This window comes from Paenibacillus sp. MSJ-34 (genome assembly GCF_018918005.1).
Classification (GTDB): domain Bacteria; phylum Bacillota; class Bacilli; order Paenibacillales; family Paenibacillaceae; genus MSJ-34.
This window is the reverse complement of sequence record NZ_JAHLPR010000033.1, coordinates 1-83,446: the sequence shown is the minus strand read 5'-3', so window position 1 is coordinate 83,446 and position 83,446 is coordinate 1. Positions and strand designations below refer to the sequence as shown.

96 protein-coding genes, 3 rRNA genes and 1 other annotated feature are annotated in these 83,446 nt (G+C 49.9%); of the genes, 4 read left to right on the top strand and 95 right to left on the bottom strand.

Translation table 11 applies throughout. From position 1 onward, the window contains the following. The 8 genes from KQI79_RS17470 to KQI79_RS17435 form a co-directional block, all read right to left on the bottom strand. Positions 1-122: ribosomal RNA gene (locus tag KQI79_RS17470) — 16S ribosomal RNA — on the bottom strand; the annotation flags it as partial. 367 nt (positions 123-489) lie between these two features. Continuing rightward, positions 490-741 carry a hypothetical protein gene (locus tag KQI79_RS17465; RefSeq protein WP_216539578.1) on the bottom strand — a complete coding sequence of 84 codons (252 nt, stop codon included), beginning with the start codon at positions 739-741 and terminating at the stop codon, positions 490-492. 196 nt (positions 742-937) lie between these two features. After that, positions 938-2,125, bottom strand: coding sequence for a trans-sulfuration enzyme family protein (locus KQI79_RS17460; protein WP_216539577.1), 1,188 nt, complete (start codon positions 2,123-2,125; stop codon positions 938-940). 40 nt (positions 2,126-2,165) lie between these two features. Then, complete coding sequence (locus KQI79_RS17455; protein ID WP_216539576.1) at positions 2,166-3,002, bottom strand: carbohydrate ABC transporter permease; 837 nt, start codon at positions 3,000-3,002, stop codon at positions 2,166-2,168. Beyond that, positions 3,002-3,922, bottom strand: coding sequence for a carbohydrate ABC transporter permease (locus KQI79_RS17450; RefSeq protein WP_253298221.1), 921 nt, complete (start codon positions 3,920-3,922; stop codon positions 3,002-3,004). The genes KQI79_RS17455 and KQI79_RS17450 overlap by 1 nt, the downstream gene beginning before the upstream one ends. 95 nt (positions 3,923-4,017) lie before the next feature. Continuing rightward, the gene (locus tag KQI79_RS17445; protein ID WP_216539574.1) at positions 4,018-5,334 is read right to left on the bottom strand and encodes an ABC transporter substrate-binding protein; all 1,317 of its coding nucleotides are present in this window, start codon (positions 5,332-5,334) and stop codon (positions 4,018-4,020) included. A gap of 246 nt (positions 5,335-5,580) precedes the next feature. Further along, entirely contained in the window at positions 5,581-6,270 is a 690-nt protein-coding gene (locus tag KQI79_RS17440; protein ID WP_216539573.1) for a FadR/GntR family transcriptional regulator, read from the bottom strand. Between the two features lie 102 nt (positions 6,271-6,372). Beyond that, the gene (locus KQI79_RS17435) at positions 6,373-6,969 is read right to left on the bottom strand and encodes a stage II sporulation protein M (RefSeq protein WP_216539572.1); all 597 of its coding nucleotides are present in this window, start codon (positions 6,967-6,969) and stop codon (positions 6,373-6,375) included. A 264-nt stretch (positions 6,970-7,233) separates the two neighbouring features. Between KQI79_RS17435 and pdaB the strand changes: the two genes are divergently transcribed. Together pdaB and gerD are read left to right on the top strand one after the other, a co-directional pair. Further along, the gene (gene pdaB, locus KQI79_RS17430) at positions 7,234-8,037 is read left to right on the top strand and encodes a polysaccharide deacetylase family sporulation protein PdaB (RefSeq protein WP_216539571.1); all 804 of its coding nucleotides are present in this window, start codon (positions 7,234-7,236) and stop codon (positions 8,035-8,037) included. 244 nt (positions 8,038-8,281) lie between these two features. Further along, a complete protein-coding gene (gene gerD / locus KQI79_RS17425; RefSeq protein WP_216539570.1) occupies positions 8,282-9,037 on the top strand; it encodes a spore germination lipoprotein GerD in 756 nt (251 codons plus the stop codon). Between the two features lie 32 nt (positions 9,038-9,069). Here gerD and KQI79_RS17420 read toward each other — a convergent pair whose 3' ends face one another. The 73 genes from KQI79_RS17420 to KQI79_RS17060 form a co-directional block, all read right to left on the bottom strand. Then, on the bottom strand, positions 9,070-10,206 hold the full coding sequence (locus tag KQI79_RS17420) for an Mrp/NBP35 family ATP-binding protein (RefSeq protein WP_216539569.1): 1,137 nt from the start codon (positions 10,204-10,206) through the stop codon (positions 9,070-9,072). Between the two features lie 58 nt (positions 10,207-10,264). After that, positions 10,265-11,026, bottom strand: coding sequence for an N-acetylmuramoyl-L-alanine amidase CwlD (gene cwlD / locus KQI79_RS17415; protein ID WP_216539568.1), 762 nt, complete (start codon positions 11,024-11,026; stop codon positions 10,265-10,267). Between the two features lie 66 nt (positions 11,027-11,092). After that, positions 11,093-12,262 carry a sulfate adenylyltransferase gene (gene sat, locus KQI79_RS17410; RefSeq protein WP_216539567.1) on the bottom strand — a complete coding sequence of 390 codons (1,170 nt, stop codon included), beginning with the start codon at positions 12,260-12,262 and terminating at the stop codon, positions 11,093-11,095. A gap of 23 nt (positions 12,263-12,285) precedes the next feature. Beyond that, on the bottom strand, positions 12,286-12,978 hold the full coding sequence (locus KQI79_RS17405; protein ID WP_216539566.1) for a phosphoadenylyl-sulfate reductase: 693 nt from the start codon (positions 12,976-12,978) through the stop codon (positions 12,286-12,288). Between the two features lie 817 nt (positions 12,979-13,795). After that, complete coding sequence (locus KQI79_RS17400; RefSeq protein WP_216539565.1) at positions 13,796-14,533, bottom strand: hypothetical protein; 738 nt, start codon at positions 14,531-14,533, stop codon at positions 13,796-13,798. Beyond that, the gene (locus tag KQI79_RS17395) at positions 14,521-14,859 is read right to left on the bottom strand and encodes a hypothetical protein (RefSeq protein WP_216539564.1); all 339 of its coding nucleotides are present in this window, start codon (positions 14,857-14,859) and stop codon (positions 14,521-14,523) included. Before KQI79_RS17395 ends, KQI79_RS17400 begins: the two co-directional genes overlap by 13 nt. Then, entirely contained in the window at positions 14,849-15,379 is a 531-nt protein-coding gene (locus KQI79_RS17390; RefSeq protein WP_216539563.1) for an RNA polymerase sigma factor, read from the bottom strand. The genes KQI79_RS17395 and KQI79_RS17390 overlap by 11 nt, the downstream gene beginning before the upstream one ends. A gap of 154 nt (positions 15,380-15,533) precedes the next feature. Beyond that, positions 15,534-15,926 carry a 30S ribosomal protein S9 gene (rpsI, locus tag KQI79_RS17385; RefSeq protein WP_216539562.1) on the bottom strand — a complete coding sequence of 131 codons (393 nt, stop codon included), beginning with the start codon at positions 15,924-15,926 and terminating at the stop codon, positions 15,534-15,536. Positions 15,927-15,946: 20 nt separating this feature from the next. Then, on the bottom strand, positions 15,947-16,384 hold the full coding sequence (gene rplM, locus KQI79_RS17380) for a 50S ribosomal protein L13 (RefSeq protein ID WP_216539561.1): 438 nt from the start codon (positions 16,382-16,384) through the stop codon (positions 15,947-15,949). Between the two features lie 195 nt (positions 16,385-16,579). Next, on the bottom strand, positions 16,580-17,365 hold the full coding sequence (gene truA / locus KQI79_RS17375; RefSeq protein ID WP_216539560.1) for a tRNA pseudouridine(38-40) synthase TruA: 786 nt from the start codon (positions 17,363-17,365) through the stop codon (positions 16,580-16,582). Positions 17,366-17,478: 113 nt separating this feature from the next. After that, positions 17,479-17,844 carry a 50S ribosomal protein L17 gene (gene rplQ, locus KQI79_RS17370; RefSeq protein WP_216539559.1) on the bottom strand — a complete coding sequence of 122 codons (366 nt, stop codon included), beginning with the start codon at positions 17,842-17,844 and terminating at the stop codon, positions 17,479-17,481. A 30-nt stretch (positions 17,845-17,874) separates the two neighbouring features. Next, on the bottom strand, positions 17,875-18,819 hold the full coding sequence (locus tag KQI79_RS17365; protein ID WP_216539558.1) for a DNA-directed RNA polymerase subunit alpha: 945 nt from the start codon (positions 18,817-18,819) through the stop codon (positions 17,875-17,877). Between the two features lie 124 nt (positions 18,820-18,943). Further along, complete coding sequence (gene rpsK / locus KQI79_RS17360; protein ID WP_216539557.1) at positions 18,944-19,339, bottom strand: 30S ribosomal protein S11; 396 nt, start codon at positions 19,337-19,339, stop codon at positions 18,944-18,946. An 18-nt stretch (positions 19,340-19,357) separates the two neighbouring features. Then, positions 19,358-19,726: a 30S ribosomal protein S13 gene (gene rpsM / locus KQI79_RS17355; protein WP_216539556.1), complete on the bottom strand. Its 369-nt coding sequence runs from the start codon at positions 19,724-19,726 to the stop codon at positions 19,358-19,360. A 20-nt stretch (positions 19,727-19,746) separates the two neighbouring features. Continuing rightward, a complete protein-coding gene (rpmJ, locus tag KQI79_RS17350; protein ID WP_003333770.1) occupies positions 19,747-19,860 on the bottom strand; it encodes a 50S ribosomal protein L36 in 114 nt (37 codons plus the stop codon). A 95-nt stretch (positions 19,861-19,955) separates the two neighbouring features. Further along, entirely contained in the window at positions 19,956-20,171 is a 216-nt protein-coding gene (gene infA, locus KQI79_RS17345) for a translation initiation factor IF-1 (protein WP_216539555.1), read from the bottom strand. Positions 20,172-20,173: 2 nt separating this feature from the next. Then, positions 20,174-20,482 carry a KOW domain-containing RNA-binding protein gene (locus KQI79_RS17340; protein WP_483311397.1) on the bottom strand — a complete coding sequence of 103 codons (309 nt, stop codon included), beginning with the start codon at positions 20,480-20,482 and terminating at the stop codon, positions 20,174-20,176. Positions 20,483-20,491: 9 nt separating this feature from the next. Next, on the bottom strand, positions 20,492-21,244 hold the full coding sequence (map, locus tag KQI79_RS17335) for a type I methionyl aminopeptidase (protein ID WP_216539553.1): 753 nt from the start codon (positions 21,242-21,244) through the stop codon (positions 20,492-20,494). 3 nt (positions 21,245-21,247) lie between these two features. Then, on the bottom strand, positions 21,248-21,892 hold the full coding sequence (locus KQI79_RS17330) for an adenylate kinase (protein WP_216539552.1): 645 nt from the start codon (positions 21,890-21,892) through the stop codon (positions 21,248-21,250). Between the two features lie 86 nt (positions 21,893-21,978). Beyond that, a complete protein-coding gene (secY, locus tag KQI79_RS17325) occupies positions 21,979-23,280 on the bottom strand; it encodes a preprotein translocase subunit SecY (protein ID WP_216539551.1) in 1,302 nt (433 codons plus the stop codon). Further along, positions 23,280-23,720, bottom strand: coding sequence for a 50S ribosomal protein L15 (gene rplO, locus KQI79_RS17320; protein WP_216539550.1), 441 nt, complete (start codon positions 23,718-23,720; stop codon positions 23,280-23,282). The genes secY and rplO overlap by 1 nt, the downstream gene beginning before the upstream one ends. Positions 23,721-23,778: 58 nt before the next feature. Beyond that, on the bottom strand, positions 23,779-23,964 hold the full coding sequence (gene rpmD, locus KQI79_RS17315) for a 50S ribosomal protein L30 (protein WP_216539549.1): 186 nt from the start codon (positions 23,962-23,964) through the stop codon (positions 23,779-23,781). 13 nt (positions 23,965-23,977) lie between these two features. Continuing rightward, complete coding sequence (rpsE, locus tag KQI79_RS17310) at positions 23,978-24,475, bottom strand: 30S ribosomal protein S5 (RefSeq protein ID WP_216539548.1); 498 nt, start codon at positions 24,473-24,475, stop codon at positions 23,978-23,980. A gap of 26 nt (positions 24,476-24,501) precedes the next feature. After that, positions 24,502-24,870: a 50S ribosomal protein L18 gene (gene rplR / locus KQI79_RS17305; RefSeq protein WP_216539547.1), complete on the bottom strand. Its 369-nt coding sequence runs from the start codon at positions 24,868-24,870 to the stop codon at positions 24,502-24,504. 40 nt (positions 24,871-24,910) lie between these two features. Further along, positions 24,911-25,453, bottom strand: a complete 543-nt coding sequence (gene rplF, locus KQI79_RS17300; RefSeq protein WP_216539546.1) for a 50S ribosomal protein L6 — start codon at positions 25,451-25,453, stop codon at positions 24,911-24,913. 30 nt (positions 25,454-25,483) lie between these two features. Beyond that, positions 25,484-25,882: a 30S ribosomal protein S8 gene (gene rpsH, locus KQI79_RS17295; RefSeq protein ID WP_216539545.1), complete on the bottom strand. Its 399-nt coding sequence runs from the start codon at positions 25,880-25,882 to the stop codon at positions 25,484-25,486. A gap of 32 nt (positions 25,883-25,914) precedes the next feature. After that, positions 25,915-26,100, bottom strand: a complete 186-nt coding sequence (locus KQI79_RS17290; RefSeq protein ID WP_010348808.1) for a type Z 30S ribosomal protein S14 — start codon at positions 26,098-26,100, stop codon at positions 25,915-25,917. 50 nt (positions 26,101-26,150) lie between these two features. Next, positions 26,151-26,693 carry a 50S ribosomal protein L5 gene (gene rplE / locus KQI79_RS17285; RefSeq protein WP_216539544.1) on the bottom strand — a complete coding sequence of 181 codons (543 nt, stop codon included), beginning with the start codon at positions 26,691-26,693 and terminating at the stop codon, positions 26,151-26,153. A 31-nt stretch (positions 26,694-26,724) separates the two neighbouring features. Then, a complete protein-coding gene (gene rplX, locus KQI79_RS17280) occupies positions 26,725-27,078 on the bottom strand; it encodes a 50S ribosomal protein L24 (RefSeq protein ID WP_216539543.1) in 354 nt (117 codons plus the stop codon). Between the two features lie 50 nt (positions 27,079-27,128). Continuing rightward, the gene (gene rplN / locus KQI79_RS17275) at positions 27,129-27,497 is read right to left on the bottom strand and encodes a 50S ribosomal protein L14 (protein WP_216539542.1); all 369 of its coding nucleotides are present in this window, start codon (positions 27,495-27,497) and stop codon (positions 27,129-27,131) included. 35 nt (positions 27,498-27,532) lie between these two features. Beyond that, entirely contained in the window at positions 27,533-27,796 is a 264-nt protein-coding gene (rpsQ, locus tag KQI79_RS17270; protein WP_216539541.1) for a 30S ribosomal protein S17, read from the bottom strand. A gap of 100 nt (positions 27,797-27,896) precedes the next feature. Next, complete coding sequence (gene rpmC / locus KQI79_RS17265) at positions 27,897-28,097, bottom strand: 50S ribosomal protein L29 (RefSeq protein ID WP_018759704.1); 201 nt, start codon at positions 28,095-28,097, stop codon at positions 27,897-27,899. Beyond that, entirely contained in the window at positions 28,087-28,521 is a 435-nt protein-coding gene (gene rplP, locus KQI79_RS17260; protein WP_216539540.1) for a 50S ribosomal protein L16, read from the bottom strand. Before rplP ends, rpmC begins: the two co-directional genes overlap by 11 nt. 2 nt (positions 28,522-28,523) lie before the next feature. Continuing rightward, entirely contained in the window at positions 28,524-29,189 is a 666-nt protein-coding gene (gene rpsC, locus KQI79_RS17255) for a 30S ribosomal protein S3 (protein WP_216539539.1), read from the bottom strand. A 13-nt stretch (positions 29,190-29,202) separates the two neighbouring features. Continuing rightward, positions 29,203-29,535 carry a 50S ribosomal protein L22 gene (rplV, locus tag KQI79_RS17250; RefSeq protein ID WP_216539538.1) on the bottom strand — a complete coding sequence of 111 codons (333 nt, stop codon included), beginning with the start codon at positions 29,533-29,535 and terminating at the stop codon, positions 29,203-29,205. Positions 29,536-29,567: 32 nt separating this feature from the next. Continuing rightward, positions 29,568-29,849, bottom strand: coding sequence for a 30S ribosomal protein S19 (gene rpsS, locus KQI79_RS17245; RefSeq protein ID WP_216539537.1), 282 nt, complete (start codon positions 29,847-29,849; stop codon positions 29,568-29,570). 99 nt (positions 29,850-29,948) lie between these two features. Beyond that, complete coding sequence (gene rplB / locus KQI79_RS17240; protein WP_216539536.1) at positions 29,949-30,779, bottom strand: 50S ribosomal protein L2; 831 nt, start codon at positions 30,777-30,779, stop codon at positions 29,949-29,951. A gap of 32 nt (positions 30,780-30,811) precedes the next feature. Then, a complete protein-coding gene (gene rplW, locus KQI79_RS17235; RefSeq protein WP_216539535.1) occupies positions 30,812-31,102 on the bottom strand; it encodes a 50S ribosomal protein L23 in 291 nt (96 codons plus the stop codon). After that, on the bottom strand, positions 31,102-31,725 hold the full coding sequence (gene rplD, locus KQI79_RS17230) for a 50S ribosomal protein L4 (RefSeq protein WP_216539534.1): 624 nt from the start codon (positions 31,723-31,725) through the stop codon (positions 31,102-31,104). Before rplD ends, rplW begins: the two co-directional genes overlap by 1 nt. A 26-nt stretch (positions 31,726-31,751) precedes the next feature. Then, on the bottom strand, positions 31,752-32,375 hold the full coding sequence (gene rplC, locus KQI79_RS17225; protein ID WP_216539533.1) for a 50S ribosomal protein L3: 624 nt from the start codon (positions 32,373-32,375) through the stop codon (positions 31,752-31,754). A 41-nt stretch (positions 32,376-32,416) separates the two neighbouring features. Further along, positions 32,417-32,725: a 30S ribosomal protein S10 gene (gene rpsJ / locus KQI79_RS17220; protein WP_005544556.1), complete on the bottom strand. Its 309-nt coding sequence runs from the start codon at positions 32,723-32,725 to the stop codon at positions 32,417-32,419. 278 nt (positions 32,726-33,003) lie between these two features. Further along, complete coding sequence (locus KQI79_RS17215) at positions 33,004-34,341, bottom strand: globin-coupled sensor protein (protein WP_216539532.1); 1,338 nt, start codon at positions 34,339-34,341, stop codon at positions 33,004-33,006. A 190-nt stretch (positions 34,342-34,531) separates the two neighbouring features. Further along, positions 34,532-35,947, bottom strand: a complete 1,416-nt coding sequence (locus tag KQI79_RS17210; RefSeq protein ID WP_253298219.1) for a PQQ-dependent sugar dehydrogenase — start codon at positions 35,945-35,947, stop codon at positions 34,532-34,534. 1,643 nt (positions 35,948-37,590) lie between these two features. Further along, on the bottom strand, positions 37,591-38,784 hold the full coding sequence (tuf, locus tag KQI79_RS17205; RefSeq protein WP_216539531.1) for an elongation factor Tu: 1,194 nt from the start codon (positions 38,782-38,784) through the stop codon (positions 37,591-37,593). 91 nt (positions 38,785-38,875) lie between these two features. Next, positions 38,876-40,948: an elongation factor G gene (fusA, locus tag KQI79_RS17200; RefSeq protein ID WP_216539530.1), complete on the bottom strand. Its 2,073-nt coding sequence runs from the start codon at positions 40,946-40,948 to the stop codon at positions 38,876-38,878. A gap of 70 nt (positions 40,949-41,018) precedes the next feature. Then, positions 41,019-41,489, bottom strand: a complete 471-nt coding sequence (gene rpsG / locus KQI79_RS17195) for a 30S ribosomal protein S7 (protein ID WP_216539529.1) — start codon at positions 41,487-41,489, stop codon at positions 41,019-41,021. Positions 41,490-41,545: 56 nt separating this feature from the next. Then, complete coding sequence (gene rpsL, locus KQI79_RS17190; RefSeq protein ID WP_216539528.1) at positions 41,546-41,965, bottom strand: 30S ribosomal protein S12; 420 nt, start codon at positions 41,963-41,965, stop codon at positions 41,546-41,548. Between the two features lie 132 nt (positions 41,966-42,097). Continuing rightward, a complete protein-coding gene (locus tag KQI79_RS17185; protein ID WP_216539527.1) occupies positions 42,098-42,349 on the bottom strand; it encodes a ribosomal L7Ae/L30e/S12e/Gadd45 family protein in 252 nt (83 codons plus the stop codon). A 150-nt stretch (positions 42,350-42,499) separates the two neighbouring features. After that, positions 42,500-46,135: a DNA-directed RNA polymerase subunit beta' gene (gene rpoC / locus KQI79_RS17180; protein WP_216539526.1), complete on the bottom strand. Its 3,636-nt coding sequence runs from the start codon at positions 46,133-46,135 to the stop codon at positions 42,500-42,502. Between the two features lie 78 nt (positions 46,136-46,213). Continuing rightward, the gene (rpoB, locus tag KQI79_RS17175; RefSeq protein ID WP_216539525.1) at positions 46,214-49,759 is read right to left on the bottom strand and encodes a DNA-directed RNA polymerase subunit beta; all 3,546 of its coding nucleotides are present in this window, start codon (positions 49,757-49,759) and stop codon (positions 46,214-46,216) included. A 477-nt stretch (positions 49,760-50,236) separates the two neighbouring features. Further along, complete coding sequence (locus KQI79_RS17170) at positions 50,237-50,911, bottom strand: ABC transporter permease (RefSeq protein WP_230192265.1); 675 nt, start codon at positions 50,909-50,911, stop codon at positions 50,237-50,239. A gap of 40 nt (positions 50,912-50,951) precedes the next feature. Beyond that, entirely contained in the window at positions 50,952-51,854 is a 903-nt protein-coding gene (locus KQI79_RS17165; protein ID WP_216539524.1) for a glycine betaine ABC transporter substrate-binding protein, read from the bottom strand. 48 nt (positions 51,855-51,902) lie between these two features. After that, the gene (locus tag KQI79_RS17160) at positions 51,903-52,583 is read right to left on the bottom strand and encodes an ABC transporter permease (protein WP_216539523.1); all 681 of its coding nucleotides are present in this window, start codon (positions 52,581-52,583) and stop codon (positions 51,903-51,905) included. Beyond that, positions 52,570-53,730: an ABC transporter ATP-binding protein gene (locus tag KQI79_RS17155; protein WP_216539522.1), complete on the bottom strand. Its 1,161-nt coding sequence runs from the start codon at positions 53,728-53,730 to the stop codon at positions 52,570-52,572. Before KQI79_RS17155 ends, KQI79_RS17160 begins: the two co-directional genes overlap by 14 nt. 362 nt (positions 53,731-54,092) lie before the next feature. After that, on the bottom strand, positions 54,093-54,551 hold the full coding sequence (locus KQI79_RS17150; protein ID WP_216539521.1) for a GNAT family N-acetyltransferase: 459 nt from the start codon (positions 54,549-54,551) through the stop codon (positions 54,093-54,095). Between the two features lie 38 nt (positions 54,552-54,589). Continuing rightward, on the bottom strand, positions 54,590-55,189 hold the full coding sequence (locus KQI79_RS17145) for a class I SAM-dependent methyltransferase (protein ID WP_216539520.1): 600 nt from the start codon (positions 55,187-55,189) through the stop codon (positions 54,590-54,592). A gap of 814 nt (positions 55,190-56,003) precedes the next feature. Beyond that, a complete protein-coding gene (gene rplL / locus KQI79_RS17140; protein ID WP_216539518.1) occupies positions 56,004-56,369 on the bottom strand; it encodes a 50S ribosomal protein L7/L12 in 366 nt (121 codons plus the stop codon). Between the two features lie 72 nt (positions 56,370-56,441). Then, positions 56,442-56,945, bottom strand: a complete 504-nt coding sequence (rplJ, locus tag KQI79_RS17135; protein WP_216539517.1) for a 50S ribosomal protein L10 — start codon at positions 56,943-56,945, stop codon at positions 56,442-56,444. Positions 56,946-57,042: 97 nt separating this feature from the next. Continuing rightward, positions 57,043-57,203: a sequence feature (ribosomal protein L10 leader region), on the bottom strand. Positions 57,204-57,321: 118 nt separating this feature from the next. Next, entirely contained in the window at positions 57,322-58,014 is a 693-nt protein-coding gene (rplA, locus tag KQI79_RS17130; RefSeq protein WP_216539516.1) for a 50S ribosomal protein L1, read from the bottom strand. Between the two features lie 164 nt (positions 58,015-58,178). Continuing rightward, positions 58,179-58,604, bottom strand: a complete 426-nt coding sequence (rplK, locus tag KQI79_RS17125) for a 50S ribosomal protein L11 (RefSeq protein ID WP_216539515.1) — start codon at positions 58,602-58,604, stop codon at positions 58,179-58,181. Between the two features lie 75 nt (positions 58,605-58,679). Beyond that, positions 58,680-59,213, bottom strand: a complete 534-nt coding sequence (gene nusG / locus KQI79_RS17120; protein WP_216539514.1) for a transcription termination/antitermination protein NusG — start codon at positions 59,211-59,213, stop codon at positions 58,680-58,682. A 39-nt stretch (positions 59,214-59,252) separates the two neighbouring features. Then, a complete protein-coding gene (gene secE / locus KQI79_RS17115; RefSeq protein WP_216539513.1) occupies positions 59,253-59,462 on the bottom strand; it encodes a preprotein translocase subunit SecE in 210 nt (69 codons plus the stop codon). Between the two features lie 17 nt (positions 59,463-59,479). Next, positions 59,480-59,629, bottom strand: coding sequence for a 50S ribosomal protein L33 (gene rpmG, locus KQI79_RS17110; RefSeq protein WP_216539512.1), 150 nt, complete (start codon positions 59,627-59,629; stop codon positions 59,480-59,482). A 444-nt stretch (positions 59,630-60,073) separates the two neighbouring features. Continuing rightward, positions 60,074-60,724 carry an RNA polymerase sporulation sigma factor SigH gene (sigH, locus tag KQI79_RS17105; protein ID WP_216539511.1) on the bottom strand — a complete coding sequence of 217 codons (651 nt, stop codon included), beginning with the start codon at positions 60,722-60,724 and terminating at the stop codon, positions 60,074-60,076. 173 nt (positions 60,725-60,897) lie between these two features. Beyond that, a complete protein-coding gene (locus KQI79_RS17100; protein WP_216539510.1) occupies positions 60,898-61,422 on the bottom strand; it encodes an NYN domain-containing protein in 525 nt (174 codons plus the stop codon). Between the two features lie 4 nt (positions 61,423-61,426). Next, positions 61,427-62,173 (bottom strand): 23S rRNA (guanosine(2251)-2'-O)-methyltransferase RlmB, encoded by a 747-nt coding sequence (rlmB, locus tag KQI79_RS17095; protein WP_216539509.1) that lies wholly within the window; start codon positions 62,171-62,173, stop codon positions 61,427-61,429. After that, positions 62,173-62,658 carry a Mini-ribonuclease 3 gene (locus tag KQI79_RS17090; protein ID WP_216539508.1) on the bottom strand — a complete coding sequence of 162 codons (486 nt, stop codon included), beginning with the start codon at positions 62,656-62,658 and terminating at the stop codon, positions 62,173-62,175. Before KQI79_RS17090 ends, rlmB begins: the two co-directional genes overlap by 1 nt. A 27-nt stretch (positions 62,659-62,685) precedes the next feature. After that, the gene (gene cysS / locus KQI79_RS17085) at positions 62,686-64,092 is read right to left on the bottom strand and encodes a cysteine--tRNA ligase (protein WP_216539507.1); all 1,407 of its coding nucleotides are present in this window, start codon (positions 64,090-64,092) and stop codon (positions 62,686-62,688) included. Between the two features lie 75 nt (positions 64,093-64,167). After that, positions 64,168-64,824, bottom strand: a complete 657-nt coding sequence (gene cysE, locus KQI79_RS17080; RefSeq protein WP_216539506.1) for a serine O-acetyltransferase — start codon at positions 64,822-64,824, stop codon at positions 64,168-64,170. A gap of 423 nt (positions 64,825-65,247) precedes the next feature. Then, positions 65,248-66,708, bottom strand: coding sequence for a glutamate--tRNA ligase (gene gltX / locus KQI79_RS17075; RefSeq protein ID WP_216539505.1), 1,461 nt, complete (start codon positions 66,706-66,708; stop codon positions 65,248-65,250). Between the two features lie 34 nt (positions 66,709-66,742). Further along, on the bottom strand, positions 66,743-67,225 hold the full coding sequence (gene ispF / locus KQI79_RS17070; RefSeq protein ID WP_216539504.1) for a 2-C-methyl-D-erythritol 2,4-cyclodiphosphate synthase: 483 nt from the start codon (positions 67,223-67,225) through the stop codon (positions 66,743-66,745). Next, positions 67,222-67,917: a 2-C-methyl-D-erythritol 4-phosphate cytidylyltransferase gene (gene ispD / locus KQI79_RS17065; protein WP_216539503.1), complete on the bottom strand. Its 696-nt coding sequence runs from the start codon at positions 67,915-67,917 to the stop codon at positions 67,222-67,224. The genes ispF and ispD overlap by 4 nt, the downstream gene beginning before the upstream one ends. A gap of 70 nt (positions 67,918-67,987) precedes the next feature. After that, on the bottom strand, positions 67,988-69,076 hold the full coding sequence (locus KQI79_RS17060) for a PIN/TRAM domain-containing protein (protein WP_216539502.1): 1,089 nt from the start codon (positions 69,074-69,076) through the stop codon (positions 67,988-67,990). Between the two features lie 159 nt (positions 69,077-69,235). On the opposite strand from KQI79_RS17060, the gene KQI79_RS17055 reads away from it, so the two are divergent. Then, positions 69,236-69,631 carry a nucleoside triphosphate pyrophosphohydrolase family protein gene (locus KQI79_RS17055; protein ID WP_216539500.1) on the top strand — a complete coding sequence of 132 codons (396 nt, stop codon included), beginning with the start codon at positions 69,236-69,238 and terminating at the stop codon, positions 69,629-69,631. Positions 69,632-69,732: 101 nt separating this feature from the next. On the opposite strand, the gene pssA is transcribed toward KQI79_RS17055, so the two are convergent. The 10 genes from pssA to KQI79_RS17005 form a co-directional block, all read right to left on the bottom strand. Beyond that, on the bottom strand, positions 69,733-70,473 hold the full coding sequence (gene pssA / locus KQI79_RS17050) for a CDP-diacylglycerol--serine O-phosphatidyltransferase (protein WP_216539499.1): 741 nt from the start codon (positions 70,471-70,473) through the stop codon (positions 69,733-69,735). A gap of 54 nt (positions 70,474-70,527) precedes the next feature. Further along, a complete protein-coding gene (gene disA / locus KQI79_RS17045) occupies positions 70,528-71,604 on the bottom strand; it encodes a DNA integrity scanning diadenylate cyclase DisA (RefSeq protein WP_216539498.1) in 1,077 nt (358 codons plus the stop codon). Between the two features lie 16 nt (positions 71,605-71,620). Beyond that, positions 71,621-72,988 (bottom strand): DNA repair protein RadA, encoded by a 1,368-nt coding sequence (radA, locus tag KQI79_RS17040; protein ID WP_216539497.1) that lies wholly within the window; start codon positions 72,986-72,988, stop codon positions 71,621-71,623. A gap of 247 nt (positions 72,989-73,235) precedes the next feature. Then, positions 73,236-75,695: an ATP-dependent protease ATP-binding subunit ClpC gene (clpC, locus tag KQI79_RS17035; protein WP_216539496.1), complete on the bottom strand. Its 2,460-nt coding sequence runs from the start codon at positions 75,693-75,695 to the stop codon at positions 73,236-73,238. 40 nt (positions 75,696-75,735) lie between these two features. Further along, positions 75,736-76,797, bottom strand: coding sequence for a protein-arginine kinase McsB (gene mcsB, locus KQI79_RS17030; protein ID WP_216539495.1), 1,062 nt, complete (start codon positions 76,795-76,797; stop codon positions 75,736-75,738). A 30-nt stretch (positions 76,798-76,827) separates the two neighbouring features. After that, entirely contained in the window at positions 76,828-77,352 is a 525-nt protein-coding gene (mcsA, locus tag KQI79_RS17025) for a protein-arginine kinase activator protein McsA (RefSeq protein ID WP_216539494.1), read from the bottom strand. 67 nt (positions 77,353-77,419) lie between these two features. Beyond that, positions 77,420-77,881, bottom strand: a complete 462-nt coding sequence (locus KQI79_RS17020; RefSeq protein ID WP_216539493.1) for a CtsR family transcriptional regulator — start codon at positions 77,879-77,881, stop codon at positions 77,420-77,422. 223 nt (positions 77,882-78,104) lie between these two features. Beyond that, positions 78,105-78,851, bottom strand: a complete 747-nt coding sequence (locus KQI79_RS17015) for an ABC transporter permease (protein WP_216539491.1) — start codon at positions 78,849-78,851, stop codon at positions 78,105-78,107. Beyond that, positions 78,848-79,567, bottom strand: a complete 720-nt coding sequence (locus tag KQI79_RS17010) for an ABC transporter ATP-binding protein (RefSeq protein ID WP_230192274.1) — start codon at positions 79,565-79,567, stop codon at positions 78,848-78,850. Before KQI79_RS17010 ends, KQI79_RS17015 begins: the two co-directional genes overlap by 4 nt. Positions 79,568-79,588: 21 nt before the next feature. Beyond that, entirely contained in the window at positions 79,589-80,125 is a 537-nt protein-coding gene (locus tag KQI79_RS17005) for a PadR family transcriptional regulator (RefSeq protein WP_216539489.1), read from the bottom strand. A gap of 211 nt (positions 80,126-80,336) precedes the next feature. On the opposite strand from KQI79_RS17005, the gene KQI79_RS17000 reads away from it, so the two are divergent. Continuing rightward, entirely contained in the window at positions 80,337-80,900 is a 564-nt protein-coding gene (locus KQI79_RS17000) for a sugar O-acetyltransferase (protein ID WP_216539488.1), read from the top strand. Between the two features lie 71 nt (positions 80,901-80,971). Here KQI79_RS17000 and KQI79_RS16995 read toward each other — a convergent pair whose 3' ends face one another. The 4 genes from KQI79_RS16995 to KQI79_RS16980 form a co-directional block, all read right to left on the bottom strand. Then, positions 80,972-81,595 carry a TraX family protein gene (locus KQI79_RS16995; protein ID WP_216539487.1) on the bottom strand — a complete coding sequence of 208 codons (624 nt, stop codon included), beginning with the start codon at positions 81,593-81,595 and terminating at the stop codon, positions 80,972-80,974. Between the two features lie 20 nt (positions 81,596-81,615). Beyond that, the gene (locus KQI79_RS16990; protein ID WP_216539486.1) at positions 81,616-81,831 is read right to left on the bottom strand and encodes a hypothetical protein; all 216 of its coding nucleotides are present in this window, start codon (positions 81,829-81,831) and stop codon (positions 81,616-81,618) included. A 1,298-nt stretch (positions 81,832-83,129) separates the two neighbouring features. Continuing rightward, positions 83,130-83,246, bottom strand: a 5S ribosomal RNA gene (rrf, locus tag KQI79_RS16985). An 83-nt stretch (positions 83,247-83,329) separates the two neighbouring features. Further along, positions 83,330-83,446: ribosomal RNA gene (locus KQI79_RS16980) — 23S ribosomal RNA — on the bottom strand; the annotation flags it as partial.

Genomic DNA, 83,446 nt, shown 5'->3' with positions numbered 1-83,446 from the left:
TTACTCACCCGTCCGCCGCTAAGTTCGCTTCGTAGCAAGCTACAAAACGAACTCCGCTCGACTTGCATGTATTAGGCACGCCGCCAGCGTTCGTCCTGAGCCAGGATCAAACTCTCCATGAAAACGATTATTCTCTTGGCCCGGAACGGGATGTTGAGATATAATCTGGTCGGTTCCATCGGCAAAGCCGACAAAACCGAATATGAAAGAGCCGAATAGCTCAAATTTCGTTGCTGACGAGAACTTGTCGTTCTCAATTTATTGTTGCTTAATTCGCTCGTTGTTCAGTTTTCAAAGAACAAATCTAGTGCTTCAAAAAGTGATCCTCATATCGTGCCGCCGTTTCAGCGGCGACTTTTATAATATATCATATCAATCCATGTTCGCGCAAGCACTTTTTTTAAACTTTTCATTGTCACTTCATTCCAGCACTCGCTTCATCGCATCTTGCGAATCGGAACGAAAAATAATTTAACATAGCTTCGCACGTTAAGTCAAGCGCTTTGTTTCGCCATTCTTCAGTGCAGGAATCTTTCCGTTTCGAACGTATCTGGACAATTCCTTCGGCGATGCGAACCGGGCATACATACGGAACACCGTTTTGTACCGCACAGCAATCGCCTGCCGGATCTCGCTTTCCAACCGGGTATCGTTCAAATCAAGCAACATCTCATCCAATTCCTTGCGCAGCATGTAATCCAATTCTTTACGTTCCTTATCGTTTAACAGCATTCCGAGCATCTGGCCGAAAAGCCTCCTTCATTCATTTTCTTTCTATGCAAAAAGATTACTGCTTTACTGTTATGCTCAGATAATGGAGATTTTATGATAGCGCCGCAAACGATTTTTTGTTCATATAAATTCTATTGCGGTTAAAAAAGCCATGCCGCCCTCGAAAGAGGACAGCATGGTTAATAATGCGCAAGATATCATCCCGCTAATCAATCATTGGATACATACTTTGTTCTATTATCGCTTCAAAGGAACTTTGCAAATCAGCAATGAGCTCATTTGTGTCTTCCAAACCAATAAAAAGACGAACCAGAGTTCCTTCCCGTTCAGGCTTATAGTCAGATATTGGATTAACAACAACCAGGCTTTCATAGCCGCCCCAACTTACGCCAATGCGGAAATAGTTCAGGCGTTCAGCCCATTTTCGCATCGTTTCTACTGTAACTTCCGTTTCAAAGGAGAATAGACTTCCTCCTCCGCGCATTTGTGTCGCAGCTAACTCATGCTGCGGATGGGATGGCAATAATGGATGATTCACCTTTTTCACTAATGGGTGCTTCTCCAGCCAGCCCGCTACCGTTAGGCCCTGCGATTGGAACTTCTCCATTCGGAGCGGAAGAGTCCGAAGACCTCTCATGATCAGGTTCGCGGTAGTCGGCGTCATAATTCCGCCAAGCAGCAAATATTCATTTTTGATCAAAGGATTCATAAGCTCAGCACGACCGACAATGACACCGCCAATTGAATCGCTATGACCGGATACATACTTAGTAAGGGAATGAACAACTAAATCAATGCCCAGCGCCAACGGGCTCTGATAGCAAGGCGTTGCCCAAGTGTTGTCAACAATCGTAGTAATTCCGCGAGACTTCGCTAAAGCTGCAATGGCCGATATATCCTGCAGAGAGAAGAACATGCTGCTTGGGCTCTCCAAGTAGATGAGTTTCGTATTGTCGCGAATCGCGCCCTCAATTTCTTTCAAGCTAGTTCCATTTACGAATGTTGTTTCAATGTCAAACTTCTGCAGATAAGTACCCATGAATTGAACGGCCGGGCCATATGCCTCATCCACACAAACAATATGACCGCCTGTATTGACAACTGACAGAACCGCTGATGAGATAGCTGCCATTCCAGAGGCAAAACAGCGAGCGCGATCTCCGCCTTCAAGCTTAGCCAGGCGCATCTCAAGTTCCGATACTGTCGGGTTTGTTCCGCGGCTGTATACGCTTGCGTTAATCTCCTCTTTCATAGAAGCAAGAAAGGTTGTATAGGAGTTAAATGTAAATAGACTGTTCTGATAGATCGGCTTCGTTACAGCCCCTTGATGCCGTTCATCGTGCTCATCATGCGCAACTATTGTCTGTTGCTGCACTAATGTATTTTGTGACATACCTGATTCCTTCTTTCTTTATGCTATGCAGTAAACGGCTTCAGCCCTTCTCTGCTCCTTGTGTTAGTCCTTCAACGATAAGCCTTTGGCAAAGTGCAAACAAAACCATTGTTGGCAGAACCGATAAAACAGTAGCTGCAGACATCGAACCCCAATCTACATCAAATTTAGTAATAAAGCTATTCATAGCAACAGGTATTGTCTTCAAGTGCTCGCTATCAATCAGCATAACTGAGACGAACAGCTCGTTCCAGTTTTGAACAAAGGAGAAGATAAATGTTGCAGACAAGCCCGGAAGCATTACTGGCAAAATGACACGCACTAGTGCGCCTAATCGAGAGCAGCCGTCAATTTGCGCGGCCTCTTCAAGACTGGACGGAACACGCTGGAAGAAGCCCTGAAGCATAATCGTGCTGAACGGAATGCACATAACGGTATATACAATCACCAGACCTGGCAATGTATTGGTTAGGTTCATCTTGGTTAGCATCAAGTACAGCGGCGCGAAGCCGATAAAAGCCGGAATAACCTGCGTAAGGAAGAACATGAACATAATTTGTCTGCTTCCTTTGAATTTGTATCTGGCCAGTACGTATGCACTCAGGGTCGCAATAACCAGCACAACAAATGCCGCCGCAAGGGAGACAATCAAGCTATTGCCGATATATATATGGAACTTCGTAATCTGAAAGATGTTCTCATAGTTTTCAAATGAAAATTGTTTGGGCCAATATTGAATCGGCAGGCCGAAAATATCCTTCTTAGGTTTCAATGAAGTAATCATCATCCAGTAAAGCGGGAAAACAACGATGACAAGATAAATGCCCAGAGCGAGATACCGCAATATTTTTACAGGTAGTGAGCTTTTTCCGTACATTAGAAATCCCCTGCCTTTTCATGCTTAGTAGCGGCGAAATAAAAGAACATGAACAGGAACAGAATGACCATCATGATGAGCCCGACTGCTGCCGCCTTGCCGTAATCTCCACCGAACAAAATTTTATCCATCATAAAAGTAGATAGAATATGCGTGCTGCCTGCAGGGCCGCCATTTGTCATAGAGTAAATCAAATCAGGGAAATTCATAATCCAAATAATACGCAAAATTACAGTGGTTAGAATCGTAGGCAAAATGTAAGGAATCGTAATATGGTAAAGCTTTTGAATGCGATTGGTTCCATCCATGTCCGCTGCCTCATAGATTTCCTCAGGTACTGACTGAAGTGCCGCCAGCAGCATAATGGCAAAGAAAGCCACTCCGTACCAAATATTCGCAACGATTACCGCAAACATTCCCCATGAGGGACTGGACAAGAACGGAATAGGCGTATCAGTCATCCCAATCTTTATTAACAAGTCATTAATTACGCCAATTTGCCCGTTGAACAGCCAGCGCCAGATCAGACCGATCAGAAAGCCGGACATCGCCCAAGGGAAAAATGCGAAGCCCTGATATACGCCTCTGCCGAAAAATTGCTTTTTCAGTAATAACGCGATAGAGAAGCCCATTGTAAACTGGAAGAAAAGCGAAATAAATACCCAGCTTACGCTATTTTTCAGCGCCAGCCAAAAGCTATCGTTGCTCATAACATCTCTAAAATTATCAAGCCCGATGAACTTTACATCCGAGAGATTGAATAGACTGTAGCTTTGAAATGCCATAACTACCCCTCTAAGCATTGGGTAGTAGGTAAAGCCGAGAACAAGAAGCAATGCCGGTGCGAGACACGCGATGACAAACCGCATTTTGGACTTTTCTGCCTTAACCATTTTTCTTCGTGTTGCTGAAGTGGACATGGGCTGCTTACCTCCGACATGTAGATGGTTCGCGGGCAGTATCATGACTGCCCACGAACGAGTTTGCATTGTGAGAATATTGTTTAGCTTCGAGACTATTGGTTAGCTTTCTCGTTAATCCAGAATTCATCGAATTCCTTAGCCAGATCCTCTGCGGAGACACGATCGAATAGGAAGGCTTGTCCCTTTTCTGTTCCTGCTTGTTTATACAATTGGTAGCCCTTGTAGTTAGTGAATGGCTTAACGCCAACGAATTGCTCCGGTTTATTAGCCATTTCGATGTATGGTGCATACGCGCCAACTTTGAAGAATTCGTCATCAGAAGCTGTTGTATGAATAGGAATGATGCCTGCTGTCTTGGAGAAAGCAAGGTTTTGCTCCGGAGAAGACAGGAATTCAATCAGCTTCCATGCTTCATCTTTATGCTTGGAGTGCGAAGTCATCCCCCACCCGGCGGAACCAAGCACAAAGTGAGATACGCCGTCTGGACCAGTTGGAAGCGGTGCAGAAGCCCATTGATCTTCATTAAGCGCAGTTGCTATAGACTCAATCGTATCCGGGTCTTGGATCAGCATAGCTGTTGTTCCGCTCGTAAAGCCTTGTACCTGCTCAGAGAATGCCCAGTTTGCAGAGTCTGGAGGAGAGATTTCTTTATAAATCTTTTTGTATAGCTCAAGCGCTTCAATTGCGCCTGGTGTTGAGAAAATCGTAGAGCCGTCATTATTGAATACGGAATCTCCAGGGTTAACATTGCTTCCGTTATAGTCCTGAACGATTTGCGTCATATATTGCTCAGCGCCGGCGCCGCCGCGGAAGGAATAGCCATATTTATTTTGAGAAGGATCTGTAAGTGCTTTGCCTACCTCATAAAGCTCCTCCCAAGTTGTAGGAACCTTTAGATTTTTCTCAGCGAACAAATCCGTACGGTAAAACAGCTCTCTTTGGTAAATACCGTAAGGGATGTAGTACGCTGTATTATTAATGTCCTTAGCCATTGTGAGAGCGCTTATAGAAAGCGTGCTATAATCCGCCCAATTGCTCACATAAGGCTCAAGGCTCTCAAGGTAACTATTGTTTACGAATTGTGCGACTGTAATGTCGCGAACCTCGAGAACGTCAACGTCTTGTTTAGCCGCCAGCATTTGATTGATTTTGTTATCCGCACTCTCTAGCGGAGGGGAGATCAACTCAACTTTAATATTCGGATTTTGTTTTTCAAACTCAGCAATCGATTGCTTTAAAAATTCAGTACGTTTTGGACTTGATAGGCTTTCAACCATTGTAAGCTTCACTTGCTCGCCTTTAGTATTGTCCGATCCAGAATTGCTGTTTTCCTTACTGCCGCATGCTGCCAATACAAGCAACAATGCAGTGATTAGAACCAAACTCACTACCTTTTTCATTCTCATCATGAAACAACTGCCCCCTTAGTAAGAAGTGATGTAGCTAGTAAAACGATAAACAATCAATCCATCTGTCATCCTATCAGATAGGTTGAAGAAAAAACCTTTCTGTCTATCATCCTATCTGATAGGTAAATTATAGCATAGTGCCTAGTTTGGGTAAAGATACATATTCGCTACACTGATATCTGCTACATGTGCAAGACTAAAAGTTCATTTCGGATGTGTTGAGGAATACGGCAGAGGGAAGAATGACTAACTATTCTGAGATGCCTTGTGAATGTCGGTTTCAATTAAATCCATCATTAAATTAAATTCTTGCCGCGCTTTAACCGCATCCTTGTTCTTAATCGCCTCTGCGATTGTAAAGTGATATTCCAGCGTATCATCGAAAATGTCCTTCTTGCCGAACGGATATTTCCAGAAATGCTCCATCATATCCCATACGGAATTGATTACGCTCTCCATTACCGGATTTCCGGAAGCTTTAAAGATCGTCCGATGAAAATGCATATCAAATTGCGATTTATCTCCTTGAATCTCATCCAATCGCTTCATTTCCTTCAAAAAGTACTCCATCTGAGCGATATCCTCCGGAGTCGCCCGCGAAGCTGCCAACTCCACGCATTGCCCTTCCAGGCCTCGCCGAACCTCCAGCACATGCAGCAGTATCTGTTTGAAGTTTTCGCCCTTCACCTTGGCAGAAAAACGGTATGTATCAACATCCTTTACGTAGATGCCCTTTCCATTAATCATCTCGATGACTTCCATCGCCTCAAGGTATCGAAGGGCTTCACGCATGGAGGATCTGCCAACCTGCAGCATATTGCATAGCTCTTCCAGAGACGGCAGCTTGTCTCCTTCCTTGAATCGCTGCTCATGGATATAGTTTTGAAGCTCCTTGGCAGCTAATTCATGAACTAGTTCTCTTTTAACCGGTTTCATTCCCATCCCCTCCTCTTGAAGAATATTGATTAAATGATAGAGGAAATGGCTGCGTACTGTCAAATCGAATGTTTATTTTTGTGGGCAAATTGCCCCTCTCCGTCAGCTTGCCTTCACCGTCTGCATGAGCCACATCGTGAACGTGCTCTCGATGACAGCGGCCACGAATAAAGCGACGACAATCCAGACGGAAACGGCGAGACTGCGCATCATGAACTCTCCGAGGCTGTCGCCGATCTCCGCTCGTTTGGGAGTCAACGACCAACCGATGCTTTGAATCAATAAAATGCCGAAGCGCATACCGTAAGCGCAGGCGATAATAATCGCCGGAATTTCCAGAATCCCATGCGGCAGCAAGCCTTTCACAATCAATTCCCACACGCTGCTGTATTGCGCCGCGCTTATTTGGACGACGAAACCGACCAGCAATCCGTTCACAACGAGGAATAGAACCGGAGCAATGCCAAGAACGGCGCCGAGGAAAATGACAAATACCGCTTTAATGGAATTGTTGAGAAAAATAAAAATAAAAGTCGCCAACTGCGTATTTTCCTGCTCGGCAAGCATCTTCTGAATTTCGCTCAAACCTTGCACTTGTTGCGCCAAAAAAGATTCCAGCGCGGCCGATACCGCAGGGGTCGCTCCGAACGCGATGCCTGCCGCAAACAGCAGCGCGGATACGAGAATATATCCTCTCATTACTCTAAAATGCTTCCAAACTGCGCCTAAACCGAACAAAACATCCTCTCCCTTCACCTGTCTGCCGTCTGGCCATAAACCGACGATTGCGGGCAACGGCGGCAAACGGCGTTTTCGTTGAATATTGTAAACAAAAATCGGAATAATTGCATTCCTTTCCGAATCATATCTGGGTCGTACGAGCATACAATTGATAGAAACAAGCCAATTGCTTGGCTGTAAGCCGTCTTAATTCCATGTAAGTACGAAAGGAGCATTGGATGTATGAACTTTTTTTATGTATTAAGCGGAAAAAAAATAAAACGATATTTTTTTCTGGTCGTTGCTCTCGTATTCGCCATTGGTGTCGTATACATCGAAAGCGACAATATTACGGTTTTCTCCCAAGGAGCCCCTTCCGCGATTTACAGCGTTCCAACCGAAAAAAAGGTAATTGCGCTTACCTTCGACATCAGTTGGGGCGATAAGCGCGCCGAACCGATCATCAACATTTTGCAAGAAAAAGGCGTGCAGAAAGCGACATTTTTCCTCTCTTCCCCTTGGAGCAAAACCCATCCCGAAGTGGTGAAGAAAATCGCCGATTCGGGATTCGAAATTGGCAGTCATGGGCATAAACATGTCAATTACAGTATGTTGGACGAAGAAGAGATCCGCAATCAAATCCAAACCGCCCATCATATTTTAACCGAAATAACCGGAAAACAACCGAACTTGATCCGCCTGCCCAACGGCGATTTTGACAAAAAGGTGCTGCGCATCGCGGACGAAATGAATTATAAAGTCATTCAATGGGATACGGATTCGATGGATTGGCAAAATATCGGTACGGAAAAAATTATCGAACGCGTCGTAACGAAAGCACATCCGGGCGACATCGTTCTTATGCATGCAAGCGACTCATGCAATCAAACGCATGAAGCGTTGCCTGCCATAATCGATCAATTGCGCGAGCAAGGATACGAATTCGTGACCGTTACCGAATTGATTAACCAAACCGAATTGCAAAACAAACAAATTCAGGATCAGCCGGCAATTATGGACATGTTAAACGATGCAGCCGGAATGTAACATATCGGAACGATCGCCCTTATCCGACTCGGTTTGGTTGGAGGGCGATTTTTTTAGTTTCAGAAATTGTTTGTTTGGCGATAATCTCCAGCGGAATCAATAAAAGGCCGTTTCTCCTGCAACATAAAACAGATGCAAGCCTCACATACTACAGTTATTAAATGATAATAAAAGCCACGACACGGGGACTGATAAACATGGAAAATAAAACATACATTGCGAAACGAAGGGAGATCAGCAAGCGATGAACGCATCCGTGACCCGTATCTTATCTATATTTCTGATGTTAATGGTGGTAACTGCATGCGGTTCAGGTCAGCAAGCTTCCAGCGGTCAACCCAACTACAAAGAGTTAAAATCGATGGTCGTTGACATTTTGAAAACCGACGAGGGAAAAAAGGCGATTGAGGAAGCTTCGTCGGGCGGGTCCGGCGGCGGAAGCGAAGGCGGCGGATCCGGAGGCTCCGCAGGCATGCAAATGAAAATGCTGGGGACCCAAGGGATTGAGCAAATGAGGTTGACTGTTAAGGATGTTCTAACGTCTCCGGAATATAAAAAAGAAATCGAAAAAGTAATGACCGACCCGAAATTCGCCGGCGATTTCTCCAAAGCGATTCAATCGCAAAATAAACAGTTGCATAAAGAGCTAATCAAGGATCCGACGTATCAGCAATCCGTTGCCGATATTATGAAGTCGCCGGAGATCATGAAAATGTTCCTCGACTTGACCAAAGGACCTGAATTCCGCAAGCAAACGATGACCGTTATGCAGGAAACGATGCAAAACCCGATGTTCAAAATGCAAGTCATGGAACTGTTGCGCACCGTCGTACAAGATGAATTGCGGCCGAAAGTCGAAAAAGAGAAAAAAGGACAAGAAGGCGGCAAAAAAGAAAAGGGCCAGGGCAAGGAAGGCGGCGACCAGCGGCAGGATGAACAAGGCGAAGGCGGCGAAGGAGAAGGCGGCGAAGGAGAAGGAGAAGGAGAAGGCAGCAGATAAAGGTTCAAGAAGAAAGGACTGACGGTTTCCCGTCAGTCCTGCTGGCATTTATCGATGATTTTCGCCGCAACGTCCAAATAAATCCGTCCGGTATCCGATTCGGCTTTATATACGGAAGGAGAGAAATCGGGTTCCGACGGATGATTATCGGGAATGCCCAGCGGTATTTGCGCGAGCAGATCGCAGTGAAGCGATTCCGCCAATTTGGCTCCGCCGCCGCGGCCGAATATATAATCTTTATTGCCGCAAGACCCGCATTCGTAATAGGCCATATTTTCGATAACGCCGATAATTTCATGATTGGTTTGGATTGCCATCGTTCCCGCGCGCGCGGCAACGAACGCAGCCGTCGCATGCGGAGTCGTCACGATAATTTCTTTGCTTTGCGGGATCATTTGGTGAACGTCAAGCGCGATATCCCCTGTTCCCGGCGGCAAGTCCAGCAGCATAAAATCCAGCTCGCCCCAGTTCACTTCGCTTAAGAAGCTGCGCAGCATTTTGCCAAGTTTCGGCCCTCTCCAGACGACTGGACTGTTCTCCTCGACGAAGAAACCGGTGGACATCACTTTCACGCCGAATCGTTCGATCGGTGCAATCAAATCGTCGGATACGGCCGGTCTCTCTTCGATCCCCATCATATCCGGTATGCTAAACCCGTAAATGTCGGCATCGATCAATCCGACCTTTTTCCCTTGGCGCGCCAATGCGACGGCCAAGTTCGCCGTAACGGTCGATTTGCCGACTCCGCCCTTGCCGCTGGCGACAGCGATAAACGTTACCTTATTGTTCGGATTAAGCAGCGGATGCTTCTCCAACCCCGCACCATGCCCTTTCACCGGAGCGGCTGCCGGTCCGCCGTTTGCGCTCTGTTCCTCCGCAGCCTGGCCTTTCCCTGACGCGATCGCCTCCGCTTCGGCCCGCTCGCGATCCGACATGGAACGGAAGCGCACATGTACGTCCACGGCGCCAATCTCGCGCAATTTGCCGACAATTTGCTCACGCAACGCCGACCGCAACCCTTCGTCTTCGGTCGAACCGATTACGGTTAAAGCGATTTTATCTTCTTTCGCCATAATGTCGCGAATCAATTGCAGCTCGGTCAGGCTTTTATGTAAAATCGGATCGGTTACCGTCTGCAACGACTCTATCACTTGTTCCCTGGAGACCATGATGCCAGCACCTCAACTTTTATCAAAATTTACAGCTTGCGATTTCATTATAGCATAGTTATTTGCTCGTTGGCATTTTCTCCCCGGCGCTGTAACGCAATATCCCTTTGTAGATCGACGCGGCCACTTTCCGTTGGTATTCCTCGTCCGCGAGCAGGCGCGACTCCTGCGGGTGCGACAGAAACCCTACCTCCACAAGCGCGGAAGGCGCTTTGGTCATTTTCAACAGATATACGTCTCTATCGACCGCTTTCGCTACCCGTTCGGTATTTTCCAGATTGCGCTTGATTTCCTCCTGGATTAAGGCCGCCAAATTTCCGTTATCGGGATGGCTTGGATAATAGAAGGTTTGCGCCCCCCTCCAACGGGCGGACGTAAAACTGTTCAAATGAATGCTCACCATCAGATCCGGCTTCTGCTTCTCGATAATCTCCATTCGTTTCATCAAATCTTCCGTTTTGCGCCTGCGAAGAATTTTCGTATCCTTGCCTGCCAAATCGTAATCGCCTTCCCTCGTCATTCGAACGATGGCGCCGGACTGCTGCAAATAATCGCGCAAATATAAGGTAATGGCCAAATTGATGTCTTTTTCGATAATGCCTTGCTTGCTAACCGCGCCTCCGTCCGGTCCGCCGTGCCCGGCATCCAGCACGATCACTTTGCCCGATAGAGGCAACGTCCAATACGTCCACGTTTTCGTCGAGGGGATCTCATACGTCATGACCGCAACTATTAAAACGAGCAGACAGGCGGCGATCATCCATCGTTTCAAATCACTGAGCCGAATCCACAAAATCGTTCGTTTGCGTTGTTTGCCCATAAAAAAACCCACCTTATCCCATACAGAGTCTAATCATCTATATGTTATAAGGTGGACAAATATACGTTAGGTTATGACTTGTTCGGCCATGCCTTCGATTAAGATTTGCGCCACGGCCGGCCTGGAAAATTCCGGAGGCGGGCAAACGCCGTTTCTCAACAACTCGCGCACTTTCGTGCCCGATAGCGTCAAATGATCTTCCTTCGGATGGGGACATGTCTTGCTCGATGCCATATTCCCGCATTTCGTACAATAGAAGCTATGCTCGAAGAACAGCAGCGTGATGCCCAGTTCCTCCGCCGTGAAGCGGCTGAATATTTCTTGCGCTTCGTACGTGCCGTAATAATCGCCGACACCGGCATGGTCGCGTCCGACGATGAAATGGGTACAGCCGAAGTTTTTCCTCACCATCGCATGGAAAATCGCCTCTCTCGGCCCGGCATACCGCATCGCCGCCGGAAACACGCCCAAAAATACCCGATCCTTCGGATAATAATGCTCAAGCAAAGCGACATAGCTTCTCATGCGCACGTCGGCCGGTACGTCGTCGGACTTCGTCTCGCCGACAAGCGGATTCAAAAATAATGCGTCAACGATCTCCATTGCGCTCTTTTGAATATATTCATGCGCGCGGTGAACCGGATTGCGCGTTTGAAAGCCTACGACCGTGCGCCATCCTTTCTCGGCGAAGATGCGGCGCGTTTCCGCCGGATCGAAGTAATATTCGTTGAATTGATCGGGCACGGGCCGATTCAACACTTGAACGGCTCCCCCGATATAGTGCGCAGGCCTGGCGAACAGTTTCTGAACGCCCGGATGATTCGTATCCGCCGTTTTGAACACTTTCACCGCTTCTTCCACTTGGTCGGCTTCGTATATGCTCTCGACTTGAATGATGCCGTATACGACGCCGTCTTGCTCGCCAACAAGCGCAACCTGCTCGCCCGCGCTCAGCGCACCGGCCAATTGCTCATCCACGGCCAATGTGATCGGAATGCTCCATACCGTGCCGTCGGCCAGTCGCATTCGATCGACAACGGAACGGTAATCCGCCTCATTCATAAATCCCGTTAACGGCGAGAACGCGCCGACTCCGATCAAATCCAAGTCGGATATCGTCCATCTGTCGATCGGTACCCGGCGCAACGATTCCGCGGCACGAAGCAAGCGTTCGCGCTCCTCTCCGGTTGCGACCCGCCGGATTAGCGTTCCGCCGTGAGGTTGTATCGCAGTCATATCGGTTTCCCCCTATTATTCGTTTACTTATGCAACCCGCACTCCGTCTTCTCCTTGCCGGACCAGCGCCCAGCCCGCGGATCTTCGCCGGGCATCACTTGCCGCGTGCAATGGCTGCAGCCGATGCTGGGGTAGTTATTGTCGTGAAGCGGATTATAAATCACATCATGCTTGCGGATATAATTCCACACATCGTCCGACGTCCAGTCGGCAATCGGATTGAACTTGATCAGTCCGAACTTGTAATCGTACTCGACCTTCTTCGCATTCGCACGCGTCGGCGCTTGGTCGCGGCGAATTCCCGTAATCCAGGCGTCGTACTTGGACAAAATCTCGGTCAATGGCACAACTTTACGTATGTTGCAGCATAAATTGGGATCGCTCTTCCACAGCTCGTCCCCGTATTGCTCCGCCTGCTGCTCCGGCGTCAATTTCGGCACGCCGCGTACGAATTCGAGATTATATCGCTTCGCCAATCGGTCGCGAGTGGCATACGTCTCTTCAAAGTGAAAGTCGGTATCCAGATAAAAAATATCCGTCTTCGGGCTAATTTTTTGCAGCATATCGACAATAACGACATCCTCCGCCCCGAAGCTGCATGCAAACGTAATGTTCGAAAAGGCCGATACCGCCCATTCGATGACGGCTTCCGCCGAGGCGGGTTCCAGTTCCTCCGCCTTATCCCGGACCAATCGTTCTTTTTCCATCAAATTCATGTGAACTCTCCTCCTTAAAGTTGATGAGCGATGCTTCCCCGAACGGCCTCTCGCAAAATTTGCTTTGAAGCATGTTTCACCGTTTTCGCGACGTCTCGTTTATATCCTAGTATTCTAATGCGAATTATTACCTTTATTATAAATCTTTCCAAAAAGATGTCAATGCTTGCCGCAAATTTCGCTACCTCCTCTTCATACGTATTCGGCATTCGCCCAAAATGTGAAAAAGGATAAGGCAAAAAATATGTTTCGACCGATATACCTTTCGTTCAGAACGAATGAAGGTCACAGGCGGGGTGGTAACGAAGGAACGGGAAGGGCGGTGTTCGAGTCTATGAATAGTTGCCCATTGGAAAAAGTCCAGTGAAATTTGCTGTTTTATGGATGGGGATGCGCCTGGATTGGAAAATATCCAACGGATTCTCCTCATTTCGCGCCATTTGGGTATGTTTGCGAAGATTTCATTGGATGTTTTCCAATGAAATACCGTTCTCAGAGTCGGAAGGGACATTCTATTGGACGAAATCCAATGGGGTTGAGCGCGGCGGCTGAGAAGATCGTTACAATCACGTCATGCCAGGGCCCGAAATCGGCCAGCGGGCCCAGCGGACCGTACAAACAGAGGATGGCCGCCCCGTCCCGAAACCGTCTTTCTGAATGAGAGGGATATCGACAAAGGGCGGGCGAAGCAAACCAGGCTATAGCGCAATCGGGTAGGAGGCTACCCATTCATTGAGTAGCCGGACTCTCCACGCCACCGGACGTACCGTTCGGTATGCGGCGGTTCCATAGTTTATGCATTAACTTGTCGATACCCCTAATCATTCCAATTTATGTTCACTTTTCCTTTAGCTGCATCCCCATATAGACGCAGTACAACTCTGCTGTTTTCTGGATAATGGCTCAAATCCCAAACATAGTTTGAATCTATATGATTGAGCGAAATACGTTTTTCTTCTTTGCCATCCACGCTAATGCCCATTTCCAATGTTCCCTTTTCAACTTCAGCACTGACGTTCAGAGCGCTTGGAGCTCGATTTTTCATGACTATGGCCCGACTTTTCTCCCCGTCAAAGTACCAGAAGGACAACTTCCAAACACCTGGCACCCTCGTTTCATTCTGGCCAACAGAAATATTTGGGGATGAAAACTTTTCTGGCTGTACGTAAACACTAGCAACAGAAGTGAAAAGCATTAAAATAAATGTCAATGCGACACATGTACACGCAAAAATCAGCGGCTTTTTGCTATTGTTTTTTGATGTAGCCAATGATCCCCCTCCTTGTGTCATGGCAGCGCCACAACTTGAGCAATAGGGTTTTCCTTGCTGCGTCTTAAATCCACACGAAGGACATAATGTTTGTTGCTGTTTGCGTCCAATAAGTAAATACAGCAACAGTCCTATAAAGTTGGGAACCAGCACCACAATTAAAGTCCACATCCTTGCTTCAAGCCCGCGTGATTTTGCATCGCGATATGTCCAGATTCCTAAACCGACCATTGCCATTACAACGAGCAGCAAAACTACTCCGGCCAATCCCATTACGATCCACATGAATAATCAACATCCTTTCTCGTCCATGCCTTTCCAACGAAACCTGACAGCACGCTAGCGCAAAGGATCAAACTACTTCCAAAAATGATAGCCAAATACGAAATCAATGAGCCGGGCAGAAGAAAACAAATCACTGCAACAATAGCCACTGTTTGCATTCCACCAATCACAGCAAGCAACCACCATGGTATGTTCATACTTGATTCCTGACTGTGTATCTTATGAATAAGCGCAGCCTGTATAGCCGGATGAGGTGTTTCTTCCGTTAATAACGAACTCCGTATCAGATCGTCCACATCATCTTCCAAAAAAAGTTCATCCGTCATACTGTGACCCCCCCAATTCTTTTTTTAGTTTCTCACGCGCTTGATGTAATCGGCTCTTTACCGTACCTTCCGGAATTCGAAGAGTTTTTGCAATCTCATGTACTGGCAAGTCACTCATGTAATACAATAAAATGGGTACACGCAGTTTTTCCGGCAAATCCTGAACAGCCTTTCTCACTTCCTTATTGCGCTGCTTTTCTTCGAATTCGTGATCCGTCAATATTGCACTGGATACATTGTTTAACTCACCGGAACCATCATCTTGGATGGGAGCAATTCTTTGTCTTCGGGCATATTTTTTACGTTCGTCATGCCAGATCCTCGCTGCCACTGCCATTAATAATCCGGCCGGATTATTCGCTTGATCAATTTGTTGAGACATATTGAGTACACGGAGAAAGGTCTGCTGATACAAATCGTCTGCGTCAGCTTGGCTCCATGTCAACTTTCGGCAGAAAGTGTAAACACGGCTACCGTACGCATATACCAATCGCTCTACCTCCTGCGGATCAACTGCCATATTCCCTCCCCCTTCACTGATATATCTGCACAACTAAAGGAACGGTTCGAAAAAAAGAAAAAAACTCTAAATTGGTGTTACCCCTCCTAGAGGCAAAACAAAAGCCCCTGACCAATGAGGCCAGAGGCTTTGCATCCTTGATGCACAAGGAATATTAACGTTTCGAGAATTGTGGCGCGCGGCGAGCCGCTTTAAGACCGTATTTTTTACGTTCTTTCATACGAGGGTCGCGCGTCAAGAAACCGGCTTTTTTCAAAGATGGACGGAATTCCGGATCCGCTTTGAGCAAAGCGCGGGAAATGCCGTGGCGAATTGCGCCCGCTTGGCCGGAGAAGCCTCCGCCATGCGTATTGACAAGAACATCGTATTTTGCCAATGTTTCCGTCAAAGTCAAAGGTTGTTTGACGATCAGTTTGAGAGTTTCCAAACCGAAATATTCGTTAATATCACGTTTATTGATCAAGATGCGTCCTTCACCCGGTACAAGGCGAACACGAGCTACCGAATGTTTACGACGACCTGTCCCATAGTATTGTACTTGAGCCATGAAACTGTCCTCCCTTATAATTATCCGCGAAGTTCGTAAACTTCAGGTTGTTGTGCTTGGTGTGGATGCTCCGAACCGGCATAAACTTTCAATTTCAGCTTCATTTTCTCGCCTAAACGATTTTTAGGAAGCATGCCGTGTACAGCCAATTCCACCATTCTTTCCGGTTTTTTGTTCAACATTTCTTGAGCAGACGTCACTTTCAAACCGCCAGGATAATGGGAGTGACGATAGTACATTTTGTTTTGCAGCTTTTTGCCTGTTAAGACAATTTTGTCTGCATTAATAATAACTACGAAATCTCCAGTATCAACATGTGGAGTAAATTGAGGCTTATGTTTGCCGCGGATCAGGCTTGCAGCTTCCGTCGCCAAGCGACCGAGCGTTTTGCCTTCCGCATCGATGATGTACCATTTGCGCTCAACTTCGTTTGGCTTCGCCATATATGTGGTACGCATGAAAAGATCCTCCTTAATTCGTCGAAAGCATTTTCCGATTTATCTTCGTTCATTCAAATTCTGTTCGTTTAAAAAATACGTCAATTGTGTTTCTTGATTGGGGGCTGTGGGAAAGCCATTAAGAAAGCACAAGTTATATTTTACAATATTACGCCCTAAACCGCAAGGTTTTTCAAAGATTCCATCACATTTTTTTCACCGTTCGACGGAGTCGAAATCGTATGCCACATCCCACAGCGCGAGCCCGTGCGCAACGGCCGTCGGCCCTGCGGCCGACCGGTCCTTGGCCGCCAATATCCGGGGAATCTCTTCGCTCCCAAGCTTGCCTTGTCCGACGCGCAGCAGCGTCCCCATAATGATGCGTACCATGTTATGCAAAAATCCGTTCCCCGTCATATACGTATGAAGAACGCCTTGATCCCTCGTCCCCGGAACGGCGCCGCTCAGATCCTGTTCGATCCAGGCTTCGTATATCGTTCGCACATGGCTTGCTTTCGTCGATTTGCGGGAAGCGAACGAAGTATAGTCATACGTGCCGACGACATGCGCGAGCGCCTTGCGCATTTCTTCGACGTCCAGCTTGGTCGGATGATGAAATTGAAAATGCCGGTGAAAGACGTCCGGAAATTGGTTGGCGTTGATCGTGTACCGGTACGTTTTCCGTTTGGCGGATCTGCGCGCATGAAAGTCCGGCGGCACTTCCCTCGCCGAACGAATGACGATGTCTTTCGGCAGGCGCGTGTTGAGCGCCAAACTCCAGCGTTCCAGCGGGATGGAGGAATGCGTAGCGAAATTGAAGACTTGTCCGTAAGCGTGTACGCCGGCATCCGTGCGTCCCGAGGAGATAATTTTGACCGTTTCCCCCGTCAACGACAAGATGGCCGCTTCGATTTTGTCCTGTATCGTATTGTGTCCCGGCTGCGTCTGAAAGCCGTAATATCCCGTGCCGTCATAACTTACAACCATACAGATGTTCCGCATTCGTCCCCTCCCGAAATCCTTCTACAAAACTTGCTTTTCAAATCATGCGCTCAAAAGAAAAAAGGGCTTGTTCAGAATCCGAAGATTCTGTCCACCCTTTCTCATAAGGTCAATTAAGCGCGATCCACTAATTCTAAATAAACCATAGGAGCTGAGTCACCGCGACGAGGCCCCAGTTTTAGAATACGAGTGTATCCACCTGGACGCTCCGAGTAACGAGTGGCCAATTCAGAAAACAATTTTTGGATTGCATCTTGCTCACCGTTAACCGTTTCGCGGCGCACGAATGCCGCCACTTGACGACGCGCGTGAAGATCTCCGCGTTTCGCAAGCGTGATCAGCTTTTCAGCGATGGAACGAACTTCTTTCGCTTTCGCTTCCGTCGTCTGAATGCGCTCATATAAGAACAAGTCGGTTACCAAGTCACGGAACAAAGCTTTGCGTGCGCTTGAGTCACGACCCAATTTTTGATATGCCATGTCTTTCCCCTCCTTCGCTAGCAGATATAACTAGTCTTCCATTCGCAAGCCCAAGCCGAGCTCTTCCAGTTTCTCCTGAACTTCCTCCAAAGATTTGCGTCCGAGGTTGCGAACTTTCATCATATCTTCTTCGGTTTTCGTAATCAATTCTTGTACCGTATTAATGCCCGCACGTTTGAGACAGTTGTAGGAACGAACGGAAAGATCAAGTTCTTCGATCGTCATCTCGAGCACTTTTTCTTTTTTGTCTTCTTCTTTTTCGACCATGATTTCCGCGTCTTTCGCCTCATCGGTCAAACCTACGAACAGCATCAAATGCTCTGTCAAGATTTTGGCGCCGAGGCTCACCGCTTCTTCCGGCCGAATGCTTCCGTCGGTCCATACTTCGAGGGTTAGTTTATCATAGTTCGTCACTTGACCGACACGAGTATTTTCTACACCGTAGTTCACGCGTGCAATTGGCGTATAGATCGAATCGACGGGAATGACGCCGATCGGTTGATCCTCCGACTTGTTGCGGTCCGCCAGCACGAAACCGCGACCCCGGTTCGCGAAAATGCGCATATGCAATCTTGAACCTTGGGAAAGCGTCGCAATATGAAGATCCGGGTTCAAGATCTCGACATCGCTATCCGCCCGAATATCGCCTGCCGTAACAACGCCTTCGCCTTCTGCATCGATTTCCAACACTTTCTCTTCGTCGGAATGAATTTTAAGCGATAGGCCTTTCAGGTTTAGAATAATTTCCGTTACGTCTTCGATTACGCCGGGAATCGTGGAGAACTCGTGCAGAACGCCGTCAATTTGGACGGAAGTAACTGCCGCGCCCGGCAATGAAGAGAGCAATATACGGCGCAACGAGTTGCCCAGCGTCGTCCCATAACCGCGTTCGAGCGGTTCAACAACGAATTTCCCGTAGGTGCCTAACTCGTTAACGTCTACGGTTTCTATTTTCGGCTTTTCGATTTCAATCACTGAAATAACCCTCCTTCAAAACGTCGCTCCGTTTGAAACCTTTTATTCAGTCGATTCATGCAGTATGCCTAAACAACCATTATTCACAAGTTGCAGGTAAATTATACCACAATGAGATGTCTCATTAGACGCGACGACGTTTTGGCGGACGGCATCCGTTATGCGGGATAGGAGTAACGTCTTTGATCAAGTTAACTTCCAAGCCGGCTGCTTGCAAAGAGCGAATTGCTGCTTCGCGGCCTGCGCCCGGACCTTTAACCATAACCTCAACAGCCTTCATCCCATGTTCCATAGCGGCTTTCGCAGCCGTCTCAGCCGCCATTTGCGCTGCATATGGCGTGCTTTTGCGGGAGCCTTTAAATCCAAGACCGCCGGAGCTTGCCCAGGAAATCGCATTCCCGTGCGGATCCGTGATCGTTACGATCGTATTGTTGAATGTTGAACGAATATGCGCAACACCGGATTCGATATTTTTACGGTCACGACGTTTTGTACGAACGACTTTTTTCGCTTTAGCCATGCTAGTTATCCCCCCTTATTATTTTTTCTTATTCGCTACAGTACGACGAGGGCCTTTACGTGTACGAGCATTTGTTTTTGTACGTTGTCCACGAACGGGTAAACCGCGACGATGGCGGATACCGCGATAACATCCAATTTCAATCAAGCGTTTAATATTCAATGAAATTTCACGGCGAAGGTCACCTTCAACCTTAACCGTTTTATCGATCGTTTCACGAAGCTTGCTCACTTCGTCTTCCGTTAAATCGCGAACGCGAGTATCAGGATTGATGCCTGTTGTGCTCAAAATTTTCTGGGAAGTCGTTCTCCCGATTCCGAAAATATAAGTTAAGGCGATCTCAACGCGTTTGTCACGTGGCAAATCCACACCAGCTATACGAGCCATAATTACGCTACACCCCCTTCTTAACCTTGTTTTTGTTTGTGCTTAGGATTTTCACAAATAACCATTACATTCCCTTTGCGGCGAATGACTTTGCATTTTTCGCAAATGGGCTTTACCGAAGGTCTTACCTTCATGATAGATTACCTCCTGTATACGAGGCGAGATGCGGTCCGATCCGGCATTCGCCGTCCGATAAGGCTCGTCACCTCAAGTGTTAAACGTCTAGCATCTATTTTCTGTACGTTATGCGCCCTCTGGTTAAATCATAAGGTGATAACTGAACGACCACTTTGTCACCCGTTAGAATACGAATGAAGTGCATTCGCAGCTTTCCGGAAACATGGGCAAGAATTTGATGACCATTCTCAAGTTCAACCTTGAACATCGCATTGGGCAGTGGTTCGATAACCGTACCTTCCACTTCAATGACATCTTCTTTAGCCACAGTCATTCTCCTTTCTTCTCAGCATGCAATGCGGCGGTTTCGGCAAATTTGGATAACGCGAACCGCAATTTCCCGTTCGTGACCCGACCGCTCTCGTTTAAACTGTTTACAACTTCACTGCTGATCGTTTGCTGCAATTCCAGATGAATCAAGTTTTTCTTCTTCGGCCCGTCAAACTTCCGCTTGTCGCCGTCCGCCACATAGACGAACCGCGAATCCGCGATACCGACGATGACGGCGTACTGTCCGGCGTCCCGGCCTCGCAATATTTTAACGATTTGACCGATTTTGGGGCTCTGATCGTTGTCCACATTCATCACCTACGAATCGATTTTCGTAAAAATTTCCAAGCCGTCTTCCGTTACCGCCACCGTATGCTCGAAGTGGGCGCATAGATCGCCGTTCACCGTAACGACCGTCCACCGGTCCGGCAATGTCTTGACATGCCGCGATCCGGCAATAACCATCGGCTCGATCGCAAGCACCATGCCCGGTTTCAGTCTCGGCCCGCGGTCCGGTATGCCGTAGTTCGGAATTTGCGGCTCTTCATGCAGGCTTGCGCCGATGCCGTGGCCGACATATTCCCTTACAACCGAAAAACCCGCATCTTCGATACAACGTTGAATCGCATGTGAAATTGTAAATAAACGAACATCCGGTTTGACAAGGGCCAATCCCGCATACAACGATTGTTCCGTTACGTCCAATAACTTCCGGGCAATCTCCGAGATGCTTCCGACAGGATAGGTCCAGGCGGAATCACCGTGATAGCCGCGGTACTCGGCGCCGATGTCAATACTAATGATGTCACCTTCGTTTAATTTCCGATCGCCGGGAATTCCGTGAACCAACTCTTCATTTACTGAAGCGCATATGCTGGCAGGAAAATTGTTATAGCCTTTAAAAGAAGGTGAAGCTCCCTGACTGCGAATATACTTCTCCGCGATCGAATCCAATTCGCGCGTCGTTATTCCCGGTTGAACGGATTGAGCCATGAGCCGATGCGTCTCGGCTACAATCCTCCCAGCTTCCCTCATAAAGCCTAGTTCCACTTCAGACTTGCAAATGATCATTATTCAACCTCTCAACAACGATACGATATCAGACGTCACCGTATCGATTTCTTTCATTCCGTCCACCTGGCGCAACAACCCTTTGGTGCGATAGTAATCCAGCAAAGGAGCTGTCTTGTTGATGTACTCGTCGAGCCGAGTGCCTACCTTTTCTTCCGTATCGTCCGATCGTTGGTAGAGCTCGCCCGAGCATTTATCGCATACGCCTTCTTGGCGCGGCGGATTGAAAATGACATGGTAGGTCGAACCGCAAGATTTGCAAATGCGGCGTCCGGTCAGACGCGCCAGCAACTGGTCGCGATCCACCTTAAGGTCAATGACGTGATCGAGTTTCCGGTTCATCGAAGCGAGAATATCGTCCAACGCTTCCGCTTGCGAGATCGTTCTTGGAAAACCGTCCAAGAGAAAGCCCTTCTCGCAATCGGATTGCTGGAGTCTTTCGCGCACGATGCCGATCGTCACGTCGTCTGGAACAAGTAAGCCTTGATCAACAAACTGCTTCGCTTTTAATCCGAGCGCCGTTCCTTGTTTCATTGCCAGGCGAAACGCGTCGCCTGTCGAAATATGCGGAACTTCGAATTCGTCTGCAATTCGTACCGCTTGCGTCCCTTTCCCTGCTCCAGGAGGCCCCATGAATAAAATGTTCATTGTCGTTCCTCCTATCCGCTTAACTGAAACAGCACAATAGGTGCCGCCGAGCTTGCATGATTGCGATCTCGATCAGAACCTATTGCCTATTTATTGATAAACCCTTTGTAATGGCGTTTCATTAACTGGCTTTCGATTTGCTTCATCGTATCCAGGGCGACCCCGACAACGATCAGAATACTCGTACCGCCGATCTGAATCGAACGCGGCAGTCCGGCAAGAGCTCCGAAGAATACCGGGAGCACGGAAATAGCCGCCAAGAAAATGGCGCCGGACAAGGTGATTCTGGTCATGACTTTCGTCAAATAACCGGAAGTCGGTTTCCCCGGGCGAATGCCAGGAATGTATCCGCCGTTCTTCTTCATCTGATCCGCCATTTGCACCGGGTTAATCTGTACAAATGTGTAGAAAAAGGTAAATCCGATAATCAGCAATACATACAGCACCATACCGAGCGGTTTGTCATGGGACAGGTTGTGCATTATCCATTGTGCCCATTGTTTATCCGCCCAAAACTGTGCGATCGTGTACGGGAACATAAGCAGCGATGAAGCGAAGATGACCGGGATGACGCCCGCCCCGTTCACTTTCAGCGGAATATGCGTATTTTGCCCGCCGTACATTTTGTTGCCGACTACGCGCTTTGCGTATTGCACCGGAATTTTGCGTATGCCTTGCTGGATGTATATAACACCGACGACAATCGCCAAAATTACAATCAAAACAATGATGATTTTCGCAATTCCCAGGAACAGATTCGCATTGGTGTCGACAAACTCCGATTGGTACAATTGCTGACTCAATTCAGGAATCCGCGAGATAATCCCGGCAAAGATGAGAATCGAAATCCCGTTTCCGATTCCGCGTTCTGTAATCTGCTCCCCGAGCCACATCAAGAATGCGACACCGGCGGTCAGAATGATGGCAATCACGAGGTAATCCGCATATGTCGCATTTGGTACCATCTTCGCGGCATATAAACGGTTAAAGCCGATCGCAGTACCGTACGCTTGGATTAAACCAAGGACAACCGTACCGTACCGGGTTATTTGCGCTAATTTCCGTTTACCGATTTCGCCTTCCTTTGCCCATTCCGCAAATTTCGGAATGACATCCATCGTCAACAATTGCACGATAATTGACGCGGTGATATAAGGCATAATGCCCAACGCAAAAATAGAAAACTGAAACAACGCGCCTCCGGAGAAGGTGTTCAGCAAGCCGAACAAATCGCTTCCCGCTTGATTTACCTCTTTAAATACATCCGTATTTACGCCTGGTACCGGAACGAAGGCGCCGATCCGGTAAACGATCAGGATGAGCAAGGTAAACAAGATTTTTTTTCTAAGGTCTACGACCCGCCAAATGTTGGACAGCGTTTTAAACATTAGATCACCTCGGTTTTACCGCCGGCAGCCTCGATTTTCTCTACCGCAGATTGAGAGAACTTATTTGCTTTCACAGTAAGTTGTACTTTCACTTCGCCATTTCCTAAAATCTTGATGCCGCTTTTAGGATTTTTTACAATACCGCTCTCCATCAGAACTTCCGGAGTGATTTCAGTACCTGCCGCAAAGCTGTTAAGTTCCTCGATGTTTACAACCGCATACTCCTTGCGAGTCGGATTCGTAAATCCTCGCTTCGGCAAACGGCGATAAAGTGGATTTTGTCCGCCTTCGAAACCTGGACGCACACCACCGCCGGAACGAGCATTTTGACCTTTATGTCCGCGACCTGAAGTTTTTCCCGTACCGCTCGACGTTCCGCGGCCTACGCGTTTGCGAGGATGGCGGGAACCTGCCGCAGGAGAAAGTTCATGTAACTTCATCGTTCGTTGCACCTCCTTGATTATTTCTAAAGCAAATCATTCTGTTAAAGTCTTGTTATTAAGCTTCGATTTCTTTCACTTTCACCAAATGGCTAACTTTGTTAACCATTCCGCGAATCGCCGGGCTGTCGTTATGAACGACGGTTTGGTTGATTTTGCGCAAACCTAACGTGTTCACTGTAGTGCGCTGCGTTCCCGAACGACCGATCAGACTGCGAACGAGGGTAATTTCTAATTTAGCCAATGCGAGTCCCTCCTTAACCTAACAGTTCTTCTACGGTTTTACCGCGCAGTTTCGCCACATCTTCGGCACGTTTCAAACGGGACAAGCCTTCCAATGTCGCGTTGACCATGTTGATGGAGTTCGAAGAACCTAATGATTTTGTCAAAATATCGCCCACGCCGGCGAGCTCGAGCACCGCACGAACCGGTCCGCCCGCGATCACTCCCGTACCTTCGGATGCAGGCTTGAGCAGAACGCGGCCTGCGCCGAAATGGCCGATAACTTGGTGAGGAATAGTCGTTCCAACGAAAGGAACTTGGATCAGGTTTTTCTTCGCATCTTCGATACCTTTGCGAATCGCGTCCGGTACTTCGGAAGCTTTACCGATACCGGCGCCAACCCAACCTTTGCCGTCGCCGACAACGACGAGCGCGCTAAAGCTGAAACGGCGTCCGCCTTTTACGACTTTAGCAACGCGATTAATATTTACAACTTTTTCAGTCAGTTCTAAAGTGTTCGGATCTACACGCAAGTCGTTAACCTCCTTTGATTATTGTCCTAGAATTCCAGTCCGGCTTCGCGCGCAGCGTCCGCCAATGCTTGGATTCTTCCGTGATATAGATAACCGCCGCGGTCGAAAACAACTTGTTCAAAGCCTTGTGCTTTCGCACGTTTAGCGATTAATTCGCCGACTTTGCGAGCTGCTTCCACATTGCCGCCGTTTTCGATTTGATCTTTCAGATCTTTGTCAAGCGTCGATGCAGCCGCCAACGTTACGCCCTTTACGTCATCGATCAGTTGGGCGTACATATGTTTCGAAGAACGGAATACGTTCAAACGAGGGCGCTCAGCAGTACCTTGAATTTTTTTACGAACACGAAGGTGTCTTTTCAAACGAGCTTTATTTTTATCAGCTTTTGAAATCATGCTTCAAGTTTCACTCCCTTCAGTTTGCCATTAAGCTAACTTACTTCTTCTTACCGGCTTTACCTTCTTTGCGAATAATGCGCTCGCCTTCGTACTTAATCCCTTTGCCTTTGTACGGCTCAGGTTCGCGAACGGAGCGGATTTTCGCGGCATAAGCGCCGACGCGTTCTTTATCGATACCTTTAACGATAATTTTGGTATTCGACGGAACTTCGAATTCGATGCCTTGTTCCGGCGTAATTTCAACAGGGTGAGAGTAACCGACGTTCAATACGACTTTATCTCCGGTTTTGCTCGCACGATAACCGACGCCTACGAGCTCGAGAGATTTCGAGAAGCCTTCCGTTACGCCGTTCACCATGTTGGAAATGACGCTGCGAGTCGTTCCGTGAAGGGAACGGTGAGCTTTATTATCAGAAGGACGCTCGATCGTGATCACGTTCTCCGCAATCGACACTTTCATGTCTTTGTGGATTTCACGGGACAGCGTTCCTTTGGGACCTTTTACTGTGATCGTGCCGTTGTCTAAGGTGATGTCGACACCACCAGGCACTTGAATTGGTTTACGACCAATACGAGACATAGTTTGCACCTCCGATCTTTTGCGGTTGTATTACCATACGTAGCAGACGACTTCTCCGCCTGATTTTGCTTGACGAGCTTCCTTGTCCGTCATCACGCCTTTGGAAGTAGAGATAATCGCGATCCCTAAACCTCCAAGTACGCGAGGAATCTCGTTCGATTTCGTATAAACGCGAAGACCTGGCTTGCTGATTCTTTTCAAACCGGTAATAACGCGCTCGCTGTTCGGGCCGTATTTCAAGAAAATACGAATAATCCCTTGTTTATTGTCTTCAATATATTCTGCATCGCGGATGAAACCTTCGCGCTTCAAAATTTCAGCGATTTGCTTCTTCATGGTCGAAGCAGGCATCTCCACTGTTTCATGACGCACAACGTTCGCATTGCGAATGCGTGTTAGCATATCTGCAATCGGATCTGACATTACCATTAGTGTATTACCTCCTTCCCGCTGTAGGGTGATTACCAGCTTGCTTTTTTCACGCCAGGGATCTGGCCTTTATAGGCTAATTCACGGAAACATATTCTGCAAATTTTGAATTTCTGTAAAACCGAGTGTGGACGACCGCAACGCTCACAGCGAGTATAGGCTCGCACTTTGAATTTCGGTGCGCGTTGTTGTTTAACTTTCATCGAAGTTTTTGCCACGTTTTATTGACACCTCCCAAAAACTTGGAACCAAGTTTTTCTCATTAGGTTTATTTCGTAAAAGGCATGCCGAGTTGAGTTAACAATTCACGAGATTCTTCGTCCGTTTTCGCAGTCGTTACGATAACGATATCCATACCGCGAACTTTATCGACTTTATCGTATTCGATCTCCGGGAAGATCAATTGTTCTTTCAAACCGAGCGTATAGTTGCCGCGTCCGTCGAACGCTTTGTTCGATACGCCGCGGAAGTCGCGTACGCGCGGAAGCGTCACGTTGAACAATTTGTCCAAGAAATGATACATCCGGTCTCCGCGCAATGTTACTTTCGCGCCGATCGGCATGTTCTCGCGCAATTTAAAACCGGCGATCGATTTCTTCGCACGAGTGATGACCGGCTTTTGACCTGCGATAAGCTGCAAATCGTTCACGGCCGAATCAAGCACTTTGGAGTTTTGAACCGCATCGCCGACACCCATGTTGATGACGACTTTTTCGATTTTCGGAACCTGCATTACGGAAGAATAATTGAACTTTTGCATCAACGCAGGCGTAATTTCATTTAAAAAACGATCTTTTAATCTTGCTGCCATGGTTTATGGTCCTCCTTTCCGTCAAAACTGATTAATCGATAACTTCTCCGGATTTTTTCGCAACGCGAACTTTCTTGCCGTTATCCAGCACTTTGTATCCGATTCGAGTCACTTTGCCGCTCTTTGGATCCACATGCATCACGTTCGAAACGTGGATCGGAGCTTCTTGCTCGATGATACCGCCTTGCGGATTCGCTTGGTTCGGCTTTTGGTGTTTTTTCACCATGTTCACGCCTTCGACAAGAACGCGGTTTTCACGAGGATAAGCTGCGATGACGCGGCCTTTCTTCCCTTTGTCCTTCCCGGTAATGACGATTACCGTGTCGTCCTTTTTCACGTGCAATTTATTGTTATAGGATTCTTTGATCTTTTGCAATCTTGGCACTTTCTTACACCTCCTACTATCGAAGCGTCACAACCGCTTATCAGGTTCTGTTAGATAACTTCAGGAGCCAAGGAAACGATTTTCATAAAGTCTTTATCACGAAGCTCGCGAGCGACAGGTCCGAAAATACGCGTTCCGCGCGGGCTCTTATCTTCTTTTACAATAACCGCCGCGTTCTCGTCGAATGCGATGTAAGAACCGTCTTTCCGGCGAACCGAACGTTTCGTGCGAACGATAACCGCTCTAACGACATCACCTTTTTTGACAACGCCGCCTGGTGTTGCTTGTTTTACGGAACAAACGATCAAATCGCCGATATGCGCAGCACGACGTCCTGTGCCGCCCAGTACACGAATACACATTAATTCTTTCGCGCCGGAGTTGTCAGCGACAGCTAAACGTGTGAATGGTTGAATCATTTTCGATTTCCTCCTTTCGGAAAAATAGCACGTCCTTAAACGATTACCGCTTCTTCAACGATCTCTACGAGTCTCCAACGCTTATCTTTGGAGAGCGGACGAGTTTCCATAATTTTGACTGTATCGCCGATCTTCGCTTGATTGTTCTCATCATGCGCTTTAAATTTTTTCGTGTATTTAATGCGCTTGTGGTAGAGATCATGCTTTTTATAAGTTTCAACGGCAACAACGATGGTTTTATCCATTTTGTCGCTCACTACTTTACCGATCTGCACTTTACGAGCATTGCGTTCGCTCATACTTTGCCTCCTTCCTGAAATCAATACGTCTGGCGTTCACCGGACATATGCTTCATATAGATTCTTTTTCAACCCTGTTTCGAGGCTCGAAAAAAATCAATTAACTGATGATCCCAAGTTCTCTTTCACGTAATACGGTTTTAGCACGAGCTATTTCTTTACGCACATCACGAATCCGAGTCGGGTTATCAAGCTGGCCTGTAGCCAATTGAAAACGGAGGTTAAAGAGTTCTTCTTTAAATCCGGCAATTTTTTGTTCAATCTCAGCAGTGGTTAAGTTGCGCAATTCATTAGCTTTCATTTGCTTCACCACCCAATTCTTCTCGTTTCACAAACTTCGTTTTCACCGGCAGTTTGTGAGCGGCAAGACGCATCGCCTCACGAGCAATTTCCTCCGAAACGCCGGCAAGCTCGAACATAATTTTGCCCGGCTTAACTACTGCCACCCATTTCTCGACGTTACCTTTACCGCTACCCATCCGAACCTCAAGCGGCTTTTGCGTAATCGGTTTGTCCGGGAAAATTTTGATCCATACTTTACCGCCGCGGCGAATGTAACGAGTCATCGCGATACGCGCTGCTTCGATTTGGCGGTTCGTAATCCATGCAGGTTCCATGGCTTGCAAACCGTATTCGCCGAAATTCACTTCCGTGCCGCCTTTCGCGCGGCCTCTCATGCTACCGCGTTGTTGCTTGCGGTGCTTTGCACGTTTTGGTACCAACATGATTAGTTGCCTCCTTCCTTAGCAGCTTGCTTCTTAGCCGTAGGAAGTACCTCTCCACGATAAATCCATACTTTTACGCCGATGCGGCCGTATGTCGTATGCGCTTCTGCCGTGCCATAGTCGATGTCGGCGCGAAGCGTATGAAGTGGAACGGTTCCTTCGCTATAGCCTTCCGTACGAGCGATATCGGCACCGCCTAAGCGTCCGCTAACCGCTGTTTTGACTCCTTTTGCGCCAGCGCGCATCGTTCTTTGGATCGCTTGTTTCAATGCACGACGGAAAGAAACGCGGCGTTCCAATTGTTGTGCGATGCTTTCCGCAACCAAGATTGCGTCAAGATCCGGAGTTTTAATTTCCGAAATGTTGATGTGCACTTTTTTGCCTTTGGAAATTTTCGCAATTTCCGTACGCAGCACTTCAACTTCCGAGCCACCTTTACCGATAACCATCCCTGGTTTCGCAGTGTGGATTGTTACATTTACACGATTCGCCGCTCTTTCGATTTCCACACGGGAAACGGCAGCGTCTTTCAATTTATTTTTCAGGTATTCACGAATTTTGACATCTTCCAGCAACAGATCACCGAAATCTTTGCCGGCATACCATTTGGACTCCCAGTCACGAATAATCCCTACACGTAATCCAACCGGATTTACCTTTTGCCCCACACGTTTTCCCTCCTTATTTTTCAGATACCACCAAGGTGATGTGGCTCGTTCTTTTGTTGATCCTGCTAGCACGTCCCATCGCGCGCGGGCGGAAACGTTTCAAAGTCGGACCCTGGTTCACGTACGCTTCCGTAATAACCAGTTTGTTAACATCCAAGTTATAGTTATGTTCAGCGTTTGCGATTGCGGAATTGAGCAGCTTCTCAACGACCGGGGAAGCCGATTTAGGCGTATGGCGCAAAATTGCGATCGCGTCGCCCACTTGTTTCCCGCGAATCAAGTCAACTACGAGTTGAGCTTTACGAGGAGCAATCCGAACATAATTCGCACTTGCTTTCGCTTGCATTGTATTACCTCCTCTCAAACAATTAAAGACGATTAACGTCTGCCTGTTTTCTTGTCGTCGTCCGTATGTCCTTTATACGTACGGGTTGGAGCGAATTCGCCCAATTTGTGACCGACCATATCTTCCGTTACGTATACCGGCACATGCTTGCGGCCATCATACACCGCGAAAGTGTGTCCGATAAATTGCGGGAAAATGGTAGAGCGGCGGGACCATGTTTTCACAACCGCCTTTTTGTTGCTCTCATTCATTTCCTCGACTTTTTTCAACAGATAACCGTCGACGAACGGTCCTTTTTTTAGACTGCGACCCATGTGTGAATCCTCCCTTCACCAAGCCATACCGCCTGCGTTTGCGCACGGCGGGCTAACGTTACGCCACGATGCGTGGCGACAATTCTTCTTGCGGCATTATTATTTCGTACGGCGACGAATAATGTATTGGTCAGAAGCTTTGTTTTTCTTACGCGTTTTGTAGCCAAGAGTCGGTTTGCCCCATGGAGACATCGGCGATTTGCGTCCGATCGGAGCGCGGCCTTCACCACCACCGTGCGGGTGATCGTTCGGGTTCATGACGACACCGCGTACTTCAGGGCGTTTGCCTAACCAGCGGGAGCGGCCTGCTTTACCGATTTTCACAAGCTCGTGATCTTGGTTGCCTACAGATCCGATCGTCGCGCGGCAAACTTTCAAAATTTTGCGAACTTCGCCGGAAGATAAACGTACCGATACGTATTTCTCTTCTTTACCAAGCAGCTGCGCTTCCGTACCTGCAGCGCGAACCAATTGTCCGCCTTTGCCTGGCTTCAGTTCGATATTGTGGATAAGCGTACCCACCGGGATGTTTTCAAGCGGGAGCGCGTTACCGACTTTAATATCCGCACCTGCTCCGGACATGATTTGATCGCCGACTTTCAAACCTTGCGGCGCGATGATATAACGTTTCTCGCCGTCCGCATAATGGATCAAAGCGATGTTGGAAGTCCGGTTCGGGTCGTACTCGATTGTAGCAACGCGTCCTGGTATTCCATCTTTGTTCCGTTTGAAATCGATCATGCGGTATTTGCGTTTATGACCGCCACCGTGGTGACGAACCGTAATTTTACCTTGGTTGTTGCGTCCTGCCGTTTTGCTTAGCGGCGCAAGCAACGATTTCTCCGGCGTGCTTGTCGTAATTTCTTCAAACGTCGACACGCTCATCGCGCGACGTGCCGGGGATGTCGGTTTATATTTTTTAATAGGCACTTCTTGTCCCTCCTTACTTCAGAAATAATTCTTTAAGCCGATTCGAAAATTTCAAGCGGCTTGCTGTCCGCGCTTAAAGTCACGATCGCTTTTTTCCATTCGGACGTATATCCGAAATGGCGGCCGTAACGCTTAGGCTTCGCCGGAACGCGCATAACGTTCACTTTCGCTACTTTTACTTTGAAAATTTGTTCAATCGCCTGTTTGATTTCGACCTTATTCGCACGCATATCCACTTCAAAAGCGTACTTCATTTCCGCCATGTAGTCGCTCGTGCGTTCCGTAATCACAGGACGCTTGATAATATCGCGAGGATCCTTCATTACGCGAACACCTCCTCTACTTTCTGAACTGCTTCTTTCGTAATGATCAGCTTGTCGTATACCATTACGTCCAAAACGTTAATGCCGTCAGCCGCTACAAATTTCACGCCCGGAATGTTGCGCGCGGAAAGAGCGACATTGTCGTCGTAGCTTGGAGTCACGACCAAAGCTTTACGATCCACTTTCAAGTTATTTAAAATCGCCGCGAATTCTTTCGTTTTCGGTGCATTCATCGTTAATTGATCCAATACGATAATTTCATTACCTACAACTTTCGAAGACAATGCGGATTTGATTGCCAAGCGACGAACTTTCTTCGGGAGTTTGAAGCCGTAGCTGCGAGGAGTCGGTCCGAACACGGTACCGCCGCCTTTCCATTGCGGTGCGCGAATGGAGCCTTGACGAGCGCGGCCCGTTCCTTTTTGTTTCCATGGTTTACGGCCGCCGCCGCGAACTTCGGAACGCCCTTTCGTTTTGTGAGTGCCTTGACGTTCTGCTGCTTGCTGCATAACAACAGCTTGATGCAATACATGAACATGCGGCTCGATGCCGAATACGCTATCCGCCAATTCGATCTCGCCTACCGATGCTCCGCTTACATTGTATACTGTTACTTTAGGCATTTCTTGTTCCTCCTTTCTTTACGCAATTAATTCTTCACCGTAGATTTGATTTTCACGAAACTGTTCTTCGCTCCAGGAACGGATCCTTTAACGAGCAACACGTTGCGTTCCGCATCCACGCGAATCACTTCCAGCTTTTGAAGCGTTACCGTCTCGTTGCCCATATGCCCTGGAAGACGTTTGCCTTTCGGTACGCGGTTCGCCTGGATGGAACCCATCGAACCCGGTCCGCGATGATAGCGGGAACCGTGCGACATCGGTCCGCGGCTTTGTCCCCATCTTTTAATAACGCCTTGGAACCCTTTCCCTTTCGAAGTACCCGTTACGTCAACGAATTCGCCAACTTCGAAAATATCGGCTTTCAATTCCTGTCCGACTTCGTAATTCGCCATGTCTACGCCGCGAATTTCACGAATGTAGCGCTTAGGTGCGGTTCCTGCTTTTTTCGCATGAGCCGTTTCAGGTTTGTTGGCGTTTTTTTCTTTCTTATCGACAAAACCGAGCTGAACCGCCTCGTATCCGTCGTTCTCTTGGTCTTTCTTTTGCAGAACTACGCAAGGGCCGGCTTCAATAACCGTGACCGGAATCACGTTGCCTTCCGGAGTAAATACTTGCGTCATTCCCAATTTTCTCCCTAAGATACCTTTCATGTTGACACCTCTTTTCCTTTCCTACTCTCGTTAATCTTGTATTACAGTTTGATTTCGATATCTACACCGGACGGCAGATCCAAGCGCATTAAGGCATCCACAGTTTGTGGCGTTGGGTTGACAATATCGATCAAGCGCTTGTGCGTACGCATTTCGAATTGCTCCCGAGAATCCTTATACTTGTGTACCGCACGAAGAATAGTAATGATTTGCTTCTCGGTAGGAAGCGGAATCGGACCGGATACACCTGCGCCGGAACGTTTTGCCGTTTCCACGATTTTCTCTGCGGACTGATCAAGAATTCTGTGATCATAAGCTTTCAAACGAATACGAATTTTTTGCTTTGCCATGCTAGTCCCTCCTTCTATCGCCCAATTTGGTATCGGACATACTCCGTGAAAATTTTCCGAACACCGTCCCATGGCAAAGGGGCCGGGTGTGTCGGTAACCTCTCACATCATCGCAACGTCACAGAACAACATTCACTATTATATATAAAACGAATGACAAATGCAACAAAAAGTTCATATGGGGCATGATTTTATTCGATATTTCCGAATGGGCGTTTTCGAAGACGGGAAGGATAACGGAAACGGGCCTGAAACCGTCCCTTCCGGCAGCCCGTCTCCTACAAATTGATCGTCGTTTCGTTCAGCGCACTCGCCGACGCGGCCACCTCATAGGTGGATTGTCCGATGCTTTCCAGCGTCTCGTTCAGCGCGGTCATTTCTTTTTCGATCATCACGATTTCGTCGCCGATATGCTTCATGGAGTCTACAATCATGCCGAATGCATGGCTCGTCCCTTTCGAATGCTCATGCCCGTCCTTGACCAGCCGCTGGACGTTGCCGATCGCTGCGACCACTTCTTCAGTATGCCGCTCGGACTGTTCTACCAAATCGGCAATCAGCGCGACCGTCCGTCTCGTATCCTCGGATAACGATTTCACTTCATTGGATACGACGCCGAATCCTTTGCCGTGCTCCCCGGCTCTTGCCGCTTCGATCGACGCGTTGAGCGCGAGCAGTTTCGTTTGATTGGCGATCTGCTGAACGGCGCCGACGATGCCCCGAATTTGCCGCGACAACTCCGACAGTTGCATGACCGCTTGCTCCATATGAGACGAGCTCTTGTCGATAATCTCGATCTTGGCGGTCATTTCGTCCAGTTTCATCTTCCCTTCCAGGGCGAGCTTGCTTGATCGTTCGGACACTTCCGTACTGCGATAGATCGCCTGCTTTACTTCGTTGCTTTTCGCGACCAACTGCTGCACCGATCCGCTCGTTTCTTTCGTTAGCCGCGCCAGCCCTTCGCTCAAGCCGAACAAGTTCTGTTTCAGTTCGTCTTTCACTTTTTCATACTGCTCTTCCCGCTCGTGCAAATGTTCCGCCTCATAGATTTCCAGAACGAGCTGCTGCTCCAAGTTCAACAGCTTCAGCACCGATTTCACATAAGCGACGCGCTCTTCCGGGTTGCTTATATAGGTATGTAAAATATCGATCAATGAGTTTTGCAAGTTTTGAAATGAGCCCATATACCATTTCGGGCGCAGGCCGATTCGCAGATGAACCTGGGCGATTCGGAACCGTTTGCCGACGTACGCCTCGTCGATTCGGCCGGAGAACATTTCCATAATATGCGCGGTCAATGTTTTTTTCAGCCGCTCGATCGTACTATGGCTTGTTATGATGGCTTCCAATTCTTTCACGCCCAGAATCGAATCGTAGAATGCGGCGGTTATTTCGCCGATATGCCGTTCGATCAGCGGCTGCATTTGCCGGATCCGCTGCAAATCGTCCGCGTTCAGCCGAATCATCTCGAACTGTTTGCGAACGTCTTCGTTGCCGCCGCAATCGATGACGACTTCATGCTTTTTCTCCGTATCCAATAGATCTTGGCTCCTTCGCTTTCCGTTGCGTTGGCTTCCGAAACGTTGTGCAAATGCTAAAAACCGTTTTTCGCTCATTTCAATCTCCTCCTCAATAAGACAGTGCAGAATGCGTTCAAGCGCGCTTCTCCATCGACATGCCAATATTTTGAAGGAAACGTTTTAAATTAGATGTGAGTTATGTCACACCGCGGATAAAAGGCTGTAAACTGCCGCCGGCCCGTACGCCTTAACCTGTGCGCCCTTAACCTGCGGTTTGTCGTACCGGTTACGTCCGGGGACGAAGCCGTATCATCTTGTCGTCGCCCTGCTGCGGATTTCCTCGTCCGTCGCGGTTATTGGTCATGACATATACGGAGCCGTCCGGCCCTTCGTAGATGTTGCGAATTCTCCCCAAATCGCGAAACAACGCCTCTACATTTTTTGCTTCATTATAATGGGGTTCGCTTAGCTCGATCAGCAGCGCTTGCTTCCCCGCCAAATTCGCGACAAGCAGCCTGTTCTTCCACGGACCTTGCGTAATAAAGGCCATGCCCGACGGAGCCCATGTTTCTTCCCCGCTATGGAGCAGCGGCTTTATCAAATCCGGATATTGTCCGGATTGTTCGTCGCCTTGAACGATCGGCCAGCCGTAATTCGCGCCGGCTTCGATCCGATTCACTTCGTCATGCGCCGATTGGCCGTGTTCCGAAGCGTACAGCTGTCCGGTAACGGGATGCCACGCGAGGCCTTGCGGATTGCGGTGTCCCAAGCTGTATACCGGCGAGCCGGGAAACGGATTGTCCTGCGGGATGGAGCCGTCCGGTGCGATCCGCAATATTTTACCGCCTAAGCTTTCGCGTTCCTGGGCGAGTCCCGGCTCGTACCGGTCGCCGGTCGTAATGTAGAGATAGCCGTCCGGACCGATTTTGATCCTTCCTCCGTTATGGTTGGCAGCGCCGGGCAGCCCGTCGATCAGCACTTGATCGATCTCGGCCTTGTTGCCGTTCTCCTTCAATCGAATGACCCGATTCCGGATTCCTTCTTCCGTCTCGTATGTATGGTACGCATACAGGAAGCGGTTGTCTTCGAAGTTCGGATCGATCGCAAGCCCCAGCAGCCCCCCTTCGCTTCTGCTGATGAAAGGCGCCTCCATTTCGATGAGCGGCTCCTTCGCCAGACGATCCTGCTCGATCACTCGAATCGCCCCCGGCCTCTCGGTGAAGAAGATTCGCCCGTCCGGAGCGATCGCCATTTCCCACGGCACATTCAGCCCTTCTGCCAACGTTTCGGCCGTATACGGGATGGCGGACTCTCTCGCCGTTTCAACCGCGCTTGGCCCCTCGCCTTCTTTCGCCGTTCCGCCGCGCAACGTCTCGTCATCGCAGCCTGCCCCGGACAGCAACAACAGCATCATGCCCGCCAGCGCGATGCGTCTGCCTGGGGTTGTGACTCTGTTGCCGGTGACTGGTTTGCCTGTGGATCGTTTGCCCGCGACTGGTTTGCTTGCGAGTTTGCTTGCACCTCTTTTGCCTGCGATTCGTTTTTTTTCTTCGATCCGTTTGGCTTCGATCCGTTTGCCTATGCCGCTTTTATTTGCGACTCTTTTTCCAATGCTTTGCTTGTCTATCATTTTGCTAATGTTTCCTTTGCCCGAAAATTGCCCAAGTGTTCGCTCCAACCATTCGCCCGCACTGTGTTTCATCGCATTCTCCCCCTTATACGAATCTTCCCTTTCGTTTTCGCCGTTCGAAGATGACTTTATTACGTCTTATCATACCATAAGCCGGCAGGAGGTTCGCGAATGGGATCCGTTTGATCCGACCGAACCCGGGCATGCGCTCCTTCATTGGATTTTATCCAATGTTGCTCCTTGCAAACCTCAAGATACAGTCGTTCATTGGATTTATCAAATATTTTACTACTTGTAAACCCCAGGATAAGGTCGTTCATTGGATTTTATCCAATGTTTTATCCGCTTGAAACCGAACATGCAGCCCTCCGTTGGATTTCATCCAATAGAATCAGCAGAAAATGCAGCGAACAGACGAAGATGGGGGCATTCCATTGGACAATTTCCAACAGGGACCCGTTTTGCCCGTGAAATCGGCTGTTTTCATTGGACAATTTCCAATCGGCTATCACTGACAAGCTAGCAATTTAATGGTTAACAGTATTTTATGAAGGCAATTTGCTTCATTTGGGCGGTGAGGGCGGATTTAGCGGTAGTTAATTTGGGGTATGTATCACAAGCGTTGCATTGAGCGTTTTGTTGTGACTTACGACGATTGAGCTAGAAGGGCTCTGCACTGGGGCGCTATTTTGCTGAATCTTCAGATAACAAGCATTGGCGTTGCCTCGAAAAAGGTTGCGAATTTAGGGGGCTAACTGAAAAAGGTGGTAAGACCGACGATTTCCGATGCATAGCGATACGTGGTTTATAATGGGGAACGTCTTCCTTTTGAGCCGAATAAGGATTGTTAGGAGACTGTCGATTTAAAGTGGACAACAATTATTTTGCTTCAAAATCGCCGCTCAGATGGAATTTCAGATGAAAGATGGTCCCTTGTCTAAAAGAAAATCGATCTGATGGCATCTGAGAAGCAAATTAAAAAAGTGTCCTCAATTATAGACAGCCTCGTTAGTTTCGTTAGCGCTAAACGAAGAGCGTAGGTCCGCGCGGACCGCCTTCGAAATTGAGGGAGGTATCCCCTTCTATATGCGCAATAAAGCCAGTTACTTCAACGGCAGGGATTTATGAAATTGAAATAGGCCGCCGATTGACTGTATATAACTTTGAAAATCTGCGAGAGGCGGCATAACGAATACGAAAAATCATACACAATGTGCCGTGCACGCATCGAATCGGTCGATATTGTTCGAAATTTCATACACAAAACGCGATTTCAGGCCCTGATCCAGTAATTGTATACGAAAAATCATACAAAATGTGCGGCGCACGCATCGAATCCGACGATATTATTCGAATTTTCATATACAAATCGCGATGTAAGCCCTGGTCCTGGGGTACGTATAGGGAAAGTGGCGAGTTGCTTGAAATTGGCGCCAGGTTTTACCGTTCAGGCAGCGAGAAAGCCAACATAGCCCCAATATAACTCCGCAATTTGGAGTTAATCGCCGAGCCGGAGCACCGAGCGCAATTCCCGGCAGACGGTGTATTGCTGCATGCCGGCAGTCGGATCGCAAGCTCCCGCAAATCTGCATTGTCACGGGTTGGGTGGTTGGTCGCCGAGTTCCTCCTACACCGATCCCTATAACGAAGAAAATCCATTACCGCAACGATGCGATAATGGATTTCCGATAGGGCGTTCTAGCGAACGCCTGTTATTATTTAATGATGGATGCAACCGCACCGGCACCAACCGTACGTCCGCCTTCGCGAATCGCGAAGCGAGTACCTTCTTCGATCGCGATTGGAGCGATCAGTTCAACCGTAACGGTGATGTTGTCGCCAGGCATAACCATCTCAGAGCCTTCCGGCAAGTTGATGATGCCAGTTACGTCCGTTGTACGGAAGTAGAATTGAGGACGGTAACCTGTGAAGAAAGGTTTGTGGCGTCCGCCTTCTTCTTTCGTCAATACGTATACTTGAGCTGTAAAGTTCGTATGAGGTTTAACGGAACCCGGCTTAGCCAAAACTTGGCCGCGCTCGATTTCTTTACGGTCAACACCGCGAAGAAGCGCACCGATGTTGTCACCAGCTTGTGCGGAGTCAAGAAGTTTACGGAACATCTCAACGCCTGTAACAACGGATTTGCGAGTTTCTTCAGCGATACCAACGATTTCGATTTCGTCGCCGACTTTAACGACACCGCGCTCTACGCGACCTGTAGCAACCGTACCGCGGCCAGTGATCGAGAATACGTCCTCAACCGGCATCAAGAAAGGCTTGTCAGTATCGCGCTCCGGAGTTGGGATGTAGTTGTCGATTTGTTCGAACAACTCAAGAATTTTTTCTGCCCATTCTCCGTCCGGATTTTGAAGAGCTTCACGAGCGGAACCGCGAATGACCGGAGTGTCGTCGCCCGGGAATTCGTATTCGCTAAGAAGATCGCGAATTTCCATTTCAACAAGTTCAAGCAACTCTTCGTCTTCAACCATGTCGCATTTGTTCATGAATACGACGATGTAAGGCACGCCTACTTGGCGGGACAACAAGATGTGCTCGCGAGTTTGCGGCATCGGGCCGTCAGCAGCGGAAACGACGAGAATCGCGCCGTCCATTTGCGCAGCACCGGTGATCATGTTTTTAACGTAGTCGGCGTGACCTGGGCAGTCAACGTGTGCATAGTGACGAGTAGCGGACTCGTATTCCACGTGGGAAGTCGAGATTGTGATACCGCGCTCGCGCTCTTCCGGAGCTTTATCGATTTGGTCGTAAGCGATCGCGGAACCGCCGCCGTATTTTTTTGTCAATACTGTTGTAATCGCAGCTGTCAAAGTAGTTTTACCATGGTCAACGTGACCAATTGTACCGATGTTAACATGCGGTTTAGTACGTTCAAATTTAGCCTTTGCCATTTGAAACGAAGCCTCCTTAATATTTGGAAATTATATGTTGCCTGGCTGTGCGCCTGAATGAGTCAAGCGCACAGCCGGCTGGAAAACAATCTTAAGAGCCGCTCTTCGAAATGATTTCCTCGGCAATGTTGCGAGGCACTTCTTCGTAGTGGGAAATTTCCATCGAGAAGACACCGCGGCCTTGTGTACCGGAACGCAATACCGTCGTATATCCGAACATTTCGGACAACGGCACTTTCGCACGAATCACTTGCGCGCCCCCGCGGGAATCCATACCTTCGATCCGGCCGCGACGGGAGTTAAGCATACCCATCACGTCGCCCATGTATTCTTCCGGAACGGTAACTTCCACTTTCATGATCGGCTCGAGCAGAACCGGATTACATTTGTCTTTCGCCGCTTTCAAAGCCATCGAACCGGCAATCTTAAACGCCATCTCACTGGAGTCGACGTCATGGTAAGATCCGTCAACGATCGTGGCTTTCACATCGACGAGCGGGAAGCCGGCAAGAACACCGTTCTTCATCGCTTCTTCGATACCCGCTTGCGCAGGAGCGATATATTCTCTCGGAACCGCACCGCCGACGATTTTGCTGTCGAACTGCAGGCCGGTGCCCGCTTCAAGCGGTTCGAATTCGACCCAAACGTGTCCGTATTGTCCGCGACCGCCGGATTGGCGTACGAACTTGCCTTCCACGCGTGCAGGAGTGCGGAACGTTTCGCGGTAAGCAACTTGCGGTTTACCTACGTTCGTATCCACTTTGAACTCGCGGCGCATACGGTCGATAATAATATCGAGATGAAGCTCGCCCATACCGGCAAGGATCGTTTGGCCCGTTTCTTCGTTCGTCGAAGCGCGCAGCGTCGGATCCTCTTCCGTCAATTTCGCGAGCGCCGCGCCAAGCTTGTCTTGGTCGGCTTTCGTCTTCGGCTCGACGGCGATCTCGATAACCGGATCCGGGAAGTTCATGGATTCCAGAATAACCGGATTTTTCTCGTCGCAAAGCGTGTCGCCCGTGCCTGTATCTTTCAAACCTACGGCAGCCGCGATATCGCCGGAGTACACGATGGAGATCTCCTGGCGGCTGTTCGCATGCATTTGCAGGATACGGCCGATCCGTTCGCGTTTGCCTTTCGTCGCGTTCAATACGTACGATCCGGATTGTAGCACGCCGGAATATACGCGGAAGAACGTCAGTTTACCGACATAAGGATCTGTCATGATCTTGAAAGCAAGCGCCGCGAACGGCTCTTCGTCGGAAGAATGGCGAACCGCTTCCGTACCGTCTTCAAGATGACCTTTAATGTCAGGTACGTCGATCGGCGCAGGCAAGTAATCGACAACGGCGTCCAACATCAATTGAACCCCTTTGTTGCGATAGGAAGACCCGCAAACGACCGGGAAGATTTGTACGCTACATACCCCTTTGCGCAATGCCGCTTTCAGTTCGGGTACTGTAATTTCCTCACCTTCAAGATACTTCATGGTCAAGTCTTCGTCAAGCTCCGCTACCTTCTCGACCAATTCCATGCGAAGTTCTTCGACTTTGTCTTTGTACTCCGCCGGAATTTCGATTTGTTCGATATCTTTGCCAAGGTCGTCTTTGTAGATATAAGCTACTTGTTCGACCAAGTCGATGATACCTTTGAAATCATTCTCCGCTCCGATTGGAAGTTGAATCGCAACGGCATTTGCTTGCAATCTGTCGCGCATCGTTTGAATAACGTGCAAAAAGTCCGCTCCGACGGTATCCATTTTATTGACATATGCAATACGCGGAACACCGTATTTATCGGCTTGTCTCCAAACCGTCTCGGATTGCGGCTCTACGCCTTCCTTCGCGCTAAAAACACCAACTGCCCCATCCAATACACGCAAGGAACGCTCAACTTCAACGGTGAAGTCAACGTGTCCGGGGGTATCGATGATATTGATGCGGTGACCCTTCCATTGAGCGGTCGTCGCGGCAGACGTAATCGTAATACCGCGCTCTTGCTCTTGCTCCATCCAGTCCATCGTAGCCGCACCTTCGTGAACTTCCCCGATTTTGTGCGTACGGCCCGTAAAGAACAAGATCCGCTCCGTAGTCGTAGTCTTACCGGCATCAATATGTGCCATGATCCCGATGTTGCGTGTATTTTTCAAGGAGAACTCTCTTGCCATGAAACAGTCTCCCTTCAAATTAGACTATCTTAACTGAATTCTATAAATTGACGAAACGTAAAGCTTGATCCTACCAACGATAGTGCGCGAACGCTTTGTTGGCGTCAGCCATTTTGTGCGTGTCTTCACGTTTCTTAACGGAAGCGCCTGTGTTGTTGGAAGCGTCGATAATCTCAGCCGCCAAACGCTCTTCCATCGTTTTCTCCCCGCGAGTGCGGGAATAGTTTACGAGCCAACGCAACCCTAAGGAGGTGCGTCTTTCAGGTTTTACTTCGATCGGCACTTGGTAGTTGGCGCCGCCGACACGACGAGCTTTAACTTCCAATACCGGCATAATATTTTTGATCGCTGCTTCAAACACTTCCATCGGCTCTTTGCCTGTACGTTCTTGAATCAACTTGAACGCATCGTAAAGGATTGTTTGAGCAACGCCCCGTTTACCGTCGATCATGATGCGGTTGATCAGGCGAGTAACCAATTTGCTGTTATACACCGGATCCGGCAACACGTCTCTCTTCGAAACTGGACCTTTGCGTGGCATGGGTATCCCCCTTTCTTTCGTCATTCTATCAATCTTCTGCTTACATCGTCATTCGATTATTTTTTCTCTTTCGGACGTTTCGTACCGTATTTCGAACGAGCTTGCATACGGTTGTTCACGCCTGCAGTATCCAATGCACCGCGCACGATATGGTAACGTACCCCCGGAAGGTCTTTTACCCGTCCGCCGCGAACCAATACGACACTGTGCTCTTGCAAGTTGTGTCCGATTCCGCCGATATACGCGTTCACTTCCACGCGGTTCGTCAAACGAACACGAGCGTATTTACGAAGCGCGGAGTTCGGTTTTTTCGGAGTCAAAGTACCTACGCGAGTACATACGCCGCGTTTTTGCGGGGCGCTCAAATCAGTCTCTTCACGCTTCAAAGCGTTGAATCCTTTTTGCAATGCAGGGGATTTAGACTTCGATTTTTTCTCTTCGCGGCCTTTGCGCACTAATTGATTAATTGTTGGCATGTTGCCACCCCCTTCCCATAATAAACATTCGATTATGAGCCGCTTTTAAGCCCACAGACCCAGGCGGTTCATAAAAGAACAAACGAAATGTCTTTGCCCGGGACTCCCGCCCCTACAAAAACATTAGTTTCATTATTCATTCACAACGGCAACCATCGCGGCTCCGACTTCGATCCCGCAAGCTTTGCCGAGATTCCGCATCGTGTCGACGTAAGTTACCTTCACGCCGGCTTTCTTGCACAGCGCGATCACTTTCGATGTAATCCGGGAATCGGCATCTTCCGCCACATACACTTCGACGGCTTGCCCCAGTTCGACCATTCGCATCGTCTGTTTGGTGCCGATCTTAATGTTCGCGTCCTGTAATCCTTTATCATAAGACATCGATCATATCCTCCAAAAGAACAGGTGATACGTTAGCTTAGGCACACTACGATATATTATCATTTCAAAAATCGGATGTCAAGAAAAAACTGAAACGGAATGAGGGAAAGCCACGCCGGCTTATCCGCTCATTCCGCTCCGCCATAACCGCTATTCTATCGATACGGCTTCCAATTCTTCCTGTGTCGGTTCTTCCGGCTCAGGCTCGACGAATTTGACGTTGCGATATCGGCTCATGCCCGTTCCCGCAGGAATCAGCTTGCCGATAATGACGTTCTCCTTCAAGCCGAGCAATTGGTCGACTTTTCCTTTGATGGCCGCATCGGTCAAGACGCGAGTCGTTTCCTGGAACGATGCCGCCGACAGGAAGGAGTCGGTTTCAAGCGACGCTTTCGTAATCCCGAGCAATACCGGTTTCGCGACAGCCGGTTCTTTGCCGGAGAGAATCGCATCCTTGTTGGCCGCTTCGTATTCGTGAATATCCACGAACGAGCCCGGCAACAGAGGCGTATCTCCCGAATCGACGATTCGGATTTTGCGCAGCATTTGCTTGATCATAACCTCGACGTGCTTGTCGTTAATCTCAACCCCTTGGTTTCGATATACGCGCTGCACCTCTTGGAGAATGTAGTTTTGCACGCCGCGAATTCCTTTAATGCGCAGCATATCTTTCGGGTCGATCGAACCGTCCGTCAACTCGTCGCCGGCTTCGACCTCTTTCCCTTCGTATACGCGAATGCGCGATCCGTACGTAACGGCGTACACTTTCGTTTCGGCTTCGCCCTGAATTTCAATTTCGCGGCGGTCTTTCGCCTCGCGAATTTCTTTCACGACGCCGTCGATTTCGGTAATGACCGCTTGCCCTTTCGGATTCCGCGCTTCGAACAGCTCCTGAATCCGCGGCAAACCTTGCGTAATATCGTCTCCCGCGACGCCCCCGGTATGGAACGTACGCATCGTGAGCTGCGTTCCCGGCTCCCCGATCGATTGCGCGGCGATAATGCCGACCGCTTCCCCGATCTCGACGTGCTTGCCGGTCGCCAGATTGCGGCCGTAGCACATTTTGCAGACGCCGTGACGCGCGCGGCAGCTAAGAACGGAACGGATTTGCAGACGTTCGACGCCGTCGGGCTTCATGAGCGCTCCCGATTTGAGCAGCAGATCGGCTTTGTCGGAATCGATCAATTCGTTGCGGTTCACGATAATTTCGCCGGTTTGCGGATGGCGTACCGTTTCGAACGAATAGCGTCCTTCGATCCGGTCGAACAAGTCTTCGATAACCTCTTTGCCGTCTTGAATTTTGCTGACGGTGAATCCTTTATCCGTACCGCAATCTTCCTCGCGGATGATGACGTCTTGCGCCACGTCGACGAGACGCCGCGTCAGGTAACCGGAGTCCGCCGTACGAAGCGCGGTGTCGGCCAAACCTTTCCGCGCGCCGTGCGTGGAAATAAAGTACTCCAAGACGGTCAAGCCTTCGCGGAAGTTCGATTTGATCGGCAATTCGAAAATTCGGCCCGACGGCGTAGCCATCAGCCCCCGCATGCCTCCAAGCTGCGTAATCTGCGATTTGTTACCGCGCGCTTTGGAGTCGACCATGAGCATGATCGAATTGTAGCGGTCCATCGATTTCATCAATACGTCGGTAATCCGGTCTTTCGTTTGGCCCCAAATTTCGATAACCCGGTCGTACCGCTCTTCGTCCGTAATCAGACCGCGGCGGTATTGATTGGTAACCACTTTGACCTTCTCTTCGGATTCGCGCAAAATATCCGCTTTTTCCTGCGGCACGATAACATCGGAGACGGCAATCGTAATGCCCGCTTTCGTCGAGTACGTAAAGCCGAGTTGTTTGATTTTGTCCAGAATGACCGACGTTTCCGTCGTATGGTACGTCTCGAAACATTTGGCGATAATTTGTCCCAAATATTCTTTGCCGACCGCGCCCGTTTGCGGAAGCGACAGCATGTACTCGCGGATATCGACGCCTTTGTCGTAAATAAAGTATTGTTCCGGCGTTCCTTGCAGCAAATTCGTTTTCGTAGGCTCGTTGATGTACGGGAACGATGCCGGGAATATTTCGTTGAAAATAATCCGGCCGACCGTCGTAACCAGCATCGCGCCCTGCTGCTTGTCGGTGAAGGACGTTTTGCCCAGCGCCTTGACCGGAATCGCGACGCGCGCATGCAGCGAGGCGGTTCCGCGTTGATAAGCGGAGATCGCTTCGTTCGGATGGGCGAAGATGAGGCCCGTTCCTTCCGCTTCCTTGTTGTCCATCGTCAAGTAATAGCTGCCCAGAACCATATCCTGAGAAGGCGTGACGACCGGTTTGCCGTCTTTCGGGTTCAGAATGTTCCCCGAAGCCAGCATCAGAATGCGCGCTTCCGCTTGCGCTTCGGCGGACAACGGCACGTGCACCGCCATCTGGTCGCCGTCAAAGTCGGCGTTGTACGCCGTACATACGAGCGGATGAAGCTTAATAGCGCGTCCTTCCACAAGAATCGGTTCGAACGCTTGGATCCCGAGTCTGTGCAGCGTAGGAGCGCGGTTCAGCAGAACGGGATGCTCTTTAATGACTTCTTCGAGCACGTCCCATACTTCCGGGCTGACCCGTTCCACTTTGCGTTTCGCGCTCTTGATATTATGCGCCAATCCTTTATTGACAAGCTCTTTCATGACGAAAGGCTTAAACAATTCCAATGCCATCTCTTTCGGCAAGCCGCATTGGTACATTTTCAGGCTCGGTCCGACAACGATAACGGAACGACCCGAGTAGTCAACGCGCTTTCCGAGCAAGTTTTGGCGGAAACGGCCTTGCTTCCCTTTGAGCATATGGCTGAGCGATTTCAAAGGCCGGTTGCCGGGACCCGTTACCGGGCGGCCGCGACGGCCGTTGTCGATCAGCGCGTCCACCGCTTCTTGCAGCATCCGCTTCTCGTTCTGCACGATAATATCCGGCGCGCCGAGGTCGAGGAGACGTTTCAAGCGGTTGTTGCGGTTAATAACGCGGCGGTACAGATCGTTCAAGTCGGACGTGGCGAAACGTCCGCCGTCCAATTGAACCATCGGGCGCAGCTCCGGCGGAATGACCGGCAGCACGTCGAGAATCATCCATTCCGGTTCGTTGCCCGAATTGCGGAACGCTTCGATAACTTCGAGACGCTTGATCGCACGGTTGCGGCGTTGTCCTTGCGCCGTGCGCAGCTCTTCTTTCAAAAATTCGAGTTCTTTATCGATATCGAGATCTTGAAGCAGCTTTTTGACCGCTTCGGCTCCCATGCCAGCCTGGAATCCGTAGCCGTATTTCTCGCGGTAGCTGCGGTATTCCTTCTCGGACAGCAGTTGCTTCTTCTCGAGCGGCGTATCGCCCGGATCGGTGACCACATAGGAAGCGAAGTAAATAATCTCTTCGAGCGAGCGCGGCGACATATCCAGCGCCAAACCCATGCGGCTTGGAATTCCTTTGAAATACCAAATATGCGAAACCGGGGCGGCCAATTCGATATGGCCCATCCGCTCGCGGCGCACTTTCGCGCGGGTTACTTCAACGCCGCAGCGGTCGCAGACGACGCCTTTATAACGGACGCGTTTATATTTGCCGCAATGACATTCCCAGTCTTTCGTCGGGCCGAATATTTTTTCACAAAAGAGCCCTTCTTTTTCCGGTTTTAAGGTACGATAGTTGATTGTCTCCGGCTTTTTTACTTCTCCGCGGGACCAAGAACGAATTTTGTCCGGTGAAGCTAATCCGATCTTCATAAATTCGAAATTGTTTACGTCCATCAAGGAGCAACCCTCCTTAATCATGTACTTATTGGAATCATGTACTCATTGGCAAAATATATCCGGGCAGAAAGCCGGCGCCTATTCGACGCCGACCTCGGCTCCTTCCAGATTCAAGCTAAGCTTATCGCCGCTCGCATCGTCGTCATCGTCGATTTCTTTCATCTCGATCTCTTCCTCGTTTTCGGTCAAGATCTTCACATCCATACCCAAGCTTTGCAGCTCTTTAATCAATACTTTGAACGACTCCGGAACGCCAGGCTCCGGCACGTTCTCGCCTTTCACGATCGATTCGTACGTCTTCACCCGGCCGACGATGTCGTCGGATTTGACCGTAAGAATCTCTTGCAGCGTGTAGGCCGCGCCGTAAGCTTCCAGCGCCCAAACCTCCATCTCCCCGAAACGCTGTCCGCCGAACTGCGCTTTACCGCCGAGCGGCTGCTGCGTAACGAGCGAGTACGGTCCGGTGGAACGGGCATGGATTTTATCGTCAACCATGTGAGCCAATTTGATCATGTACATGACGCCGACCGTAACTTCGCGCTCGAAGCGCTCGCCGGTTCTACCGTCATATAGAATCGTCTTGCCGTTGCGGTTCATGCCGGCTTCTTCCATCGTGTCGAATACGTCGTATTCGGTCGCGCCGTCGAATACCGGCGTCGACATATGAAGGCCGAGATGTTTCGCCGCCATGCCCAAGTGGACTTCGAGCACCTGCCCGATGTTCATCCGCGAAGGAACGCCGAGCGGGTTCAATACAACTTCGACCGGCGTGCCGTCCGGCAAGAACGGCATATCTTCCTCAGGCAAAATCCGGGCGATAACCCCTTTGTTCCCGTGGCGTCCCGCCATTTTGTCCCCTTCGGAGATTTTACGCTTCTGCGCAATATAGACACGGACAAGCTGATTCACGCCCGGAGGCAATTCGTCGCCGTTCTCGCGCGTAAACACTTTGACGTCGACGACGATTCCGTCGGTTCCGTGCGGCACGCGCAATGACGTATCGCGAACTTCGCGCGCCTTCTCCCCGAAGATCGCGTGGAGCAAACGCTCTTCCGCCGTCAACTCGGTGACGCCCTTCGGCGTAACTTTGCCGACGAGAATATCGCCTGCGCCGATTTCCGCCCCGACGCGGATAATGCCGCGCTCATCCAAGTTCTTGAGCGCTTCTTCCCCGACGTTCGGAATATCGCGGGTAATCTCTTCCGGCCCGAGCTTCGTGTCGCGGGCTTCGGACTCGTATTCTTCAATGTGAATCGACGTATAAACGTCTTCTTTCACCAGTTTCTCGCTTAACAAAATCGCATCCTCGTAGTTGTAGCCTTCCCATGTCATAAAGGCGACGACGACGTTGCGTCCGAGCGCCAATTCGCCTTGTTCCGTGGAAGGTCCGTCCGCCAGGATGTCCCCTTTTTTGACGATATCGCCTTTCCGGGCCAGAGGACGCTGATTGTTGCAAGTTCCGTGATTGGAACGCATAAATTTGTGCAACTTATATTTAATGACGTCGCCTTTCACTTCTTTGCCGTCGATCGTCTCGACGCGGCGCAGCCATATTTCGTTCGCCGAAGCGCGCTCGATAATGCCGTCGTGCTTCGCTACGATACATACGCCGGAATCTTTCGCCGCCTTATGCTCCATTCCCGTTCCGACGAGCGGAGCTTTCGGGACGAGGAGCGGAACGGCTTGCCGCTGCATGTTCGATCCCATCAGGGCGCGGTTGGAGTCGTCGTTCTCCAGGAACGGAATTAACGCCGTCGCCACCGAGACAACCTGTTTCGGCGAAACGTCCATATAATCGACGCGATCGCTCGGCATCACGAGGATGTTGTCGGATTGCTTGTTATAACGAACGATAACCATATCGTCTTTAAACGTGCCGTCCGGATTCAACTCCGCGTTCGCCTGCGCGATAACGTAGTTGTCTTCCTCATCCGCCGTCAAGTATGCGATCTGATCGGTAACGACGCCCGTCTTCGGATCGACCCAACGGTACGGCGCCTCGATAAATCCGTACTCGTTAATGCGCGCGTACGAAGACAGCGAGTTAATCAATCCGATGTTCGGACCTTCCGGCGTCTCGATCGGACACATCCGGCCGTAGTGCGAGTGATGCACGTCGCGGACTTCGAAACCGGCCCGTTCGCGCGTCAAACCGCCGGGACCGAGCGCGGACAAGCGGCGCTTATGGGTCAATTCCGCCAGCGGGTTCGTCTGGTCCATGAACTGCGACAACTGGGAGCTTCCGAAGAACTCTTTAATCGACGCAATTACCGGACGGATGTTGATCAGCGCCTGCGGCGTAATCACGTTCGCATCCTGAATGGACATTCTCTCGCGCACGACGCGCTCCATCCGGGACAAGCCGATACGGAACTGGTTTTGCAGCAGTTCGCCGACCGAACGCAGACGGCGGTTCCCCAAATGGTCGATGTCGTCGGTGCTTCCTACGCCATGCAATAAATTAATAAAATAATTAATTGAAGAAATAATATCTGCAGGCGTAATATGTTTGACCGTCTTATCGATAACCCCGTTGGAAATGACTTTGATGACTTTCGTTTCGTCATGCGGCGAGAATACGCTGACGCTTTGCAGCGGGATATCGTTCGCATCCATGACGCCGCCTGCTACATGATACGTTTTGAAGCCGACGTTCTTTTCCAAGTAAGGCAAAATTTCGTCCAACAAACGGCGATCGATCATTTGTCCCGCTTCGGCGATAATTTCGCCCGTGGACGGATCGACCAGCGTTTCCGCGAGCCGTTGGTTGAACAAACGGTTCTTGATGTGGAGCTTCTTGTTAATTTTGTAACGTCCGACATTCGCCAGATCGTAACGCTTCGGATCGAAGAAACGCGCCACAAGCAAGCTCTTCGCATTCTCAAGCGTCGGCGGCTCGCCGGGACGAAGGCGCTCGTAAATTTCGATCAACGCTTTCTCCGTCGTGTCGGTGTTGTCTTTATCCAATGTATTGCGAATGTACTCGTCATTGCCGAGCAATTCCAAAATTTCCGCGTCCGTTCCGAAGCCTAAGGCGCGCAGCAGCACCGTAACCGGAATTTTGCGGGTGCGATCGATCCGTACATAGATGATGTCTTTCGCGTCCGTCTCCAGTTCCAGCCAAGCGCCGCGGTTCGGGATCACCGTCGCGGTATATGTTTTCTTCCCGTTTTTATCAACTTTAGTGCTAAAATAGACGCTGGGAGAGCGAACCAACTGGCTGACAATAACCCGTTCCGCACCGTTAATAATAAACGTACCGGTTTCCGTCATAAGCGGGAAATCTCCCATGAACACTTCTTGTTCCTTCACTTCACCGGTTTCTTTGTTAATAAGCCGTACTTTGACTCGTAAAGGAGCCGCATAGGTGACATCGCGCTCTTTCGTTTCATCGATGGAATATTTCGGTTCGCCCAGGCTGTAATCGATAAATTCCAAGACCAAGTTTCCTGTAAAATCCTGAATCGGCGAAATGTCTTGGAACATTTCACGCAATCCTTCGTCCAAAAACCATTCATATGACTTTTGTTGGATTTCAATCAGATTCGGAACATCGAGTACCTCTTTGATGCGTGCGTAACTCCTCCGAGTGCGTCGACCATACTGAACAAGTTGTCCTGCCAACTTATACTCACCCCTCATGTCTACTCACTAAAAATTCATTGCACATTCGTCCGCTTCCGCCGTATAATCCGTACAAAGTAAAATTTTAACTTGACGAAAATCCCGTAAAAAAGTTAAACTTCCGTTGTCGGAGCATAAACGAAAAGCGGCAGCAGGAATCAGAAGACAAATAAAGAAAAGCCCTTATCGAATGTGTTCGAAAAAAGAGCGCGATCCTCATTGTTCCTTTCGTCCTTTGGAAATAGTTTCTTCATATCAAGTAGATTTGCCCAAAATGATAACATTATACGTTAAACGACAATTTTCTATACATCCAATATCGAAAAAAGTCTTGACATTTTAGCAAACTAAAGACATGAAGACCATCCTAATACTGACATTTTAAAATAATACCATATCTAAATTTTGAAGTCAACAAAAAAAACCGATTGAGTCATCGGTTTTTAAAATATGTTTCTTTAAATAAAAGTTCACCTCTTACGAACGGATTGGCTGTTTTTTGCCTTTGCGCGTATCCACTTCCATTCGCTTCTGCCATTTCCCCAGCACGATATCGGCTGCGATCGCGAGCAGCGCCGCCGGAATGGCGCCGGCATAAATCTGGATATCATTGCGATGGTTGAGGCCGTAGTAAATTTCCTTCCCCAGGCCGTCTCCCCCGATTAACGGAGCGAGCGTTGCGACACCGATCGCAATGACAGCCGCAACGCGCAGACCGGCCATAAGGAACGGCAGCGACAACGGCATCTGCACTTTCAACAGCAGTTGCAGCGGACTCATGCCGACACCTTTGCCCGCTTCGGAAACGCCCCGGTCCACTTGCTGCAATCCGACATAAGTGTTGCGGATGATCGGCAGCAGCGAGTATAGGAACAAGCCGACGACGATCGTTTTAAACCCGAGTCCGAGCACGAGCATCAATATCGCCAGCAGCGCGAGACTCGGGAACACTTGAATGGTGTTCGCCGCCGCGAGAATGATTTTGGCCGTTCGCTCATTGCGGGCGCACAAGATGCCGAGCGGGATGCCGACAACGAGCGCCAGCAGCAGGCCGGCGACGACCATAACGATGTGATTCAGCGTCAACATCAGCAAATCGCCCGCATGATCCTGCAAATATTCAGCCATTCGCGTCATAAAGTTACGTTCCATGCTTCCCCCACCTCATTTCATTATTTGGGTCAGCTCCGCTTTATTGCAACAACCCGATTTCCTGCAAAAATGCGACGGCTACCTTTTGGGCGCTTTGTTTTTCCACTTCCACTTCGTAGCATAATTGCGTCATCGTTTTGGCGTCGATTTTGCCGACCAGCAAATTGACCGCTTCTTCCAAATCCGGATGCTGCTCAAGCATATCTTTGCGCACAACCGGCGAAGCGTCGTACGGGTAGAAAAACTGCTTGTCGTCTTGGAGCGTTTGCAAATTGTACTCGATCAGTCCGGGATCGACGGAATAGGCGAGCACGATATCCACTTTTTTGTTGGCTGCCGCCTCATAAACGAGCCCGATTTGCATCGGGAGCGCTTCTTTGAAAGAGAACCCGTATTCTTTCTGGAATACGCGGTACCCGATATCGTCCCGTTCGAGCCAAGTCGTATCCACTCCGACCGTCATATCGCCGGCCATGTCTTCCACATCGGAAATTTTATTTAGATGATGCTCCGCCGCCAAATCTTCGCGAACGGCGAACACATACGTATTTTCATATCCGTAAGGATCGAACCACTTAAAGCCGTAATGCTCGTCGAATCCTTCTTGCGCCAGCTTCAACACTTGCTGACGATCCTTGGTTTGCTCCACTTCAAAATAGTTATTGAATACTTCTCCCGTATACAGGGTGGCCATTTGGATTTCATCCATTTTCAACGCATCGATCACGATCGGGCTCGAGGCCAAGTCCTGTTTGATTTTCACCTTCAGGTCGGTCCGATCTTCAATTAACGCTTTGTACATATTCGCAATAATAAGGGGGTCCGTATAATTTTGCGCCCCGATCACCAACGTATTGTCTTTCTTGCCGCTGCCGCCGCAAGCAGACAAAGCCAACGACATCACAATAATGAAAACCAATCCTATGATTCCTTTTCTATTCATAATTCCTCCTAATGAAACCGATTTTTTTACTGCAAAAACGTTTGCCGTCTATTGCATCGACTCGCTCAGTCCCGTTCTCGCTTTGCGCGTCACCCATTTTTCGACGGCTCCCAAAATCCAATCGGCGATAAACGCCAGCAAAATCGCGGCAGCCGCTCCCGAGAAGATCAATTCTTTCTTGTTGACGCCGATGCCGGAGTAGATCAAATCTCCCAATCCGCCGGCTCCGATTAACGTCGCGATCGTGGTCCAACTAATAATATAGACGGTTGTAATCCTTAGCCCCGACATAATATACGGGAACGCGAGCGGAAGCTGAATTTGGATCAGCCGCTGCGTCCGGCTGTAGCCCATTCCTCTGGCGGATTCCAGAACAGAAGAATCGACGGCTTGAAATCCCGCATACGTATTGCGCATCAAAGGCATGATCGAATAGAGGAAGAGGGCGAATATCGCCGGCGCCGTACCGATGCCGAGCAGAGGGAGCAATAACGCCAGAAGCGCTAGACTCGGTATCGTTTGAAATAGATTTGCGATCGAGAATGTGACGGTATGAAGCCATTTGCGCTCATTTTGCGCCAAATAAATACCGAGCGGAATCGCGACAATGCTGCCGCAGATGACGGCCGCGGCGGAGATGACGAGATGTTCTCCCGCGCTTGCCATAATATCGGGGAATCTTTCTTGAATGAAGCCGATATAGTTCGTTGCCAAACTATGCCCCTTCATAAACAGCCTCCTCCTTCCTTACCGGAGGATAAACATCGGCCATGTGGCGAACTACGCTGCCTCTCGTAATGAGCCCGACGAAACGGTCGTCCTCGCCGACGACGGCCAAGTTCGACAGGCCGTGTTCGCTCATCATGTTCAAGGCGTTCGGCAACGGAGTTCCGGGCGAGACTACGTGCTTCACCCGCTGCATCACGTCGGCGACCGTCTTGCCTTCTTCGCCGTACTGATCGAGCACCTGATAGATCGACACGATGCCGAGCAGCCTGTTGCTGCGGTCGACGATCAGCAGCGAATCGACGCGCCTGCGCTCCATAATCTTGACGGCTTCGGCCAAACCGCGGGTCGGATAAGCCGTTGCCGGGTTGTCGAGCATCACTTCATCGACCGAAGGGAGAGCTTCCAGATCGTTGTCTGTGCGCATTCGTTTCGTTCCGATAAAGCTCTTGACGAAATCGTTCGCGGGATGCCGCAATATGCTCTCCGGGCTTCCCTTCTGAATCACTTCGCCGTCTTTCATTAAAATCATCGAGTCGGCGATTTTGATCGCTTCGTCCATATCATGCGTGACGAATACGATCGTCTTCTTCAATTCCTGCTGCAGCCGAAGCAGTTCGTCCTGCAATTGTTCGCGGCTGATCGGATCCAAAGCGCTGAACGGTTCGTCCATGAGGATGATGTCCGGATCGGCGGCCAACGCCCGGATGACGCCGATGCGCTGCTGCTGTCCGCCGCTCAGTTCGGAAGGATACCGGTTGCGGTACGTATCCGGGTCCATCCCGACAAGCCGCAGCAATTCGTCGACCCGTTCGTCGATTTTACGCTTATCCCAGCGGAGCAATCGCGGTACGACGGAGACGTTCCTCGCGATCGTCATATGCGGGAACAGCCCGATATTTTGGATCACGTACCCGATGTTCCTTCGCAGCTTCACCGGATCGACGGCGGAGATATCTTGGCCGTCGACGATTACGGCGCCGTTCGATGGCTGTATCAAACGATTGATAAGCCTCATCGTCGTCGTCTTCCCGCAGCCGCTCGGCCCGATCAATACGCTGATTTCACCCCGCTTGAATTCCAGATTCAAGTTTTTGAGGGCTTGAAAGCCATCGTCATATACTTTATTTACCCCCTGCAATTGAATCATGCATTCACCACCTTTTCGTAATTTGCGTGCTTCGGCATGGCTTCCGGCAAGGCCGGCCATGCGATAAGGAAACTTTTACAAATGAAATGCCCTTATCACTATTATTTTACCGGAAACTGGATTGCCGACCAAAAGGGGTATCCCCCCGCTACATGAGATATCTGTGGATAATCCGCGGTTATCCGGGCTGAGCGGTCGGTTCTATATAAATCCTCCCGTATCCTGCCGGATCCTGCCAAATACAAGGAAACGGAACCGCAATATTTCCGGAAATTGGGTTTGCAACTTGGAAGCGCTGCCAAATGAGCGCAAACGAAGAAGGAAAGCTTCGGCTCGAGCTTTCCCGTCAAGACACGGCAATCTTATAACTCCAGTCTTAGCCTGACCATGTCTTTAATTTGAATCCCTTCTTCATAAAGTTCTTCATCGTAATTTCTGATAAAAAAATCAATGTCGACGCCGCAAATCCGAAAGCCGCATTTTTGGTACAACTTGAGCTGTTTAAATCCGGAATTGCCCGTCCCGATCTCGACCGTCTTCGCCTGCAGCTTTCGCGCTTCTTCAATGGCCGCCCGCACCAATCGCGTTCCGATTCCGCGCCCTTGCCATCGTTCTTTCACGGCAATGTTAACAATTTCGACGGTTTCGGGACGGGTGCGGATGAGCACAAATTCCCCGACCAATTCATCGTTAAGATAAGCCAGAAAACAATGGCCCCGACGAACGTATTCATCCACTAGCGGTTTGGAAGGATCCGCAAGCAACAGAAGATCGTACGGCCATTCCTCCTCTTGATTCATCAGCCTAATCGCAAGTTCCATCGCAATTTCCCCTTTCGTTCGCCTCTCTTATTGCCGATCTACGCTTTTACCGCTTTGAAAATGCGGTAGCCTTTATCTTTCCCGACTTCCTCCACTCTTCCGAAGACGGATTCCAGCTTCGCCTTTGCCGAGGGGGCTCCCTGTTTCTTCTGAATGACGACCCATAAGCTGCCCCCGTCTTGAAGGTGGGCGAAGCTTTCCGTGAAGATGCGGTGCACCGTCTCTTTTCCCGCGCGTATCGGCGGATTCGTCAAAATCGTGTTGAACCGCCGGCCGGCCACCCCGGCGAACAAGTCGCTTTGCAACGCCTCGGCATTGGAGACGCCGTTGAGCGCCGCGTTTTCTTGCGCCAGCCGCACAGCCCGTTCGTTCACGTCGATCATCGTCACTTGTCCGTCCGGCGCCAATTTGGCCGCCGTTAAACCGATCGGGCCGTAGCCGCATCCGACATCCAATATGTTCGCGTCCGGCTTGATGTCCATATGTTCAATCAGCACTTTGCTGCCGTAATCCACGCCGCCTTTCGAGAACACGCCGGCATCCGTTACGAACTTGAGCCGATGTCCGCGCAGCGTCGCTTCGATCGTATTTCTGTCATGACCGACCGCAGGGCGATTGGAATAATAATGTTCCGACAATGATGCCACCTCGCTTTCCTATTGCGTTCATTCTATTTTACCCCCGCCAGGCCTTTCCCAAAGCTTGCATTGAAGGGCCTATCATTCAAATGCAATGGAAGTCAATTTCGCAATACCGCTTGCGGCCGACGCCCCATCGCAGCGCTAACGAAACGTATACACGTTAATAGCCTGTAAATCACCTTGTTGTTTGTTGTAACGAAACTGAAGCACGTTAATGAGGGAAAAAAGGCGATAAAACCGCAGATTTCCTATGAATAACGATATGTACTTTCGTTAAATTGGGAACGTCTTCATTTTGTACCCTATAAGGAATGCCAGTTTCGTTAGCGTCAATAAGGAGCTAGGTCCGCATGGATTACCTTCGAAATATAGGGGAGGCAAGCCCTTCTGTATGCGCAATAAAGCCTGTTGCATCAACGGTGGCCAATCGTGAAATTGACTCTAATCGCAGTTATTTCTCCCTAGGCCATTAGCTTTGCATTGAATATTGTACTGCGTTACAATCCGATCATTCCAAAAGGGATGATGCATAGGTTAACAGACTTTGGAGGCCTTATTTTGTCCAAAAACGCTGTTTTGGCTGAGTTAGCGGATTTTGAGGGCTCTATTTTGCCGCAATTCACAATAACAAGCATTTCTCAGGCCGATCGCGACATGTTAACGGTTCGAAAATCCGTTAATTTCGAAATATCGACTGTAATTCCAAAAATAAGACCTTGAAAAACCGTTAATTGTTGAGTGACCGGGCCCTTCCCGGGAATAAAGAAACCCCTTGAAAGATCTTCAAGGGGTTTCGGCAGTTGAAGCAATATTATTTCACTTCGACAGTTGCGCCTGCTTCTTCAAGTTTCGCTTTCACTGCTTCCGCTTCTTCTTTGCTTACTTTTTCTTTAAGCGGCTTCGGTGCGTTGTCTACGAGGTCTTTCGCTTCTTTCAAGCCGAGGCCCGTAATTTCGCGAACGACTTTGATAACGTTGATTTTGGACGCGCCTGCGCTTGCCAGGATAACGTCGAATTCCGATTGCTCAGCAGCTTCAGCGCCGCCGCCGCCACCGGCTACAACCGCTACAGGAGCAGCAGCCGTTACGCCGAATTCTTCTTCGATCGCTTTAACGAGATCGTTCAATTCCAATACAGTCATGCCTTTAATTGCTTCTAAGATTTGTTCTTTACTCATGATTGAACCTCCATATTTTTAATAGTATTGATTCGTCTTTACGAGACGAGCGGGATCACCCGTTCTCTCGTCTTAAGCCGTTTCTTCTTGCTTTTCGCCGACGGCTTTAACCGCAAGCGCGAAGTTGCGAACAGGAGCTTGAAGCACGCTGAGCAACATGGACAGGAGACCTTCTCTGGAAGGAAGATCAGCCAGCGCTTTAATTTGCGCTACGTCGACAACGCGGCCTTCAACGACGCCACCTTTAATTTTCAATGCGTCATTTTTCTTCGCAAATTCGTTTAAAATTTTCGCAGGAGCTACCGCATCCTCACGGCTGAACGCGACCGCAGTCGGTCCAGTCAATACTTCGTCAAGTTCCGTCAATTCCGCTTGCGCCGTTGCGCGGCGAACGAGCGAGTTCTTCAATACTTCAAACTCGATGCCCGCTTCGCGAAGCTGTTTGCGGAGTTCCGTAACTTGCGCTACGTTCAATCCGCGGTAGTCGGCTACAACCGTCGTTGCGCTCTCTTGCAATTTTGTCGTAATCTCTTGGACAGCTTGTTGTTTCGCCTCAATCACTTTTGCGTTTGCCACACTGTACACCTCCTATAAAAATTCGTCTACACTAACGTCTGACGACGCACATCCCTTATGAGCGACCTTGTCCTATGTTGAATTCCCGCCCGCATGCTATGGCATCAAAAAAGCCTCCGTAGCATCTACGAAGGCATGACGTACTGTATTGGATTACAACGATGTGTAAATAACCGATACATTCTATATCACAACACCTCGGTAGGAAATTAAGCCTGCTAAGGCACCTACTGTCTACGGTAAGCATATTCAACTTTATAGGTCGGTTGCAATGCAACGCATATCGCAACTTTCACAGAATACCACGCTTTGACGATCATGTCAACGACATGCATGCAACTTCCGCATATTCGCGTCAGTAGCGGCGTCAGGCGTCTTATCTGTAAACGGCTGCGTTCACGCGTGCGCCAGGGCCCATCGTCGAAGAAACGGAAATGTTCTTCAAGTATACGCCTTTGGCTGCCGCCGGTTTCGCTCTGTTCAACGCATCGATCAACGATTTCAAGTTCTCGTTCAATTTCTCTGCGTCAAAAGACACTTTGCCGATCGGCGCGTGAATTTGACCCGCTTTGTCCAGACGGTATTCGATTTTACCCGCTTTGATCTCTTGAACCGCTTTGGCAACGTCGAAAGTAACCGTTCCGGCTTTCGGATTCGGCATCAGGCCTTTACCGCCGAGCAGACGGCCCAATTTACCTACTTCGCTCATCATATCCGGTGTCGCTACGCAGACATCGAAATCGAACCAGCCTTGTTGAATTTTGTTGATCATATCTTGATCGCCGACAAAATCCGCGCCAGCCGCTTCCGCTTCTTTCGCTTTGTCACCTTTTGCAAATACAAGCACGCGTTTTGTTTTGCCCGTTCCGTGCGGAAGGACAACAACACCGCGAACCGCTTGGTCTTGTTTACGAGGGTCTACGCCCAAACGAACAGCAACTTCAACGGTTTCGTCGAACTTTGCAGTCGATGCCTTTTTCACCAATTCAATGGCTTCCAATGGCTCATATGTCGCTTCGCTGTCGATCAGCTTCGCGGCTTCTACATATTTTTTACCGTGTTTCGCCATGTACGATTCCTCCTTCGTGGTATTAGCGGAAATTCCTCCCACTGGTGCGTTTGCGAAGCAAATCGCAAACATTCGCAGCACACGAGAGTGCTGTGACTTACGCGCTTGCGAAGCAAGTCGCGAACATGCGACGCCTATGCCGTCGCATTGCTACGAAGACGCAATTAGTCTTCGATCGTTACGCCCATGCTGCGGGCAGTGCCTTCGACCATACGCATAGCAGCCTCAACGGATGCAGCGTTCAAATCGGCCATTTTTTGCTCTGCAATTTCGCGAACTTTCGCGCGTTTTACAGTTGCAACTTTTTTCTTATTCGGCTCTCCGGAACCTTTTTCGATTTTTGCAGCAACGCGAAGCAATACTGCAGCCGGAGGAGTTTTGGTAATAAACGTGAAAGAACGATCCTCGAACACCGTAATTTCAACCGGAATGATCAATCCCGCTTGATCGGCCGTTCTGGCGTTGAATTCTTTACAGAATGCCATGATGTTGACACCCGCTTGACCCAAAGCCGGACCTACCGGTGGTGCCGGATTCGCTTTCCCTGCAGGAATTTGCAGTTTTACCATTTTAATCACTTTTTTCGCCACGTAAAACACCTCCTTGCCCGATAATGTGGTAGACGGGAATGATTCCCTCCCACAAGAAACCATCAAAGATATCTATTAAATCTTCTCCACTTGAGTATAATCCAACTCGAGCGGGGTTTCTCGCCCAAACATGTTGACGTGAACCTTCAGTTTGCTCTTATCGATCAAAATTTCCTCGACCGATCCGACAAAGTTCGCAAATGGACCCACTTTGATACGCACCGATTCCTTCAAATCGAATTCGATTTTCGGCTTCGGCTCCTCCATACCCATGTGCTTCAGAATTTGATCCACTTCTTCAGGCAGCAAAGGCGTCGGCTTGGAACCGGATCCTGTGGAACCGACGAATCCCGTAACACCCGGCGTATTGCGTACAACATACCAAGAATCATCGGTTTGGATCATTTCGACCAAGACATAGCCGGGGTAAACCTTGCGCATGACGGTTTTCTTCTTCCCGTCTTTGTTCACCACTTCTTCTTCCATCGGAACAAGAACCCGAAATATCTTATCCTTCATATCCATCGATTCGACGCGTTTTTCCAAATTGGCTTTTACTTTGTTTTCATACCCGGAATAGGTATGAACGACATACCATCTTTTTTCCATCTTAATCCACCTTGGTACCCATCTTGGCTAGGGCCCTTCTTAAATGATCGCTTCGACAATAGAAGAAATGCCGATATCGAGAATCCAAAAATAAATCGTGACAAACAGAACCGTGCAAACAACGACGATTGTATAGCTTGTCAACTCTTTACGATTTGGCCAGCGAACCTTTTTAAGCTCGGCCCAGCTTTCGGCGATAAAGGAAAAAAAGGATCCAAAGCTACGCTTTACATTTCCGATGAAAGACACGACTACACCTCCAAAAACTATCTTGTTTCGCGATGAGAAGTCTGCTCGTTACAAAACTTGCAATATTTCTTCATCTCCATGCGGTCGGGGTGATTTCGCTTGTTTTTGCTTGTCGTATAGTTTCTTTGCTTACAGTTCGTACAAGCCAACGTAATAATTACCCGCATGATGTGCACCTCCCGAAGACATCCTCTAAGTAGACCTTGTTTCAATCCTTTGGATGGAATTGAAAAAAAATCATTAAGAATCGTCTATAATGATCCTAAAAATCGTACGCATATTTAGGGCTACCTAAAACACTTTATCATAAGGGGCAGTTGATGTCAATGAAAACCGCATCGGGAAGATGCTTCGCGTCGCTTCCTGCGCTGTTTTTGCCTTTACCGGTCCGCTCTTCTACTTCCATTATAGGTAAACATCCCCAAAGATAAACGTTTGCCGCGCCTGAGCGGGAAAAAGCTCTTGTCAAAACGCCATGTTTTAAGGTATGATAGGAATATACGTTCCGAGAACGTCAGTTCTGCCTAATATTAATAAATAAAGGCCCTTACATTGCGGTATCGCAGCATAAGAGCCTGATTATTTTCAACGTTATACATACCAAAAAGGCATTAAATGCCTAAATCTCGCACTTCCAAATATCGCTCCAGCTTACGCTTCACCCGCTGCAGCGCATTGTCTATCGATTTCACATGGCGGTTCAAATCGACGGCAATTTCCTGATACGAACGACCGTCTAGATACAGCATCAATACTTTGCGTTCGAGATCGCTCAATATTTCCGACATCTTGTCTTCAAGCCCGACGAATTCTTCTTGATTGATGATGAGCTCTTCCGGATCGGAAACGCGGGAACCGCAAATGATATCGAGCAAGGTACGGTCGGAATCTTCGTCATAAATCGGCTTGTCCAGCGAAACGTAGGAGTTCAGAGGAATATGCTTCTGGCGCGTCGCCGTCTTGATCGCCGTAATAATCTGGCGCGTAATGCACAGTTCGGCAAACGCCTTGAACGAAGCGAGCTTGTCCCCTTTGAAATCGCGAATCGATTTATATAAACCTATCATACCTTCTTGAATAATATCTTCCCGGTCTGCGCCTATCAAAAAATAGGAACGAGCTTTTGCGCGCACAAAATTACGGTACTTGTTGATCAAGTACTCCAATGCTTCACTGTCGCCTTCGCGGACGGCTTCAACGATGTCTTCGTCTGTTTTGATGTCATACTCGAACATTCTCAAATCTTTGAGGTCGACACTCACCACAATCCCTCCGGCCAGCAACACGTACTCCCGTTACTCTATCAAATATAGACTCAGTATATATTATGTCACCTGCATCGTCAACCGCGGCGCATCCAAAATCGTTTGCGAATAACATAATTGCAAAAAAATACAAGTGCTCGCCGTTTGCCAATGTTTCGAAGTGGGCCGGTTTATTGTCCGCGCCGCCATTTTTCGAACAAATTGCGAATGTCGGGGCTTAATTTGCCGGCAAGCGGATTTTTGTGCGAAACGGCGCCGTCCCGTTCGATCATGCCTTTGACTTCTTTGCGACTTTGTTCGATTTCAATCGACAATTCCCGCGCCGATACGCGAAGCGCCCCTTGGCCGAAAGCGACATGCTGCTCGACCGAATCGGAGGTAGCCACATAGATTTGCCTTCGGCGGCGGGACAGTTCGCGAACGAAGCGTTCAATGCATTCGTCCGCCGTTTCCTTCTCTTTTGTGAAATGGATTTCCACCTTGCTTTGTACGTAAGACGCGCCAAGCCCGGGCACTTTATAAGCGTCGAACACAACGATCACCCTTCTGCCGGAAAAGGCTTGATACTCAGCCAACCGTTCCAGCAAACGGTCTCTCGCGTCCTGCAAGCTGATCCGCGCCAATTCGACCAGCTCCGGCCAAGAGCCGATCATGTTGTATCCGTCCACCAGAAGAACGTCTCTTACATCGGACATTCGGTTATTGTAAGCCGCGGCGTTGGCGCAATACCTCGTACATAAAAATCCCGGCCGCTACGGAAGCGTTAAGCGAGTTGATTCGTCCGACCATCGGCAGCTTGACGAGAAAATCGCATTTTTCCTTAATGAGCCGTCCCATGCCTTTGTTCTCATTCCCGATCACCAAAGCGATCGGCATATTGAACTGCGCCGATCCGTACAACTCCTGATCTCCGGAAACGTCGGTGCCGACGATCCACAATCCTTGCTTTTTCAGTTGGTCGATCGTCTGCGCCAAATTCGTTACGCGCGCTACCGGCACATATTCGACGGCGCCGGCCGACGTTTTGGAGACGGTCGCCGTTAAGCCGACGGAGCGGCGCTTCGGAATAATGACGCCGTGCACGCCGGTGCAATCCGCCGTTCGCAGAATCGACCCGAGATTATGAGGATCTTCGATTTCGTCCAACAGCAATAGAAAAGGCGGTTCCCCCCGTTCCGCGGCCGCCGCGAGCAAGTCGTCGACCTCGGCGTAACCGTACGCCGCTACTTGCGCCACAACGCCTTGATGCTGGACCCCCGGCACCATCTGGTCAAGCTTGCGTTTGTCGGCGTTCTGTACGACGATGCCCTGACGTTTCGCTTCCGCCGCGATCGGCTGCGCCAAATGCTTCTGCGCGGTATCCGCAATCCACAGTTTATGAATCGGTCGGCCGGAACGAAGCGCCTCCGTTACCGAGTGCTTGCCGGCAATATATTCCTGTTCCATCAATTAACCCCTCTTTCGGTTACGCATGCTTCAATGGCGACGCCGAGCAATTCGCGCAATCTCGCATAGCGTTTCGTGTAGTACAAGTAGCCGATCAGACATTCAAACGCCGTAGCCAGCCGATATTCGGACACGTTGGCGTTCTTCGGGATGCTGCCGGATTTGGCGTTGCGTCCTTGCCTTACGACATCCTTCTCCTCCTCGGTCAACAAAGGCTGCCATACCAGGAGCAACCGGCTTTGCGCTTTCGCGGAAACGAATTGCGTCGCGCCGCGGTGCAGATGGTTCGGCCGATGATTCGGCCGGGAAATTAAGTACTGGCGGATCGCCACTTCGTAAATGGCATCACCGATATAAGCCAGCACAATCGGATTCATATGCTTCGCTTCTTTGGCGGGCGGATACGGAAACAGGAAATCGTCGAATTCCGGACCCGCTTCCGCCTTCTCATCTATTCCCGCATTCTCCGTTTTATCTGTCTCCATATCCGTATCCTTCTTTCATTCCGCTCTTCATTTCCGGCGCCAACGCATTCCTTGCGGCGTATCCTCCAGCGCGATGCCTTCCGCTGCCAGCAAATCGCGAATTTCGTCGGCGCGCGCCCAGTTTTTCGCTTTGCGCGCTTCGGCCCGCTCCGCGATCAGCCGTTCGATTTGTTCGTCAAGCAGTTCCGGCTCCTCTTCCTTCACCAGGCCGAGCACATCGTTCATTTCCGCGAACAATGCCAATATCGCCTCCAAATCCGACAGGCGCACGGCCGGATGCTGCATGTAGACATTCGCTTCGCTTACGAGGTCGAACCAGGCGGTAATCGCATCCGCCGTGTTGAAATCGTCCTGCATCTTCGCATGGAACTCCCTGCGGATCGATTCCAGCTTTGCGCCGAGCGCTTCGGATTCGTCTCCCGCAGGCAGTTCGACCGCCGCTTTCAGGCGATGCCGCACATTGGCGATGCAATTCTCGATGCGCTCCAAACTGTTGCGCGCCTGCCCGATCGTCTCGTCGCTGTAATTCAACGGATTGCGGTAATGCGTCGACAACATGAAGTAGCGGAGGACTTCCGGTTTGATTCGTTCCCGCATATCGTGCACGATGACGCCGTTTCCGAGCGATTTCGACATTTTTTCGTTGTTAATGTTAATGTAGCCGTTGTGCATCCAATAATTTGCAAACGTCTTGCCCGTGAGCGCCTCGGACTGGGCCACCTCGCATTCGTGATGCGGAAACTGCAGATCCTGGCCGCCGCCATGGATATCCAAAGTATCCCCCAAATATTTGCGCGCCATCGCCGAGCATTCGATATGCCATCCGGGACGGCCGTTCCCCCACGGGCTGGGCCAATAAATTTCTCCCGGTTTCGCAGCTTTCCACAAGACGAAGTCTTCCGGATTTTCTTTGCGCTCGTCTACCTCGATCCGTACGCCGAATTGCAATTCCTCCAAATTTTGATGGGACAGCTTCCCGTACTCTGCAAATTTCAAGGTGCGAAAAAAAACGTCGCCTTCTTTCGCATAGGCGTAGCCTTTGTCGACCAAATCTTGAATAAAGGCGATAATTTCCTCGATATTGTCGGTTACGCGCGGATTCAGATCCGCCCGGCGCACACCCAGCGCTTCCACGTCTTCGTAAAAGGCAGCGATGAATTTGTCCGCCACTTCGGGGACGGTCGATCCGGTCTGTTCCGCTTTCCGAATCAGTTTATCGTCGACGTCGGTAAAATTCGAAACATAAGTGACGTCGTATCCGATCGCCTGCAAATAACGACGCACGACATCAAAAAAGATGACGGGACGCGCGTTCCCGATATGAATATAGTCGTATACGGTCGGTCCGCATACGTACATTTTCACCTTGCCGGGTTCAAGCGGAACGAACTCCTCTTTCGTCCGCGTAACGGTGTTATAAATTTTTAAAGACATATCCTTCATCCCTTCTGCGAGGTTCTTCCGATTTCATCTTGCCCGGGGCCGCTCGTCTCCCGCTACGGTCCGCGTTCAATCGTTGCCGATCCCGACTCCCTCTTGCTTCAAGCGCGCCAGTTCCTCTTCAAGCTGGTCGATCCGCCGCTGCATATTGGAACATAAATCGATCACCGGATCGGGCAGCTGCGTATGATTCAACCGGTCGATCCGTTTGCCGTCCTGCTTCACGACCCGCCCCGGAATGCCGACGACCGTACTGTTCGGCGGCACCTCGCGCAGCACGACTGAGTTGGCGCCGATAATCGCATTGTCGCCCACCTTGAACGAGCCGAGCACTTTCGCTCCCGACGAGACGACGACATTGTTGCCGATCGTCGGATGCCGCTTGCCTTTTTCCTTGCCCGTTCCCCCCAACGTAACGCCTTGGTAAATGACGACATCGTCCCCGATTTCGCATGTTTCCCCGATGACCACGCCCATGCCGTGATCGATAAACAACCGGTTCCCGATCGTCGCGCCGGGATGGATTTCAATTCCTGTAAAGAAGCGGCTCAGCTGCGAGATCATCCTTGCCACCGTATACCAGCGCCGCACGAAAAACCAATGCGCGATCCGATGCGCCCAAATGGCGTGCAAGCCGGAATACGTCAGCACGACTTCAAATACGCTTCGCGCCGCGGGGTCATTCTCGAATATCGTTTCGATGTCCGATTTCATTCTACGAAACATACGATCCCTTCTTTTCCCGTCCAAAATAAAACGCCTCTACAGCATGATGCTGCAGAGGCGTGATACGCGGTCCCACTCTGCTTGAACGTTATTGCCGGCCATACCGGGCGACGTTCGTCTCTCGTGTTCTTAACGCGAACAATACGCTGTTTCCTAGCTGTGCGGCAGCGCTTATGCGCGAAAGCTCCAGTTCGGAAACAGGGCTCACAGGTGCAATTCCGCCGTGCGGGAATGAGCGACTTGCAGCCGGATCGCGAGTGCTTCAATGCGAGCCGGTCGCCCTCTCTGGGAAACCCGGCAACCGGGCGTACTTCTCCTGCTCTACGCCTCTTGCTTTGTTTGTTATTATAGCCAAATGCGGCGATTCTGACAAGAATCGTTTGCCGCGGCTCGCCCGCCTTGCCGCTCCCGCCGCCCGCGAGCTTACGCCTTCGCGAAACGGCGCAGCCGCTTCGCCACTTTGTCGCGGCCGAGCAAATAGATCGTTTCGTTTAGATCGCGGCCATGCGTTTGTCCGGTAATCGCCACGCGAATCGGCATGAACAATTGCTTGCCTTTGGCGCCCGTTTCGGTCTGCACTTCCTTAATGAGCGCTTTGGCCCGATCCGCCGTCAGCGCTTCTTCCGCTTCGATCTTGCGCAGGAAGCTGTTTAACACCGCCGGCACTTGCTCTTCCGCAAGCACCGCGTTCGCTTCGTCGTCAAACGAAACCTCTTCCTGAAAAAATAAATCGGACAAATCGACAATGTCGGACGCGCAGCGCATTTGCTCCTGGTACAACGCAACGAGCGATGCGGCCCACGCCTTCCGGTCGGCGCTGAGCGTTTCCGGCAAACGCCCGGCTTGCTGCAAATGCGGAATGGCCATTTCGACAATTCTCGCCGTATCCGTTTGTTTAATATAATGATTGTTCAACCAACTCAGCTTGTTGGTGTCGAACACCGCGGGGCTTTTCGACAGCCGGTTTGCGTCGAATATGCCGATCAATTGCTCGCGCGAGAAAATTTCTTCCTCTCCTTCCGGCGACCATCCGAGCAAGGCGATGAAGTTGAACATCGCTTCCGGCAAATAGCCGAGACTGTCGTACTGCTCGATAAATTGAATGATCGATTCGTCGCGTTTGCTCAGCTTTTTGCGATGCTCGTTGACGATGAGCGTCATATGCCCGAATTGCGGCGGCTCCCAGCCGAGCGCTTCATAGATCATCAATTGCCGCGGCGTATTGGAGATATGATCTTCGCCGCGCAGCACATGGCTGATCTTCATCAAATAATCGTCGACGACGACGGCGAAATTGTACGTCGGGATCCCGTCCTTCTTCACGATGACGAAATCGCCCGTATCTTCCGAAGCAAAGGAAATCGTCCCTTTGACCATATCGTCGAACGTATAGGTTCTGCCTTCCGGCACGCGGAAACGAATGCTCGGCACCCGTCCTTCCGCCTCGAACTGCGCCCGCTCCGCTTCGGACAAGTTGCGGTGCTTGCCGGAATAGCGCGGCGTTTCGCCGCGGGCGATTTGCTCTTCGCGTTCCCGCTCCAGTTCCTCTTCCGTACAGTAACAGCGGTACGCCAGACCGCGGTCCAGCAAATCCTGCCAATAGGTGCGGTATATATCAAGCCGTTCCGTTTGCCGGTACGGACCGTATTCTCCGCCGACATCGACGCTTTCGTCCCAATCCATGCCAAGCCATTTCAAATAGGTAAGCTGATTCTCTTCGCCGCCCTCCACATTGCGCTTCACATCCGTATCTTCGATACGGATAATGAATTTGCCGTTATGGCGCCGCGCAAACAAATAATTGAACAGCGCGGTTCTGGCATTGCCGATATGTAAATGGCCGGTCGGACTCGGCGCATAGCGTACGCGGATTTCTTTCGTCATGATGGTGCTCCCTTCTTAACGATTCATCACAAAATCATACCATATCTTGAAGCAAGCAGACAACCGATTGAGCCGCAATTCCTTCGCCGCGTCCGGTGAAGCCGAGCCATTCGGTCGTCGTCGCCTTGACATTGATCTGCGATACGTCCGCCTCCAGCGCATATGCGATGATTTCGCGCATTTGCGGTATGTACGGCGCCATCTTCGGCAATTGCGCGATGATCGTCGCATCCAGATTGCCCAAGCGGTATCCCGCTTCCTTCGCCATCGCCCAAACAAGCTGCAGCAGCTTCAAGCTGTCGGCATCCTTGTACCGTTCGTCCGTATCGGGGAAATGGCGTCCGATATCGCCAAACGCCAGCGCGCCAAGAATCGCGTCGCTAATCGCATGCAGCAGCACGTCGGCGTCGGAATGGCCGAGCAATCCTTTCTCGAACGGAATCGTCACCCCTCCGATAATGCATGGCCTTCCTTCCGTCAACTGATGCACGTCATAACCTTGTCCTACCCGAATCATCGTTCCTCTCCCCTTTTCTTCAATAGTAATGCCGCAAAATCCAAATCCTCCGGCGTCGTAATTTTAATGTTCGTATAATCCCCTTCAACGACCGTCACCGGAATGCCAAGCCGTTCGACCAGCATCGAATCGTCGGTCCCTATAAAACCGTCCTTGCGCGCTTGTTCATGCGCCGCAAGCACAACGGAATGACGAAAAGCCTGTGGGGTTTGAATCGCCCACAAGCTTCGGCGATCCGGCGTCGTTTGGATGACGCCGGATTCGTTCACTTGTTTGATCGTATCTTTCACCGGAACGGCAAGAACGGCTGCGCCGCTGCGCACCGCCTCGTCGAAGCAAGCGCGCGCATGATCCATGCGAACGAACGGACGCACCCCGTCATGAATCAGCACGTATTCGACGTCGAGCTGCGCCAGCCCTTTATAAACCGAATGCTGGCGCTCGTTCCCGCCGGCGACGACGCTTGTCGCCTTGCGAATTCCGTACTCGGATATCCATTGCCTGCAGCGTTCGACATCGTCCGCGCCGACGACTAGCGCGATTTCGTCGATTTCCGCCATCCGTTCGAACGTTTCCAATGTATGTATAATAATCGGCTTGTTTCCGAGCCGCAAGTATTGCTTGCTCTCTTCCGTTCCCATTCGCGAGCCTTTTCCCGCCGCTACGACAACAGCCCCCAGCTTGCGCTTCATCCTCATCCCTGCCTAGTAAAAATGGTATAGGTGCGAGTGCCTTATCGCACTAACCACCATCATACCTTTTTTACTGCGCTTTTTCCAACAATTTCGGTTTGGCGAATATCATCCGGCCGGCGGAAGTTTGCAGAACGCTAGTGACCAGCACTTCCATCGTCGTGCCGATATAATCGCGGCCGCCCTCGACGACGATCATCGTGCCGTCATCCAAATACGCGACCCCTTGGCCATGCTCCTTGCCGTCTTTGATCACCTGTACGATAATTTCCTCGCCCGGCAGCACGACCGGCTTCACCGCATTGGCCAAATCGTTAATGTTGAGCACCGATACGCCTTGCAGTTCGCATACTTTGTTCAAATTGTAATCGTTCGTCACGACTTTGCCTTGCAGTACTTTCGCCAGCTTGACCAGTTTGCTGTCCACCTCGGAAATTTCCTCGAAATCCCCTTCGTAGATCAGCACCTTTACTTCGAGCTCTTTTTGGATTTTGTTTAAAATATCCAGCCCGCGCCGGCCGCGGTTGCGCTTCAACAAATCCGACGAATCGGCGATATGCTGCAATTCCTCCAGTACGAATTCGGGTATGACGATGGTTCCTTCAATAAATCCGGTTTTGCATATATCGGCGATTCTGCCGTCGATGATGACGCTCGTATCCAATATTTTATGTTCCTCAAGCCACGCTTTATCGGGCGCAGGTTCGGCCGCGCGTCTGCTTCGCGCCAGAAAAGAGGCGAATTCCTCTCTTTTATGCACTCCAACCCATAATCCCATATAACCGCAGAACAAGGTCAAAAACATAGACATCACGACCCCGACATCGCCGAGCCGCACAAGAACCGCATCGATGAACGCCGCCACGGTCAAACCGCATAATAAGCCGGCCATTCCAGCCGTCAGTTCCTCGAAGGGAACTTCGGAAATGCGGCTGATTCCTTTTTGAACGCTTGAAACGATAGCTCCGGCACTTAGCGCAAATAAGACCAAAAACAGAACAGCGCCCATCCCCATAAAACCAAATACGCCCGCCGAAGAACTTAATTTGCCAAGCCATGGCGACAGCAGCGATGACGGCTCCTCCGCCGCGGTATATACTTGATGGCCGAACCACGCTCCGAACAGCATGCCGAGGATTTGAAATCCTTTTTTTAACATGACGCATTTCACCTCCTTTACAATTATGGACCAAATTGACGCAACCTAATCAGCCGATAACATTTTTGGTTGAAAACTGGTAATCGTTGCAAGTATAATGAAACTATCGTGAATCGTGCTTACGAAATCCATGAATTCGAGAAAATCGAGGTGTATAATATGAGCGCTCCGACTCTCCAGTCGTTTCAAGACCAAGTCTCAGAATTGTTGCTACGTCACCGCAGTCTCCTCGACGTATTATCCAAATACGGCCAGACCAACGCTTCCGTCAACCGGTCCGTCGTTAAGGCGGTTACCGAATGCGGCTGTATCGAATTGAACGCCAAGAAACAATTCTACGCCGAAGATGTCGATATGGAGCAAGCGAAGCAGGACTTGAAAAGCCATTTGAGCGGCGAGCTTTGCGAACATTGCAAGGAAATCGTTACGGCGGAACTGGGCAAAAATTTGTTCTATATGTCCGCTTTGTGCAATTTGCTTGAGATCAGCATGGACGATGTCGTCGCCAACGAATCGAGCAAATGCTCGACCCTCGGTTACTTCAATCTTTCTTAACATGCTAATATGAGACCAACAAAAAAAGCATTTATTTCTCCCGCACAGGGTAGGAAAATAAATGCTTTTTATTTTGCCGTCATATGAAATTGGACGAGACGCTAGTTCCCCAAATGGTCCGATTGGTACATTTCGTCCCGGGCCGGATGCCTCTTTCTTCTCCGCTTGAGCAAAATTTGTTCAACGTTTTTTTTTAGCCCGTAAAGCGCGTAAAGAGCGAGCGGCACAAGAATTAACTTTGGAGTTTGGTCCGGGAACAGTACCGCGAGCACCACCGCACCCGCGACAACAATCGGCGCAATCCAGATCGTCTTCTTGGGAATGCCGATTTTTTTGAAATTCGGATATTTCACTCTGCTTATCATTAAGTACGACAGCAGAAGCATGCTGATTACCAAATAAGGCACGGCCAAATCTTCGCGGAACAAGGCCAGCGTAGACAAGACGCCGCCGGCCGCCGGTATCGGAAGGCCGATAAAATAGCCCGGCACGCCGGATGCGACATTAAACCGCGCCAGTCTGAGAGCGCCGCAAATCGGGAAAATGGCCGTAACCGTCCAAGCGAGCACCGGGTTCAAGTCGGTCAATGCGACAACGTACATGATAAAAGCAGGAGCTACTCCGAATGAAATCACATCCGATAAGGAATCCAATTCTTTGCCGAATTCGCTCTGCGCATTGAGGGCGCGGGCGACTCTTCCGTCCAAACCGTCTAAAAGCATAGCAATAATGACCATAATGGCTGCATAATCGTACTTGTCGTGAAATACAAGCATGATCGATATGATTCCGAGACAGAGGTTACCGATGGTAAACAAGTTCGGAATAGCTTTCGTAATCATATGTTCACCTCTAAATTTACTATGCCCAAGTGTCATTATTTGATTGTATGCAATTTAAATTTGTCTGTCAATGAATACCTGCTCCTGGATTCGCTTCATTCCTTCTTTGATCGTGCGCGCGCGCACTTCGCCGATGCCGTCCACTTCGTCCAGCTCCTCGATCGTCGCCATCATAATATGCGGCAAATACCGGAATTGATGGACCAAGTTTTGAATAATGACGTTCGGCAGGCGCGGAATTTTGTTCAGCACGCGGTATCCCCGCGGAGCGACCAGTTCCTCCGAAGCCGTATTCGTCGCCGGAAAGCCGAGCAGCCGAATCAGATGATGCAAATCGAGCAATTCGTCATCGCTGCATCGCTTCAATCCTGCGAATATTTCTTTTATTTTGTCGTCATGTTCTTCACGGGCATAATCCTTGAGCAAGAGCCAGGCGTCTTCCTCGGTGTTGCTCACCAGCTCTTCCATCTGCATACTGATCAAACGCCCCTCGTTCCCCAGTTCGTGGATGTAACGTTTGATCTCCTTCTTAATACGTAATACCATCTCGAAACGTTGCACAACTTGAACGACTTCGTAGAGCGTCACAAGTTCTTCGAATTCCATCGCGGTCAAATTCGTAAGCGATTGCGTCAGAACCGCCTTGTACCGTTCCAATGTTTGAATGGCTTGATTGGCTTTCGTCAAAATCACGCCGATTTCCTTCAGCGCATACCGCAGCTGTCCTTGATACAATGTAATGACATTGCGGCGCTGCGAAATCGAGACAACCAGCTTGCCCGTTTGTTTTGCCACCCGCTCCGCCGTACGATGCCGAATTCCCGTTTCCGTGGAAGTAATCGTCGAATCGGGAATCAACTGCGTGTTCGCATAAAGAATGCGTTTAATATCTTCGCTTAATATGATGGCTCCGTCCATCTTAGCCAGCTCATACAAGTAGTTCGGCGAAAAATCCGCATTGATGGAAAATCCGCCGTCGACGACCTCCATCACCTCCGGACTATATCCTACGACGATCAAACCGCCGGTTTTGGCGCGCAGCACGTTTTCGAGCCCTTCGCGAAACGGCGTGCCAGGCGCCACCAAACGAAGCAGATCGTTTATATTTTCCTGTTGGTTTCCTTCCTTCATCTTTCTAATTTGCCCCCTAACCTAACGCAGCCGCTAGTGCATCCGCAACAGTGTTTACCCCGATAACTTCTATGCCTGCCGGAGGCTTCCATCCGCGCAAGCTTTTTTCCGGCAAAATGATTCGTTTAAATCCGAGCTTTTCCGCCTCTTTCACCCGCTGTTCAACACGCGACACGGCGCGAACTTCCCCGGTCAAGCCGATCTCGCCGACGAAGACGTCGAAGGGCTGGGTCGGAGCGTCGCGAAAGCTGGACGCGATGCTGACGGCAATGGCCAAATCGACTGCCGGTTCGTCTAATTTAACCCCTCCCGCCACATTTAAATAGGCGTCTTGATTTTGCAGGAACATCCCCATCCGTTTCTCAAGAACCGCGATAATGAGCGCCATCCGGTGGTGGTCCACACCGGTCGACATGCGGCGCGGGGAAGGGAAGTTCGTGGCGGCGACGAGCGCCTGCAGCTCAACCAGAACGGGGCGCGTCCCCTCCATGCTCGCAACCACGGTCGAGCCCGCGACGCCGAGCGGCCTTTCGGACAGAAACAATTCCGACGGATTCGCCACTTCGATCAAGCCGTCTTCGCTCATTTCAAAGATGCCGATTTCGTTCGTGGATCCGAAGCGGTTCTTGACCGCCCGCAGCAGACGGTACGTATGATGGCGCTCCCCTTCGAAATAAAGGACGCAATCCACCATATGCTCCAGAAGGCGGGGGCCCGCGATCGCGCCTTCCTTGGTCACATGTCCGACCAGCACGGTTGCGATTCCCTTTACCTTAGCTATGCGCATAAACAGCGCTGTACATTCTCGAACTTGCGCAACGCTGCCCGGCGCCGATTCCACGTTCGGCCGGTAGACCGTCTGAATCGAGTCGATCACGAGAAAATCCGGCTCGATCTGTTCGATCGCTTCCTCAATCTGCTCCATATTCGTCTCGCAAAGCACATATAGATGTTCGGACAACGCGTTCAGCCTGTCGGCACGCAGCTTCGTTTGGCGGACCGATTCCTCGCCCGAAACGTACAGCACTTTCAGCCCGCGATGAGCCAGCGAGTGCGACGTTTGCAGCAGCAGCGTCGATTTGCCGATTCCCGGATCTCCTCCGACTAAAATAAGCGAACCCGGGACGATGCCGCCCCCGAGCACGCGATTGAGTTCCGATATGTCCGTTTGAACGCGCGGTTCCTGACCACTCTCTATATGTATGATGGGAAGCGGCTTTTCTTTCGTATGAAAAACCGGCGAGTTCATTCCTTTCGTTTTGACGACGGAAACGGTCTCTTCCACCATCGTATTCCAACTCATGCAGCCCGGACACTTGCCGAGCCATTTCGCGCTTTCATAGCCGCATTCCGTACAGTAAAACTTCGTTTTCGCTTTCGCCATACCCGTTTCTCCTATCACTATGCCGCTTAAATCCATGTTCAAAAGTCCAAGGGGACTTTTTGAACTACCTCTATAACAAAATTGTAACATTTCTGGGCATGGGGGGAAAGCTTTATACGCCTTTCTGCGGTCAAATTGGTATCAATGACATGTATATCGGAATATTTTACAAAAATGTTAAGGATTTTGTCGTATGATGCGAACAAGCCAACCCGAAATGTTCGGGTTGGCCCAATTGCGTTCTATATTACGAATTTGCCGTAACTTCTTTGGCCGCGGCTTCTTTGCCCCGAAGCACAACCAGTTCGCCGTCTTGCTCGTCGATCGTCAAGGAATCTCCTTTCGAGATCGTGCCCTGCAGCAGTTCTTCGGACAAGCGGTCCTCGATATGCTTCTGAATGGCCCGGCGGAGCGGACGCGCGCCGTAAGCCGGATCGTAGCCTTCTTTAGCCAGGAACGCCTTCGCCTTGTCGGTCAATTCAAAGTCCACTTCCTGCTCTTTCAGACGTTTGCGCAATTCATCGGACATGAGCGAAACGATTTGAGCGATATGCTCTTCCTCAAGCGAATGGAACACGATAATTTCGTCAATCCGGTTCAGGAATTCCGGACGGAACGTTTTCTTCAGTTCGGACATCACTTTGTCTTTCATATTGTTGTAATCGCGTCCGGCATCGTTCACGGCCGTAAATCCGAGCGTCGTGTTCCGCTTGATCGCTTCGGCGCCGACGTTCGACGTCAAGATGATCAACGTGTTGCGGAAATCGACGACACGGCCCTTCGAATCGGTCAATCGCCCGTCTTCCAACACTTGCAGCAAAATGTTGAACACTTCCGGATGCGCCTTCTCGATTTCGTCGAGCAGCACGACGGAGTACGGTTTGCGGCGCACCTTCTCGGTCAATTGGCCGCCTTCCTCATATCCGACATATCCCGGAGGCGCCCCGACCAGACGCGCGGTCGAATGCTTCTCCATATATTCGGACATGTCGATCCGGATAACCGCATTCTCGTCGCCGAACAACGACTCGGCCAGCGCGCGGGCAAGCTCGGTTTTGCCGACGCCCGTCGGTCCGAGGAAGATGAAGGAACCCATCGGGCGCTTCGGATCTTTCAATCCGGCGCGCGCGCGGCGGATGGCTCGGCTGACGGCCTTCACGGCTTCATCCTGGCCGATGACGCGCTCATGCAGGATCGATTCCATCTTAAGCAATCGTTCCGTCTCTTCCTCCGCCAGCTTGCTGACCGGAATCCCCGTCCAGCTGGCGACGATTTGCGCGATATCTTCCGGCGTCACTTCGGAATCCGTACGGCCTTGTTTTTCTTTCCATTGATTTTTGGTCGTATCGAGTTCCTCGCGCATTTTCTGTTCGGTGTCGCGCAAGGCGGCCGCTTTTTCGAATTCCTGGCTTTGCACCGCAGCGTCTTTCTCCTTGCGGATATCTTCCAGACGGCTTTCCAGTTGCTTCAAATTCGGCGGTACCGTGTACGTATTCAACCGGACTTTGGAGCTCGCCTCGTCGATCAAATCGATCGCTTTATCGGGCAGGAACCGGTCGGTAATGTAACGGTCTGACAGTTTGACCGCCTGTTCGATCGCTTCGTCCGTAATTTTGACGCGGTGATGCGCTTCGTAACGGTCCCGCAAGCCATGCAAAATTTGAATCGCTTCTTCCGGAGACGGCTGATCTACCGTAATCGGTTGGAAACGGCGCTCCAGAGCGGCGTCTTTCTCGATATATTTGCGGTATTCGTCCAGCGTCGTCGCCCCGATGCATTGCAGTTCTCCGCGAGCGAGAGCAGGCTTCAAGATGTTGGACGCATCGATGGCGCCTTCCGCGCCTCCCGCGCCGATCAGCGTGTGCAACTCGTCGATGAACAGAACGATGTTGCCCGCTTGGCGAATTTCATCCATTATTTTTTTCAAGCGGTCTTCGAATTCGCCCCGGTATTTCGTGCCGGCGACGACGGAGCCCATATCGAGCGTCATCACCCGCTTGTCGCGCAGCGTTTCCGGAATTTCGTTATTGATAATTTTCTGGGCGAGCCCTTCGGCGATCGCCGTTTTCCCGACCCCCGGCTCGCCGATCAGAACAGGATTGTTCTTCGTTCTGCGGCTCAACACTTGAATCACGCGCTCGATTTCTTTGCTGCGCCCGATGACCGGGTCCAGATTGCCTTCCTTGGCAATCGCCGTCAAGTCGCGGGCCAAGCTGTCGAGCGTCGGCGTGCTTACGTTCGCTTGCGTGCCGTGATGGCTCGATACCGCTTCGCTGCTGCCGAGCAGCTGCAGCACTTGCTGGCGCGCCTTGTTCAAGCTGACGCCCAAATTGTTCAGCACGCGGGCGGCAACGCCTTCGCCTTCGCGAATCAAGCCGAGCAATATATGTTCGGTCCCGACGTAAGTATGTCCCAGCTTACGCGCCTCATCCATGGATAGCTCGATGACTTTCTTCGCGCGCGGCGTATAAGCGATGTTGCTTGGCTGCTCCTGTCCGCGGCCGATCAGCGATTCGACCTCGTCTTGAATTTTTTCGAGCCCAAGCCCCAATGCGATCAGCGCTTTCGCGGCGATTCCTTCGCCTTCGCGAATAAGCCCTAGCAATATATGCTCCGTTCCGATATTGTTATGTCCCAATCGAACGGCTTCTTCCTGAGCCAATGCCAACACTTTTTGCGCCCGTTCCGTAAATCTGCCAAACATCATATCGATACACCTCCGTAAATTCCCCCAGCTTTGGATGGGATTAATGTTGATTGAGTTTGTCTCGGATCAGTTTGGCGCGATGCGCGTCCCGATCCTCGGCGCTTAATTTCACATCGAAAAACTGCTGTAAAAATCCCGGTTGCGTCATGACAATCAATTCATTCATTACATGCTCGGACACGTTGTCGACCAACCCGAGATCGATCCCGAGCCTTACGTCCGACAAGCGCTGCATCGCTTCTTTGGAATCCATCACTTCCGCGTAAGACAGAATCCCGTACGATCTGCGGATCCGGTCGGTCAGGCGGGTGCGGGATTCGGCCATCAGCTTCTGCCGTGCCGCTTTCTCGTGCTCGATAATTTGCCGCGCTACGCTGTACAAGTTATCGATAATTTCGGATTCCGATTGGCCAAGCGTAATTTGATTGGAGATTTGAAACAAATTGCCGACAGCTTCGCTGCCTTCGCCATACAAGCCTCGAACTGCCAGGCCGACTTGCGTAATGGCCGGCAAGATCCGGTTCATTTGCTGCGTCAGGACAAGCGCCGGCAAGTGCATCATGACGGAAGCGCGGATGCCTGTGCCCACATTCGTCGGACAGCTGGTAAGAAATCCTCTGTCTTCGTCAAACGCAAAATCGACATGCGCTTCGAATATATCGTCGATTTTGCCTGCCAGCTCCCAAGCTTCGCGAATCTGAAATCCCGGATACAAACATTGAATGCGCAAATGGTCCTCTTCGTTAATCATAATGCTGATCGATTCGTTTTCGCTTAGGATAACCGCGCCGTTGCGCGATTCATTCGCCAAGCTTGGGCTGATCAAATGCTTTTCCACCAGCACGCTTTTTTCCAATTCGTCCAAGTCGTTCAACAATATTTTCTCAAAATGTCCTATCGATTTCAATTCATCCGTATTTAATACATTAGACAACGTATCTAGAATTTCCTTCGACTGCTGGTTCGTCGCGAGCATCGGGAAGGGGAAGGATTCCAGGTTGCGGGCGATCCGAATCCTGCTGCTGATGACAATCTCGGAATCGGGACCGTTTCCTTTCATCCAGTCGCTTAGCGCATGCTCGGTGAATTGACGTTTTGACATCGCATATCCCTCCTTAAGCGTTGAATCCCTTTAACCGTCCCCGGACATTTTCCTTTCGATCTCCCGGATTTGGTCGCGAATTTGCGCCGCCTGCTCGAATTCCTCATGAATGATGCGATACTGCAGTTCTTTTTTCAGCTCATCCAGCTCGCGTTTGTAATGAATGGTACCGCCGCGGCGTTTCGGAATTTTGCCGATATGCTTCGTATTGCCGTGCACCCGCTTGAACAACGGTTCGAGTCGCTCGCCAAAGTGCTTGTAGCACGAACTGCAGCCGAAGCGGCCGATTTTGCTGAATTGCGTATAGGTTAGGCCGCATTCGTCGCAACGGATCGTTTGCGGCTTTTGGGCTAACGACGCGCCTTTGCCTGCCGGATCGAAATCGAGCAGCCCGGACAATAAGCTGTGAATGGAAAAACCGTTTGCCGTGCCGGGGATCATCTCCCCTTTCTCGCGTGCGCACGATTCGCAAATATGGAATTCCGTTTTCTCTCCGTTGACGATTTTCGTAAAATGCAATGTGGCGTTTTTCTTTCCGCATTCTTGACAGATCATCCTTCGGACCTCCTTTGACTCGCGTTTTTCCAGCCCCGATGCCGTGAGGAAAATGGGTGCGTTATTCTTATTTGCCCAGCAAAGAGATAAGCATCGCCTTTAGCAATTTGGCGCGAACTTCATCGCGATAAGGCAATTTAAGTTTGAGAACGTCCCTGGAAACGGCGGCTCGCAGCATGTTGGCTTCTCTGCGGGTAATGACGCGGGCTTCTTCCAATTGATAAATGAGCCCTTCGGCCGCCGTCTGTTCCATGCTGTCGCCGATGGTGCGGCTGAGATGCCCATGAATCGCCTGATGCGACGGCAATTCGATTCGTTGAATCCGGATATAGCCTCCGCCGCCCCGTTTGCTTTCGACAATATAACCTTTCTCGAACGTAAAGCGGGTGCTAATTACGTAATTGATTTGCGACGGGACGCACGAAAATTTATCGGCCAGTTCATTGCGCTGAATTTCCACCGCGCCTTCAGGACTTTCATGCAAAATATGCTTCAGATATTGTTCTATAATATCAGAGACATTACGCATTCATTCATCCCCCACTATAATTCATTGCATCGATCGTTGACTTTGACTTTCTTTGACTTTAACAATATTATAGCACAAATTTTCAATTTGCCAAGAGGTTTGAATTGTCGATGGCGGAAGAAGTCTTTTACTATTAGTTTTACGGTTTTGGCGAAAAATATACAAAAGCCGATTCCGTCAAGAAATCGGCTTATTCATTCGCTGTTTGATTTAGCAGCCCGGATTATGCCGGAAGTTTCCGCTGCGCGATCGACTGTTCCGCGTCCCAGCGGAACGTGAGCGCGGCGAGCGCCAGCAAACCGACGGTAAAGGCAGCGACAATGAGCATGTAGAACGCGGTCCCGTTCCATCCCGCAAACGACGCCCTTAATCCTTGAACCATATAGGTCAACGGAAAAAGATTGCCCGCCGTCGCAATCCATTGCGGCGCATGCTGCAAGCTGTAGAAGGTTTCGGTACCGAACAGCATCGGGATATAAATGAGATTGGAAATCATGTTAATTTGCGCTTCGTTCCGGGCGAGATTGGATAACAGAAATCCCATCGCAGTAAAACATAACATGCCGAGCGTTAAGATAAGCAGAAAAGGAACGATTCCGCCCAACGGCATCGCAATGCCGAAACCGATCATGCCGGCCAACATGACGATTCCGTTAATCGCTACCCCCAAAGCGGTTCGAACCAAAACCATCGTCAATATAAAGGAAACAGTCGGAAAAGGAGTCAGCTTCAAAAGCTTATAAACGCCCCGGTTTCGCTGCCAATGAACTTGAAAGGCGATGCCTTGGACGCTCCAGAATAAGGAGCTCAAGACGACGACGCCGGTCAACAGCCGGAACCGGTATTCCGGCGTATCGAAATAAAGTCCAAGCCCGATCAGCAGCGCCAAAGGAAAAAGTACGGCATAGAAGAGAGATATTTTATCTTTCAGCGATGAGACGAACATTGCCCGTATAACGGTTGAAATCATGAGACATCGGCCTCCTTCGCCGTGAGTTGCAAATACACTTCTTCCAAACGTGCCGCGTTAAAGCGTTCGCAAAGTTCATGCGGCGTACCTTCCGCGATAACGCGTCCGCGGTCGATCATCATGACCCGGTCCGCCAACTGGTGCACCTCTTCCATATCGTGCGAAGTCAATATAATCGACGTTCCTTTGGCGGCCAACTGGCGGATCACCGAGTGGATTTCGATTCGCGCGCGCGGATCCAGCGCGGAGGTCGGCTCATCGAGAAATACGAGACGGGGATCGTGTACGGTGGCTATTGCGATCGCCAGCCGTTTCTGCTGCCCGCCCGATAGACGGGAAGCTTCTGTCCGGGCCGCTTCTTCCAGTCCGCATAATCGCAACAGTTGCATCGTTTCAGGCCGGCTAAGCCGTTTTTTGTACAGCGCGGCGAATAAGCGCAAATTGTCGTAACAGCTCAGCCCGGGGAAAAATGAGGTCGACTGCAATTGCACGCCGACATGCGCCAAATAATCTTTACGCCAATACGAGATGCGTCCGCTGTCCGCCCGGCGCAATCCGAGCAGCAAATCGATTGTGGTCGATTTGCCGGCGCCGTTCGGTCCAATGATGCCAAGGATCTCTCCTGTTGCGATATGCAGCCCTACATCGTCCACGACGGGACGGCCGCCGTATGTTTTGCTGACATGTTCCGCTTCGAGCAAATCGTTTTCTTTCATTGAATCATCACCTTTCATTGTTTAATCCGGTTGGCTGCGAATCGCGGCCTCCAACTGATCCAGCATGGACAGTTGAATCTCGAATTGATCGTACATGTTCCGGAAAATGATTTTCGCCGGTTCGGTCAAGTTCACGAATTGCGACTTCTCTTCTTCGCCTGCCTTCATTTCATCGTACTGTTTGCGCAGAGCCGTCCGCTGCGACTCGATCGCAGCGATAATTCGGTCTTTAGGCAACGCATCGATGAATGAAACCGCGGTATAGAATGTCGTAGGAAATATAACGGAAGGCAAAGCCAAAGATTGTTGAAGCAATTGATAAAACTGCTCCTCCCCCTCCTCCGTAATCCGGTAGATCGCCTTCGTGCGATGCCCGGTTTGTTCAACCGAATCGACTGTAACCAATCCTTCTTTATCCATCTTTTTCAACGCATGATAAATCGAACCAGGCAGTACGCCCGCCCAGGCATCGGTTTTGGACAGTTGCAATAGTTGCTGCATATCGTAACCTGACATCGGACCTTTCATGAGGAGTCCCAAAACCATGAGACGCGTCACAGTATCACCTCTCGTCTTTTATAGTCAACGTTGAATATATAACATTGAGTTAAATGTAGCACATTTATTTCTCGTTGTAAATCGTCAATTTCATGTTGGGTGAATCATCCGGAGCGGAGAACGGATCCGAATTGAATTGTAGCGCGAGTTTCAAGTAAGATAAGTGTTAGTTCTATGAAGCGACGATACAAGAAAGGAGCTATAGGAAACCATGGAGAGAACGGAAAAGGAGAAAATGCTGGCGGGCGAGCTGTATTACGGTTTCGATCCCGAATTGACCGAAGAAAGACAGCGAGCCAGAAGATTGACAAGATTGTTTAATTCGACAGTGGAAACGGAGACGGAGGAGCGTACCCGGATCTTAAAAGAACTGTTCGGCTCGACCGGCGACTCCATTTATATCGAACCGAACTTCCGATGCGATTACGGATACAATATCCATGTCGGGGACAATTTTTACGCCAATTTCGATTGCGTTATTTTGGATGTAAACGAAGTGCGAATCGGAAAGAACGCTTTTCTGGCGCCGGGCATCCATATTTACACCGCGGGCCATCCGCTTGACGCGGAAACGCGGAATACCGGACTCGAATACGGCAAGCCGGTTACGATCGGCGATAATGTATGGATCGGCGGGGGCTCGATCATTAATCCCGGCGTAACGATCGGCGACAATGTCGTGATCGGATCGGGAAGCGTCGTAACGAAGGATATCCCTTCCAACGTCGTAGCTGCGGGCAACCCGTGCCGGGTCATCAAGAAGCTCGACTCATAATGCTATTGCAAAAACTGCGACCCACAGACGAGTCGCAGTTTTTATATGGCGGGCGATTCTCTTGCGCCTCGCTACGTCAAGGCTTGAACAATAGCCAGAATCGCCAGATGGGCCGGATAGAAGCTGCGCCATAACCAGCGGGGGATCTTCGCCCGTTCCAACGCCTTGAGCATCTTCGGCAAATAATAGATCAAAATCGTCGATACGACGCTATAAAACTGAATGAACCAACCTTTATAGAATAAAAACACGAAGTTCAATAGTACGTGCAGCCCTATGGCCCACTGAGCCGAGGCATATCTAAAGAGAAGAACAAGGAGCAGCGCATAACTTCCGTAATCGAACGGCACGACCTCCAACAACAAGATCGCCGCGGCAATTAGCAGCATGGGAGCCGCAGGTTGCGGAAAACGGTCCAGACCTTTCAATACGAGCAAACATACGATAAACGTTCCGATGACATTGATCGAATGACCTCCCAATGCCAGCATAAACGGAATTTGCGACAATAAGCCGATGAGGATGAGACGCTTCAAATACCGCGAAAAATCGCTGGTTCGGGCATAGCCTTGCACGATGGCATAAGCATATAACGGAAACGCAAGCCGTCCGATCACTCTCCACATCTCTTCATCGGGAGCCAATACAATTCCCAAATGATCGATTAACATCGTTACCATAGCTAGAAGCTGCATCGTCGTTGTTATCCCCTTCCTTAAAGAGGCATCAGATCTTGCCGTTTCGCTCGCGGCCTGCATTCCCGGCACAAACCGACAACCTTGCCGTCGTGATCGGCATAAAAGGTCAGACGTTTAGCCATCGTTTTGCAATAGCTGCATTTCTGCTGGCGGGAAGCCGTTTCTTTTTGCTTCTTGAACTCGGTTATTTTCGTAACCTTTCCTTGCTCCTTCGAACGTGAACGAAATATCATCCCTGTTCCTCCCATCGCCAATGCATTCATGTTTATAGGCCGAGTTATGCTTTTGTTAATCTTGGACTTGATCTGCCGGCCGGCGAATATGCAAAAACGTTGTCGTTTTTATCTTATCAATACTTGCCCGAAAAAAGAAGTTGTTACGATAAATTGAAGATGGGGATTTAGGATAAAGTTGCACGTGTGGGATATGTATGCATGGGTCGTAGTTTTTGACTTTCAAGAGTAGTACTAAAAAAGAACACGTTGCTACAATTTACGACAGTAAGCGCTCTATTCTTGGTGAACGATACTATTCCCTGTTTTTGCCGTCTGAATATGATGCACATATTTTATTGCGCTTCAGTCGGGCATCACCATTAACGGTTTGCAGGTTGCGCACAACATGGTCGTTCGCTCGCTAGCGTTCGCGTGCCCTCGATCGTGCTTGTAGCAACTGCAATTATCCAGTTAATATTGCTGAATGAGCCCGATTTTGCATTAGCAACAGCAATTATCCAGTTGCTCAGACCGCAAATCGCCCCTTTTCACGCTTGTTGGCCAATTTAACTGGATTTTTGCAGTTGCTGGACTAACTTGTCGCGTTTCTGCTGAAATTAACTGGATTTTCGCAGTTACACTGGCGGACACACGGATTCTAGCGGTCAGGTACACGGGCGGGATATTCAATATAAAATCATTCTATTGCTGTTTCTTCTCATGCCGGCCTTTTCCCGACGGCCCCCTTTGCCAGTATCTCTTTTTGTCCGCCTGCTGCAGTGACTCCTTTCCCATTCCTTTTTTGCACCTTTTGCCGAAATCCCGTTCGCTCAGTATAGAGGAAATGCGGTCTGCGGCAGTTCATTCCTTGTTTCTTTTTTTGCACCTTTTGTCGAAATCCCCTTCACTCAGGGCTAGGGGAAATTATTCTGTAATAGTAAAAGTAGGAATATCCATTCTGGAGCGGGGATTGCGAGCCCAGACCGGAAGCGAACTGAAAAGGCGACATCTGAACCAAGGGGATTTCGACAGAAGGGCGTGGAAAGCAATAGGTCGGTGGAAGGGAATGAAGAAGTATGAGGGGAACCCATGAAAAATGCCACCAGTGAGTTGTTCTCGCCAGTTGCATTATTCGTTCGACTCTCGCAAGACTTGACCTGAGTAGTCCCCGCATATCAAAATACCGCCATCGAGTTGACTCGATAACGGTATTCGATCGCTTGGCAACGTTCGACTCTCACGGGACTCGACTACACGGTCCCATGCTCATAAAAAAACCACCGGCGAGGTGTTTCCTCGGGCAGTGGTCTTTGATCGCTTGGCAACGTCCTACTCTCCCAGGACCCTTCGGTCCAAGTACCATCGGCGCTGGAGGGCTTAACGGTCGTGTTCGGGATGGGTACGCGTGGAACCCCTCCGCCATCGCCACCAAACGGATTGCTTATTCAAGGAGTTGCTCCCTGAAAACTAGATGCGAAACAAACGCGAATTCATGTGTTATCCTTATGGATTCATTTAGGATAAGCCCTCGACCGATTAGTATTGGTCAGCTGCACGCATTGCTGCGCTTCCACCTCCAACCTATCAACCTCGTCGTCTACAAGGGGTCTTACGAATTGGGAAATCTCATCTT

Excerpts from the sequence above, each read along its gene's own strand:
- KQI79_RS17395 (WP_216539564.1), bottom strand. The coding sequence starts at position 14,859 with ATGACGGATGAACTTTTTTTGGAAGATGATGTGGACGATCTGATACGG.
- KQI79_RS17330 (WP_216539552.1), bottom strand. The coding sequence starts at position 21,892 with ATGAACATTTTATTCATGGGGCCTCCTGGAGCAGGGAAAGGGACGCAA.
- rpsI (WP_216539562.1), bottom strand. The coding sequence starts at position 15,926 with ATGGCTCAAGTACAATACTATGGGACAGGTCGTCGTAAACATTCGGTA.
- cysS (WP_216539507.1), bottom strand. The coding sequence starts at position 64,092 with ATGTCTTTAAAAATTTATAACACCGTTACGCGGACGAAAGAGGAGTTC.
- rplP (WP_216539540.1), bottom strand. The coding sequence starts at position 28,521 with ATGTTGGTACCAAAACGTGCAAAGCACCGCAAGCAACAACGCGGTAGC.
- KQI79_RS17405 (WP_216539566.1), bottom strand. The coding sequence starts at position 12,978 with ATGAATTTGATGGAAAAAGAACGATTGGTCCGGGATAAGGCGGAGGAA.
- KQI79_RS17000 (WP_216539488.1), top strand. The coding sequence starts at position 80,337 with ATGGAGAGAACGGAAAAGGAGAAAATGCTGGCGGGCGAGCTGTATTAC.
- KQI79_RS17160 (WP_216539523.1), bottom strand. The coding sequence starts at position 52,583 with ATGAAGGGGCATAGTTTGGCAACGAACTATATCGGCTTCATTCAAGAA.
- KQI79_RS17185 (WP_216539527.1), bottom strand. The coding sequence starts at position 42,349 with ATGTCTTATGATAAAGGATTACAGGACGCGAACATTAAGATCGGCACC.
- map (WP_216539553.1), bottom strand. The coding sequence starts at position 21,244 with ATGATCATTTGCAAGTCTGAAGTGGAACTAGGCTTTATGAGGGAAGCT.
- KQI79_RS17100 (WP_216539510.1), bottom strand. The coding sequence starts at position 61,422 with ATGTCCGATGTAAGAGACGTTCTTCTGGTGGACGGATACAACATGATC.
- KQI79_RS16995 (WP_216539487.1), bottom strand. The coding sequence starts at position 81,595 with ATGCAGCTTCTAGCTATGGTAACGATGTTAATCGATCATTTGGGAATT.
- rplA (WP_216539516.1), bottom strand. The coding sequence starts at position 58,014 with ATGGCGAAACACGGTAAAAAATATGTAGAAGCCGCGAAGCTGATCGAC.
- rpsK (WP_216539557.1), bottom strand. The coding sequence starts at position 19,339 with ATGGCTAAAGCGAAAAAAGTCGTTCGTACAAAACGTCGTGACCGTAAA.
- KQI79_RS17460 (WP_216539577.1), bottom strand. The coding sequence starts at position 2,125 with ATGTCACAAAATACATTAGTGCAGCAACAGACAATAGTTGCGCATGAT.
- fusA (WP_216539530.1), bottom strand. The coding sequence starts at position 40,948 with ATGGCAAGAGAGTTCTCCTTGAAAAATACACGCAACATCGGGATCATG.
- rpmG (WP_216539512.1), bottom strand. The coding sequence starts at position 59,629 with ATGCGGGTAATTATTACGTTGGCTTGTACGAACTGTAAGCAAAGAAAC.
- KQI79_RS17210 (WP_253298219.1), bottom strand. The coding sequence starts at position 35,947 with ATGAAACACAGTGCGGGCGAATGGTTGGAGCGAACACTTGGGCAATTT.
- KQI79_RS17150 (WP_216539521.1), bottom strand. The coding sequence starts at position 54,551 with ATGGAACTTGCGATTAGGCTGATGAATCAAGAGGAGGAATGGCCGTAC.
- KQI79_RS17455 (WP_216539576.1), bottom strand. The coding sequence starts at position 3,002 with ATGTACGGAAAAAGCTCACTACCTGTAAAAATATTGCGGTATCTCGCT.
- pdaB (WP_216539571.1), top strand. The coding sequence starts at position 7,234 with ATGAACTTTTTTTATGTATTAAGCGGAAAAAAAATAAAACGATATTTT.
- KQI79_RS17060 (WP_216539502.1), bottom strand. The coding sequence starts at position 69,076 with ATGTTAAAAAAAGGATTTCAAATCCTCGGCATGCTGTTCGGAGCGTGG.
- rpmC (WP_018759704.1), bottom strand. The coding sequence starts at position 28,097 with ATGAAAGCTAATGAATTGCGCAACTTAACCACTGCTGAGATTGAACAA.
- KQI79_RS17420 (WP_216539569.1), bottom strand. The coding sequence starts at position 10,206 with ATGGTCTCCAGGGAACAAGTGATAGAGTCGTTGCAGACGGTAACCGAT.
- clpC (WP_216539496.1), bottom strand. The coding sequence starts at position 75,695 with ATGATGTTTGGCAGATTTACGGAACGGGCGCAAAAAGTGTTGGCATTG.
- KQI79_RS17010 (WP_230192274.1), bottom strand. The coding sequence starts at position 79,567 with ATGAAAGAAAACGATTTGCTCGAAGCGGAACATGTCAGCAAAACATAC.
- KQI79_RS17055 (WP_216539500.1), top strand. The coding sequence starts at position 69,236 with ATGAGCGCTCCGACTCTCCAGTCGTTTCAAGACCAAGTCTCAGAATTG.
- KQI79_RS17440 (WP_216539573.1), bottom strand. The coding sequence starts at position 6,270 with ATGAAACCGGTTAAAAGAGAACTAGTTCATGAATTAGCTGCCAAGGAG.
- rplW (WP_216539535.1), bottom strand. The coding sequence starts at position 31,102 with ATGAAGGATCCTCGCGATATTATCAAGCGTCCTGTGATTACGGAACGC.
- KQI79_RS17020 (WP_216539493.1), bottom strand. The coding sequence starts at position 77,881 with ATGCGTAATGTCTCTGATATTATAGAACAATATCTGAAGCATATTTTG.
- rplQ (WP_216539559.1), bottom strand. The coding sequence starts at position 17,844 with ATGGCATATCAAAAATTGGGTCGTGACTCAAGCGCACGCAAAGCTTTG.
- rlmB (WP_216539509.1), bottom strand. The coding sequence starts at position 62,173 with ATGGAACAGGAATATATTGCCGGCAAGCACTCGGTAACGGAGGCGCTT.
- KQI79_RS17090 (WP_216539508.1), bottom strand. The coding sequence starts at position 62,658 with ATGGAGACAGATAAAACGGAGAATGCGGGAATAGATGAGAAGGCGGAA.
- cysE (WP_216539506.1), bottom strand. The coding sequence starts at position 64,824 with ATGTTTCGTAGAATGAAATCGGACATCGAAACGATATTCGAGAATGAC.
- KQI79_RS17445 (WP_216539574.1), bottom strand. The coding sequence starts at position 5,334 with ATGATGAGAATGAAAAAGGTAGTGAGTTTGGTTCTAATCACTGCATTG.
- rpsH (WP_216539545.1), bottom strand. The coding sequence starts at position 25,882 with ATGGTAATGTCAGATCCGATTGCAGATATGCTAACACGCATTCGCAAT.
- tuf (WP_216539531.1), bottom strand. The coding sequence starts at position 38,784 with ATGGCAAAGGCTAAATTTGAACGTACTAAACCGCATGTTAACATCGGT.
- KQI79_RS17435 (WP_216539572.1), bottom strand. The coding sequence starts at position 6,969 with ATGAGAGGATATATTCTCGTATCCGCGCTGCTGTTTGCGGCAGGCATC.
- KQI79_RS17165 (WP_216539524.1), bottom strand. The coding sequence starts at position 51,854 with ATGAATAGAAAAGGAATCATAGGATTGGTTTTCATTATTGTGATGTCG.
- rplF (WP_216539546.1), bottom strand. The coding sequence starts at position 25,453 with ATGTCTCGTATTGGTCGTAAACCAATTCAAGTGCCTGGTGGTGTCGAC.
- KQI79_RS17465 (WP_216539578.1), bottom strand. The coding sequence starts at position 741 with ATGCTCGGAATGCTGTTAAACGATAAGGAACGTAAAGAATTGGATTAC.
- rpsL (WP_216539528.1), bottom strand. The coding sequence starts at position 41,965 with ATGCCAACAATTAATCAATTAGTGCGCAAAGGCCGCGAAGAGAAAAAA.
- rplR (WP_216539547.1), bottom strand. The coding sequence starts at position 24,870 with ATGATTTCAAAAGCTGATAAAAATAAAGCTCGTTTGAAAAGACACCTT.
- rplN (WP_216539542.1), bottom strand. The coding sequence starts at position 27,497 with ATGATTCAACCATTCACACGTTTAGCTGTCGCTGACAACTCCGGCGCG.
- rpsM (WP_216539556.1), bottom strand. The coding sequence starts at position 19,726 with ATGGCTCGTATAGCTGGTGTGGATTTGCCACGTGACAAACGCGTTGAG.
- secY (WP_216539551.1), bottom strand. The coding sequence starts at position 23,280 with ATGTTTAAAACGCTGTCCAACATTTGGCGGGTCGTAGACCTTAGAAAA.
- rplE (WP_216539544.1), bottom strand. The coding sequence starts at position 26,693 with ATGGCAGCAAGATTAAAAGATCGTTTTTTAAATGAAATTACGCCTGCG.
- rpsJ (WP_005544556.1), bottom strand. The coding sequence starts at position 32,725 with ATGGCAAAGCAAAAAATTCGTATTCGTTTGAAAGCTTATGATCACAGA.
- rplD (WP_216539534.1), bottom strand. The coding sequence starts at position 31,725 with ATGCCTAAAGTAACAGTATACAATGTAAGCGGAGCATCGGTAGGCGAG.
- disA (WP_216539498.1), bottom strand. The coding sequence starts at position 71,604 with ATGAAGGAAGGAAACCAACAGGAAAATATAAACGATCTGCTTCGTTTG.
- rplO (WP_216539550.1), bottom strand. The coding sequence starts at position 23,720 with ATGAAGTTACATGAACTTTCTCCTGCGGCAGGTTCCCGCCATCCTCGC.
- rpmJ (WP_003333770.1), bottom strand. The coding sequence starts at position 19,860 with ATGAAGGTAAGACCTTCGGTAAAGCCCATTTGCGAAAAATGCAAAGTC.
- KQI79_RS17390 (WP_216539563.1), bottom strand. The coding sequence starts at position 15,379 with ATGGCAGTTGATCCGCAGGAGGTAGAGCGATTGGTATATGCGTACGGT.
- KQI79_RS17400 (WP_216539565.1), bottom strand. The coding sequence starts at position 14,533 with ATGTGGATCGTAATGGGATTGGCCGGAGTAGTTTTGCTGCTCGTTGTA.
- mcsB (WP_216539495.1), bottom strand. The coding sequence starts at position 76,797 with ATGTCAAAACGTCAATTCACCGAGCATGCGCTAAGCGACTGGATGAAA.
- nusG (WP_216539514.1), bottom strand. The coding sequence starts at position 59,213 with ATGGAAAAAAGATGGTATGTCGTTCATACCTATTCCGGGTATGAAAAC.
- gltX (WP_216539505.1), bottom strand. The coding sequence starts at position 66,708 with ATGACGAAAGAAATCCGCGTACGCTATGCGCCGAGTCCGACCGGCCAT.
- ispD (WP_216539503.1), bottom strand. The coding sequence starts at position 67,917 with ATGAAGCGCAAGCTGGGGGCTGTTGTCGTAGCGGCGGGAAAAGGCTCG.
- truA (WP_216539560.1), bottom strand. The coding sequence starts at position 17,365 with ATGCGGAACATCTGTATGGTTGTAAGTTATGACGGCACGGGATATTAC.
- rpsQ (WP_216539541.1), bottom strand. The coding sequence starts at position 27,796 with ATGAGCGAACGCAATGCTCGTAAAGTGCAGATCGGTAAAGTAGTGAGC.
- rplC (WP_216539533.1), bottom strand. The coding sequence starts at position 32,375 with ATGAAAGGTATCTTAGGGAGAAAATTGGGAATGACGCAAGTATTTACT.
- gerD (WP_216539570.1), top strand. The coding sequence starts at position 8,282 with ATGAACGCATCCGTGACCCGTATCTTATCTATATTTCTGATGTTAATG.
- rpsG (WP_216539529.1), bottom strand. The coding sequence starts at position 41,489 with ATGCCACGCAAAGGTCCAGTTTCGAAGAGAGACGTGTTGCCGGATCCG.
- KQI79_RS17450 (WP_253298221.1), bottom strand. The coding sequence starts at position 3,922 with ATGTCCACTTCAGCAACACGAAGAAAAATGGTTAAGGCAGAAAAGTCC.
- mcsA (WP_216539494.1), bottom strand. The coding sequence starts at position 77,352 with ATGATCTGTCAAGAATGCGGAAAGAAAAACGCCACATTGCATTTTACG.
- rplV (WP_216539538.1), bottom strand. The coding sequence starts at position 29,535 with ATGCAAGCGAAAGCAAGTGCGAATTATGTTCGGATTGCTCCTCGTAAA.
- rplL (WP_216539518.1), bottom strand. The coding sequence starts at position 56,369 with ATGAGTAAAGAACAAATCTTAGAAGCAATTAAAGGCATGACTGTATTG.
- rpsS (WP_216539537.1), bottom strand. The coding sequence starts at position 29,849 with ATGGGTCGCAGTCTAAAAAAAGGACCGTTCGTCGACGGTTATCTGTTG.
- KQI79_RS16990 (WP_216539486.1), bottom strand. The coding sequence starts at position 81,831 with ATGATATTTCGTTCACGTTCGAAGGAGCAAGGAAAGGTTACGAAAATA.
- KQI79_RS17170 (WP_230192265.1), bottom strand. The coding sequence starts at position 50,911 with ATGGAACGTAACTTTATGACGCGAATGGCTGAATATTTGCAGGATCAT.
- KQI79_RS17015 (WP_216539491.1), bottom strand. The coding sequence starts at position 78,851 with ATGATTTCAACCGTTATACGGGCAATGTTCGTCTCATCGCTGAAAGAT.
- rplM (WP_216539561.1), bottom strand. The coding sequence starts at position 16,384 with ATGCGTACCACATATATGGCGAAGCCAAACGAAGTTGAGCGCAAATGG.
- ispF (WP_216539504.1), bottom strand. The coding sequence starts at position 67,225 with ATGATTCGGGTAGGACAAGGTTATGACGTGCATCAGTTGACGGAAGGA.
- radA (WP_216539497.1), bottom strand. The coding sequence starts at position 72,988 with ATGGCGAAAGCGAAAACGAAGTTTTACTGTACGGAATGCGGCTATGAA.
- KQI79_RS17215 (WP_216539532.1), bottom strand. The coding sequence starts at position 34,341 with ATGAGCGAAAAACGGTTTTTAGCATTTGCACAACGTTTCGGAAGCCAA.
- KQI79_RS17155 (WP_216539522.1), bottom strand. The coding sequence starts at position 53,730 with ATGATTCAATTGCAGGGGGTAAATAAAGTATATGACGATGGCTTTCAA.
- cwlD (WP_216539568.1), bottom strand. The coding sequence starts at position 11,026 with ATGGGCAAACAACGCAAACGAACGATTTTGTGGATTCGGCTCAGTGAT.
- pssA (WP_216539499.1), bottom strand. The coding sequence starts at position 70,473 with ATGATTACGAAAGCTATTCCGAACTTGTTTACCATCGGTAACCTCTGT.
- sat (WP_216539567.1), bottom strand. The coding sequence starts at position 12,262 with ATGACTGCGATACAACCTCACGGCGGAACGCTAATCCGGCGGGTCGCA.